The organism is Salinicoccus sediminis (genome assembly GCF_000986795.1).
In the GTDB taxonomy this organism is placed as follows: domain Bacteria; phylum Bacillota; class Bacilli; order Staphylococcales; family Salinicoccaceae; genus Salinicoccus; species Salinicoccus sediminis.
Map to the genome: position 1 here is coordinate 1 of NZ_LAYZ01000025.1, position 113,440 is coordinate 113,440.

A 113,440-nucleotide genomic window follows, 5' to 3' on the forward strand; every position below is an offset into this window, starting at 1 on the left:
ACCAGAGAGCCGCCTTCGCCACTGGTGTTCCTCCATATCTCTGCGCATTTCACCGCTACACATGGAATTCCACTCTCCTCTTCTGCACTCAAGTCTCCCAGTTTCCAATGACCCTCCCCGGTTGAGCCGGGGGCTTTCACATCAGACTTAAAAGACCGCCTACGCGCGCTTTACGCCCAATAATTCCGGATAACGCTTGCCACCTACGTATTACCGCGGCTGCTGGCACGTAGTTAGCCGTGGCTTTCTGGTTAAGTACCGTCACACAGGTAGCAGTTACTCTACCTGTCGTTCTTCCTTAACAACAGAGTTTTACGAGCCGAAACCCTTCTTCACTCACGCGGCGTTGCTCCGTCAGACTTGCGTCCATTGCGGAAGATTCCCTACTGCTGCCTCCCGTAGGAGTCTGGGCCGTGTCTCAGTCCCAGTGTGGCCGATCACCCTCTCAGGTCGGCTACGCATCGTTGCCTTGGTGGGCCGTTACCCCGCCAACCAGCTAATGCGCCGCAGGCCCATCCATCAGCGACAGCCGAAACCGTCTTTCAACTCCCCACCCCGCGGTGGAGAGGATCATCCGGTATTAGCCACGGTTTCCCGCGGTTATCCCGGACTGATGGGCAGGTTGCCTACGTGTTACTCACCCGTCCGCCACTCGATCAGAGGGAGCAAGCTCCCTCCTCTCGCGTTCGACTTGCATGTATTAGGCACGCCGCCAGCGTTCATCCTGAGCCAGGATCAAACTCTCCATAATTGGAAAGCCCATCTTGAGCTCGTCTTGATACTGAAATCAGTATCACTTGCGTTTGTATTGTCCGCCTCAATCTGTGACACACGATGTGTGTCGCTTTCTCGGAATTAAACGTTGACATATTGTCATTCAGTTTTCAATGTTCTCTTTTTTTGCGTTGCCTTATTATGTTACCATTTAAGCAACTTGATTGCAAGCACTTTTTTAAAATTTGTTTTTCATGATGTTTGCTGTGCTTTTGTTTTTGGCCGCCGTGTTTCAGCGACAAGATATATCTTACCAAGCATGCGGTTTAGTGTCAACGATTTGATTGGTAAATATATTGGAGTTTTACACCAGGCAAAGAAAAAGCAGCGCAAAAGCGCTGCCTGTCAGGGTTTTATCCCTTTTTATTTCTTCTTCTTTTTGTCATTTTCCGCCATGCGGGTCTCATTTTTATACTTCATGCTCTTTCTTTTCTTTGTCTGGGACTCTTCCTTTTTCTTCTGAGCCGCTTCCTGCTGTCTTAATTCAGTCCTCTTTTGTTCATTGATATCACTCTTCGTCACCCTGCCGCGCTCTTCCTTTTCTTTTTCAGAAGCTTCTATATAAGACGGCAGTGTCAGAAGCTGGACTGCATTACATATGATGAGTGTGAATACTGATCTGTATATCCATGACGTATCTTCCACACTCAGGAACGGAATGAGTGTGATTGAAGTCATGAATATCATATAGAAGAGAGCCGGGATGAAGATATTCGCACCTTCAGAGGATTTGTTCTTCATCCCCGCTACGATAAAGCCGGCTGCAACGACAAGGACCGGAATCCATATGAAGCTCCAGACCTGGCCAGATTCAAGACCAAACCTGTAGAACCTCAAATAGAAAAGATCGAAGATTGCGTACATCACAAGCAGGAGCTGTACATACGGCCAGATTCTGCCGAATATCCCCATGCCCAGCGGATGGAGGAACAAGTATATGAAGAAAGCCACCTGGCTGACTGTTGCGATGAGCAGTCCGTAGCCGAGGAACCATACAAGTCCTGCCAGGAATTCGCCGATCTGTCCTTCGAACAGGTACCGTGTGACATTCTGATACTCAGTGACCAGGCTGACTGCTGCAGTGATGATCATCCCGAGCAGGAGTGTCCTGAAGTAAAACTTAACTAGATATTTTGATGTCATGCTTTTACTTCCCCCGCCTATTCACTTTCCCGGATTACATTTTCCGCAATGCTCTGATATACTCTTCCGATTTCGTCATCTCCATAGACAGAAGGCGCGAAATCAGCTTCATCCCATTCCGGCTGGCCGAGAGGAAGCTGTCCGAGCACCGGTACACCCAGTTCCTTGGCGAGCTTGTCCCCGCCGCCTTTTCCGAAGATGAATTCTTTCTCACCCGTGTTTTTGCTTTCGAAATAACTCATATTTTCTATGACGCCGATGATTTCATGATCTGTGTGCTGTGCCATCGCTCCTGCCCTTGCAGCTACAAAAGCAGCTGTCGGGTGCGGTGTGGTCACGATGATTTCCTTACTGTGCGGCAGCAGCTGATGGACATCCAATGCCACATCTCCCGTACCTGGAGGCAGGTCGAGGAGCAGGTAGTCGAGTTCCCCCCACTTCACTTCATCGAAGAAACTGTTGATCATCTTGCCGAGCATCGGCCCCCTCCATATGACAGGAGTGTTTTCCTCTACAAAGAAAGCCATTGAAATCACTTTGACCCCAAAGCGCTCCACGGGGATGAGTGTTTTATCCTCTATTGCCGGTTTGTCAGTGATGCCCATCATGTCCGGAACACTGAAACCATATATATCTGCATCGATCAGGCCGACTTTCTTCCCTTGATTGGCAAGTGCAACTGCAAGGTTTACCGCAACTGTGGATTTTCCGACCCCGCCTTTACCGGATGCGATGGAAATGAATTCCGTATCGCCTTCCTTGAAACGGTTCTCAACTTCGCTGCCCGCAGTCCCGCGGTGGCGTTCAATCGTTTCTTCATCGAGTTCACCGAACCTGAGTCCGACTGAATCAGCCCCCGCTTCTTTGACGGCATTTACGATCTTCATCTGAAGGTCCAGCTGCTCCTGCCCTCCAAGACGGCCGATTGCAACCTTGATGCTTACGTGGTTCTTTTCTTCTTTGACGCTGATCTCCTGAATACCTTCTGTCTCTGCAATAGGTACATTCAGTATCGGATCATTTATATTTCCAACGATTTCTTCAACTTGATCTCTGGTGATCATTCAAAAATTCTCCTTTACGCCTATGGTTAATACATTCATGATAACACAACATCTTATTTATATAATCAAAAAAATCCAAACACTTTATGTATAAAGTGTTTGGATTGGAATTAAATTCAATCCCATTCTGTTACTGACTGCCACGGTCTTCTTTTTGAACCTTGTCTTCAAATTTATGGAGCTGCTTTTCGGCGAATGTTCTGCCTCCGATGCCAAAACTGATTGCAAAAGCGATGGCCACTGCGCCCAGGATGAACAGGAAGGCGAGGTTGACGATGCTTTGTGCAAAATTCAGCTGATCGAGTGTCATGAATACTGCCACAATGATGATAAGGTATTTGGCGATTTCACCCACAAATGCATTCCCGGTACTTTTAGTGATGACAGTGGACAGCAGGTTGCCCCCGACAAAGCCGAGTGCCAGGATTATGAGTGCTGAGATCACCAATGGGATATAGGCGATGATTGCTGTTCCGATCGTATTGAACACTTCAAGGTTAAGTACGCTCAGCGCCTGTACTACGAAGAACAGGCCGATCAGTACTGCAACAACCCATCCAAGAGCGTTTGGAATGTCGATGCCCTCTTTGGATTTGTCCCCGAAATTCACATAGGAATTGAATTTACCTGCGTTCAGGCTCTTAAGCAGATTCGTTACAAGTTTGCCCAGGATTTTAGCCAGATACAGCCCGAGCAGAACCAGCACGGCTGCAACAAAGAACCTCGGGATGAAATTCAGCACTGCAGTCATCATTTCCCTGATGGGGTCTGAAACGGACTGCATGTTCAGCGCATCAAATACCGGCGGAAGGAACAGGATGAAGACGAGGAAGTAGGCAAGTTTACCAAGCGTTGCTATCAGCCCTTCCGACTCCCGCTTCGCTTCATCGGGACTGCTCAGCCCTTTCTTCTCAAGCCATTTGTCGAACCCGATTGCATTGAGCCCTTTCACGATGATGTTTTTGACGATTACTGCGATGATCCATGCTAGAAGTAAGAACAGAATTGCACTGATAAGATTTGGAATAAAGCCAATAATACTGTTCAGCATGGACATGAATTGGTCTCCGATGCTATTCATGTATAACTCCTCCTTATTTGTGGTCTGTTTTCTTATAACCTGAACACAAATACGATAAACGGGATATCACAATTTTTTCTGGATGATGTTAAAAATTTTTATCCGTGCGGAAGGGAAAAGGTTAAATGATCTGATAACGGATATACATAGAATAATAACTTCAGGAGGATATGAAAAAATGAACCTTACCCTTATGCAATATTTCGAATGGCATTCACCGGATAACGGGGAACACTGGAATCATTTATCGAAGGAAGCCCGGAAGATCAAAGAAATGGGGTTCGACGCCGTCTGGCTGCCGCCGCCGACAAAAGCGGACCACCCTTCGAATCCCGGTTATGCAGCCTATGATGTGTATGACCTAGGAGAGTTTGATCAAAAAGGCAGTATCAGGACCAAATACGGCACTAGGGAGCAGCTCCAAAACGCCATCAAAGCATGCAGGGAAGCAGGGCTCCTCGTCTATCTCGACCTGGTGATGAACCATAAGGCGGGCGGGGACAAAAAAGAAACATTCAAAGTCGTTGAAGTCAGGGAGGACGACCGCGAAGAGGAAATCAGTGAGCCGTTCGATATAGAAGGGTATACTTATTTCGACTTTCCGGGCCGGCATGGAAAGTACAGCGATTTCAAATGGAACTTCAACCTTTTTACAGGTGTCGACTATGATGCAAGAAAAGAACAGAACGGGATTTTCAGGATCATGGGAGAAGATAAGGACTGGAGTGATAACGTTGATGCGGAGCACGGCAACTATGATTACCTGATGTACGCGGACATCGACTACGCCCACCCGGAGGTACAGGAAGAGATGGTCAGATGGGGGAAGTGGCTGACCGATGAGCTCGATGCGGATGGATACCGTCTTGATGCGGTGAAACATATCGACAGTAATTTTATTAAACGTTTCATAGATGAAGTGGCAGAACATGCCGGCCGGGAGATATATTTTTTCGGTGAATACTGGAACCCTTCGCTTGAAGCGAATGAGGATTTTCTTGATGAGGTATCATTTGACATCGACGTGTTCGATGTCAGGCTCCATTATAATTTTTACACAGCGGGTCTTGAGAAGGCAGCATACGACCTGACACAGATATTCGACCGGTCAATGGTCGCGGAATACCCGTGGAATGCTGTGACATTCGTGGATAATCATGACACGCAGCCGGGTGAATCTCTCGAATCTTTCGTCGCGGACTGGTTCAAACAGCCGGCCTACTCCCTTATCCTTCTGAGACAGGACGGCTACCCGTGTGTTTTTTACGGAGACTACCACGGCATCAACGGTGAACATAAGATCGACGGAAGGAAAGATGAAATCGATGTTTTGCTCGATGCCCGGAAAAACCTTGCTTACGGCAATCAGGAAGACTATTTTGACCACCCGGATACAATCGGCTGGATCCGTTTCGGCACTGAGGACCTCCCAGGTTCAGGGTGTGCCGTTGTAATTGCCAATGGATTGGAGGAAGGATATAAAAAGATGCATGTCGGAGAAACACGCACCGGGGAAAAGTGGGTGGATTACACCGAAAACCGTTCTGACGAAATTACAATCGACGAAGAAGGAAACGGCGTATTCTATGCAGACAGCCAGTCTGTGAGCGTCTACGGGAAAAAGACGGATTAAAAAACACGGGCCGCACGGCCCGTGTCCTATTTTGTATGATCGTATTCCATCAATGCATTGAGCCGGGCAGCGTCCGCCTCTTCGATGCCGAGTTTCCTGAGCGTGACGCCTTCGCTGAAATAATCCCTTCCGAGCAGTACACCGGCCAGGGTAATGACAGCATCCATCACAGGAGTCTCCACGCCGCAGGCATCACCGATGCTCGCCCAGAGGACCAGTCCGTTGGATACATCTTCAGTCACATATCTGTTTTCAAGATCCCCCGGTCCTTTTATATCCGCGAGCACCGGAGAATGATTATACTGTTCCCGAAGAGATTCCCGCTTTTCGAAGTAGCCGCTCCGTACGCTGCGCTCCGATTTTGACATCGCTTCAAAATCCAGCATCCTGCATATCTGCTGCCGTTCCGCATCGATTTTGTGTATGACGTTCACCGTGTGTTCGGTAATCCCCTCTTTATACAGATAGAAATCATCACCGGCATAGTCGATGCGGCCGGCATTGAGAATAGACGGCCCCGGATGGCTTTCCGGATTGCCGTTGTTCAATGTCGTTTCTATAATATTTTTCGCCGGTTTCAGATGATCATACATCCGGCCCAGGACCTCCAACATTTCTTCTGTGAACCTTGAAGGGTATGCCGCAAAAAGGTTGTGTTCATTGTATGAGATCAGCGTCGCTTCATTCGTCTCCTGGTCATATCTGGATGCATATGTGAGTGACATCGTTTCACCGACTTTGACATCGATATCCCTTTTCATATTATTCAGCACGCGTTTGAACCTCAGGCTGTTCATTGCACTCGCACTGTTTATAAATACGTACTGGCCGTCTTCAAGATAAGGGGCGAGCTTCTCGGCAATCGGCTCAACGGCTATTGCAGGTATCGTCAGCACGATGACATCTTTGCCGCGCACCGCTTCCTCCACTTCCCTGGTAAACTTATGGATTCTGACCGGTTTGCCGTTGAAATTGATTACGCCGGTCTCCGCAATGCTGCTGAGGTCCCTCTGTGAATTTTTTGACTGGTGCAAAGTGACCTCATGCCCTTTTTCCGTCATATCGGCAGCAGCAGTGATACCACCGTTGCCGGCTCCGAAAATACTGATTTTAAGTGCCATACTGATCCCCCTATTCATTGATCTGATATACTGTATCACCATCTATTACAGTCCTTGTCACCCGCGCTTTAAGCAGTTCGTCAGCGTCAATCTGCATGACGTCCCTGTCGAAGACAGCAAAGTCCGCATAATATCCAGCACTTATCCTGCCTGCCCTGTCTGTTTTATATGCAATCTCCGCAGGGTTCACCGTATACATTTTAAACGCTTCGAAACGGCTTACCCGTTCAGCTTCGTTGTACACTCCGGTGCTGCCCTTGCGCGTGACGAGGGTGTGGATACCGAGCAGCGGATTGACGTCTTCTATCGGCGCATCCGAGGAGCCGCCGAGGGTGAGACCGTTATCCTGCATCGTTTTGAAGGCGTACAGATATTGCGCACGTTCCTCTCCGAGATATTCAATTACCCACGGCATGTCCGAAGTCAGGAAGGTGGGCTGGATATCACATATGACATCCAGCGCCTTCATGCGCTGGATGAGTCCCGCATCAAGCAGGCTGCAGTGGATCAGCCGGTCATGCTTCCCTTCCGGCACCGGATATTCCTCAATCGCATCCAGCACCAGCTCGCATGCCTTATCGCCGATCATGTGGACCGCAATCGCATCATTGTTTTCCCTTGCATGCTTCACCATGCCCAAAAGCGCCTCTCTGGAATGGATCTGAAGCCCGTAGTCCTCCGTGCCGGCATAAGGCGCTTTGAGAAGGGCCGTCCTGCCGCCGAAAGCGCCGTCCATGAAAATCTTCATGGCATCCTTTTCAATCCAGTCTTCGAGATAGTCAGGGTCGTCCTGGACCATCTGAGGGTACACTTTTTCATTCCTCAGCAGATTGACCCTGAATTTCTTCCTGTTTGGACCGATGGTCTCAAGATAGGCTTTGAACGGCATTTCATAAGGTCCGTAGTTGGACATATCCTCCGTGTGGGCGCCGGCGAGGCCGTAACTGTACATATGATCGATGGCTGTGCCGAGGTCACTCGATAATGATCTGACATCATCATCCAGCGTCTGGTCTCTTATGAGGTCAAACGCTGTATCATACACCCAGCCGGTGAGCTCCCCGTCCCCGTCCCTTTCAAAATAGCCGCCTTCCGGGTCCTTTACGCTTTGGTCGATGCCCAGAAGTTCCAGAGCCATTGTATTCACGAATCCGGCGTGATGGCAGACACGTGTCACAAGCGTCGGCTTATCCGTCAGCCGGTCGAGTTCAAAGCGATCCATGCGGTATTTATCCGCGAGATTGTTTTCATCATACCCAAGAATCAGATTCCATTTCTGATCCGTTCTGAATTCGCCGATCAGATGCTTCATCTCGGCGATGTCATCTATATGATGCAGCGCCAGGGATTTCAGCTTCTTGCCAAGCATGATGAGATGGATATGTGCATCCGTGAGAGCGGGCAGCATCGTCTGGCCGTTGAGATCCGTTTCAAAATCAGCCTCCGTCTCCAGTTCGCTGCGGCTGCCGGTCCCGACAATCCGTCCCTTATCCACCAGTACCGCTTCCGCCGTCTCCCCTTCACGGTTCATCGTATATATGGTGCCGTTATAGTACAGTGTTTTCACAAAACCCCTCCTAGAAAAAAAATACTTCATATATATCTTATATGAAGTATCACTATTCCTGAACTCTTTTATTCGTCTGCGTCGTCTTTGCTGAGCTCCTGACTCCGGCTTGCAGCTGCATAGAGCGTCCTGGACAGGATCTCCTTGATCCCTTCTCCGTCCAGTGCCTCAAGCCCCGCTTCTGTCGTGCCGCGTTTTGAGGTGATGTTCTTGCGGAGCTGGCTGAACGGCAGTTCGGAATCCTCAACCATCTTGCCTGCGCCGATCACGAGGTTCGTTGTCAGGAACATCGCTTCCTCTTCACTGAATCCGAGGTCCATGAGGCTCTCCGCATATTTTTCGTATATATAATAAAGGAACGCAGAACCCGATCCCGTTGCAGCAGTGATGTTGTGCATCTCGTCTTCCTCTTCCACCACAACTGTCGTACCGAAGCTTTTCATCAATTCGACCAATTCGTCCTTGTTCGGGAAATTTTCAGAATAGGTGATTCCGCTGACGGAATGCTGCACCATGGCATTGGTATTTGGCATGATCCTGGCAATCGGATTTTCAGTCTTGAGTTCACGTCTGATCGTCTTTATCTGAGTGCCGGCCATGACAGATACGATCTTTGTCTTTTCTTCAAGGTGCGGCCGGATCCTTTTCGCAACATCCGGGAAACTCTGCGGCTTGCTGGCAAGAATGACATAGTCAGCACCATCAAGCAGTTCCGTATCATCATATGAGACGTTCACACCGAGGTTTTCCCTGAAGAACATGATCTTCTCTTTCTGGCTTCTGCTCGTAAGGTAAATCTGTTCCGGCTTTACGACGCGATTTTCAATCATGCCGATAAAGATGGCACTCGCCATGTTTCCCGCACCATAAAAGACAATTTTCATCGAATCAACTCCATTTAATTTTTTTCGCAACAGTTCCTATCATAACAAACTGAATAAAAAAATCAAAAATCGATAAATATTCATGCATGGATAAAGAATACAATGCCGATATAATGCAGTGTGCTTCCGGCGATGATGAAGAAATGCCATATCATATGGAAGTACTTGCGGGTTTTCTGGGCATAGAACCAGGCGCCCACCGTGTATGCCACACCGCCCAGGCCAAGCATGAGCAGGAACATCCAGTGTGTATTGACAATGATGGCCGGGAAGAAGATCACCGCCATCCATCCCATGACGAGATAGAAGATCAGGCTGACCTTCGAATTCACTTTCGGGCTCAGCACCTTGTACAGGATGCCGAGGACCGCCGCCGCCCACTGCACTATGAGAGTGACGGTACCCCACGTGCCGCCGATGACGGAAAGCGCCACGGGAGTGTAGGTGCCGGCGATCGCTACATATATCAGACTGTGGTCGAGAAGCCGCATGATGTATTTGTGCTGGGTGTTATGCGCCATCGAGTGGTAGAGCATCGACGTAAGGAACATCAGCAGAATGCTGATGACGAACACCGAACCGCCCAGGGCATGGAGCGCACCGCCGTCTGCATACATATATACGGCGGTGAACGGCAGCATGAAGATGAACAGGAGTGCCGCCACGCCGTGGCTTACACTGTTACCGACTTCTTCTCCGAAAGAGAGGGGGACGATATTTCTCAGAGATCCTTCCAGTTTCCTGGTCATCTTTTCTTTTTTCATAAGGATGTCTCCCTCTATACCGGTATTTTTCGCCGTCATACAATCCCTTCGTCTTTCAGATCATTATATGCCGTTTCGATGCTGTCTTTGCCCACTTTGTTCTTAAGTGGCGAAAATTCACCTTTGCGGTCCACCTGCAGTGTCATGTGTTTACGTGCGTGACGGAATGCGTCAAAGTAGAACTTCTCGAATTTCAGCACCTCACCTTTGACGAGCAGCAGATTTTCATCCATATGCTCCAGTTTCTTCAGCGCAAGATGATAAGGCACTTTCTCCGCGGCCGCTTTATCGAGATATTCCATGCCGAACACGTGGATGCCGATGTTGCCGTTCTGGAATTTATCTCCGGCACCTTCCGGCAGTTCTGTATATTCCACTACACTCTTTTCCCCGTTGACGAGACTCAGGCGGCCGACACTCTCACCCGGTTTCGGGAGGATCGATTTTGAAGTCACATCGTTGTCCTCACTGACATGCAGTCCGAGAAGAACCGGATCAAGCACTTTGACCACTGCATTGTCCACGTTGTTCATGAACACATGCCTGATGCCACGGTCCTTCATGTCTTCAAGCATGCCGCTTGTTTTGAGCGCGCTGAAGATGCCCCCGTTGCCGTTTGGAGTAAGCATGATGTCTTTGTCTTCCGTCAGAAGCAGTCCGCCGTCTTTGGACAGTGCCGGGAAATGCTCCTGGCGGAAGAAATGGATGTTGTCCTCTTCGAATCCGAAGTGGTTGTGTTCCCGGAAAAAATCAAGCGTCTCTGTATGATTGATATCACTTGTCATGATGTACCAGTGGACAGGCCGTCCAAAAGCGTGTCCGGCTGCTTTGATCTGTTTCGCCTGCAGTTCAAAAAGAGAAAGACCGTCAAAGGAAAACGTGCCTTTCGGTCCCGGATGTTCAAGACGTGTTCCCTGGCCGCCCGCCATGAGAAGCGCAGCCACTTCACCGTTTTTAAGCGCTTCTTTTGCCGTCCCTGCCAGCTGCTCTGCATCCAGTTCCTCCCTGCTTACAAAAGGAACTTCTTCTACTGTCGTCATGTCCACCGGCTCCGGATTCACATATACCTCTTCATATGTCTTTCGGATTTCATCAAGCGGCAGTGTTTCAAACTGCTCAATCACTTTCTGCTGGTAGTTTTCCGCCAGCCTGTCAAACTGGGGTATCCATTCTGTTATCATTGCTCTGCCTCCATACTTCTGTTTCCTTCATTATAATCCAATTGTGTATGCCCTGTAAAAAATAAGCCGCATAAAAAAAGTACCGGGAACTCCCGGTACTTCACACGCCCCTCTATTCAGTGATTACCTGTTTGATGAGTGAGATATTCACTTCTTTGCCGCCTATTTTGTAGTTGTCGAGGATTTTACGTTTAACCTCCTCTACATCTTCGCGGTTCGAGTGGATGACAGCCAATGTTTCGCCCTCCTCCACATGATCGCCGACTTTCTTCTCGAGCATCAGACCGACCGCAAGATCGATGACATCATCTTTTGTCTGCCGTCCGGCACCGAGCATCGCCGAAGCGACACCAAGTTCCTCAGCGGCAATCTCTTCGACGTATCCTGAAGACTCCGCCTTCACCTCAATCTGATACTGCGCCTGCGGCAGTTTTGAAACATCATCCGCAACAGATGCGTCACCGCCCTGGTTGGACAGGAACACTTTGAACTTTTCAAGCGCACTGCCGTCATCGATGACCTGCTGCAGCTTTTCTTTTGCTTCGTCGAGCGTTTCCGCCTTGCCGCCGAGCACCGTCATCTGGGCGCCGAGCTCCATGCAGAGGGCAGTCAGATCTTCAGGTCCTTCTCCGCGGAGCGTTTCAATCGCCTCTTTCACTTCAAGAGAGTTGCCAATGGCATGGCCGAGTGGCTCCGCCATACTTGAAATGATCGCCATCGTCTTTCTGCCCACGTTGTTGCCGATGGAGACCATTGCCCTGGCAAGTTCAACAGCATCCTCTTCGCTCTTCATGAATGCGCCGCCGCCTGTTTTGACATCGAGGACGATCGCATCCGCCCCTGCAGCAATCTTCTTGCTCATGATCGAGCTTGCAATCAGCGGAATCGAGTTGACCGTCGCGGTCACGTCACGCAGTGCATAGAGTTTTTTGTCGGCAGGCGTCAGATTGCCGGACTGGCCGATCACCGCCACCTTATCCCGGTTGACGAGATCTGCGAATTCCTGCTCCGTAATCTCGACATGGAACCCCTCCACTGCCTCGAGCTTGTCGATTGTACCGCCGGTATGACCGAGTCCGCGGCCGCTCATTTTCGCAACAGGCACATCGAGTGCCGCCACGAGCGGTGCAAGGACGAGCGTTGTTGTATCGCCCACCCCGCCTGTGGAATGCTTGTCCACTTTTATGCCTTCAATTGATGAAAGATCGATTTCATCCCCGGATCTGACCATTGCCATCGTCAGATCCGCCCGCTCATCCTCGGTCATGTCACGGAAGAATAGAGCCATCATCAGACTGGATACCTGGTAATCAGGTATTTCCCCCTCCGTATAGCCATTGATGAAGAATTCAATCTCCTCTTTCGTCAAAACTCCGCCGTCGCGCTTCTTCGCTATCAAATCCACCATTCTCATCACTTACACATCCTTTATCAAGCCTTTTTGTCACCTGTCGAATGCCTGTCTCTCGCATCCATGTAAAAATCAATCAGTCTCTGGGACGTCTTGTCCCATGCGTAACCCATCGCTTCCCGGCGTGAGTTCTGTTTCATCGCGGCAAGCTTCTCTTCGTCTTCCAGCACTTCCACCGCCCTGATCATGCTCTTCAGATCTTCGTTCTCAAAAAGCATGCCGTTCACGCCGTCAGTGACCTGTTCGTTGGTCGGTCCACTCTTGGCGGCGATGACGGGCAGGCCGGAAGCCATGGATTCAAGTATGACTAGTCCCAGCGTCTCCGACACGGACGGGAATATGAATGCATCGCCGGAGGCGAATGCCTTCGACAGTTCTTCACCGTGCATGAAGCCGGTGAACACTGTATTCGTGCCTTCAAATTTCTTCTCGATTTCATTACGTGCGGGACCATCGCCGACAATCGCCAGGCTGATATCCTCCCGCGCATCGAGGAGCGGCAGAAGCTTATGGATTTCCTTCTCCACAGCAAGCCTTCCTATGAACACAAGCAGCTTGTTTTCCGGTTTGCCGCCGCCCAGCCTGTCGCGCATCTCACTGTCCCTGAAACCGGGATGACGGTTGATTACATCCACTCCGCGCGGAATGATGTCCAGACGTTTTATCCCTTCGGCGTCCAGCTCATCCCTGATTGCTTGGGAGGTGACCAGGTTGAGGTCTGCGTTTTTATGGTTACGCCTGATATACCACCAGAGCAGAGGTTTTGCAGGTTTATAGACTGTATAGTAATCCAGATACTTCGGCAGGTGCGTATGGTATGAAGAAACGAGCGGTATATTTAGCTTCTGTGCCGCCCTGACAGCACTCGTCGCCAGCAGGACAGGGTTGACTGCATGCACGACGTCCGGTTCAAAGTCTTTCAGTATATGATATACCCGGCGGGAAGGAAACCCCCATTTGCGGTATCTGTAAAAAGGGAAAGTGACCGGTTTGATACCGACCACTCTCGCTCCCTTATAATCATGTACGCCGAGGTCAGGTGCGATGACCAGGACTTCATGCCCTTCCCGCATGAAGTAGTCAATGGCTTTTGTCAGTCTTGTAACAATACCATCTGTCGATGGTAAAAATGTTTCGGTGACAATCGCAATCTTCATGCCATTACCTCTTTCTTTATTTCCACGTAACTGTCGGCAGCACGTTGTCCACGATGATGCGGTCTTTATGTTCGAGCGCTTCCTGAAGGATTTCCTTCAGTACATCCTGGGTCAGGAGATGGGGCTCAAGACCAAGGTCGATAAGGTTGGTGTTGACCGCATTATAGTAATGGTCTTCGTTTTCAACACGCGGGTTTTCGATATTTGCAACGTTGGCGTCGATGCCGAGCTCTTTTGCGGCATCCCTTGTCTTTTCAGCAAGATCCTGTACAGAGAAGGATTCCGTGAACTGGTTGAACACGCGGAATTCGCCCTGATCGGCAGGGTTTTCCGCTGCGATTTCAATGCAGCGCACTGTATCTTTGATGTGCAGGAATGCACGCGTCTGACCGCCTGAACCATACACTGTCATATCATGGCCGATTGCCGCCTGGATGAGGAAACGGTTGAGCGCTGTTCCGAATACGCCGTCATAGTCCAGCCTGTTCGCAAGCGCAGGATCCTTTTTCGTTTCTTCGGTGTTGAGCCCATAGACGATGCCCTGGTTCAGGTCCGTTGCACGGATGCCCCAGATCTTACATGCGAACATGATATTGTGCGTATCATGCACTTTCGTCAGGTGATAGAAGGAACCCGGCTGTTTAGGGAACGGCAGCGTATCTTTCCGTCCTTTATGTTCAATTTCAATGTAACCTTCTTCGATGTCGATATTCGGCTGACCGTACTCACCCATCGTACCTAGCTTGATCAGGTGGCAGTCAGGTTCGAATTCCTTGATTGCATATAGAACGTTGAGGTTGCCCAATACGTTGTTCTGCTGCGTATAGACCGCATGTTCACGGTCGATCATGGAATAAGGTGCTGAACGCTGTTCTGCGAAATGCACGAATGCTTCCGGGCGTTCGTTTTTGAATACGAGGCTCAGGAAGTCATAGTGGTTGAGGTCGCCTTCATAGATTTTGATCTCTTTGCCTGTCAATTCCTTCCATTTCTCCACACGCTCCTCCAAAGAGGCAATCGGTGTAACAGAGTTGGAATGCAGTTCATTATCTATTTTACGACGTACCATATTGTCCAGGATAGTCACTTCGTGACCTTTTTCAGATAGATAGAGTGCAGTCGGCCATCCGCAGAAACCGTCTCCCCCAGCTACAATAATTCTCATTTGAACATCCTCCGCTTCAAGTGTTAGTTAATTTATACATAGTATACCGCAAGTATACATATAACATTATAGAGATGTTTGCTGAATGTCACAAATCATTTATGAATTTGGACATTTCAATTGTGTCAGGACTGTAAAGATGATGGTTGCATATAATAAAAAAAGAGCACCTGAAATTGCTTCAGGCGCCCCGGACTACTTCGCCGTAGCCGTCCATTCTTTGCTGTTCCGGTATCTTTTTACATGGGCGTATATGTTTTCTGCCGCATAGTCCTCATTCGTATATACTGTGAGGTCGAAGTATTTGCCCCTGTCGGAAAAATTTTCCGACAGATAGACATCCTTCAGATGTTCAAACAGGTTCCTCATGCCCTCCATCTTCAGACCGGGATACTCCCTGAGCACCCGCTTCTGAAGCTGTCCTCCCTGTTCCGTCACTTCCTGCACGACGATGACGAAGGATTCGTCCTCCTTCATTACATCATCGAATATGTTCGTCTGACCGTAATCCCTCATGTCACACCTCTCCTTGTCCCATTATAGTTCTGTGCGCAGTTCCCACAGTTCCCTGAAGAAATAGTCATCTATCACGCGCTTCAGATAATTGACGCCCGAGCTGCCGCCGGTCCCCTTCTTGAAGCCGATGATGCGTTCGACCGTCTTCATGTGCCTGAAACGCCATTGGCTGTACAGATCTTCAACATCGACAAGTTTCTCAAGCATCTCGTACAGTTCAAAGTACTCCTCCGTATTGAGGTAGATCTGCCTGAATGCCTCTTTGACCGATGCGTTCGGCACATAATTTTCAGTGACATCGCGGGATAGCACCTCCCGGTCGATATGGAAGCCCTGTCTCGCAACGGCACGGATAGCCTCGTCATAGATGCTCGGTGTCTCGAGCTGCGCTTTGAGCCGGCTGTGGATGCCCGGATCCTTTTCATAGATGCTCAGCGCATGCGTGGTCTTGTAGCCGAGGCAGTACTCCATCATGCGGTTCTGGTAGGACTGGAAACCGGATGCATTGCCGAGATCGTCCCGGAAATTGAGATAATCGCTCGGCGTCATCGTTGCCAGCACACTCCAGGAGTTGATCAGCTGGTTCTGGATGTTCGTCACCCGCGCAAGCTTCTTGAAAGCCAGCCTGAAATCATCATGCTTTATATCTTCTATGGCGGAATTCAGTTCGTGGATGATCAGCTTCATCCACAGTTCCGAAACCTGATGGATGATGATGAACAGCTTTTCATCATGCTGGTCCGTCAAAGGACTCTGTGCCGTAAGTATCTGATCCAGATTAAGGTACTCACTGTACGTCATGTCCTTCAGGAAGTCTGTTTTGACATTCTCACCGGCAAGCGTATGATCCTGATATTCATTCATGGTCCGTCTCCTCCTTTGCCCTCAGTACAGCGCGCACCGGAGAGCCGTCAGCGCCCCTGATTTTCAGGGGCAGGGCTATGAAGTCATAATAGCCTCCGCCGACCGCTTCAAGCACCGTGTTTTCAATGATCATTATATCGTTCTCATGCAGCTTATGGTGGATGTCCAATGTCTTCGAGTCCACCGGATCGACCGATGTTACATCCACACCGAAAAGACGGACTCCCTTTCCGGCAATATATTCCACCGCCTCCTCATCAAGCACGGGTACAGTTTCCGGAAAAACATCCTGCTCCGCCCGCTCTTTGGTTTTTACGAGCAGTACCGGGCCCCTGATGTCAAAACTCTCAAGTTCCTCTTTTGTGATGATCTCCCTGCCCATCACTTCTATGACTGTTGCATCACCGATATACCGGTTAATATCCAGTTCGTCCACTTTCACGCCGGCGTCGTCGAAATGGAAAGGCGCATCAATATGGGTGCCGATATGGGTGCTTGTCTCAATCTTACCGATATTGACGGAGCCGCTCTGCGCTTTCGTCACAGGCACCGTGTAACTGAACGGTGTATCTTCCGGCCAGTGTGCGATGGAACGTTCAAGTGTCTGCGAAATATCAATCCACATCAGGCAACGACTCCCCGTCTGTTATCAAATTTATCGTACAGCCGGTCATCCATTATTTCTTTGAGGATCATGACTGCGTGATATACATCTTCGAATGAATTATACAGCGCCACCGGTGCAATTCTGACATAGCCCGGTGCCCTGAAGTCAGGGATCACCCCTTTGGATTTCAGGGCTGCATTGATGCCTGCCGCCTTCTCATGGCCGATCAGTATGTGTCCGCCGCGTGATTCATACGCTTTCGGCGTAACGATATCAATATCATAGCCGGCGAGCACATCTTCAATCATCGCAATCATGAAATCGGTCAGACCGAGGGACTTTTCACGGACGTTTCCAATGCCCGCCTCCCCGAACATCCCCAGGGCACCATAAAGCGGCGCCATGGAGAAGATGTGGGGTGTCCCCACCTGGTACTGGCTGATATCCGCCGCCCGATCGAAATCGTGTGCCATATCGAACTGCGTTTCCTTGTTGTTGCCGAACCAGCCTTTGAGGCTCACGCTCTTATGGTGATGCCTTTCATGAACATATAATCCGGCAACCGACCCCGGTCCGCCGCTTAAATGTTTGTATGTGCACCAGACGGCGAAATCCACGCCCCATTCCTTCAGCTGGTGCGGGAGTGCCCCGATGGAGTGGCACAGGTCAAACCCGACGATGATTCCTTTATCATGGGAGGCCTCCGTAATCTTCTGCATCTCAAGCACCTGGCCGCTCCGGTAGAGGACGGATGGAAGCAGCATGATTGCGATACTTTCATCCATCATGTTGATGATCCTTTCAGTATCAAGGAGATGCCCGTCTTCTGACGATACCTTCACCATTCCATCGCTGTAACCATAATCATCCAGGACGGACTGGAGGGCATATATATCTGACGGGAAGTTCAGATCATCCGCCATGATCCTGTAACGTTCCCCTGTTGGCTCGTACAGTGTTCTCACGGTCTGATGTATATTGTTCGTCGTCGAATTCGTCGCCAGTACTTCATGGGCGCCGGCACCGACAAGCTGCGCCATCTTCTCCCCGATGGCCTCGCTCATGTAGAACCATGGCCGCTCCCCTTTCACCCAGCCGTCTATGCCATGGTTCTTCCAGTCATCCATTACATCAAGGAGTGACCGCTCCGCCCGCTTTGACATCAGCCCCAGGGAATTGCCGTCCATGTAATAGACACCGTCTCCGATATAAAACTCGTCCCTGAAGTGTCCGAGCACATCCACACCATCTTTCCTTTTCGCTTCCTGCAACCATTTCTCCATCAAATACCTCCTATGTTAACATCACAATTGTAAGCCTTTTCTATTTTCATTATACAACGATTCCCGCAAATAAAAAGCATCATCGATGATACTATCCGCCTCTCTTGCTACAATGAATATAACATCATAAAAAGAGGAGCGCTAATTATGCAGAATATCAAAGGCAAGAATGCGGTCATCACAGGCGGCACACGCGGGATCGGACTTGCAACAGCCCATGCACTGGCAAATGAAGGTGTCAATGTAGCTGTCATCGGCCGCAGTCGGGAAACACTTGATAACGCCGTGGAGGAGCTGAACAAATACGGTGTACAGGTCATCGGGGCTAACGGTGATGTTTCCAGCCGTGAAGAGGTCGGAAGCATGATCGCCTCAATCAATGAAACATTCTCCACCATCGACATCCTGATCAACAACGCCGGCATCATGGGACATACACCTTTCCTTGAATCCAGTGAAGATGAATTCAGAGATATGATGGATGTCAACGTCTTCGGTCCCTACTACACGATGCAGTCCGTCCTGCCGCAGATGACAGCACAGAAGAAAGGGGACGTCATCAATATCTCCTCCATGTCCGGACTCAAAGGGACGCCCGGATCCTCACTTTATTCAGCCACAAAATTTGCAGTCATCGGCATGACTGAAGGCATCATGCAGGAGATGCGGAAACATAACATCAGAGTGTCCTATCTGACCCCTTCGGCAGTGTTGACAGATCTGATCGGTGAGGCAAAACTCGAGGAAGACTCGATGACACATGCAGAGGATATCGCCGATATCATAGTGAGCCAGCTGAAACTGAATCACAGGACATTCATCAAAACGAGCCAGATGTGGGCGACTAATCCGATACCGAAAGAAAAATGACAGCTTTGATATAAGGAGGCGGTGAATCAGATGGACAACCTGCCGCTCGATGATTATTCCGCACACGGGAATTTGCATGACGAAATACTGGGAGGTGCAGAGGAACAGCTCGAATCTATGAAAACCCTGCTTAACAAACTTGAACACAAGGAACTTGCAGATGAGATGGAATCCTTCATTGAATATGTCGAGGAACGCGTTCTCGGCCATTTCGATGAAGAGGAAACAAGCAGCGGCCTGTACGACAGGGCCGTCGGGCGAGAACCCGCCCTGCACGATAAAGTGCAGGGGCTGAAGCGGGACCATGAACTCATCAGAATGATGGTCGGCCGCATGAAAGAGGAACTCTCGAAAGACGAAGTCGACTTCCAGAAGCTCATCGACCACTCCGTCTCCATCATCCTCGTGGATGAACTCCACTCGAGGGATGAGGAAAACCTCCTGCTCGGCGGTGGTGAGTAAGTAATATGATGTGTGGAACTGTTTGGCGGACACCGCTAATTTCACCATGTCCGGTAAAACTGTTTGGCGGACGCCGCTGATTTCGCCGTGTCCGGTAAAACCGTTTGGCGGACGCCGCTGATTTCGCCGTGTCCGGTAAAACCATTTGGCGGACACCGTCATTTCCACCGTGTCCGCCAAATGGATATCCACACCCAGACAACAGCCGGTACGGGGTCAGATCACCCCCGTACCGGCTGTTGTCTTCATTATTGTTTTTTGCTGATATGCCAGATTTCACCGGCATATTCTTCGATTGTCCTGTCTGAGGAGAATTTGCCTGCGTTCGCCATGTTCATATAGCCTTTTTTGTAGAATGCTTTTTTGTCCTTATAGTCATGGGCAATCCTGTCCTGCGCTTCTCTGTAGGAGGCAAAGTCCTCCAGTACAAAGTACTCGTCCCGGCCGACAACGCTGTCATACAGATCACGGAGCATCCCTGTGCCGTTATCCTGATAGGTGCCGTCAACGAGTGATTCCACGACTGCTCCGAGCCCCTCTGTTTCCCGCATCGGTATTTTCGGGTCATAATCCGCCCGCTTTGCTGCGACCGCCTCGACTTCCATGCCGAAGATGTAATTGTTCTCTTTCCCCGCCTCTTCGACGATTTCGACATTTGCGCCATCCATCGTACCGACGGTCACTGCACCGTTCAGCATGAATTTCATATTGCCGGTGCCGGATGCTTCTTTGCCGGCGGTTGAAATCTGTTCTGATACATCGGCCGCCGGGAAGAGTTTTTCGGCATATGATACACCGTAGTTTTCAACAAACACCACTTTGATGATGTCTTTCGTATCGACATCCGTATTTACCCGGCCGGCGAGCTCATTGATGAATTTGATGATCGCTTTCGCCATGTAGTATCCCGGCGCCGCCTTTGCCCCAAAGATGAATGTGCGCTTTGTCCACTCCGCCCCGGGATCTTCTTTTATACGGTTGAACAGGTCGGCGATGTAGAATGCCATCATCAGCTGCCGCTTGTACTCATGCAGCCTTTTGATCTGTATGTCGAAAATCGATTCCGAATCGATATCCACCTCTTCATGGAACTGGATATACTCTGCGAGCTCCTGCTTCTTCTCTTTTTTGATTCCGATGAACCGCTCAAGGACCTCGTCATCCTCATGCCTGTCCTCAAGATTTTTGAGCAGGTTCAGATCGGTGATCCACTCATCACCCCCGAGCAGGTCTGTAATCATGCCGCTGAGCCCGGGGTTGGCCTGGAGGAGCCATCTCCGCTGGGTGATGCCGTTGGTCTTATTGACGATACGTCCCGGGAACAGCTCATCCCACTCACGGATCACTTCCGATTTCAGCAGATTGGTATGGATTGCAGCCACACCGTTCACCGCACGTGATACATAGATTGACATGAATGCCATATGCACGGATTCATTCTGGAGGATGAGGAACTTATCCCACAGGGATTTGTCCACCTTCCATTCCTCAAGTTCCCCGATGAGCCTTTCGTTGATTTTTTTGATATACGGCATCAGGTTCGGAAGCACGGATATGAAAAGTTCTTCACTCCATACTTCCAGTGCCTCAGCCATGAGTGTATGGTTTGTATACGCCATCGTCTTCTGCACAATATCAAATGCCTTCTCAAATTCCACACCTTCCATTTCCAATAAACGGATGAGTTCCGGAATCGCAAGCGCCGGATGGGTATCATTCAGCTGGATGGAGTGCAGTTTGGAAAAGTCGTCAAAGCCCTTATGCCCCTCTTTCCTGAATTTCCGGATCAGATCCTGAAGGGAGGCGGATGTGAAGAAGTACTGCTGTTTGAGTCTGAGACGCTTCCCTTCATCTGTGGAATCATTCGGGTACAGTATCCGTGAAATCGTCTCCGCTTCATTCTGGGCCTTCACGGAATCAATGTAATTCCCTTCATCAAAAGTTTTGAAATTGAATTTCTTTATCGCTTCGGCGCTCCAGAGCCTGAGCGTATTGATCGTCTGCCCGCCGTATCCGACTATCGGCATGTCATATGGAACAGCCTCCACCTTGTCTTCTTCGCTGAATTCGACAATGACCGTATCATTGCTGTCCTTGACGAGCCAGGGGTTTTCGTATTCCAGCCATGGGTCACCCTCTTCAACCTGGAAGCCATTGACGAAATTCTGTTTGAAAATGCCGTACTGGTACAGTATTCCGTATCCAGACAGCGGATAGTCGAGCGTTGCTCCGGAATCGAGGAAACAGGCAGCCAGACGGCCCAGTCCGCCATTCCCCAGACCGGCATCATCTTCGGCATCCTCCAGGGCATTGTAGTCGACACCCATTTCACTGAGTGTTTCCTTCACTTCTTTTTCTATTTCCAGATTGGCCAGGTTGTTACTTAACGCCCGCCCCATCAAAAATTCAGCCGAGAAATAGTACGCCTGTTTCTGATCCCTGAACTTCTTTTTGGACTGTATCCATTCAGGTACAAGGTACTCCATCACTGCATTTCCCACTGCGACGAACTGTTCTTTTTCATGCAGATCATAAAATGACCGGCCATAGCTTTTATAAGCCTGGGCTTCAATTCTTGCCTTCAAGTCAATTGATTTCATAATGACCTCCCGTAAAGTCTGTTCAACCGTTTCATTTTTTTAAGTGTGCGCTTTTTCAGAGCATCTTCGGGCATCCGCCACTCCCAGTTACCGCCGATGGTGGATGGTGTATTGAACCGCGCCTTCTCTCCCAGCCCGAGAATATCCTGCATGGGAATGACGGCAAGGTACGAATGTGAGGCAAATACACCCCTGATGCATCCTTCAGTCAGCCCCTCCTCTTCTGTCAGGTTCAGGTATGCCTCCGCTTTTTTGTATGTCTCCCTGTCAGAGGAGTCGAGCCACCCCCGCATCGTCTGTGTATCATGATTCCCGGTATAGGCGATGGTATGCCGTCCGTAATTGTGAGGCAGATATTCCGAATCCTCCCCGGGGTCGAATCCGAACTGCATTATCTTCATACCCGGGTATCCCGTCTCCTCAATCAGCTTATACACTTTCTCCGTCAGGAATCCGAGGTCTTCAGCCACGATGTCCCGCTCTCCGAGTGCTTCCTTCACAGCGCTGAACAGGTCCATGCCCGGACCTTTTACCCAGTTGCCGTTTTCGGCCGTCGGATCCCCGGCGGGAATCTCCCAGTACGACTCAAATCCCCTGAAATGGTCGATCCTGACCGTATCATACAGTTTGAAGCTTTCCTCTATCCTCCTGATCCACCAGCGGTAGCCGTCACGCGCCATCGCATCCCAGTCGTATATCGGGTTCCCCCATAACTGTCCTGTGTCACTCATCATATCCGGCGGCACACCTGCGACGACCGTCGGCTTCAGATCCCAGTCCAGCTTGTACAGCTCCGGCTGCGACCAAATGTCCGCCCCATCTTCCGCGACATAGATCGGGATATCCCCCATGATCCGTATGCCACGCTCATTTGCATACTCCTTGAGCTTCCCCCATTGTCCGAAAAACAGGTACTGGGTGAATACCCAGAAGAAATATTCATGCTTATGCTCCGCAAAAAACGCATCAAGGGCAGCCTTCTCCCTCAGTCTGTACTTGTCGGGCCACTCCATCCAGGAATCACCGCCGTGCGCCTTTTTTATCGACATGTACAATGCAAAATCATGGAGCCACTCACTGTGGCGGTCTAGAAAAACCTCCAATTCATCGCCGAGCTCTTTTGCCGCACGGCGGTATGCTGCTTCAAGCAGCGGCATCTTATGCATATAAAGTTTTGAAAAATCCACTTTTCCGGGGTCATCGCCCAGATCCGCCCCTGCCGCCTCCTCTTCTGACAGCCACCCCTTCTCGATCAGTTCATCCAGGTCGATGAAATACGGGTTGCCGGCGAATGCGGAAAAACTCTGATACGGTGAATCGCCGAAACCGGTGACGCCGAGCGGCAGTATCTGCCAGTACTTCGTATTGGAGCGCGCAAGCAGCCTGACAAACTTATAGGCCTTTTTGCCGAAGTCCCCGATGCCATATTTCCCGGGCAATGAAGAAACATGCAGAAGCACTCCGCTGGACCGCTTTTTCATAGACATCCTCCCCTCTGGTGCAAACGTTTGCACTAATCCTCTTTCATTATACCATATTCCCTCACCATATCAGAATGATATGATAGGTTCGTGAGTATTTTCAGTATCAGGAAAGAGGTTTGACCCATGAAAAATTACAAGTATCTGCTGTTTGACCTTGATGACACCATCCTTGACTTCGGGGCTGCTGAAAACAGAGCGCTCGAATTTGTCCTTGAGAGCCAGAGGGTTGACAATTCCCCCGGGCTTTACGACCGGTATAAGGCAATCAACCAGGCGCACTGGGAAATGCTTGAAAGGAATGAGCTGACAAAAGATCGTGCACTGGCCAAGAGACATGAAGTCTTCTTCGGTGAACTCGGCCGCAGTGTGGATGGAGCGTTTATCAATGAAATGTATATGACACAGATCGCAGAGCACGGCCACCGGATGTTTGACGGCGCCCTCGATGTCCTCCGCATCCTGTCTGAAGCCTTTCCTTTGTATATCATTACAAACGGCGTGAAGGCGACTCAGGAAAAGAGGCTCGCGAATGCCGGGATAAACCCCTATTTTCAGGATGTATTCATCAGTGAAGACACAGGTTTCCAGAAACCCATGAAGGAATTCTTTGAACATGTGGCCGCCTGCATCGACGGATTCACGCCCGGTGATGCACTCATCATAGGAGATTCGCTGACTTCAGACATACTCGGCGGCATCAACAGCGGAATCGATACGTGCTGGTACAACCCCGATGCCAAAGAGAACCCTTTTGGATTCAAAGCGGATTTTGAAATCAGACAGCTGAATGAACTGTTCCGTATTCTAGGCCGGTAGCACCGGCCTTTTTTTGTTCGGGTTGACTAAATTTTAAATTTAGGGTAACCTAAATAACAACTTGCAACACCGGAGGACAGATTATGAAAAGGACTGTACTACTCTCCGTCATGATACTCTTCATGCTCACAGCCGGCGGGTGCTCGGGAAACGGCGGAGATCAACCCGCCGCCGGCGACCAAAGGCCGGATGTCGCAGTTACGACGACATTCCTTCTGGACATGGTGGAAGTTCTGGATGAAGGCGCCGATGCCTTCGATACCGAACTGATCATACCCGCAGGCGTCGATCCGCATACCTATCAGCCGAAGGCGAGCAATCTGACGACGATTGTGGAGTCGGATATTCTATTCTATCAGGGACTCAATTTCGAAGGTCGCATGGCGGATGTGCTGACAGACGGCATCCCGGTGGCCGAAGATTTTGACAGAGCCTCTCTTGAAACCGAGGAGGAAGGGGAGACGGACCCCCATTTCTGGTTCAATATCGAACTTTACAAACAGGCGATGACAATTGTCAAAACGGAACTTTCCGAAGCGGAACCCGACCATGAAAAGACATTCCAGGCCAATATGGAGGCATACTTCAGAGATCTCGACGAGCTGGATTCCTATGTCCGGGAGCGCCTCTCTGAAGTTCCCGCCGAATCGAGGATCCTGATCACACCGCACGATGCATTCGGCTATCTCAGCGCTTCATATGACCTGGATGTGCATGCGCCCCAGGGCTTCTCCACTGAATCGGAAGTATCCAACAACACGATCAGCATGACTGCGGACATCATCATGGAGCGTGATGTCAAATCTGTATTCGTGGAAACGACGACCAACCCCGATCAGATGCGGCGGCTTGAGGAGATCGTATCGTCCCGGGGCGGTACGGTGAATGTCGTCGGCAGTGCCGACGAGGCACTCTACTCCGACTCTCTTGGAGAAGCGGGAGAGCCCGGGGACACTTATATCGGCATGTACCGGCACAATATCGATACGATTGTAGAAAATCTGAAATGAGGAGGGCCTGAAAATGGATGACACTATCATTACAATCAAAGACCTTAATGTCGCATATCAGGATAAACCCGCCCTGTGGCATATCAATCTGGACATCAGAAAGAACGGCCGCACCGCCATCGTCGGACCCAACGGTGCCGGCAAGTCAACGATGATCAAGACGATGATGAAGCTGATCCGACCCGTATCCGGACGTATTGAGATCGACGGGCGCACCGATAAGGGTGTCTTGAAGAACATTGCCTATGTACCCCAGAAGGGGGAGGTGAACTGGGACTTCCCGGCAACGGTGCTGGATGTCGTCCTGATGGGACGGTATGTCCATAAAGGCTGGATCAAACGCCCCCAGAAAAAGGACAGGGAGATTGCACTCGAAGCATTGAAAACCATGAAAATGGAGGCGTTTTGCGACCGGCAGATTTCCGAGTTGTCGGGCGGCCAGCGCCAGAGGGCATTCCTTGCCCGCGCGATTGCCCAGGATGCGGATATATATGTAATGGATGAGCCGCTTCAGGGCATTGACATCACCACTGAAAACCTGATCATGGATGTCATCAGGAAACTGCAGACAGAAGGCAAGACATTCATCGTCGTCCACCACCAGCTGAACACCGTCAAAGAGTACTTCGATCATGTTGTAATCATGAACAAAACGATCATTGCCGATGGTCCGACGGACGCAGTCTTCACCGGGGAGAACATAGAAAAAGCCTACCGTGAGAAAGGTGTCAGCGTATGATGGAAGTGCTGACCAGCTTCACGTTCATCATTGTCGCAGCAGGCACGATGATCCTTGCATTCGCCGGCGGCATGGTGGGGACGATCAGCGTGATGAAAGGCCAGAGTCTGATCGGGGATGCCGTCGGACATGCCACGTTCCCCGGCATAGTAGTCGCATTCATGCTTATCGGCGTGAAGGAAACGTATACGCTGGCACTTGGCGCAGTCCTGTTCGGAGTCATCGCTTTCCTCACCATCCAGATGATAACGAACCATTCGAAAGTCACACTGGATGGCGCGCTCGCGCTGGTCCTCTCCTCATTTTTCGGACTTGGCATGGCACTTATGAGCTTTGTACAGGGAAATCCGGATTTTGAAGGCACTCAGGGACTCAACGACTATATATTCGGACAGGCTGCCTATATGCTGAGAAGCGACGTCTACCTGATTACTGCCGCTTCCGTCATCAGTCTGTTCATACTTGCAGCATTCTATACACAGATCAGAATCTATATATTCGATCCCGTCTTCAGCAGGACGGCGGGCATCAACAACACCCTGATGAATTTCATCATTCTCGTCATCACCATACTGCTGATTTCAGTCGGGCTCAAGGCGGTCGGGGCGATACTTATCGTCAACCTTCTGATCGCTCCGGCCGTCATCGGACAGTTATGGTCCAGCCGTTTTTCCATCGTGCTGCTGATCGCCGGGGTTTCAGGTGCATTTGCCGCCTTTACCGGTACATATATCAGTACCGCAGGGGAAAACATAGCGACGGGGCCTGCCATCATCCTGACGCTCTCTTTATTGATGGCGCTCTCTTTATTCTGCGCGCCGAAGGGCATCATCAGGAGAAGCATATATAAAAGAAGAATGGGGGGTGGTGCATCATGATCGAAGTTCTGCTTGTCCTCATCGTGACAGCGCTTGCCACGAGTGTACCCGGTGTATTCCTCGTCCTGCGCGGACTGTCGATGACGACTGACGCCATCAGCCATACGATCCTGCTCGGCATCGTCCTTGCCTTCTTCATGACGAATGATATACGTTCGCCATGGCTGATCATCGCAGCGAGCATCGTCGGCATCGCCACCGTCTATATCATCGAACTGGTCTCAAGAACCCAGCTGGTGCGACAGGATGCAGCCATCGGTCTGGTCTTCACTGCACTGTTTGCAGCTGCCATCATACTGATTTCCAAATACTCGGGGAATGCCCACCTTGATATGGATGTCGTCCTGATGGGGGAAGTCCTCTTCGCACCGTTCAACCGGATAGATGTCTTCGGCTTCAGCATACCCGCCGCCCTGTGGCAGCTGTCGATCATAATGCTTGTGAACTTTGCTTTCATCGCACTGTTCTATAAAGAGCTTAAGCTTACGACCTTTGACCCGAAATTCGCATTCATCGCCGGTTTTTCAGCCACCTTCATCTATTACGCGCTCATGACGCTCGTTTCCGTCACTGCGGTGGCTGCATTTGATGCGGTCGGCTCCATACTTGTGATCAACTTCTTCGTCGCTCCCGCCCTTACGGCCTACCTGCTCGTAAGGCGTCTCAGCGCGATGATCTGGCTGTCGATGCTTTTTGCAGTCTGGAACAGTGTAATCGGATATATGATCGGTTTCAGCTATGACCTGTCCATTGCCGGTGTCACGTCGTTTACGGCGCTCGTCACTTTCATGGCAGTGTTCATATTCAGTCCCGATGGCTGGCTCAACAGCAGGCTCAGGGCATTCAGGCAAAAACGCACCTTCACCCGGGCGATGATACTGATGCTCATGAACGAACGCGGGCATACGCGTCTTACAGCCGGCGAAATCACAGCCCACTTCAATCTGAACCGGAAACAGTTCGATAATCATATGGAGCATCTGCTCATCAATGACTACATCGAAAAGAAGAATGGACAGTACACCCTTACAGAACGGGGCGAGGAATACACACATTACACCCGGATCAAATATGAATTGCCGATATAGATATTTTTCTTCATAATAGTAATGGATAATTCTGAACGGAGTGAGACCCATGAGCCCAACGAAGGAAGATTATTTAAAAATACTGTTTGAACTCGGCGGCCGGACGGAACAGGTGCCGAACAAGGAGATAGCCAACCGGCTGAGCATCTCCCCGCCCACCGTGACGGAAATGATGAACAGCCTGGTCAAAGCGGGATGGGTGGTATACACGCCGTACAAAGGGAGCAAGCTGACCCAGGAGGGCACTGACTACGCCAAAAAGCTGATCCGCAAGCACCGGCTGTGGGAAGTGTTCCTTGTGAAACATCTCGGCTTCAACATCAATGAAGTCCATCCTGAGGCGGAGCTTCTGGAACACTCGACCAGTGCCGAACTCGCCGACAGGCTGGAAGCCTACCTGGAATTTCCGGAGTACTGTCCGCACGGCGGCGCCATCTCCACCGAGTTGATGGAGGAGCAGGAAGTCAGTACCGTGCATCTGACTGAAGCAGTGCTCGGGGAACCGGTTCGCATTTCCCGCATCGTTGATGAAGACAAGCTGCTCCAGTATTTTGAAAACCACGATCTCAGAATCGGGGACCGGGTGACAGTGACCGGCAGGGATTCAGGCCTCGACCTTCTCACCCTGAACCACGGTACCACGGACAAGGAGATACAGATCAGCCAGACAATTGCCCAATACCTGTTCGTCGAGCATATATGATGTCAAAAAGCGTTTCCCGGGAAATTTCCCGGGAAACGCTTTTTGACATCGGCCTTCCATACTGCCATCCGTATCACTTAACATTCTTCCCCAGTTTTTTCAGAAGCTCTGTCAGCCTTCTCTTCTCTATTACAGTCAGTCCGCTCGTTATCCTCTCCATCTGTTCTGCATGCTGCGGGAAGATTTCATCCATCAGCTTCCTGCCTCTGGGCCTGAGCGACACATACGTTATCCGCCTGTCCATCTCGTAACGTTCCTTTACTGCATACCCTTCATTCACCAGTTTGTCCACAACGTACGTAATGGATCCGGAGGCAAGCAGCACCCGGCTGCCTATCTCCCGTATCTGCTGGGGGCCTTTATTGTAAAGCAGCTCCATCACAGCGAATTCAGTCGGGTTCAGCCCATACCTTTTCATGTCTTTGAACGACTGGTCCTGCATCGAATTGAAAGCATGGTGCATGACTATATACAGTTTCAGCGACAGCTGCCGGTTATCGTGTTCTTCCGACATCTTCATCCTCCTTCTGTTCTTTCCTATTATTCTTTTCCATCAAAATATACTTTTATTATACAATTACATTTTTAGATGAGTATATCATATTAACTTTTGGGTATATGTTAGACTGTCCGTATATTTAAAATTCCAGAACTTTTACTCAAATGTTGAAGGAGGAGATTTGATTATGGAAGAGAAACCGGGGCGCGGCGGATTGGAAACTGTCGACCATAAAATATTCCTGCCCGCCGTAATCATCATAGTGCTGATCAGTATTCCTTTGGCATTATATGAATCGGAATCCCTTGAAATTCTCAATAATATATTCGACCAGATCGTCGCCCAGTTCGGATGGGGATACATCTGGTATGCAAACATACTGCTGGCTGCGGGACTTTACCTGTCTTTCTCCAAATACGGCAAGGTTGTGCTCGGAGCGCCGGATGAAAAACCGCAGTTCACGTTGTTTGAATACGCATCGCTGCTGATTGCAATGGGGCTGGGTTCGACAATCATGAGAACCGGCATGGTGCAGTGGACCGGTGTAGCGGACAATCCACCGCTCGGCGTGGAGGCGGGCTCCGCCGAGGCGCTTCTGTGGGGCAATTCCTATGCCATGTATATATGGAGTTTCCAGGTGTTCTCCGTTTTCGTCATGGCGGCACCTGCGATGGCTTACATCATCCACGTGAAGAAACGCCCGATGATGCGAATATCTGAAGCGACGCGCGTCATATTCGGCGACCGGTTCACAGACGGCGCGGGCGGCATAATACTCGACATACTGTTCCTCATGAGCATCCTTTCAGGGGCAGCTGTCACACTTGGGCTCGGTACGCCCATCATCACGACCAACCTCGCGGAACTTCTCAACACAGAAGTCACCTTTACAATGACCATGATTGTGACCATCGTGTGGGTGGCGCTGTTCTCGCTGAGTGCCTACCGCGGTATCGAGAAGGGGATCAAGAAGCTCAGCGTCTTCAATATTTACATGGCCGCCTTTTTGGCGCTGTTCATATTGGCCGTCGGACCAGGTGTCTTTATAATGGACTTTTTCACCGAAACCATCGGTCATCTGCTCACAAACTATTTCACGTTCTCGTTCTACACTGATTCGGTGGCAACAGAGCAGGCGACTTTCATCAGGAACCATCTGGTATTCTGGATGGCATACAATGCAACGTGGGCGATGCTCCACAGTGTATTCGCCGCCAAAATTTCCAGGGGCCGGACCATCAAAGAGATGATCCTGACATACCTGCTCGCACCGACGGCCATATCATGGATTGCGACAGGCATCCTCGGAGGTGTTGGCGTAAATGCGCAGCTGAACGGCGGCACCGATGTCCTGGGAATGCTCGGGGACAATGAGGCTGTACAGCTCATACCGAACATACTGCAGACACTGCCCCTGTCCGGATTAGTGATGGCCCTCTTCATCATCATCGCGATGATTTTCCTGACGACCACACTCGACTCGACTACATTCACCATTGCCACCTACACGAGCAGAAATGACATGAGCAGGATGGAACCGTCGAAATTCCTCAGGATCTTTGTAGCTTTCGTCATCACGGCACTTGCCCTGATCCTCATGCAGATCGGCGGCCTCGCACCGCTTGAAGTGGTTTCAGGCATCATGGGTATACCGATCATTTTCATCCAGTTCCTCACGATCTATGCCGCCAAGAAAATGATGGATGAAGACGAGGCCTGGAAGTATAACATCAGGAAACCTGACAAATAAAAATACATTAACCAAAAAAGTGGCTGGTGTTCCAGCCACTTTTTTTGTCTTCATCTATACATCCTTGCCGAGGAACGATTTCAGCATCCAGTTGTTCTTCTCAACTTCCGTAATCATGCCGATGAAAATATCAGCCGTGCGGTCATCACCTGCATCCTCCGCTGCCTTTTTGCCCTTATCAAGCTCTTTGATCACAGTGCTGTAATCCTTGACCAGCTGCTTCACCATATCGTTGGCATCTGTGTCATACTCTGCCTCTTTTACACTGGCCGCCTCGATGGCGTCAGACTGTCTGCCGATCGGTTCGCCGCCGATGGCGAGCAGCCTTTCCGCCAGTTCATCGACATAGGTGCCGGCGGTGGTGTAGAGCTCTTCGAATTTCTCATGCAGGGAAAAGAAGTTGGGCCCCTTTACATACCAGTGATAATTGTGGAGTTTTGTCCACAGCACTGTAAAGTTCGCCACCTGTTTGTTCAGTGACTTTTTGACTTCGTTTTTCTTGTCCGTCTTCTTGCCGTCTTTGGTTTTAGCCATTCATTATCACCTTTCCCAATATAGTCTATATCAGTATGAATCTACCCGGTGCCGCCGCGCATAAACCATACTGCTGAAACTCTCCGGCATTCAGAGTATGGGGTAGCTGAGTACCCTGTAGGTCCTATTGTCCAGCTTTTCAATGTCCCCTTGGGCCTCGAGTTTTTTAAACAGGCGCGTCAGCGTCTCGGGCTGCATGCTGAGGTATGAGGACAGGTCTCTTTTGGTCATCTCAAGCTTCACATAGTCGTCCGCATCCACATGGCCCCTGATATATTCCAGCAGGCGTTCTTCACTGCTGAGCAGGGAGATGTTCGTCGTCTGCTGTTCCGCCGCTTCAAGCCGTTCTGAAAATTTCTCGATTATCTTTATGCCGATATCCGGGTATTCTTTCATCAATCCGTATATATCGTCTTTGGTAATTTCACAGACCTGTGATTTCTCCATTACTTCCGCATATGATTCATGCGGCTTGTCCGTACCAAAGAGCGAAAGCTCACCGGTAAACTCCCCGGGCTGCAGCACTCTGATAAGCTGTTCCTTTCCTTCGTCAGTCAGCCGGTAGATCCTTATCTTCCCCCGGTGGAGAACATACAGCGATTGTTCAGGATCCCCGGCCATAAAGAGATGTTCATTCTTTCTGTATCCTGTGGAATGGACCTTGCTGAACACTTCATTCATTTCTTTGTCCGTCAGATGGTTGAAAATCGGGACATTCCTTACACATAACTTCTGACCTGAATGGTTCTTCATTTCACTGCCCCCATATCCCTGCCGGTCAGCTCACTCTTTCCCGGAGAGCCGCCGCTATGGTCCGCCTGTCCTTCAGTCTGATCAGCCTTATAGCGTTTACTATGACAAGGAGGACACTCACTTCATGAATCAGCATACCAGATGCGAGATGGATATATCCATATAATACTCCTGCCAGCAGCAACACCACTGTGAGAAGTGCGATGGCTGTGTTCTGGAGCATCACCCGGTATGTCGCTTTTGAAATGTTGAAACCGTGGGCGAGCTGCTCCATCCTGGATCCCATCAGTACGACATCGGCTGTTTCCATTGCGATATCCGTACCGCCGTGCCCCATCGCGATGCCCACATCGGCAAACGCCAGCGCAGGTGCATCGTTGATGCCGTCACCGACCATCATCACTCTCCGGCCGGCCGCTTTCTCTTCCTCGATGTATTTCATCTTGTCCTCGGGCATGAGTTCTGCGTGGAAGCCGTCCAGTCCGAGTATGCCGCTCACCCTTTCCGCTGCATATCTGTTGTCGCCCGTCAGCATGACCAGGTTTTTCACGCCCTTATCGCGGAAAGCCTGGATGGTTGCGGCAGCATCATTCCTGATCTTATCCATGATGGACACGATACCGGTGATTCTGCCATTCTTCGCAACGAATATCGCCGTGTTGCCTTCTTTCTGCTCTCTTACATACCGCTCGCGTACATCCCGTGATATCATGATATCATTGTCATCCATCAGTTTTTTATTGCCGATGAGGTAGCGGTCGTTCCCAAGCGCGCCGCTGACGCCCTTACCCTTTATCGCCTCCGCGTCATGGACGTTCTCTTTTGCCGGATCCAGATTACGGTTTTTGGCTTCTGTGACGATGGTCTGGCCAATGTGATGCTCACTCACTATCTCGATTTCCGCGACATTCTTCATGAATTCATCTTCATCGGTACCATCGAAGATCTGGATATTTGTGACAGACGGCCTGCCTTCTGTCAGTGTTCCTGTCTTGTCAAAGATCACCGTATCTATTTTTGCAAAGTTATCTACTATTTCCCCGCCCTTGATGAGTACACCTTTCCTCGCGCCGTTGCCGATACCTGCCACGTATGCGACCGGTGCGCCGATTACCAGGGCGCCGGGACATGCGATGACAAGGAATGTAATCGCCAGGTGCAGGTTGCGTGTCAGCAGATACACGATGACTGCAAGTACTACGATGAAGGGGGTATAGTAGTTCGCAAATTTGTTCAGGAATTTTTCAGTACCGCTCTTTTTCTCCTGTGCATCCTCCACGAGTTCTATGATCTTCGCAAACGTCGTATCCTCACCGACTTTTGTCGCACTCAGCTCGATGTATCCGCTGTCCAGCACACTGCCGCTGAAGACCTCCGCTTCATATGTTTTGAACTTGAGGTTGGATTCACCTGTGATCGCCGCTTCATTTATGTTCGCCTGCCCTTTGACGATGACCCCGTCAACCGGGACTTTTCCGCCCGGTCTGACAATGACACGGTCGCCTTCCTCAACATCATCGATGTCGACTTCAATTTCTCCCCCGCCCCTCACGACCGAGGCAGCCGACGGTGCCATGTCCACCAGTGACTGGATGGAACTCCGTGTCTTCCTGAGTGTCCGTTTTTCAAGATATGCACCGAACAGGAACAGGAATGTAACGATTGCCGCTTCTGTATATTCCTGAATGAACAGTGCACCGATCACTGCGATCGTAATCAGCAGCTCTATGCTGAAGCTTTTCATGGAAAGTGCCATCCACGCCTTCTGCACAACCGGACCGATGGCAGCGAATGTAGCGAGTATGAATGTGACGTTCATAACTTCAGTATAGCCGGAAAACCTGAAAATGAGACCGATGACGATCAGTATTCCCGATGCATACATCAGTATATTCAGATGTCGGTTGAACCATTTGTTCATCTTCTTTCACCTCTCCCCATTCCATTTAATTAACTGGATTTCACAGACAGTACCGGATAGCCCAATTTTTCCACAATGCCTTTGATTTCATCGGATGTAATCTTGCCTTCATCATGCTCCACTTTCACTTTGCTGGAATTGAACAGCACTTTTGCCGCTTCGATGCCTTCCTGCTTCTTCAGGTTGCCCTCAATTTTTTTGATACAGCTCGGACATGTGAATGTTTCTGTGTAGAGATTCGTTTTCATATTGATTACCTCTTCCTGTGATTTTTTGGGCGTCGGCCCTCTCTTCACTTATCATTATATTGTGCATCTATAAACAAAAAATTGACCCGGATCAATATTACGCCAATAAAAAAAGAACTGTGTAAATTACACAGTTCTCAGCAGATATTACTATTGGATCAGCCCGGCCATCCTCAGGCCGTGTTCGACGCCATTGTCATTCACATGCTTCGTAATATGCCTCGCTTTTGACTTCACTTCGTCCTTTGCGTTGCCCATGGCAAAGCTGTGGTGGACGGTGCTCAGCATCTCAAGATCGTTCGGGCCGTCGCCGAAAGCATACTGCCTTTCCGCCGGCAGGCCCAGTTCATCGATCACTTTGGCAATGCCTTCGGCCTTGGATGCCCCTTTCGGGATGACGTCCATTGAAACCGGGTGCCATCTGATGAAATCGAAGTTGTCATATTTATCGATGTACTGTCCCTCTTCCCCTTCGGGAACGAACAGCAGTGTCTGGTACAGGTCGCGCCCGTGAAGATACCCGGGATCGTGTCCAGGCATGATCCCGAGTTTCAGCGAAGCGATGCCTTCATTGATGTACTCATGTTCCGGAACGTTCGACATCATATTCTCTTCACTGAGATAGACGACCGGGTGGTCATTGCCGAGTGCCTCTTCAGTGAGTGCCACAAGATCCTCCCTGTGGAGCGGATTCTGGTAGATCACTTCCCCCTCCAGCACGACGTACTGGCCGTTGCAGCTGACAAACGTATCGATGTCGAGTTCTTTGCGCAGGTTCTCGTACATGAAAGGCGCGCGGCCTGTGGCAATCGCCACGATATGGCCATCCTCTTTCAGCCGGGCCACCGCCTTTTTGGCGGATTCCGGAAGATTTTTATCCGTATCCAGCAGCGTACCGTCAATATCAAAGAAAATAATACTCTGTTCCTTCATTCTCTGCACCTCTAGTCATATTTTTAAAGATTACAGCAAGTCTACCCTATGAAACGCCTTTCATGTCAACACCGATCATCACTGTGCCCGTGAAGACAGTTCTTCAAACCACGTTTCGGTCGTCCCGGCATCGCTGTCATTTATATAGATATCCATATTCACCGTCTTTATATAGATGAGCGGTTGACCTGTATCTTCGATATCCAGCCTGGACACATTCGCTCTGCCTTCGATGAAAGTGCCGTGCAGATGTCCGCCCGCACCCATTACAAGATGGTTGGATGGAATTTCAGGAGTGCCATCTGTCATCTCCACACTTTCAATATCGTCATACGGGATGCCATAGTCGAGTGATGCCAGATTGAATTCATCCGCTTCAAAAGACATGTCGCTGTCGTTGATGCTTGCCATCGTCAGGAAACCGAATATGCCGATGATCATTACCAGCCAGATAACAGCCATGATGATATGCGTTCTGTCATGGGCCACTGTATACAGCTTCAGATCGACGATCATGCTCAGCAGCAGGATGGAGGAGAAAAAAGCCCCCAGCAGCCATATGCTCAGTATCGGGCTCAGGAAAAGATGCACCAGCAGAGCCGCCACATAGATGACGAGCATTATATAGAGGAAAGTACGCTCCAGCCTGCCGATATTCAAATCCTGGACCTTCAGATAATCATCATCCGTAAACCGCCGGTCGTCAAAGCTGAAATACTTCCGTTTTTCTGATATGTAATGCGTATAGAACGACTTGATGAGCTGTCCGGCGAACAGTATGAAAGCAATCGTAATTATCATGCAGTTACCTCCTTTCGAAATTATGCCACACAGGGATAAAAAGCACAAAACCCGCCTTTATTCTGCCGGGTAACTCTGTTTTTCAAATTTCAGCAGTATTTTGGAGAGCATGAGTCCAATCATGAAAATTCCGAACGTGCCGGCGATATTCAGAATAATATAAGAAAGTTCAGGCATGCGATGCAGGAAAGGCCTGTCATCCATATAGAAATAGTTGCCGTCGACGAGTGCATTCACAGCCAGTATTACTGTGAAGTACACGAGGAACGCCCCGAAGCTGCGTATCGCGCCTTTTGATGCCGGCACCCACCCCGTCATCCAGTGGATGACGAAAGGATAGAGAATGATGACGGTATGCAGGAGCACAAATGTCCATCCCACGAAATGATGCGGGGGATGGATGGCAATCGGCAGTGCAAAGGAACCGTAGGCATAGAGTCCGAAATAGAATATGAGGTCATGCATCCAGCGCTTTCTGATGACACCCTGGAAGATGATGAACCAGACGACCACCCTGCAGATGTGGAGCGGCATGGCGTCCCTCAGATCGTATCCCGTTTCGAAAATATACCAGCTGGTGATCATCAGCTGGTGAATCAGGCCGAGGACGCCAAAAACCAGGTATACCCCGCTCTCCCTGCCGCTGAACTTCTTCCTGTTCCAAAAAACGATGCTGAAAACAATGATGAGGAATATTATATATGTAAAGTGTCCCGCTCCGCCCACCTGTATATATGGAACGGCTTCATCCCAAAACCAATTCATCGGAATCCTCCGGCTCTGTATATGTCATATATGGATTCTATCACAAGTACAGAGGACAAATCCCTCTACTTTTGACATCTTTCTGATATTGAAGCCCGATGCGTCATTCATTCCGCATCGGGCTCAGTATACTTCATCATTCATCTTTATCCGTCAGTTCCTCTATGATTTCCGAAGGCGTATCCTCTTTCATTTCCTGCTCGGTCTCCTTCCTTATGAAGAACCCGTGAAGCAGTTTCAAAATCGGGCGGGCAAGCAGCTGGAGACTGCCGAGGATGAAGAGGATCGTGCCGGCCATCATAGTCGAGTGAAAGAGGAAGAATACACTCCCTATTACAAACCAGATGCCGAGCATCAGATCGTTTACTGTGGACACCAGATGGTATTTTTTATTGAAGAAAACCCCGAAACTCCCGACATCGAATTCGAAATAGTTCCTATCCCCTTTCAGCTTCGGCATGTTTCTCACTCCCCGCGTAAAATTATACAATATTCTCTACCCGCTGGAGCTTAATTCAATTACAGAGTCACATTTACACAGAAAGCCTCATCATTCGATATTGAATACTATCTTGCCCATCATCCCCGCATTCTCCAGGCGGTCGAATGCCTCTTTGAAATCGGAGAGCGGATAAGACTTATCCATGACGGGCCTGATTTCATGCCTTTCAATGAATTCAAGCATCTCTTCCAGCTCCTCTGCACTCGCCATGGTGGAGCCGAGCAGATTGTACTGTCCATAGAAGAATTTCCTCAGGTCGAATTCCACTGTATCCCCGGCCGATGCCCCGAATGCTGTGAGTGTGCCGCCGCGGCGCAATTGGCCGACCGATTTGTTGAATGTCGCCGCTCCGACACTTTCAATCACGACATCCACCTTTTCGCCGGAAAGCTCCTCGTTCCAGTCCGCCTCACTGTCTATCGCCTTGTGTGCTCCGAGTTCCAGAGCCTGCCTGCGCTTGTCTTCGGACCTTGATGTCACATACACTCTCGCGCCGGCGGACTTTGCGAACTGGATCAGGAATGTGCCGGCGCCGCCTGTGGCGCCGGGGATGAGGACTGTCATCCCTTCTTTGGCTTTTGCCCTTGTAAAGAGCGCCCGGTATGCAGTCATGGCTGACAGCGCCAGGACCCCGGCTTCTTCCCACGAGAGATGTCCGGGCTTAGGGACGGCGTTTTCAGCCGGGAGAGTGATATATTCAGCGAATGTGCCATCAAAGGGCATACCCACTATTTCAAAACCTTCCGGCGGCGCGTCGCTGTTCTTCTGCCACCCGAGTGACGGGTTGATGATGACTTCATCACCCGCTTTTACATTCTCCACACCATCACCGGCAGCATCCACTATGCCGGCGCCGTCAGAACCAGGGACCAGGGCTGGATCTTCTGCTTTATGCCGGTCCGGCACGAAGAGGTCGCGGTGATTCAGTCCGGCCGTCTTCAGCCTGACCCTCACTTCTCCCGCCTTCGGCTCCGGTTTTTCCATTTCACCGTATTTCAAACCTTCCATGCCTGATACACCTTCATGAAGCACTGCTTTCATTGGATATACCTCCTGTAAGTTTTGTTTTATATTATGCTGATACAGCCATCATAGAGTGAAACTCGCACAGGCCGCAAACATTCGGCTTCTGAAATTTCACCCGGCTGGCGAAATGATGACGCCCGTCCCGGATTTCCGGATCTCCCAGTTCGGGGAAAGCAGATTGCCGAGTTCATCCGCCTCTTTGTCATCGAGCCCGAGTTCCGACACTGTAAAATCCTCGAGTCTGTAATCCTCACCTTTCTTCTTCCCGTATTTCAGCCGGATGAGATTTGTCAGCCCGTTGATCGTCAGGAATTTCACCTGGTATCCATCCTCCAGTATATTTCCCAGGAAATTTTCTGCTTCAAGTTCAACGAGCCCGCTGTAATCCATGCCGCTGTCTGCAGATTTGAAATCCGCCATTTCATCATTCCTCACTTTTTCCAGAATGGTTTCATTGGTGTAGCCACTGCTCCTCAGTGTTTCGATGGCATATGCCTGCATCAGTGTTATGCGCTGCATCACATTTCCTCCCTAATTTATCCGTCATGGGTACATTATACCTGAATCAGGAAGTTATCTGTTCTATAATGAAATCACATCAAATTATGGAATGGACGACGGATGGACCGGAAATATCAGTGACGTATAATTTATTATCAGGGAGGCCGCAATTATGACTTTGACATTGAATTATATAGAAGAAGCTGCGGAAAGGATTGCTCCGTACATCCAGAGAACACCGCTTCTGCGCATGAACAATCTGGACCCGTTTCTTGGCTGTGAAATATATCTCAAAATGGAGAGCATGCAGAAGACGAACGCTTTCAAGATCCGCGGCGCGATGAATAAAATCCTGCAGCTGCCGGAAAGTGACCTGGAAAAGGGGATCATCACGACATCCTCCGGCAACCACGGCCGGGCTGTTGCATTTGCCGCAAAACAGCTTGGCATCCATGCCACGGTGGTCGTCCCGGAAAGTGGCTCCAAATTCAAGGCGGACGCAATCGAGGCACTCGGCGCCGAACTCCTCCGCTGTGACGTAAGAGAGAGGTTCGAAGTGACAGAAGCACTCGCTGAAAAATACGACTATACCTACATCCCGCCGTTCGATGATTACGGTGTCATGGCCGGCCAGGGGACGGTCGGCCTTGAAATCACATCACAAAACGAGGCGCTCGATCATGTCATCATGCCGGCGAGCGGCGGCGGGCTGCTCGCAAGCAGTTCCACCGCGATCAAACTCACAGCACCTGACATGAAAGTATACGGCGCAGAACCGGCAAACCTCCCGAGATACACGGAAAGCCTGGCAAAAGGAGAGGTCACCGCAGTGACCAGGAAGGAAACGGTGGCGGATGCACTCGTCACCTCCCAGCCGGGGACAAGGAATTTTCCGATAGTGAAGGAATACGTGGATGGGATGATGACCGTATCTGAGGAATTCATCTTAAAGGGAATGAAACTCCTGATGATGGAGGCCAAGATTGTTACGGAACCGTCATCGGCCATCACCGCCGGCGCCCTGCTGGAAGGTTCACTGGATGTCTCTCCCGAAGATAAAGTGTGCCTCGTCATCTCGGGCGGCAATGTCGGGCTGGATTTTATGGAAAAACTGAAATATATCCACTACTAAAATATGTGGGTAAAACAGCAGATCATCCGGCAAGTGCATTTGCGTATCTCCACTTAATTAAAAATCGCATCTTTCCGATACTGTACACACAGCAGGAAAGATGCGTTTCTTTATATATCATACTTACCCAGGTCGAACTGTTCTGCAATCAGTCTGTAGGATTCCCGTTTGTCCTCAGGCGAATGTGTGATGGTTACAATCATGATTTCATCCGCTTCTGTTTCTTCATGTATCTGTTCGAGTTCCTGTTTCACTGACGCCGGATCACCAATGATCATCTGACCTTTCATGTCATCCATCTGCTTTTGCTCGTCCGGGGAAAGGGTGGCCGCTTCGGCCGCTTCCAAAGAAGGCAGATATTCAAATTCATCTTCCTTGTCCTTCTTAACCTGCCAGACAAGGTAGCTGTTCGCGAGCCGCGCCGCTGCTTCTGTGTCTTCTGCACAGATGACTGATAGTGTGACTATTGTGTAAGGTTCCTGACCTTCATAACGCGGCTTGAATGACTTCTGATATTCGTCGATGACACCTTTGCCTTCTGCATCACTCATGAACTGTCCGAATGCATAATAAAGGCCGTTCCCAGCCGCTGCTTTGGCACTCTTCCCGCTTGTGCCGAGCATCCATATATCAGGTTTCACAGGCGGCACGGGGCCGGCTTTTATCTTCTCATCTGCATCGTCGATATACCTGATCAGATCTTTGAGCAGATCAGGCATCCTGAATACGCTCTGCAGGAAGTTGTCGGACAGGACTTCAGAAACTTCGGCCGGACCTCCCGGCGCCCGGCCGACACCGATATCCACACGGCCGGGATACAGGGTTCCGAGCATATTATACGTCTCCGCCACTTTGTAGGGTTTATAGTACGGCAAAAGAACTGCGCCCGAGCCGATTCTTATTTCATTTGTATTGGCACCGATATAGCCGAGCATCACTTCAGGAACACTCGAAGCAAGCCCCGGCAGGCCATGGTGTTCAGCTACCCAGAACCTTGTATACCCCAATGATTCCGCCGTCTGTGCGAGTTTCATCGTGGCCTCCAGGGCATCACGCGGTGTCTGGTCGTCAGATATGGGTGACTGGTCCAATATACTTAGCTTCATATTGTGATTCTCCAATTATTCAATTTCAGTGAACGTCACCTGATACTCTCCCGTCTGACCATCTTCATACAGGTTATCGAGGGATGTTAAATAGTTTGTGATGACACCTTTGAATTTCATATCTTTTTCAGGCACAGAGATATTGAAAACTTCCTCGTATAATAGCGTGGTCACATCATGATACTCTTCGCTTGTCACATTGAATTTCACTGAAACAACCAGCCTGCCGTTCTCTTCTCTCTCCTCAAAACCGGTCAATTCAAACGTATGATCATTCAGTTTCATTTCCTTAACCACGACATCATCCCTTTACACCAGATTTAAAACTTATGTAGCCCTGTTATAACATATTTCCGGCCAAAACTGAAAAACACTGCCTGATACTATTTCTGTATCGAGTCAGTGTTTACGTGCAGCATCCTTTTACGGGCAGTTATATTGAATACCTTTTTATACCTGTCGGATATGAACATTGCCAACCCCAATGCAACGAGGGCGATGAGAATCTCGAACAGGAATATGAATGACACTCCAATATGCCTGTCGATCAGGCCTGTCACATAAGGGATGACGATGAATGCAATACTTGAAGACAATGTGACAAAGGCCGTACTCACACCTTTCTTGCCGGGGAAGAACTCTGCCATGAGCGTCACTGCGAGCTGGAACAAGCCGGCGGTGGAAAATCCGAGTATGAACGCAACCCCTGCCAGCACATAATAGCTAGAGGCGGACAGCAGGACAAACAGTGCTGCAATCGCTATGAGGGGGTACAGCTTCAATATCGTCGTATGCCTGAATACCTTATCCAGCATTACGGCCAGGAGAATGACGGTGATGAATCCGCCGAAACTGTAGAAGCTCAGCAGATTGATGGCGGACGATTCACCGAGGCCTGCTATTTCCTGTGTATACTTTGCCAGCCACGTCTGTATGACCATCAGCAGTGAAACGGAAGTAAAGCCGATGAAGATGACGGTGATGCCCTCTTTCCAGAAGGCTGGCTTTTCTGTGAAATGGGGCTTTTCTTCCTTCTCCTCCTGCGCTTTGCTCCCGCCCGGTTCGACCACCACCATATTCGGTCTCGGGAACATCACTGTAACCAGGTGGATTGCATTGAATAGAAATACGGCGGCCATGATGATGAATGTATAGCCGTAGAACATATCCCTTGCGATGAAGAATGTAATCATCAAAGGCAGTATCGTCGCGCCGACTGACATGAATGCCTTCACCAGCACGGTCGCGGAACCCGCCCGTTTTGGAAAGCCTTCGATCAGGGCCGGGTATGTACTTGTATCGAGGACGGAATTCCCCACCCCGGCAAGCAGTGCAAACACGAAAGCGACGGTGTATGTCGGCGAGAAAGGTATGGCAGCAAGAAATATCACATAAATGATACACGCCGTAATCACCATCGGTTTTCTCCCGAGAGAATCCGAAAGCCTGCCGGCGAACGACAGACCGAACAGCTTGCCGATTCCTATGGCGGAGATCAGCATACTGATTGCCGCAGCGTCCGTATTGAACTGCACTGTCAGAAATCCCATGTGCAGTGCAATGATCAGGTTGATCATGCCGAGCAGTATATAGTTTATGTAGAGACTTGATGCCATGCGTATATTCTCACCCATAGACACTACCTTCTTAATACTGTATTTCCCCGTTTGTTTAATTAATAATTAAAACATGGATACAGTGAAGTATCAATATGAATTTTCATAATTATGTGATTTTTCGTAAAAAACACTCCCGGAGTTTACAGAGTTTTTCACATCACCTGCAAACCCGGGAGACATCAGAATAACTCGGGGGCGCTGCTTTCTTCAGATCATTCTGCACTCAGCATCCACGAAACCCCGTATGGATCAGTGATGCTTGCGAACAGTTCGGTCCATTCGGTGGGGCCGAGCTCCATATCAACGCGACATCCCGCTTCAACCGCCTGATCATAGAAAGTCTTCGCCTTGTGTACCGCTTCTGTATCTTTACCGTCAAAAACAAAGCAGACACTTGCGCCTTCGTTATCGATCTCTTTTTGTTTCCATGTAGAACTCGCCATGAATTTCTGGTCGAATATCTCAAATTCTGCATTCATCACAAAAGTCGATGCTTCCGCCTCATTCATCCCCATCTGTTCCAAAGAACCTTTGAACATATCATTATCCGCCATGACCTTTCCGGTTACTTCAGCACCGAAATTCCTTTCGTAAAACTCCAGAGCTTCCAGAGCATTGGAATAATTGAAATACTGGACTGCATTGAACATTGGAACATCCCCTTTGATCAATTGTTTTTACATTTACATTATACACTTTAATTTAATGTACCGTTAGTAATATTATCACTCAAAAAGGGGAGCGGATAAACCGACTCCCCCTTCTGGGCTATGCTGCTTCATCATCATTTTCCTGCGCCTCTTCGTCCACTGCATCTTTGGAGATGCCGAATTCATCTATGAGCTCCACAGTGCGTTCCTCACCTGCTCCCAGATCTCCGCTGATCTGATACATGCGCACGGTCATTTCACCACCGGCCACTTCATACACTGCAAAGTTCTGGGTGGATGAATCGCGGTTATTGGAATGGGATTCCTCAAACGCATCCGTTTCCTGCGGCTGTCCGCCAAATCCGAACAGGCTGTTGTAGTGATCCAGGTCCTCCTGGGTCATCCAGTCGAGATCCGGTCTGACTTCATGCAGATGCTCAAGCCCTTTGGAATAAACGTCATCATACTCTTTTGTACCACCGGTATTCGGCAGAACATATACCGTACCGTCCGGATCCTCCATGTATTCGACACCATTTTTCCCGGTATGGGTTTCTACATCTTCAACTTCAGCGTTGGAGAAACTCTCATCTGTCGGGACGTGGGTAAGGGAATGTGTCCTTGAGATGACATGGTCATGGCCCTGCAGTGCAAGATCAATGTCCAGATCGTCTATCAGTGCGGTCAGTTCCTCCCTCACCTTCTGAACATCCTCATCCTGCAGTGAATGATAGGATTTGGAGTAGAGCGGCTTGTGATAGTTCAGTACAATCCATTCAGCACCGTTTTCCCGCGCCTGTTTTACATCCTCTTTTATCCACTCCATCTGTTCCTCGCCGATCGCTTTTTCATCCGGGTTGTCTTCTGACTTCTTGTTGTCATTCGTATTCAATGTTACAAAGTGCACCCCGTTGTAGTCGAAGGAATAGTACGACCCGCCGGAGACCGCTTCATTCGTTATCGGCACATTGGCGTGCTCATTGAATTTTTCAGTCAGTGGATCATCCCCGTATTCCAGTGCGTATTCATCGTGGTTGCCCGGTGCCACAGCCATGGCCGTCTGCATGAAATAGGGGCGCGACTGTTCGTACAGATCCACCCATTCATCCTCTACTTCAGCAACTTCCACAACATCGCCTGTGTGAAGGGTGAAATCGGCATCCTCCGCCGTTTCAAGGGCCTGCTTCAATGTATCCGCGCCATATGCCGCTTCATTTCTCACATTTTCATTCCAGAACGCATTTTGTGTATCCGTATAATGGACAAACTTGAACGGCTCACCCTTTTCACCTGACGTTTTGAATTGTCCGCTCTCGCTCACTTCACCCGATTCACTCCCCACTTTATAATGGTAGGTCGTGTCAGGCTCCAGGTCAGTTGCCTTCGCCTTATATGAATACTCTGTGACATCCGTCAGCTCGATATGCCCGTAGTCACCTGACATCCATTCATCCCCATGTGCCTGGGCATCCGTATAGTAGCCGTTGATGACAGGGTCGCCATTCTCATCTTCGACAGGCTCACCCTCTGCGTCTTTCTCCACTTCGGCAAATATGTAGTTCCCGTTTTCATCCCGCTCCCCATAGCTGGAAGTCACTTCTTTTGCTTCAGCGTCGAATTCCATGGTGTCATCAAATTCACCCGATTTCGACAGCCATACTTTTGAATCTTCAAAAAGGTCGGATGTATACCAGCTGAACCCCATTTCACTTGAACTGTCTCCATTGATTGTTGTGATGATACGGTTAGGCAGATTGTTCACCGGCACCGGCGCCACTTCCGGTTTAGTCTCCGACAGGACAGGGTCAAACTCCGACTCCCCTTCAATGTCTTCTACATCATCCTGAACCGGTGCCGCCGGACCACCGCCGCCTGCTGCAGAAACCGGCGGACTCAGAAGCATGGATGCGGTCATTGCAAAGATCATAGTTGCAATGAACACCACCTTAAACCTTTTTTTGTTCAGTAAATCGAAACCCATTCTCGTAATACCTCCTGTTTTTGTCACAATAATATGATTGCATTTATATTTTAAAACATGAATGTATACGCAGTTTTAATTTTATGTAAAGAAAGGTTTACTTTAAATGTCCCTGCATAATGCTATACCCGTTATGGTCAATTTCGGCGGATGAAATCAAATTACATAAAAAAAGGATTTTCTAAAATTCATGCATGCATAAGAAATATATATCTTATCCTCAGAAAACACTCTGATTTTTTCAATATCATCGAAATATTAAAAATAATATTGACTTTTCTGTGAAGATTGTAGATAATTTACAAACGAAAGCGTTTTCAGTTTTTAAGGGGTATGTTTTTCAATAGTAACAAAGGGATGTGATTCTGCATAAAACGGAATTACATTACAAAAGGGAGAAAGAAGTGACTTGCTTTATGAAAAATTTTAGAAGTTTATTGCTCCTCGCTGTCCTGGTTTCTGCTCTTGCAGCCTGTAATTTCGGCGGAGACTCAGGCGGCGGCGAAGCAGACAGTGCAGGTGGAGAGGGAGACCTGGAAAAATCCATCAACCTGTCCATAACATCAGATCCGCCATCATTCCATCCGGCGCTGGCAACCGATACGACATCCGGCGCAATCATGGCCAGTGTATTTGAGGGTCTGACACGCCTTGATCCGGAAGGCAACCCCGAACCGGCAATGGCGGAGAATATTGAAGTGAGTGAAGATGAGCTTACTTATACTTACACTTTGCGAGATGCTGAATGGTCGAATGGAGACCCGGTCACAGCACAGGATTTCGAATTTGCCTGGAAATGGGCGCTTAACCCCGAAAACGCTTCCGACTATGCTTACCAGCTTTACTACATTCAAGGGGCCGAAGCTTATAACACCGGTGAAGGCAGTGCGGAGGATGTAGCTGTCACAGCAGTGGATGACAAGACGCTGGAAGTGACGCTGAATAACCCGACGCCATTTTTTGATGAGCTCACAGCGTTCTATACCTACTATCCTGTGAATTCCAAAGTGGCTGAAGAGAATCCGGACTGGCACACAGATCCAAACGGAGAGAACTACATTGGAAACGGCCCGTTCACTCTTGACAGCTTCACAAGCTCGGATTCAATCGTACTTAAGAAGAATGACTCATACTGGGATGCAGACAATGTCGCACTCGACACAGTAAACGTCGACATGGTTGAAAGTGAAGCGACTGCTTTGAAGATGTATCAGGCCGGGGACCTGGATTACCTCGGCTCTCCGTTCAACACGATCGACCTCAACGCGCTGAACCAGTTCAAGGAGGACGGTACACTTAATGTCCGCGACCAGGCCGGAACCTACATGTATGTCTTCAACGTGGAAGATGAAATAATGCAGAATGAAAATATCCGCAAGGCACTGACTATTGCAATCGACCGTGAAGGACTGATCGAGAATGTTACCAAAGGCGAACAGAAACCGGGCACCGGTCTTGTTCCGCTGACAATGGAAGGTTTCGAGGAACCAACGGAGTATTTCCCTTCCAACGATATCGAAGCAGCCAAAGAAGCACTCGATAAAGGGCTCGAAGAACTTGGTTTGAGCGATCCATCCGAACTCAAAATCAGCCTTTCCTATAACACAAGTGAGGCACATGCCGCCATCGCACAGTTCATACAGCAGGGCTGGAAAGAAGACCTGGGCATCGATGTATCGATGAACAACTCTGAATGGCAGGTCTATCTTGAAGAACTGGATGCCGGGAATCATCAGGTGGGCCGTTACGGCTGGCTCGGCGACTTCAACGACCCGGTCAACTTCCTTGAGATATACAAAGCCAAAGGCGGCAACAACAACACCAACTGGACAAATGAAGAGTACACCCAGCTGCTGAATGATGCAGCCAAGGAAACAGATCCAAAAGCACGCACGCAGATGCTGAAAGATGCAGAAGAGATATTCATGAGTGAGTTCCCGATTGCACCAATCTACTTCTACACCAATCTCTCAGTCCATGATGAAAAGGTTAAAAACATGAAATCCGACCCGCTTGGAAATGTACAGCTGAAATATGTAGATATCGAACAATAGGAAATTCTTTTGTCAGGTGAGTATATGATACTCACCTGTCATTTTTGAAAAAAGGAGCATACTACCATGATCAAATATCTTGGTCAGCGTCTGATCTATATCGTCATTGCATTATTCCTGATCATTACAGCAACATTTTTCCTGATGCGCATGGCGCCGGGCAACCCCTTCGCTTCCGAAAGGGCGCTGCCTCCTGCGATACAGGAAAGTCTCAATGAAAAATACGGGCTCGACAACCCGTGGTATATACAGTACAAAGACTATCTCGTAAACAGTGCGACAGGCGACTTCGGTACCTCGATGAAGTATAAATACAGGGAAACGAACGATATGATCGCCGAAGGCTTCCCGATCTCGATGACACTCGGCCTCGAAGCGATGTTCATCGCAGTCGGCTTCGGTGTGCTGATCGGCACCATCGCTGCACTGTTCCACAATAAGTGGCCGGACTACCTGATGAGCGTTCTGGCAGTCATAGGCATATCGGTACCGTCATTCGTCATGGCGGCAGTACTGCAGTACTATCTTGCCCTGCAGGCAGGGTGGTTCCCGATTGCCGGATGGAACGGCTTCATCTACAGCATATTGCCGGCAATCGCCCTCGCTTCGACACCGATGGCGTTCATTGCGAAGCTGACCCGTTCGAGCATGCTGGAAGAGACGAACAGTGAATATGTAAAAATGGCAAAAGCCAAAGGGATTTCCCGCTGGGTCGTTGTATTCAAGCACGCGCTGAGAAACGCCCTGCTGCCGGTGGTCACATATCTTGCTCCGCTGACTGCCGGAATCATTACCGGCAGCTTCGTAATCGAAGAGATATTCGCCATCCCCGGCATAGGCAAATATTTTGTTACGAGTATTTCAAACCGGGATTACACAGTCATCATGGGAACCACCGTATTCTATTCTGTAATCCTGCTGCTGGCTGTTCTGATCGTGGATATTCTCTACAGCTTCATCGATCCGCGCATCAGCCTGAAGGGAGGGAAATCAAATGGCAGATAAGAACGTATCCGAACTTCAACCTTCCGATTTTGAAATCGTTGGAAACAAGACGTCAGAGACGGAAACCCTTGCCAGGAAATCAATTTCCTTCTGGGGAGAAGTCTCCCGCAGGTTCATAAAGAACAAACTGGCGCTCATCGGCTTCATTACACTCGCGATCATCATCATCGGTGCAATATGCGGTCCATGGATTTCCGAATTCACGTACCGGCAGCAGAACGGTGATTATAACATGGCACCGAACGGTACATACTGGTTCGGCACCGACGATCTTGGAAGGGACATTTTCACGCGAGTCTGGATAGGTGCACGCATTTCCATCTTCATCGGTTTTGCCGCAGCCATCATTGACCTGATCATCGGTGTCGCCTGGGGTGCGGTGGCCGGCCTTACCGGCGGGCGTACAGATGAGATCATGATGCGCATCGCCGATATACTGACCGCCATCCCGTACCTTCTCGTTGTCATCATACTGCTTGTTGTGATGCAGCCGGGACTGTTCCCGATGATCATTGCGCTGTCACTCACGGGCTGGGTCAACATGGCGAGGATTACACGCTCTGAAATACTGAAGCTGAAAAACCAGGAATACGTCCTTGCAGCAAGAACACTGGGGGCGAACAATCTCCATCTGATCAAACGGCACCTTCTGCCGAATGCACTCGGTGCAATTCTCGTCACCATGACACTGACGATTCCTACCGCAATATTCACGGAAGCATTCCTGAGCTACCTGGGGCTTGGTGTCCCTGCACCGCTCGCCAGCTGGGGAACGATGGCCAATGACGGCTATCCGGCACTGGCTAATGCGCCGTGGCGGCTTTTCTTCCCCGGAGTGCTGATATGTCTGACTATTTTTGCATTCAATGCTGTCGGTGACGGCTTGAGAGATGCACTGGACCCTAAGTTAAGGAAGTGACTATGATGAATGAACCGATACTGCAGATGAAAAACCTTGAAATTGATTTTAAGACTTATGCCGGCACTGTGAAAGCGGTCCGCAAGGTCAGTTTTGATGTATTTGAAGGAGAAACACTCGCTATCGTGGGTGAATCCGGGTCAGGCAAAAGTGTGACCAACCAGGCCATCATGAAGCTGCTTCCCCAGCCGCCCGCAATCTATGCCGGCGGGGAGATCCTGTTCGGAGGAAATAACCTTCTTGAGAAATCAGAAAAACAGATGGAAAGAATACGGGGCAATGAAATCAGCATGATATTCCAGGATCCGATGACATCGCTGAACCCGACCATGAAAATCGGCAAACAGATTACAGAAGTCATGCTGAAGCATAAGAAAATATCATCCGGTGACGCAAAAAAACGCGCACTGGAACTGATGGAACTGGTGGGCATCCCCAGTCCAAAAAAGCGCCTGAACCAGTATCCACATGAATTTTCGGGGGGCATGAGGCAGAGGGTTGTCATCGCAATTGCACTGGCTGCAGATCCCAGACTGCTGATCGCCGATGAACCCACGACCGCCCTTGATGTGACCATCCAGGCACAGATACTTGAAGTCATGAAAGATGTACAGAAAAACTCCCGTACATCGATCATCTTCATCACACACGACCTCGGTGTGGTTGCGAACGTGGCTGACCGTGTGGCAGTCATGTATGCGGGTGAAATAGTCGAGATCGGCTCGGTGGATGATATCTTCTACAACCCGCAGCACCCTTATACGTGGGGGCTGCTCGGTTCGATGCCTGATATGAATGCAGACAAAAAAGAAGAGTTGAGAACGATCCCCGGTTCTCCGCCAAATCTGGTCGATCCGCCCCGGGGTGACGCTTTCGCTGCGAGGAATCCCCGTGCCATGAAGATCGATTTCGAAAAGAGCCCTCCAATGTTCGAAGCGGGCAAAGACCACTACGCGAAAACGTGGCGCCTCCATCCGGACGCTCCGAAAACTGAAGTGCCTGAAATCATCAGGGACAGATATATCCAATACAACGGCGGTGATCAGTGATGGCAGAACCGATTTTGACAGTGAAGAACCTGCAGAAGCATTTTGGCGCCAAGAATAATCCGCTCAGGGCTGTTGATGATATCTCCTTCCATGTCATGCCGGGTGAAACGCTCGGCCTGGTGGGGGAATCAGGGTGCGGAAAATCCACAACAGGACGTACGATCATCAACCTTTATGACAAAACGGGCGGAGAGGTGGAATTCGACGGTAGAAACAATGACAGACTGTCCAGGAAGGAACAAAAGCAGTTCCATCAGAAACTGCAGATGATCTTCCAGGATCCATATGCGTCACTCAATCCGAGAATGACTGTCTTTGAAATACTCGAAGAAGGCTATGATATCCATAAACTGTACAAGAAGAAAAAAGAAAGACGTGAGAAAATATATGGGCTGCTCGAATCCGTCGGACTGAACAGAGAGCATGCAAACCGCTACCCGCATGAATTTTCAGGCGGACAGCGGCAGAGGATCGGCATTGCGCGGGCACTCAGTTTCGATCCGAAGCTGATCATTGCCGACGAACCGATTTCAGCGCTGGATGTTTCAATCCAGGCACAGGTCGTAAACATGATGAAGAATATACAGAAAGAGCGTGGGCTCGCATATCTTTTCATCGCCCACGACCTTTCGATGGTCAAATACATTTCCGACAGGATTGCCGTCATGTATAAAGGTAAGATCATGGAAATAGGGGAAGCGGCCGATTTATATGAGCGGCCGGTCCATCCATACACCAAATCACTGCTTTCAGCCGTTCCACAGCCGGATCCCCATTCCGAGAAGGGACGCCGGAGGATCAGTTACGATGCAGGCATGCATGAGTATACTGAAGACGAAGAGCTGGAACTCAGGGATTTCGGCAACAATCACCTCGTGTACTGTTCCAAAAAAGAATATGACAGCTGGAAAGCATGACAAAAGCGCTGCAGACATTCCTGCAGCGCTTTTGCGTTGTTGCCTCAGTCCATTTCAGAGAAGGTGCCGACGTACCTTTCTATGTCCCCCTCTTTGCTACGGACTTCCTTGATGTTCAGCCACTGTCTGTACAGTTCCCCGTTTTTCTTCTTATTGATGATTTCACCCTGCCATATGCCTTCCTGCCGCAGCATATCCCACATGTTGGTGTAGAACGTCCTGTCCTGTTCTCCGGACTGGAGGATGTTCGGGCTTGCGCCGCGCACTTCCTCCTCGGTATATCCCGTGATCTCGGTGAACCTCGGATTGATGTCGGTGATCTTCCCGCGCTCATCGGTCACCAGCACGCCCTGCCCCATCGAGTTGAAGACTTTGGAGGCGATGGAGACTTTATTCTGGTAGAACATCCAGCCTGCCAGTATGAGGCTCGCCAGCGCGACCTGAGACAGCAGCATGAAGCCGATCGAGTACTGGCCCGTAATGCCGTGGATTGATGCCAGTATGAGCGGCGGGAAGAATCCGCCGAGCCCGCCCATCATGGATACGAAACCGTTGGCGATCCCTGCCTGTTTGCTGAAGTACTGCGGCACCAGTTTGAACACAAGCCCGTTGCCGATTCCGGATGTAGCGGCCACCAGCAGACATCCGATGCTGAACAGCAGGAATGTCGGTGAAAATGCAAGGATGATCCCGCCGATGGTGATGCCGAGGAAAGTATAGATGAGCGCAATCAGCGGATTGAACCTGTCGCCGATGAACCCACCGAGCGGCCGGATGAATGTGGCCAGGGCGATGAATCCGGCTGTCCGGATGCCCGCATCGACGTTATCCACACCGTAGTTTGTAATCAGGAAGTTCGGCAGGAATACCGTAAAGGCGACGAATGAACCGAACGTGATGAAGTACCACAGGGAAACCACCCATAATTTCTCGTTGTTGATGATTCCCCTGATCTGTCCGAGCAGCGGCTGTTTCACCAGCTTCTCCCGGCGGTCGCCGAAGAAGATATTGATGACGATGAAAACGACCAGTACAACCAAGAGAACCCGGATGGTGTTCTGCCAGCCGATCTGTACGGCCAGAACCGGCGCGGAAAAGCTTGCGATCGCCGTACCGATATTGCCGACACCGTAGATACCGTTGATCAGCCCGTGCTTTTCCTTTGGGTAGTACTTCGGCAGACTCGTCACCCCCACAGAGAACATCGCTCCGCCGATGCCCAGGAAGAAACCGCCTATGAGCAGGTCTGTATGCGAAGAGGTGTTGCTTATATAATAGATGGGGAACAGAAGTAGTATGAAACTGATGATGAACACTTTCCTTGCGCCGATGACGTTCGCATAATAACCCAGCGGTATCCTGAGGATCGAACCGAGAATGACCGGCACCGCCGTAATGATTGCCACCTGTTCTGCGGGGATGTTCACATCTTCTGAGATGAAAGGTATCAGGGGGGAGATGATGACCCAGCAGATGAAACCGACCAGCATGTTCACAGTCTGTAGCGGGAGCTGAATTTTCCTGATCATTGTTTTCACACCTTATATCATTTTCTATTTTTGTTCTTCACATCCATTATAATTTCTGCACTAAAAAAGAAACATAAGGGACTCCCCTCATTATTGAGGGGGAATACCTTATGTTTCCTCTAGGATGTTGCTGTTGAGCTGTTCCAGCAGCTTCTCTTCATCGATGGTCCTGAACTGTTTTTCAGCCATCGGAAAAAGGACATTTTCCTCTTTGTACATGTGCATATACAGTATTTCATATGCCTCCTGGAGATAGGGCGAGAACTCAGTGAGCGCCCTGCCCTCGCCATGCATGACAAACGCGTTGGTGAAATACTGCTCTATCTCGCTGTGCTCTGCCTGTATCGCCATGATCGGTCCCTGGTCCATGCCTATGTAATGGCCGAGCATTTCAAAGAAATACCTGTCCTCTTTCAGCTGATGCCTGTTGATGATCTCTTTGCTCAATGCAACCTTGTCCATCAGTGCTTCCAGTTCCGGACCATCTGCCTGCCCATTTTCTTCAAGCTCCCGCATGCGGTCGAACCACCCTGTGATTTCATGCATGATCAGACGGTGTTCGTTCTCCAAAACCCTGAGGGCCTTCATCTTGAAATTGAAGGTCTGCATAATCCACCTGCTTAAAATTCGATAAGTTTTTTCTTTATAGCATACTCCAGTATTTCCGGACGCGATGAGAGACCAATCTTGTCCATGAATCTGGACTTGTGCGCTTCGACCGTCTTCACGGATATGAACAGTTTTTCGGCGATCTCCTTGTTGCCGTAGCCTTTGGCCACAAGCGGCAGTATTTCAAGCTCCCTCTTTGAAAGTAACTTGAAGGGATTCGTGTTATCCTCCATCATGTCATCCTGTGTGATGAACTGCCTGACAAGCACGTCCGTCATCTTCGGGTGGACATAGGTATCACCGGCATATACAGAGCGTATGGCGTCGAGGAGTTCCTCATCGGGCGCGCTTTTCAGTACGTACCCTTTTGCCCCGTTCTTAAGGGAGTGGAAAAGATATTCATCATCGTCATACATTGTGAGAATGATGATTTTAGTATCCGGAAAATCCTGTGAAATCTTTCCCGTCGCAATCAGGCCGGATTCCCCCGGCGGCATGCTTATATCCAACAGGATGACATCGGGTTCATATTTCTGAACCATCCGGTAGGCCTCAAGGCCATCCCCTGCAGTCGCAACGACTTCCATATCCTCCTGATAATTGATGATCATCGAAAATCCGCTGCGTACAACGGAATGATCATCGGCAATGACTATCCTCATTTTTCTCCCCCTTTCTTCAAAGGAAGGATCAGAGCAATCTTAGTTCCTTTGCCTGCAACACTTTTAATGCTGACATTCGCCCCGATAGCTTCGGCCCGCTCCCTCATGCCGAAGAGTCCGAGTCCGGATCCCCTTGGCGAACTGTGCATGTCGAAACCGACGCCTTCATCTTCGATGATAACCTCAAGGTATTCACCGCGATCCATGAGGGTCACGTCTACAGTATCCACATCAGCGTATTTTATCGCGTTGAAAACAGACTCCTGTATGATGCGGTACAGCGCCGTTTCAATCTCTGTGTCAAATCTTGTATCTTCTATGTTCGATTCGAATAAAACCGCCATGCCGTAATTCTTGCCGATATACTTGAAGTGGGACCGGAGCGCGGACAGAAGACCAAGATCATCAAGTGAAGACGGTCTGAGCTCCACGGATATATTACGGATCGACTTCATCAGATTGTTGAGCAGATATTCCGCCTGCTCCGTCTTCTCCGACAGTTCCTCAGGGGGCAGATATTTGAATAGCCGCACCTCCACAAGGATGTTCAGTATATTCTGGATGATGCTGTCATGCAGCTCGCGTGAAATCCGCTTCCTTTCATCTTCCTGCGCCTCCATGATATGCTTCGTCAGCATTTTCTGGTGCAGGACCTGCTGGGTCTTCATCTGATTCGAGATGTTGTTCAGACGCAGTACTCTGATATCATTCTCGTAATCCAGTGTCTGGTAGTTTGCAGAATAAGGTTTCACGGTTCCGTCCTGCAGCTTCATGAACAGTTGGAAATCCACCTTATCACTGACGCCGCTGTAGAGGTAGCAGCCTTCACAGGTCACCAGATGGTTCTCATCCGTCAGCCCCTCACAGTGGTGGCATAATGCGCTATCCAGCTGATGCTGGACATCCTCCCCCATTATTTCGTATGACGCACTGTTGCGGTAGACGATCTCCCCTTCCCTGTCCAGAAAGAAGATGATTTCATTCGACTGTTCATAAAGCAACTGCAGATATTGGACAAGATCCTTCTGTCTGGTCATAAATGCACCCCTCCCAGTTCGCATTTGCATACTGGCTGTATATCTTCTATATAATCCATTGTCAGAGATTTACTGATCCGTCCCGGCGTCCTGTAACCGATGATGAGGGCGCCTTCCGGCCTCCCTTTTTTCAGGATGGGGATGGCGATGAATGAGACGATCTTTTCATTTATGATGATCGGATACCGGTGCTTCTCGGACAGTGGTATTTCTTTACCCACGTCTTCGACAATCCAGGGTTTCCCCGTCTTTTTGACAATGCCTGCGACACCTTTGCCCGGCGCCACGGATATTCGCCTGTAGCGGTTGTTCATATTGCCCGTCATGCGGGTCCATTTGACCAAAGTTTCATCAAACGTCCGGATTTCTTCTGCCATACCCACACAATCGGAGCGGGTAATGCGCCGGATATGATCCAGATCGATCGTCTGTTCAATTGTACCATTCATGCCTCTCACCCCTTTGCGAAATTTCACCTGGTACTGTGCTTCCTGTAGAGGATATAACTTCTTGTACCGTAATTGAGCGGCACACTCCATACATGGACCAGCCTCGTAAACGGCCACATCATGAATATGGCGAAGCCGGCCAGGACATGCAGTTTGAATGTGAGCGGTACGGTTTCCATCAGTGCCGCTTCAGGCCGCAGCATCAGTAAACCTCTTATCCATACTGATATTGTAGCACGATAATCGAAATCCGGCGTGGTCGTATTTGTGACAAGTGTCGCGTAGCAGCCGATGAATACGATGAACAAAAGCAGCAGGTTCACTGTGATGTCTGAGGCGGAACTCAGTTTCAGGACACTCGGTTTGCTGAGTCTCCTGTAGGTCAGCAGGAACATGCCGACAAGTGTCATGATGCCGAATATACTGCCGACATAGACTGCCCCGAGATGATAGAGGTGGTCATCCACTCCGATGGCAGAAAGCCAGGCCGCCGGGACAAGGAGTCCCACGACGTGGCCGAAAAATACGGGGATCACCCCGAGGTGGAACAGCAGGCTCCCCCATTTGAGCTGTTTCTGTTCTATGAATTCACTGGACTTGGCCGTCCAGCTGAACTGATCGTACCTGTACCTGAATATATGACCGATGACAAATGTCGCGATGGCAAGATAGGGGAATATCACCCATAAAAATTGATCCAGCATCAGCCTCTCACCCCTGCTCTCCTGCCGGCTGTCTCATGCACTGTTTGAATGTTTCACGCAGTGCCCTCACCAGCGGCGTGTAATGGCTTTCCTGTTTCTCCAGCGATTTCAGCAGGTGATAGCTGCCATCCTCGATCACTCCGATGAGTAATGAAAAGCTGTCTTCCTTCCTGTCATCGTTCTCCCAGTCTCCTGCATAGATGAATTCGCACATCAGCGGCAGGTAATCCGAAAGTTCATTATCCGGCATTTCAAGCCCGAACATCTCATACAGCACTTTAAGTTTGGCGAGCATCTGCCCCCGTTCTTTGCCGTCTTCGAAATTTGCGTATGTCATGAAGAGGCTGTTCTTTTTTTCAAAATCGAACGTGTGGATATACTCCTCCCTGTTTTCATCCAGGCTGAGTGCCATCACATTCCTCTCGTATTCGTCTATATGGCGACCTGCCGCTTCAGGCAGGACTCCCCTGACTGCAAAACTTTCAGGATGGTATGTGAGTTTTTCGGGATAGTCGAAATGCATGCTGAAAAATTTGAAAAGGTCTTTGTACTCTGCAAGTCTCCTGAAATCAATCACGCCAGATTCCCCCATAGAAGTTCTCTTCATAGATCTGCTTCCCTGATTTTTCAGCTGTGACACCAACCGGTCCGCAGCCGTCACAGCCGTCTGCGAATCCATCCTGCGTGTAGCCGGTCGATCCCTGTGCACGGTACGGATCCATCGCACCTTCCCTGTGGGAGGTCGGTATGACGAAGCGGTCCTCGTATTTGGCTATGGCGAGCAGCCTGTACATTTCCTTCGTCCGGACCGCTGTCAGCCCGACGCGTTCAAGCTTCCTTTCATCGAAATCTTTTCCGCTGGTTGCCGCGCGCATATAGCTTCTCATCATCGCCATCCGCTGGAGTGATTCCTTGACCGTCTTCGTATCGCCGGCTGTCAACATGTTGGCAAGATACTGGACGGGCGTCCGCATCTCTTCGATCGCCGGGAAGATCGCATCCGGGTTCTTGATGGAATCCCTGCCTTCAAAATAGTTCATGATTGGACTCAGCGGCGGAACGTACCACACCATCGGCATGGTCCTGTATTCCGGATGGAGCGGAAATGCAAGCTTGTATTCAATCGCGAGCTTATAGACCGGTGACTGCTGCGCCGCTTCGATCCAGTCGTAGCTGATGCCGTCCTTTTCGGCCTGTGCAATCACTTCCGGATCATTCGGGTCGAGGAAGAGGTCCAGCTGTGCCTGATACAGGTCTTTCGGGTCTTCCGTGCTGGCCGCTTCAAGCACCCTGTCTGCATCGTACAGCAGAACGCCCAGGTAACGTATGCGTCCGGTACATGTTTCAGAGCATACCGTCGGCAGCCCAGTCTCGATTCTCGGATAGCAGAATGTGCATTTTTCGGCTTTGTTCGTCTTCCAGTTGAAGTAGACCTTCTTGTAGGGGCAGCCTGTCATACAGTATCTCCAGCCGCGGCATGCCTCCTGGTCCACGAGTACGATTCCGTCCTCATCGCGCTTGTACATCGCACCCGACGGGCAGGATGCCACACAGCTCGGGTTCAGGCAGTGTTCACACAGACGCGGCAGATACATCATGAAGGACTGCTCGAAGTTGAATTTGATCTCTTCCTCGATTTTCTGGATGTTCGGATCCTCGGGCCCGGTGATGTGTGCACCGGCAAGGTCGTCCTCCCAGTTCGGCCCCCATTCCGGATCCATCTTTTCACCTGTGAGCACATTGCGCGCCGTTGCGACCGGGGAATGTGCACCCTGTTTCCGGGTGATCAGGTTCTTGTAGTTGTATGTCCATGGGATGTAATAATCCTTCATCTCAGGCATATCCGGATTGTAGAAAATCTTGCCCAGCGCCATCTTGGACAACCTGGTGCCTGATTTCAATTCCAGTCTGCCCCGCTTGTTCAGCTTCCATCCGCCTTTATAGACCTCCTGGTCCTCCCAGCGTTTCGGATAACCGATCCCGGGTTTCGTTTCTACGTTGTTGAACCACATGTATTCCGCACCTTCCCGGTTCGTCCATGTACTTTTGCATGTCACCGAACATGTGTGACATCCGATGCATTTATCAAGGTTCATTACCATTGCCACTTGCGCTTTAATCTTCAAGGAAATCTGCCTCCTTCATTTTTCTCACTGCCACATAAACGTCCCGCTGGTTGCCGATCGGCCCGTAATAGTTGAAGCCGTAGCTGACCTGCGCATATCCGCCCACCAGCTGGGTCGGTTTCAGATGTATCCGCGTCGGCGCGTTATGGCTGCCGCCCCGCGTATCCGTGATTTCCGAACCCGCCGCCTGTATATGCCTGTCCTGCGCGTGATACATGAACATCGTCCCCTTTGGCATCTTATGGGAGACGACTGCCCGCGCCGTAACGAGGCCGTTCCGGTTGTACACTTCAAGCCAGTCATTGTCGCTGATGTCATGCGCCTCTGCATCCTCCACACTGATCCAGACGTTCGGTCCGCCTCTGAATAGAGTGAGCATATGCAGGTTGTCCTGATACGTCGAGTGGATGTTCCATTTACCGTGCGGCGTCAGGTACCGGAGCACCAGGCTGTCGACGCCGCCCTTGATCTTCCTGTCCCGTGTGCCGAACACCATCGGCGGAAGTGTCGGCTTGTAGACCGGCAGGCTCTCACCGAACTGTCGGAAAAACTCATGATCGATATAGAATGACTGGCGGCCGGTCAGTGTCCTGAACGGCACTTCCCGCTCTATGTTCGTCGTGAACGGTGAATATCGCCGGTCCCCTTTGTTTGAGCCGGGGAATACCGCTGTCGGTATGACTTCCCGCGGCTGCGCTGTAATATTGTTGAATGTGATCCTCTCGTTTTCACGGGCGGAGGAAATATCCCTGAGCGCCATGCCGGTATCCGCTTCGAGTGCTTCATATGACTTCTGGGAGAGCCGGCCGTTTGTCGCCGACGACATATGGAGCACCATATCCGCCGCCCTTCTGGCAGTATCAATTTTAGGCAGACCGTCTTTGATCGATCCGTCCGTATATACGCCGGTGATGGATTTCAATTCCTCGAATTCCTCTCTGGCGCTGAACTGTACACCGTGCGCCCCGATCTTGCCCGTGCCGAGTTTCGGCCCCACGGTCACATACTTATCGAAGACCTGCGTATAGTCGCGTTCCACTACATCGAAGTTCGGCATCGTCAGCCCCGGAATCGCTTCAACTTCGCCTTTGGACCAGTCTTTGACTTCCCCGAGCGGCTGTGCGATTTCCCCGGGTGAATCATGCATGAGCGGCATTGTGACAACGTCCTTCACCGGTTCCGGCAGATGCTCTTCCGCCAGTTCCGAGAAATCCTTGCCGATTGTCCTATAGATGTCCCAGTCGCTTCTCGATTCCCAGAGCGGATTGATCGCCGGATTGAATGGATGGACGAACGGGTGCATATCCGTTGATGAAAGGTCTGTCTTCTCATACCATGTCGCCGCCGGCAGAACGATATCGGAGTGCAGCGGCGTCGACGTCATCCTGAAATCGAGCGACACAAGCAAGTCGAGCTTTCCTTCTGTATCCTCATCGATCCAGTTGATCTCCTCGGGCTTCTCATCCCGGTTCGGTTCGGCAAGCAGGCCGCTTTTCGTACCCAGCAGATGCTTGAGGAAGTACTCCTGTCCTTTAGCCGAAGATGAAATAAGGTTCGAACGCCAGACAAAAAGTGTTTTCGGATGGTTCTTTTTCGCTCCCGGATCCTCGATGGCCAGCTTCATCTTCCTGTCAGTCAGTGCATCCACCGCTTTCTGACGGACTGTTTCATCAGATGTGTCCCCGGCCTTTTTCGCCTCTTCGTAGAACGACAGGGAACTCCTGTCGAACTGCGGGTAGGACGGCAGCCATCCAAGTCGCGCTGCGAGGACGTTGTAGTCCGCCGGATGGGAATATCTCAGCTTGCCGCCCGTTTCTGCTCTCAGCGATTCCACAGACGATTCTTCATACTTCCACTGCTCTGTGGCGAAGTAGAACCAGCTCGTTGCATTCTGTTGGCGGGGCGGTGCCTGCCAGTCTTTGGCGAAGGCCAGTGTCTGCCATCCTTCTATCGGCCGGCATTTTTCCTGTCCGACGTAATGGGCCCAGCCGCCGCCGTTGACACCCTGCGTTGCACACAGCATGACAAGGTTGAGTATTGAACGGTAGATCGTATCCGCATTGAACCAGTGGTTGATGCCGGCCCCCATGATGATCATCGATTTCCCTTCTGTATCGATGGCGTTCTGGGCAAATTCCCTGCCGACCTGTGTCACTATGGATGCCTTGACACCGGTGATCCCCTCCTGCCATGCCGGGGTATAGACACTTTCCGCGTCATCATATCCTTTTGCCTCACGGTCGTCCCCGAATCGGCTGACGCCGTACTGGCTCAGCATCACATCGTATACCGTCGCAACTTTGACCGTATGCCCGTCCTTCAGCTCAACAGACTTATATGGAATCGGACGCGTGAAGCGGCTGTTGCCTTTGTTGTCGAATTCCGGGAAATCAATATCACATCTCCCGTCGGACTGCTCCAGGATCGACAGCGCCGGATGGACCGGCATGCCGTCATCGGTTTCCATCTTCAGGTTCCATTTACTGCCCTCTTCATATCTCTGACCCATCGTACCGTTCGGCACGACGATCCCGTCGGCCCCTTCATCGAACAGCACCGGCTTCCATTCGCCTTTTTCATGGACATCCTCCATGTCACTCTCGCGCAGGAATCTTCCGGCTTTATGCGTCCTGCCCTCCTCTTCCAGGATCAGCAGGAAAGGCAGATCCGTAAAACGTTTCGCATAGTTTATGAACAAGGGCTCCCTGCGCTTTTCATAAAACTCATCCAGTATGACGTGCGTCATCCCCTGTGCCAGCGCCGCGTCCGTTCCCGGATTCGGAGCCAGCCAGTTATCAGCAAACTTGACGTTTTCCGCATGGTCCGGAGCGACGGATACGACCTTCGCCCCCTTATAGCGCACTTCGGTCATGAAATGGGCATCCGGTGTCCTTGTGAGAGGCACATTGGAGCCCCACATGATGATGTAGGAAGAGTTGTACCAGTCCGAAGATTCAGGCACATCCGTCTGTTCCCCCCAGATTTGCGGAGAGGCCGGCGGCAGGTCCGCATACCAGTCATAGAATGAGAGCATCTCGCCGCCGAGCAGGGAAATGAACCTTGCGCCGGATGCATAGCTGATCATGGACATTGCCGGAATCGGTGTGAATCCGGCAATCCTGTCGGGACCGTATTCTTTGATCGTATACACAAGCTGTGCTGCAATGAGTCTCGTCACATCGCGCCATGATGCCCGCACGAGCCCCCCTTTGCCCCTCGCCTGTTTATAGGACTGCGCCTTTTCCCCGTCTTCAACGATCGAAGCCCAGGCTTCGACCGGATCACCGTGCTCAGCGAGTGCATGCTGCCACAATTTCCACAGAACACCGCGCACATAGGGGAATTTTACCCGCAGCGGACTGTACTCATACCATGAAAAAGATGCACCGCGCGGACAGCCGCGGGGTTCGAATTCAGGCATGTCTGGCCCGCAGGATGGATAGTCGATCTGCTGGTTTTCCCAGGTGATGACCCCGTTCTTCACAAACACCTTCCACGAACAGGACCCGGTACAGTTCACCCCGTGTGTGGTGCGCACTACTTTGTCATGGCTCCAGCGTTCCCTGTAAAGCCGCTCCCAGTCACGGTTCTTCTGCTCAAGCACCGACCAGTCACCGTTGAATTTCTCTGTCGGTTTAAAATACTTCAGGCCTTTAAACATCCGGCACACTCCTCTTAATCAAGTTACCTTTATTATGTAATAGTATTCACAAACAATGAATCAGGGAATTTCCTAATATCTCCTGGAAATTCCCTATCTCAACATAAGAGGTATATTCCATCATCCTGTCGAAGGCCCTAGCAGCCTGCACTGGAGCTCAGGAGCTTGTCAGGGAAATCCCTTCTCCCTCCCGTTTATAAATCAGCATGGCGGGAATCATATGAATGTATGAATCAATAATATATTGGAGGTATTCAGAATGTCCCATGAACAGAACCGGAATCTGATTCAGACGCTGCATGAGTGCGCCGAGGCATGCAACCACTGTTATGATGCCTGCCTGAAGGAAGAAAATGTGAAAATGATGGCGGAGTGCATACGACTCGACCGTGAATGCGCGGATATCTGTTCCTACCTGGAGCATGCACTGACGAGGAATACACCGTTCGGCTCCGAGCTTGCAGCCGTATGTGCAGAAATCTGTGAAGCATGCGGTAACGAATGCCGAAAGCACGACCATGAGCACTGCCAGAAATGCGCGGATGCATGCTTCAAATGCGCCAATGCATGCAAGGAAGCGGCGTAATCTTTACAGTGAAAAGGGCTGACGGATAATCCGTCAGCCCTTTTCAAATTTCCATATTCTCTTCGATTCTTCTGTTTCTGAGACTGACATTATAGGCAATCCACAATGTCACCAGGGTCATGACTATAAATCCGGCATACATCACCCACATGCTTGTGATGAGGCCCGCCTGCATCATTGCAGCTGTCACGTTCGTCAATGCATGAAGGACGATCGCCAGCGGAAACAGCCGCCACCGTCCCTTCATTACCGCAGCAAAGACGATGACGGACAGACCGAGATGTACACCGATCGCAAAGATGCGTTCAACAATACCGAGTGCGTATGCAACGGCCGGTGTTCCGACAATCGACTCGACTGTCGCTTGGGGCAGGGTATCCACGATGCTGCTGCCGCTGTTGATCATGAAACTGAAAATGATCGTATTCAGCATGCCGAGACCCAGGACGATGACCGCTTCGATGCCGCCGTGACCGATGCCGTAGGAGATGGCCGAATCCACCTGCCTGTATTTCTTTTTCATCAGCAGGAAAGCCGTCAGCCGCCCCGTCTCTTCAAATATTCCCGCAGCCAGCACACCATAGAGTACATACAGCCACGGCGAGTCGACCAGCGTATGCACTTCTCCTCCCTCCCCAGGCCTCAGGACAAGGAGGTGGGAAATCTGTTCCAGGACCATCGCAAAGATGATGAACGTCGCCGCACCGATAAGGATCGGGATCCACCGGATACTGAACCGCCGGCGCAGAATCAGTATGAAGATGAAAGGCAACAGTATCGAAAACAATCCCGATATGCCCATGAGCACTATACTCGTTGTTGATATCATGAATTTACACCTGCGCTTTTCTTTTTATTATAACAATAAAATGAAGGATGCACCGGTCCGGCACATCCTTTCGCGCATCATCAATCCAATTTGAGCGTCATTGCATTCAAGGCGACGATTATTGTGCTTAGAGACATCAGCACAGCTCCCACAGCCGGTGACAGCAGTATGCCGATGGAAGCGAGTATTCCTGCCGCAAGAGGCACTGCCAGAATGTTGTAGCCGGCGCCCCACCATAGGTTCTGCACCGTCTTTTTCATCGTGTTCTCTGACAATGAAAGGAAATGGATGATGTCGGAGGGTTCACTTTTGACGAGTATGACATCCCCGGACTCCACCGCAACGTCTGTACCGGCACCGATGGCAACACCTATATCCGCCCTCACAAGGCTCGGTGCATCGTTGATTCCGTCACCCACCATCATCACTTTGCTGCCTTCCTCCTGATACTCCCTGATGATGCGTTCCTTGTCTTCAGGCATCAGCTGACCGTGCACATCCTTGATGCCGAGCTCCGATGCGACGGACTCTGCAACCTGTCTGTTGTCCCCCGTCAGCATGACAGGCGTGATATCACGTTCAAGCAGCCCCTCAATCATCTTTTGGGACCCCGGTTTGATCTGGTCGCCCTGGGCAACTATGCCGCTGTTTTCACCCTCTATGATAAGGAAACTGACGGAGTTGCCCTGGCCTGCCAGGGTCTCGAACTCTTTTTTGTCATAGGAAATGCCATTATCTTCAAGGTAGGAGACGCTTGTAACTTTCATATCCTTGCCTGCAACCTGCGCTTCGAGACCAACACCAGGTATGTTGTTGACATCTTCGGCCTTTGCAGCTTCCACCTTATCAGCATGGGCCTTATCAAGTATGCCGGCTGCAAGCGGGTGGCTTGAACTCTGTTCGATTCCCGCCATGAAGCCGAGCACTTCATCATCGGTATATTCATCGGTGAAGCTTTTGTAATGATTCACCGCAAAATTCCCTTCAGTCAATGTGCCGGTCTTATCCATCATGACCACATCCAGATGACGGGCCGTCTCGAGAGATTCCCGGTTTTTGACGATGAGGCCATTTTTCGCACCGAGTGATGTCGACCTTGCAGTAACCAGCGGGATTGCAAGTCCGAGTGCATGTGGACAGGCGATGATGAGCACTGTCACCAGGCGTTCAAGCGCAAAGTCCATTGTCCCTAAAACCATCAGCCAGATGATGAATGCCAGCAGTCCGGTGATCAGGGCAAAGTAGAATAAATATCCCGCAATCCGGTTAGACAGGAGTTCCGACCGCGATTTATCACTCTGTGCCTCGCTGACCAGATCCATCACCTGCGTGAGATAGCTGCTTTCACCGGTCCCGGTAACTTTCACATCAATCGTCCCCGACCCGTTCACCGAGCCGCCGATCACGTCATCGTCCGGAACCTTTTCGATGTTGCGCGACTCCCCTGTAACGAGCGCTTCGTCCACAGTCGTACGGCCGGATATGATTACACCATCCACCGGTATATTGTCCCCGGCTTTAACCTGTACAGTGTCGCCCTCGCCCACTTCAGAAAGTTCAACTTCCCTGCCTTCTCCATTTTCATCCAGGACAACCGCAGTGCTCGGCAGCAATTCCGCCATCTTCTCGAGGGCATCTCCGGCATTGCCAACCGCCTTCATCTCAATCCAGTGTCCAAGCAGCATGACGACAATCAGTGTAGCCAGTTCCCAGAAGAAATCCATCGTGTGTGCATCAGGCGCCCCGAAATGATTCATATAAAATGCATAGAGGCTGTAGAAATACGCAACCGATATCCCCAGTGAAATCAGCGTCATCATCCCTGGTTTGCGTGCCTTAATCTCACCCTTCGCTCCGCCCAGGAAAGGCTGGCCGCCATAAATATAAAGTACAGTGGCAAGAACCAGCACAAGCCAGCTGGAACCCGGGAAAGTGAACTGGAAGGGCAGGTCGATCCCCATCATCGGAGAAAGGAAGATGATAGGTACCGCAAGGATCAGCGATATGAAAAACTTCTTCCTGAAATCCCCGTGATGATGGTGCCCTTCATGTCCCGCGCCATCATGCTGATGCGTATTGTGACCATCATGACCGTCGTGATCATGATGATTATGGTCATGTTCTGCCATGATTCATCCCTCTTTCCTGTTCAAATTGTGTTATTCCACCGGCGTCAATTCCTCTTCGGTCACCCATTTATGGTTTTCGACCTTATCACCACTTTCCGTATCTGTATAACTCACCATATAGACAGTCGTATCTTCTGCTGAATCGACTGTCGCCCCGGCGCCTTCCATGCCTTCCATATGCGCAGCTTCCAGCACGACTTCATCACCGGCTTCAAAAGGTGCATCAGCCGCATCCTCTATTTCCTCGTGAATGACCCATTTATGATCCTCGACAGGCTCACCGCCAGTCGTCGGTGTATAGGTCACACTGTAGGCTGTGGTATCGAAGGCTCCCGTGACAGTCGCCTCCGCACCGTCCATTCCTTTCATATGCTCTGCGTTGATTACCGCCTGACTGTCCACAGGATATTCAGGATTCTCCGCTCGTGAAAGGTCGTCCGGAACTTCACCTGAACTGGAATGGTCCATTTCGGCATGATCCATCTCACCGCCGTCTTCTGAACTTCCGTCATCCGTACCGCACGCTGCCAACACAAGACCGACTGCTGTAAGTAATACCGCTAAAATTCTGAATTTCATCATTAATACCTCCAAAGTTTTCTATTATCCTAACACACATATAATATACCCTACAGGGGTATATTAAAACAAATATACTGCCTCGGAAGTGAAGAATAATGTAACAGAACAATGAAAAGCCGGCCCCATAGGGAATCCGGCTTCATCATATCACTCTCTAATTCAATTAGTTGGATAGCGCAATCTTTATATGCTCCAGGTGATGTTCTTCATGCCAGGCCAGTTTTGCGATCTTTGTTGCCACTGTAATCCTGCCATTGGTTTCATGTACGAAATATCTGTCCAGCTGACTCTCCGTCAGAGTTTTTCCCAAAGCCACAATGCGTTCATTGATGCCTTCCAGCATTTTCACTGAACTTTCCACAGGGATTTCCGTATCCGGCAGCACAGCCCATTCGTCCTGGATGAAACCGGGCACTGTAGGCGCATCATCCGTCAGGGCGAGTTTCAGACGCTGGTACATGTTCAGCTGCGAATCTGCAATGTGATGGACAAGCTGGCGGACATTGAAACTGCCCCCGCGGTATGTTTTTGCCAATTCCTCATCACTCAGTGAATCAACGGTCTCCCTCAACCTGAGAGTGTAGGTTTCAATCTGGTCCAGCCATTCCTCAATGTTATCAAGCGTTACATTTTCAGGGACATCCAATTGACCGATAGGAAATTTCACATCCATTGTCATGCTCCTTTTCTATACTGGTTTTAGTTTCTCTATCACTATTCAACCTAGCTGATAAACCCGAGACTGTAAAACATCTGGCTTATATACTCTCTTCACTCTCAAGCTTTCGTTTAAACAACTCCATAAATGCCCGCCTGTCTTCCTTCGAGAATGGTTTCGGCCCCTTCGTCCGCCCGCCGCCTTTGCGAATCATGCTGCCCATGTATCTCGTCTCAAGAAGATGGTTGATGTTTTCATCACTATATTCGAAACCCTTATGATGGATGACCGTGCACCCTTTCGGCAGCAGTAGTGAGGCGAGACCATAGTCCTGGGTGACAGCAATATCGCCCCTTTTGGCCAGCTGGACGATCCTGAAATCCGCAGCATCCGCTCCCGCCTCGACAAAGACCGCCTCCACATGCGGCGGCAGTTCCCTCTCGGAATAGTGCGACAGACTCGATACCAGCACCAGAGAGACGTCCCTCTTCTTTGTTTCTTCTATAATGATATCCTTCACCGGACATGCATCTGCGTCAACAATCACCTTCATAACGATTCCCCCTCGCTTTCCATTATACAGTTCTCACATGGAGGCTGTGAAAGTATAAGCGGGAGGATGAATGATAGTTGATTATTACAAATGGGATAGCGGTATATTTTTAATTAATTCCTGCAAATTGTTCCCGCTTCGAGATTTTATAAAAACATTTTTTCTATTTATTTAGTATAATGTAATTAACTATTCGTGCAATTATCGGACAACATATGATTCAGGAGGTGAGAAGGCATGAACTCTTTTTTCTACAGGGGACAAAAGCTGCAGCAGGAACCCGCTTCATTTTATATGGATGCCAATGGAAAACCAGAAGAAAAACATATACAGTGGCTGGCAGGTAAAGTCAGGGATCTCCTGTCTCAAACGACAGCCATGAAAGAAGATATCGTTGTTATATGCATTGGTTCCGACCGTTATATCGGCGATGCTTTGGGGCCGCTTGTGGGGACGATGCTCCACGAAAAAAACCTCCCTGTCAGCGTATATGGCACATTGGAAGAGCCGATACATGCGTTTAACCTGAACGGCGTATTAAAGAAAATTGATAAAAGGAAAAGTAAGCCTGTCATCATAGGTATCGACGCCTCACTTGGTGAAAGGGAACAGGTCGGTCATGTCATGTTTAAAAATGGCCCTCTGATTCCCGGGAGAGCACTGAAAAAAATGCTGCCGGAGGTCGGCGACTTCCACTTTGCAGGTTTTGTTAATTATGTCGATCCTTTACCGGAATCTCAATTTCTGAATGACACGCGGCTGTTCACAGTCATGAACCTGGCCCATGCCATTACAGATGTACTTACTGAAGTGTTTGTAGAGGACAATTAAAAGCGGAGCCATCCTGTTTGATTTCAGGATCGCTCCGCTTTTTTAGTTGTTCAATTTATAATCAGCTTATTGCGCCTGTAATGAATGCTACAGCTATTATAATAAGCGAACAGAGTACACACCATTTGATTGCAAAACGCTGAAGGTCTCCAAGCTCTGTTTTGACCATTCCCACCAGCAGGAGGGTGGATGCCACCAGCGGACTCAGGAAATGTACAGGCTGCCCCAGTACAGAAGCCCTCGCCACCTGCAGAGGGTCCACACCGTATGCAACTCCTGATTCTGCCAGTATCGGCAGAACCCCGAAGTAATAGGCATCATTGGACAGCACAAATGTTAAAGGCATACTCGTCAGAGCGACAATTAACGGGTAGAATGTACTTGCTGATTCGGGGATGATGGAAACCAGTGAATTTGATACAGCTTCAACCATTCCCGTACCGGAGAAGATTCCTGAAAAGATTCCGGCTGCAAATACCAGAACGACCACTGTAAGTGCATTGCCGGCGTGTGCAGAGATACGCTCTTTTTGCTGCTGCATATCCGGGTAGTTGATCATGGCTGCAATCACGAAGCCTATCAGAAATAATATCGGTGCCGGCAGTATCCCGGTTACCAGAACGGTCATTATAGTGACCACAAGCAGTAGATTGACCCATCTTAATTTTGGACGTTTAATATCTTCCGTCTCTGCTACAGTTGCCGCAGCCGGATTCAATTCAAGAGCTTCCTTGGGAGTTACCTCGATATCTATAATACCCAGCCTTGCTCTTTCCTTCTTCCCGAGAGCGAATGAGATGAAAATAACTGCTGCCGCGCCTGAGAGCATCGTAGGCAGAAGCGGGATGAAGAATTCATTGGCATCCAGTCCGAGAGATACAATCGCTCTTGTAGCAGGACCGCCCCAAGGGGTCATACCGCTCATGATGCTGACAGACAGCAGAGATATTGTTGCCAGAACCAGCGGATTCATGCCGATTCTGAGATAAAGCGCGAGCATCGCTGAAATAGTTATCATGTGTGTTGTCGTTCCATCTCCGTCCAGAGCGACACACATGGCGATGACAGCTGTTCCGATTGCAATTTTGACCGGATCCCCTTTGACTATATGGAGCATTTTATTGATCAATGGATCGAAAAGCCCTGCATCAATCAGTATTCCAAAGAACAGTATGGCAAACAGCAGTAGAGCTGCTGAAGGCGCCACTGTTTTCAATCCATCGAGCATCATAGATCCGAGGCCCATGCCGAAGCCGCCAATCAGGCCAAATATAATAGGTACTATCACAAGTGCGGTAACCGGTGATAACTTCTTCGCCATAATCAGATAAGTAAATACTACGACCATTGATAATCCCAAAATTGTAAGAATAAATACCCCTCCCCTTTGAAATCGTTTACAAAAATTATAATTGAAATTTTCAGTAAAGTTATTGATAGATATACGATATTACAAGGTCATGGATAAGTAAAATATAGTTTTTTTATGCATTTTGCTAAAAATTTTTTATAAACCACTATTGGTAATACATTGGAGTATTAAATATACAATTAAACTTTGCAGTTATTGCAATTATATTTCAGGATGATCGTTCAAAAACTTTATAAAGTTTTTAACCGTTGAGAGGCGGAGGGAATCTTCGTTGTACATTATCCAGGTATTCCTTTCCACAAGATCCCCGTTTCTATAGAACAACTCATAATTATAAAGATTATCAGAAGGCTCAAGGCAGATTTCCGGGACAATAGCAATGCCCAGCCCGTTTTTAACCATCTCCTTGCATGTTTCCTGCCGATCCGTTTCCATTGTGACTAATGGCGGTCTTGAATATCTGTCATGCCACCACCCTTTAATGAGGCTGTCCAGCGAACTGTCGGTTTTATAGTTTATGAAGGGAAGGTCCTGTATTTTTTCAATATCCACCTCTTCGCTTGATATCAAACACAGCTTTTCTTTGTGCAGCAGCTGTTTCTCCCCGTACCAATCGTGATTTCCCCGCAAAATTCCCAGTTGGACTTTGGAAGAATCCAGCAGTTTCATGATGTCCGTACTCCATCCTGTATTCACGTTGAATTGAACATTCGGGTATTGTAGTGAATATTTTTTTAATATTTTAGGCAGTTTATACTGGGCGAAATTGCTCGAGACCCCCAAACGCAACGTTCCCCTTACTTCTCCTTGAAGATTTGACATATAATCTTTCGTCTTCTGGAGATGATTTATCATTTCCTCTGCGTATTGCGCCAGATACGCACCTTCAGAAGTAAATTCAACCCCTCCTTTCACTTTAAAGAACAAGGGTGTTCCGAATTCCTTCTCCAGGTTTTTAAGTCTATATGTAAGAGCGGGCTGCGAAACATATAAACGCTCAGAAGTATGACTGATATTCTTTTCTTCATATAAAATTTTCAGCACATTCCAATCTTTTTCATCCATAATGATACCTCCGCATCAGTGTTATAAATATTTTTTAATTTTTTAATAATAAATTATCTATTTCACTTATATCAAATAGTATCATAACATGATTTTAAATACTTTTTAAATGTAAATTTGAAAGGGTGTTATGTAAATGAAAGTACCTGTAGTAATTATGCGTGGAGGAACAAGTAAGGGTGTCTTCATTGATTACGAACAAATGCCAACTGAGCGTAAACTATGGGATGAGTTTTTGCTGGACATCATGGGCAGTCCCGACAGCAGACAGATTGACGGCCTTGGCGGCGCGAATTCTCTCACAAGTAAAGCTGCCATCATTAAAAAATCCGGACAGCCGGATATCGATATAGAATATACATTTGCACAGGTGAGTATCGGAAATCAATTGGTAGACTTCAAAGGAAACTGTGGTAATATTTCCTCTGCAGTCGGTCCCTATGCCATCAACCAGGGGCTTGTACCCGTTGTTGAACCTGTTACAACCGTCAGGATTTTCAATACGAATACCCAAAAGATGATCATTTCTGAAGTAGAAGTGGAAAATGGTCAGGTGAAAACAGAAGGACTGTGCTCAGTACCAGGTGTTCCCGGCACAGGGTCGCCGGTATACCTCTCATTCGTCGATGCCGAAGGAGCGGTAACCGGAAAGTTGTTCCCTACGGGGAATCCTGTGGATACCATTGAAACATCCAGAGGAATGATGAGAATTTCCATCATAGACGTCGCCAATCCATTGGTGTTCATAAATGCCCGGGATGTGGGACTGACCGGGTCCGAACTGCCTCATGACTTCACACCGGAGAAGTTGGCGGAACTTGAAGAAATACGGTCAATTGCTGCTGAAAAATGTCAGTTTGCCAAAAAAGAAGAAGCTACCCGATTATCGCCTGCAGTCCCTAAAATGACGATTATCGCCCCGCCAGAGAACTTTACAGACGTAGCAGGCGTTGAAAGGAAAGCCGGAGATATGGATTGCAGAATCAGAATGATGTCCATGCAAAAACCACATCAGGCCCTGGCGATAACCGGCGCAATCTGTACAACTGCTGCTGCATTTTTGGAAGATACCATTTTCTCAGACTTCCTGGAAGTGGAGAGTCAGGTCATCCGGCTCGCGCATCCGGCTGGAATCATGGAAACCAAAGTGGATCTCATAGCTGGGAAAATATGTGCAATCAAAGTAGTACGTACTGCGCGTGTAATTCTGGAAGGCAGTGTGCATACGAAGCATGATTATGAGTTTGCCGCCAACCTTGCATGACGCCCACAACTAGTCCGGTTCTTCCCTCCAAGAGCGAGTGGCAGCCTACTGGGTGTTTTAGTTTCGCTTGAAATCTGTCGTGATTATAAATTTGATGTATTTTTCAATATCGGCTTCCAATGTTTCAAAAGACGTATACATCTTAAAATAGAAATCCCCCCTTATAGTATTTACAGAGTGTTTATTATTTCTCTGTCTACTACAAGGGGAGAATATCAGAGTGCTTTTCTATATATGAATATATATCAACGTTTTGAAATCAGTTCTTATAAATTATGCATAATATATCGTCTTAAATGCTGATGATACCAAACAATACAGCTACACCAATCAACACGAGGCTCAGTCCCCATAACCAGAAAAATGAATAGCGGATATGTTTTCCTATTTCTAATCCTGATAATCCAAGTGCCAGCCATACTGCTGGTGCCAATGGACTGATGAAGGTACCTACAATATTTCCAATAATCATGGCATAGGCAGTTGACAAGGAATCTATCCCTACTGCCGAAGCAATTTGTTCTATAACCGGGAATAATGCAAAATAATAAGCATCTGTACTCAGCAGCATATCAAAAGGAATTCCCAAAATACCAACAATCAAATGAATATATTGCGTCACTCCTTCAGGAAGAATCGTGACGAAATCTTTTGAAATGGCATCCAACATACCTGAGCCTGTAAGTACCCCTAAAAACAGACCGGCAGCGAGGATAATACCTGCCATTGTCAATGCACTTGGTGCATGGGCACGTAATCTGGCTGTCTGATCTGTGACATTCGGATAATTAATCAGCAATGCAACAGCGACCCCCATCATGAAAGCAAAACCAGACGGAATAATACCTGAAACTAAAACACCAATAACAGCAAGCGCTACAATCAAATTCACCCAAATAAGTTTAGGTCTCACCAATGAATTTCCATGCGAGTCGGTTTCTTTGTTCTTTGCTTCATCGTCTTCCTCATCATTTTCTTCAGACGATACTACTAGAGCTACTGCACCATCAACCAGTCCATATTGGTTTTTAATTCTGCGTTGTTCTCTGAATCCAAGGAAAACAGCAAGTCCAAGCATTAAAATTAAACCTACAATTTGAACAGGAATCAACGGCTGCCAAAGCTCATTTACATCCATGCCAAGTACAGAAGCCACACGTCCCATAGGTCCTCCCCACGGCACCATATTCATAATAGCTGCACTGCCACCTACCAGTAAGAGAAGCAAATATGGATTCATCTTCAACCTTTGGTACAACGGCAAAAGTGCAGGTACTGTTATCAGAAATGTCGATGCACCTGAACCGTCCAGCTGTCCAATCGCTGCAATCAGCACAGTTGCCACAGCGACTTTTACTACATTACCGCCTGATAAAGCTATCATTTTATTAATTATCGGTTCAAAAAGACCTGCATCCTGCATAATTCCAAAGAATATTATAGCAAAGATAAACATGACAACAACATTCATAACCTGGGCAATACCATCCTCAAAGAAGACACCAATTTCCGCCACACTAAAACCGGCGATCAAAGCGCCAATGACTGGCAAAATGATCATTATAACAATTGGCGAAGTTCTGTTCCAAATCAGTAATACTACTATGGTTAGAATTGTTAAAATTCCAATTAAACTTAGACTCATATTTCTTCCTCCTGTTCACAAAATCTTTCCACAAATGAACGCGCTTTCATTTATAACTATAAATACCTTAAGATTATAATGGATTAGTCAAGCGTTCAAAATCCTATTAACATCGTATAACATAACTCAGTTTATGTAATGTTGTGGTTTTATTGTTCTTTTAAACCACTTTATGTGTTTTTTGGTTTTAATGAACAAAAAAACATAATGGTTTAAAACCATTATGTTGATAAAGAAATCATGTGCACTTAAAGCATTTCAACCCAATAAATATTTACGTTCCGGGCGTCCCACCGTTCCATATTCCACCTCTGAACGACACTCATTTACGGAAATCAAATATTCCAAATATCGTCTTGCAGTCGTTCTTGACGCTCCCATTTTTTCACCTATTTCCTCAGCCGACAAACCTTTCTGATTGTTTTTAAGAACCACTAATATATTATGAAGAGTATTTGCATCTATCCCCGTCGGCAATATCTGTTCAGTTTCTATCTTATTTTCATCTGGATTTTTAAACAGCTTGTCCACATCATTTTGATTTACTTCTTCTTTGTTTTGTAATAGATTCCTGTCCTGAAGATATTTCTCTATTGTATTTGTAAAACGGTCAACTGTAACAGGCTTAATTAAATAGTTTTTCACACCGTTTCGTATTGCTCTTTCAAGGAATGTTTTATCCGTCGCTGCTGTAATCATAATAATATCGACATCCTCGTAGTTTTGTCGGATAGCCGGAATGATGTCGGTTCCCAGTTGGTCAGGCATATAAATATCAAGTAACAGCAGATCTACTTTTCTGGTATTTAAAAGCTCAAAGGTTTTTTCGGCATTTAACGCTTTTCCCACTACCTCAACACCTGATATTTTTTCAATAAATTTTTCATGAATATCGGCTACGCGAAAATCATCTTCCGCTATTGCGATCTTTATCGTCTCCATCATTGTTCCCCCTTCCATTTTAATTCTTTAGGCAAGTATACCGTAAACACAGAGCCCTCTCCGACTTCACTTTGGACTTCAACCAGCCCCCCGAGTTGGCTGACAGTTTCATGAACATTTGCAAGTCCATAACCTCTTGGGTCATGAGATTTCTTTTGTGTGAAATCTCTGTTAAAAAGAAGCGCCTTGTTCTTCTCGGAAATGCCGGTTCCATTATCATGGACTTCAAAAATGATATCATTCCCAAGATCTGTAGCAAAAAACGTTACATATGAATGTTCATGATTCAGAGAAACAGCTTCAAATGCATTATCTAAGAGATTCCCGATAATTACGATAAGGTGCGTCAATTTGATATGATTGGGCAGAGTGTGGAGGGAACTGTTTGAATCAATGTCAAAGTTGATTTTCTGTTCGGATGCTTTTCCCATTTTCCCCAATATTACGGCTTGTATCTTTGTGTCCTCAAGCTGATTAAAAAGGATACGATTTTTAATCTGTAATTCTGTTGTTTCACTCTGTATCATACGGACCGCTTCTTCGTATTCACCTAATTGCAATAAACTGGATAATACATATAATTTATTCGTAAATTCATGGGTTTGGGCGCGTAGATCTTCCGAGTAGCTCTGAACTTCAGAAATCGTGTTGAGCATTTGCTCAAATTCAGTTTTATCACGGAATGAAGCGACAACCTCTTTCACTTCATCTTTATGAAAAATCGGTGTCTGATTGACAATCAATGTCTTATCTTCCAATGATAATTCCTGGTCCATTTGAGGTTTTCCTGTTTTAAAAAGCTCGTAATGGCTGGAACCGGGCAATACGTCTTCGATTTTGGAATTTTGAAAACTCCCTTGGACATTTAAAAGTTTTCTTGCAGTGTGATTCATCATCGTTATCCCGCCGGTCCTGTCATATGACAGGATGCCTTCCCTGACTGATTCCAAAATGGCATCTCTTTCCGTATATAATTTGGCAATTTGATAAGGCTCCAGGCCCATCGTGTCCCTGCGGATATTTCTCGCCAGCAGTACACTTCCTATAATGGCGATCACGAATACGATCAGTGACCTGTATGTCACATCAATGACATCATTTAAAATCCGTTCCTGAATATCTTCCACGAGGAAACCGACCGACACAATACCAATAATTTCACCATCCTGGTTAAAAATCGGTGATTTTCCCCGAAGCGAAGGCCCTAATGATCCGTCTGCTCTTGAAATATAAGATTCACCTTCAACAAGCGCCCGGTCATTATCCCCTCCGACCATTTCCTCTCCAATTTGTTCGGGATTGGTATGGGAATATCGAATGCCTTCCTGATCGCCAACGACGATGAACTCGGCATCTATTTGTTCTCTTATTCTTTCCATAGCCGGTTGAATCACCTGCGCGGGGTCATTTGTTTGAAACATATCTGTCAGTTGAGGCATCAAAGAAATCGTCCTGGAAATTTTTAAAGCCGTCTGTCCCCTTTCCTCCTCTATTTCCTTTGCCTCAGAGTAGGAATAAGATGCGGTTAAAACAATAATGACAAAAAGCACAAGTGATAATACCAGAATCAGTATTTTAGTCTGTAGTGATACTTTCAAAAATTTCAGCTTCCTTTAGCATTTAAATGATCCTTCCAACAGCTTTTATGTTGAAGAGGATATCATTTAATTTTAAACCATCAATGGCTTTACTTCTATATCAGTGATACTATTTTCTCTGAATGTGCCGTCTTAAGTGAATAATACTCTGTGATTTACAATACTGCAAAACGTACTCCACATATCCGGAGCTGTCCAATCTTTATATGCATCATAAAAAAGACCGCCAAATCAGCGGTCAGCATAAAACTTTACAGTATAACTGAAAAAGCTATTCTCTTTTTTTGAACCTGTCTCCAGTATTAATATATATAATCATATATACAACGATGCCCAAAAATAAAATAAGACCTGTATAGAACAACCCATTCATTTCAAATGCTATACTGAAAATCCAGAACAACATACTAAATGATAAGGCAAACATCATTTTCCCCATAAACTTAGTTAGTCTGGCGGTATCATACTTCTTTTTTTCCTCTGGTGACATCGTATTATAACCGGCTATTAAGGAAGAACCTTTACCATTTAAAAGTAAAATCCCCAATATAATAAACAATACAATGACACCAGCTATTATCAGCAATGCAATAATGTTATCTCCCACCGTGTACCCCCTTTGCACATAGTTGCTAGTAAACTATCCGGTCTTTCAGATAATGATTATATTTTTGCATTGCCACAATTCAGCTGTTCGATTCAATGGTATCAAACCTTTTTATAAATATCGAACTTTATATTTAAATTATTTGTCTGCTACTTGTATGTGACGTGAATACTAAAGGATATGAATATCATTGAAAGTACCAGAGATTATGACCTGTTGGACCCACCCGTTGACCTGGAGTCACGTTATACTGTCGAATATGACCCTGATGAAGTCGAACTTGCAGTGACAGCATTTGAAGATCTGTAAATATTTATACCCCGGAGCCAAATGTGAGGTGCACCCCTAAAGTTGAACTCCAAAATTCAACTTTAGGGGTGCTTTTATATGTACAGAAAACATACAATAGATTTTAAGCTGAAGGTGATTCAGCTATATTGTTTGATTTACATTATATAGTACTATAAAAATCACAACCTCTAAAGTAGTGAAGTGATGTTGTGCACCAAAAAGTTATGTTTAAAAAGTATGTTTCCTGTAATCTACAGTAGACATGTCTTTTTATTCTATCATGATTATAAAAGTGGATGTATTGATGGATGGCAGATCCCAGCTCTGTATATGGCTTGAACGACTAGCCATAAAACATTTGTTTAAGCATCCCAAAGAAGTTCTCCACCGGAGAACTATACAGACATTTGCCTTTTCAAGACATACTTTGAAATGTCTCATTTCTTTTAAAATACCTCACCTTTTTTTGTGCCGATATTACCAGCCCTGGCCCGAATGACCTGTCATTCGATAGTCTGTTCAATTAATGCTTCTAAAGGCTTTACTTCGATATCAGTGTGGGCCACTGATTAGATTTTATAAGACAAAGCCTCTCCACTGAATGCATCCATAAATGTGACAAGTAAAATTTTTTCCTGATGCTGAAATATTATATTGAGTGACATTAATCAATACCTTTTGATACGGACGATTGGTTTTGAACCGACGGGATAGTTTGTTCTTAGCTACTTCACCGACTGTTCCTTTTTACTGATATACATCCCATTTACCCTAGTTAAGCCTAAAAGACACTTTCTTATTCCGAAACACAATGCAGTTTAACAAAACAGTAGAAATTTATCTCGGGCTGCTGAATTAAACTGGTTCGGAGAAATATTTAAATACAAAGCACTCCACATATTTGAGTTTAGTTCCACTCAAATATGTGAAGTGCTGTATTTCAAACCTCTACTGACTGAAAAAACTATAAATAATAGCTATAAAGTCACTGCGGTTCCACTTCCTGTGACAGAATATGCTCAGGTTCTTCAAATTGGTATTACACATGCTCAATTTCACCTGTAAACTCAAACTCTCCTTCATCTTCATAGGCCGGACTGACTGGATATAAGAGATCTTTACCAACATCTAAACCTTCGAGTGAAACTTTGTAAGAAAGTGTCTCCATATCCGCTTCTCCCATCAGCTCATCATTCAATACAATGTGCCTATACCCTGGTTATCTCCGGTATTTTGAAATTTGAACCTGATGTCATTTTCACCTGCATACAGATCTGATGAAATAGTGTATCGTTCAGAACCATTATTATATACATAATTTAGTTCGCCGTCTTTGATATAGAATGTATAACCACTGCCTCTGTTTCCAAGTGCAAGCAATACCCCTTCATCATCTTCAGTTATATCAATAGGAATTGTGATTTCATAATTCCTATCCAATGTTAAAGATGATGCAGACTCGCTTAAATGAGACATACCTGGATAAACTGTAAAGGATTCCCTTGCTCTCAAGTTATCTTCCGGTAAATTCCCCAAACCGTCCAGGAAGTTCTCAGATAGAGGTAGAGCCCCATTCTTTTCAGCTTCCACATGCCAAGTATCAATCAGATTGTCCAATATTCCCGGATACTCCTCTGAAACATCATTGAGCTCGGAAAAATCCTTGGACTGGTCAAACAAAGGCGTGCTTGATATGAAATCGGAAAAGTATATGAAAGTAATGGAAGTAAATTCACTTGGTACACTTTTAGGGATTCAGAAAAGTATTCCTAAAATGCAGGAAAATGGCGGGGGTTCCATCATTAATATTGCATCAATCGGTGGTCTGAAATCAGGTAATGCGGATGGTGGGGATGCTGCATACTCGGCATCTAAAGGTAGTGTTCGATCATTGACAAAGCACGTTGCACATAACTTTGCTAAAGATAATATTCGTTGTAGTGCTGTATATCCAGGCGAGATTATGACTGACATGCTGAAAAATGTATTCGACGAAAACCCTGAAATGTGGGATCAAGTCAAAGTAACAAGCCCGCTTCCAAATCATATTGCTGATCCAGTAGATATTGCTAATGGTGCAGTTTACCTGGCAAGCGATGATGCGAAAGCAGTGACAGGTACTGAACTCGTGATTGACAACGGTACAATGACGCATTAATAGTATAAGATGGGGTATGAAGGTGCTCCACTTCATATCCCCTTTTTGTTATATGCTGACATGATTACAGAAAAGCCACTCTATATAGTCAGGAGCTGAAAAATTTAAGATCCTCCTTACATAAAAAACACTCCCTGGATTTTCCAGGGAGTGTTTCAATATATAAGCATATATTAACGTTTTGAGAACTGTGGAGAACGACGGGCTTTCTTAAGACCGTATTTGTAACGTTCTTTCATACGTGGGTCACGTGTAAGGAGTCCTGCTCTCTTGAGTGGTCCACGGTTCTCAGGGTCTGCTTCCAGAAGTGCTCTTGCAATTCCGTGACGGATTGCCTGTGCCTGTCCTGTGAAGCCTCCGCCTTTGACGTTTACCAGTACATCGTAGTTACCTTCTGTTTCTGTAACTGCGAAAGGCTGGTTCAAGTCAAGGATCAAACTTTCGAATGGAAGGTATTCTCTCATGTCACGGCCGTTTACTGTGACATTACCTTCACCTGGTACTAAGCGTACGCGTGCTACTGAGTGTTTACGACGACCTGTTCCTGCATATTCTACTTTAGCCAATGAATTAACCTCCTATTCCTTAACCGCGAAGTTCGTATTTTTCTGGTTTTTGTGCTTCATGCGGATGCTCGCTTCCAGCATACACGTGAAGTTTCTTGCCTGTTGCGCGACCGAGTGGGTTCTTCGGAAGCATGCCTTTGATGGAGTTTTCCAAGAGGCGTACAGGGTTTTTGTCTCTAAGGTCTCCTGCAGAGATGGATTTGATTCCACCTACGTGTCCGGAGTGTCTGTAGTACATTTTATCCTGTGCTTTGTTACCACTCAATTCGATTTTCTCAGCGTTGATGATGATTACATTGTCACCTGTATCAACGTGCGGTGTGAATGTCGGTTTGTTCTTGCCGCGAAGGATCGCTGCAACTTCTGAGGAAAGACGGCCGAGTGTCTCTCCCTCTGCATCGACAACATACCATTTACGCTCAATGTTAGCTTCGTTGGCCATAAATGTTTGACGCATTTTTTGTCCTCCTAGTTTATCAGTAATCTGCTCGTTTTTATGCTTTAAAATAAAAAAAGCTTCTTCATGTTATTATATCTGTTCTACAATAAGTTTCCGGGGCTTATCGCGGGTGATATAAAATTATACCGTTGTCTATGATAACCTTATAAGTGCATTTTGTCAATGTTTTTCAAGGTTATTTTTCATTTGCTGCAATGTTTCCGCGAGGGCTTTTTCATCGAGGAATACACGTTCCAGATACAGCCCTTCAGCGGGTGCCGTTTTGGGCACGAGCTTCCTGTCACGCGCCCCGAGTATCTCCGGTGTTTTCGTGCCGTCCCATCTGCCCTGGCCGACTTCGAGTACGTATGCAACGAGTATCCTCACCATGTTGTACAGGAAACCGGAGCCGATGATGACGAAGTCGAATCCGTCTTCTGTCCTGACGAGGTCGAAGCGGTGGATATGTCTCACTTTATATTCGATTTCGGATTTGGCGCTCGAGAAGCTGGTGAAGTCATGTGTGCCAATGAAGTACTGCATGGTTTCACGCATGCGCCGTTCATCCAGCGCATGGGGATAGAAGACTTTGAGGCCGTCCTGGAACGGGTTCCTGTCCCTCCCCTGGTATATCCTGTACCTGTACGCCTTGCCCTTTGAATGGTACCTCACATGGTACTCATCACTGATTTCCGTGACTTCGCGCACGAGTATGTCTTTCGGCAGGCCTGAATTCAGTGCGAATTTCCATTTATCCTCCGGGATGCCGATATGGGAATCGAAATGGAAGTACTGCTCGATTGCGTGGACTCCCGCGTCAGTCCGGCTGGCGGGATGGATGCGGACGAATTCCTTATGCATGCGGCGGAGGACCTGCTCGATTTCATCCTGTACAGTACGGGCATCCTTCTGATACTGGAAGCCGTGGAATCTGCTGCCGTTATAACTCACTTTTACTAAATATCGCATTGGTGATGCTCCTTACTGTCTGATCGTGAACAGGATGATTCCGAACAGGACCATCATGATTATGACGGCTGTATCTTTGAACTGCCAGTCCAGTACACGGTAGCTTGTCCGCCCCTTTTCCCCCTGATAACCCCTGACTTCCATGGCCACCGCCATCTCCTCCGCTCTTTTGAATGCGGATATGAACAGCGGGATGAATATGGGTGTGAGTGCATTGAGGCGTGATTTGAGGCTGCCTGTCATGAACGTGGAGCCCCTTGCGCTCTGTGCCTTGATGATCTTTTCCGTTTCATCCATGAGTGTCGGTATGAAGCGCAGGCTGATCGACATCATCATCGCAATTTCATGTACAGGCACCCTCAGCACTTTGAGCGGCCGGCAGATGCGCTCAATTGCATCGGTCAGGGACAGCGGGCTGGTCGTCAGCGTAAGCAGTGTCGTGATGAGGATGAGCATTGCAAGGCGTATCGTAATGTAGATGCCGCGGATGATGCCTTCGGATTCTATGGTGAACCACCCCGCATCGACCAGCACCGTTCCCCCTTTTGTGAAGAAGAGGTGCATCATGAATGTAAATACGATCAAAAGCAGGATCAGCTTCAGCCCGTTGAACAGGAATATGAGGGAGAGTCCCGCAAGCTTCGTCAGACTGAGGACAAAAAGGATCAGCAGAAGATATCCTGTCCAGTGGTTCGCAAAAAACACAATGATCATGAAGAGCAGCACCGCGATGATCTTCGCCCTGGGATCGATCCTGTGGACCAGGCTGTTGCCGGGGATATACCGTCCGAGCAGCATCTTACTCAGCATGACCATCCCTCCATTTCGTATAGAGCCCGATGAATTCCTCTTTGGTCCCGGGCATCTTTTCGAACTTTATGCCCTTTCGTTCAAGGTCAAAGGTGAGTCTTACTATATCCGGCACTTCGAGTTCGTACTCCCTGAGAAGCGCTTCATCTGTCAGAATATCTTTTGTACTGCCTGAACGGATGAGGTTTCCCTGATTCAGAAGCTTCACTTCATCTGTATACTCGTATACATCGTTCATATCATGGGTGATCAGTATGACGGTGATGCCCATCTCCTTCTGTATTTTCCCGAACAGTTCCATCGTCTCTATATGGCTGAGTGGATCGAGTCCCGCTGTCGGTTCATCCAGGATGAGGACATCGGGTTCCATTGCCAGTATTCCCGCAATGGCAACCTTCCTCATCTGTCCTCCGGACAAATCGAAGGGTTGTTTATCAAACAGAGCTTCATCGACATTCAGCAGCTTCAGATAATATTCCGCCTTCTCCCTGGCTTCATCTTCACCCATGCCGATGTTTTTCGGCCCGAACATCACATCCCTTATGACCGATTCCTCAAACAGCTGGTGTTCGGGGAACTGGAAGACCATGCCCACCCGCTTTTTAGCCTGATGGACGGTCCTCTGTTTCGTCCTGCGTCTGAGTGTAATATCCCCGACGTGCACTTCCCCGTAGCTCGGCAGTAAAAGCCCGTTCAGATTCTGGATCATCGTCGACTTCCCGCTGCCGGTCTGTCCGATGATTCCATAGTATTTTCCTTCTTCGAACTCTGTGCTGATCCTGTTCAATGCCAGGTGTTCAAACGGCGTGTTTTCCTGATAGATGCTCGTCAGCTTTTCCAGTCTGATATTCATAGGCGTTCCACCAGTTCATCGTATGACATGTAGCAGCCCTCGAGCAGCCGGTCCGCCATCGAAATCGTAAAGGGCAGGACGAGCCGGCTTGAAATGAGCGATTCCGTATCCTGGTAGATTTCCTCCACAGTGCCTTCATTGATCACACGGCCGTCCTTCATGACCACGGCATGATCACTGACCCCGATTTCTGCGAGATCGTGGGTGATGTATATGATCGTAGTCATCTTATCCTTATGGATTTGCCCGAGGATTTCAAGCACATCCCGCCTGCCCTGGGGATCGAGCATTGATGTGGCCTCGTCAAGGATGAGGAGGTCCGGCTCCATCGCAAGTGCACCGGCAATCGCCACGCGCTGCTTCTGTCCGCCGGAGAGCCTTGACGGTTCATGGGTGCGGAATTCCAGCATATTGACCGCCCGCAGTGCTTCCTCGACTTTCCTCACCATTTCGTCTCTCTCCACACCGTTGTTTTCCAGTCCGAACGCCACATCATCTTCTACCGTGGCGCCGACAAACTGGTTATCCGGATTTTGGAACACTATCGCAAAGCGTCTCCTGATATCCTGAAGGTTCTCTTCCGTCAGAACCTCTCCGTCTATCCTGATCTCGCCCGCGTAGCCTTCCAGCACGCCCATCAGAAGCTTCACCAGCGTGCTCTTGCCGGAGCCGTTGTGCCCGATTACAGAAGTCCATTCACCCCGCCGGAATTTCAGGGAGATATGATCCAATGCATTATAATCTTCTGCTCTGTAACTGTATGTGACATCGTTGAATTCGATCATATCTCCCACCACCTGAATTTATGTAATAAAAAAGCGCGTACCCTGCGTTCGGAGTCGCGCGATTATTCATGTATTGCCTGCAGGGTACGATGAGCTAGACAATACGGCACGCAGGCCGTACCATCGTAACACTCAGTCTGCTTTTATAGATTATGCTTCTTCTGAAGCAGTTACAGCGCCTTGCACGAATTCGATGATTACGAGTTCAGCACCGTCACCGCGGCGTTCTCCAAGCTTTTTGATGCTTGTGTATCCGCCCTGACGATCTTCAAATCGCGGAGCGATATCGTTGAAGAGTTTTTGGAGCGCATCTTGAGTCGTTCCATCTTCGTTAGTGATTTCAACGTTACGCACTGTCTGGCCTGCACGGCGTCTTGCAGCAAGGTTTCCTTTTTTACCAAGTGTGACGAGTTTATCAGCGACTTTACGGAGCTCTTTAGCTCTTTTTTCAGTCGTTGTAATGCGTTCACTCACGATAAGGGATGTAGCCAGATCGCGCAGCATCGCTTTTCTTTGGTCAGACGTACGTCCGAGTTTTCTGTAGCCCATTGAAATTTACCTCCTTTATCAATCTTCTTTACGAAGCCCCAACCCGAGGTCTTCAAGTTTGAATTTGACTTCTTCAAGAGACTTGCGTCCCAGATTTCTTACTTTCATCATGTCAGCCTCTGACTTATCAGTGAGTTCCTGTACAGAGTTGATTCCTGCACGTTTGAGACAGTTGTAGGAACGTACTGACAGATCCAGTTCCTCGATTGACATCTCAAGAACTTTTTCTTTCTGATCTTCTTCTTTTTCTATCATGATTTCAGCATTTTGCGCCTCATCAGTAAGACCGACAAAGATATTCAGATGTTCATTCATAATCTTGGCAGCCAGTGATACACCTTCCTGCGGGCTGATGGAGCCATCTGTCCAGACATCCAAAGTGAGTTTATCGAAATTGGTCATCTGTCCCACGCGGGTGTTTTCTACTGTGTAGTTTACCTGTTCGATCGGTGTATAGATTGAATCCACCGGAATCACACCTATTGCCAGATCGCTTTTGTTGTTGCCTTCAGCAAGAGTATACCCTCTGCCGCGGTTGGCAATCATACGGATTTTAAGCTGTCCGCCTTTGGAAACAGTGGCGATCTTAAGGTCGCGGTTCAAAATCTCGACATCACTGTCGTGGGTAATGTCCGCAGCCGTCACTACACCGTCACCGCTGACATCTATCTCAAGTGTTTTCTCATCTTCAGAATAGATTTTCAGTGCGAGCTTCTTAATGTTCGTAACGATCGTTGTAACATCCTCAACAACGTTTTCGATTGTTGAAAACTCATGCAGTACATTTTCTATTTCTATCGTTTTGACAGCCGCACCAGGTAATGAAGATAACAGAATGCGACGCAAGGAGTTCCCAAGTGTTGTTCCATAGCCTCTTTCAAGAGGTTCAACAACAAACTTACCAAACTTAGAATCTTCCGATACTTCAACTGTTTCAATTCTAGGTTTTTCGATTTCTATCATTTGTTTACTTTTCCTCCCTTTAAACGCCGGAAATAATATGCAACCATGTGTTTACATTACATGAATAGCGTTCCTGTAACCAGCAATTATACGCGGCGACGTTTAGGTGGACGGCAGCCATTGTGCGGTACAGGAGTTACATCTTTGATTGCTGTAATTTCCAATCCTGCAGACTGGAGCGCACGGATAGCTGCTTCACGACCTGCACCAGGTCCTTTTACTGTAACTTCAACAGTTTTCAGGCCATGTTCCATAGCTGCTTTGGAAGCAGTTTCTGAAGCCATTTGTGCAGCGAAAGGTGTTGATTTCTTGGATCCCTTGAAGCCGAGTGCACCTGCTGATGACCAAGACAATGCATTACCGAAATCATCTGTAATTGTTACGATTGTGTTGTTGAATGTTGAACGGATGTGAGCCACACCGGACTCAATATTCTTTTTCACTTTACGTTTACGAGTTTGTTGTCTGCGAGCCATTATTATTCCTCCTTTTCCCTACTTATTTTTTCTTATTCGCAACTGTTTTAACTGGACCTTTACGGGTACGGGCATTGTTTTTAGTCTTCTGTCCACGAACCGGGAGTCCACGACGGTGGCGAATACCTCTGTAAGATGCGATTTCCATCAGACGTTTGACGTTAAGGTTCTGTTCACGGCGAAGATCACCTTCGATCTTGTAGCTGTCAACAACCTCACGGATTTTGTTCAATTCGTCTTCAGTAAGATCCCTTACGCGTGTGCTTTCTGAAACAGCCGCTTTTTCAAGGATTTCTGCAGATCTGGAATGACCAATTCCGTAAATATAAGTCAGTGAGATTACGACACGTTTTTCACGTGGTACGTCTACTCCTGCAATACGAGCCATATTGTTACACCTCCGTTTATAATTTTAGCCTTGCTTCTGTTTATGCTTAGGGTTCTCACAGATTACCATAACTTTACCTTTTCTGCGGATGACTTTGCATTTTTCACAGATCGGTTTTACTGATGGTCTTACTTTCATGTGTATTACCTCCTTAGAATATGGAGTCCATTATTTGAAACGATAAGTGATTCTGCCCCGAGTCAGATCATACGGTGACATTTCAACTGTTACTTTATCGCCAGGAAGAATACGTATATAGTTCATACGGATTTTACCTGAAACATGAGCGAGTATCTCATGTCCGTTTTCAAGTTCAACTTTGAACATGGCGTTCGGTAAAGTATCGAGTACAGTACCTTCCAGTTCAATAACATCCTGTTTACTCATTATAAATTCCCCCTTTACAGTCTTCTAATCCCTATTAGAAATTCACTTCAGGTGAAGTTTGGACATACACTTAACGTTAAATATTGAACCCGGATATTTTTCGTAGTGAGACGAGCTGGATTCACCCAAAGTGTCTGAAGAGGTGAATATCCTTATAAGTTCTGCAAAATTTCATCAATATCATTGAACACTTCATCAATATCACGAGCTCCATCAACATTGACCAATACACCCTGATTCTCATAGAAGTCAAGCAATGGTGCTGTTTGCTTAATGTTCACTTCAAGACGATTTGCAACTGTTTCAGGATTATCGTCTTCTCTTTGATACAGTTTTCCGCCATCCAGATCACATACGCCTTCCTGTTTAGGAGGGTTGAACACAAGATGGTAAGTGGTTCCGCATACTTCACAGATGCGGCGGCCGGTCAGACGGTTCATCAGCTCTTCTTCAGGCACTTCCACGTTGATTGTTCTGTCAATCTTCGTATCAAGTTCATCCATGATTCTGTTGAGCGCTTCAGCCTGTTCCACCGTGCGGGGGAAACCATCCAGCAGGAAGCCTTCCTTGGCATCACTCTGGCTCAGGCGTTCTTTGACGATACCGACTGTCACTTCATCCGGAACAAGTTCGCCTCTGTCCATATAGGATTTGGCTTCATTGCCGAGCTCTGTTCCATTCTTGATTGCAAGACGGAACATGTCGCCGGTTGAAATATGAGGGATCGGGTATTTCTTTATAATCTTGGAAGCCTGAGTACCTTTGCCGGCACCAGGGAGTCCCATTAATATAATATTCATACGCTTTTCCTCCTACCTGCGTTTTCTGAAACCGCGGTATTCTCTTTGGTTTGCCTGTGCTTCCAATTGTTTCATTGTTTCAAGTGCAACACCGATAACAATCAGTAAGCTTGTACCTCCAATTTGAATCGCCTGCGGCAGATCCATGAACTTCGTTATAAGAAGCGGCAAGATGGAAATTCCGGCTAAGAACAGTGAACCTACAAACACCAGGCGGTACAGCACAGAGGTGATGTAATCCTGGGTGTTTCTGCCCGGGCGTATGCCGGGTACGTAACTCCCCTGTTTCTTAAGGTTATCTGCCATCTTTTCAGGATTGACCTGGACGAATGAATAGAAGTACGTGAATGCTATGATCAGGACAACATAGAAGATCATGCCAAACCAATCTGACGGATCAGCAAATCTCGCCACTGTCTGGGCCCAGTTCTGATCGGGGAAGAATAGCGTCAGTGTTTGCGGCAGCATGAAGAATGCCATCGCAAAGATTACCGGTATTACCCCTGCCGGGTTGACTTTCAGAGGCAGAAATGTCGATTGCGGTGCCAAAGTGGACGAAGTTCTCTGACGTTTCGCATACTGGACCGGGATTTTACGCACAGCCTGCAGGATGAACACGGCAAATGCCGTAATCAGGAGCAGGAATACGAAAAGTGCAGCCATCTGCAAAATAGCCATCGTCGTGTCATCAGCGCCGACAAATCTCTGCTGGTAAAGCTGGATGATTGCATTTGGAATCACACCCAGGATACCTGCAAAGATGATTATGGAGATGCCGTTACCAACACCGTGTGTGGTAATCTGCTCTCCCAGCCACATCAGGAATGCAGTACCTGTTGTAAGTACAAGTGCAATCAACAGATATGATCCGATACTGCTTTCTTCAATCAGCATACCCTGGAACATCTGGTTGAATGCATACGACATACCGATGGATTGTATAAAAGCGAGGACTATAGTGAAATAACGGGTGAACTGAGTCAGCTTACGACGACCAACTTCTCCCTGTTTCGCCCATTCAGCAAACTTCGGCACAACATCCATCTGTAGGAGCTGCACCACGATGGATGCTGTAATGTAGGGCATGATGCCCATGGCAAGGATAGAGAAGTTCATCAATGCTCCACCACCGAAGGTGTTCATCAGATCAAGTACGCCCTGCTGACCGCCTCCCATTTCAAACACGCTCGGATCCACACCGGGAACCGGGATATACGTGCCGATTTTGAAGATGATTAGCATTGCCAGAGTAAAAAGAATCTTACTGCGGATCTCTTTGATTCTGAAGAAATTGGAGATCGTGCCAATCATTAGATCACCTCGTAGCTTCCGCCCTGTTCCTCAATTGCTTTAGCAGCTGAAGCAGAAAACTTATGAGCTTTAATTGTTAATTTTTTCTCCAGAGCACCATTGCCTAAGACTTTGATACCAGATTTTTCATTTTTAACAATGCCATTTTCTTTCAGCACAGCCGGTGTAACTTCAGCGCCGTCTTCTAAACGGTTAAGATCGCTCAGGTTTACAACAGCATATTCTTTACGGTTGATGTTCGTGAATCCGCGTTTAGGAATTCTGCGGAACAGTGGAAGCTGTCCACCTTCGAATGTCAGACCAACACCGCCGCCGGAACGTGAGTTTTGTCCATCGTGTCCACGGCCGGATGTTTTACCGTTGCCGGAAGACATACCACGTCCTACACGGTTGCGATTTTTACGAGCGCCTTCTACAGGCTTCATCTCATGTAATTTCATCTTCGCACCTCCTATTTTATAATATCATTATTTTTCTTCGACTGTAACCAAGTGGCTGACTTTTGCAACCTGTCCTCTGATCTGAGGTGTATCTTCATGTTCTACAGTTGAGTTGGTTTTCTTCAAACCGAGTGAAGCAACTGTTTTCCTCTGAGATTCAGGCTTGCCGATCAAGCTTTTTTTGAGGGTGATTTTAATCTTTGCCATATCTGTGTTTCCCTCCTTAGTTTCGTAGCTCTTCTACTGATTTACCACGCAATTCAGCAACTTCTTCTGCACTCTTCAGTTCAGTGAGTCCTGTGATCGTTGCGCGTACAACGTTGATTGGAGTGTTCGCACCCAGTGATTTACTCAGGATATCTGTAACACCTGCAAGCTCAAGTACCGCACGGACCGGTCCGCCTGCGATAACACCTGTACCAGGAGCGGCTGGTTTCATGAATACTCTGCCGGAGCTGAAGCGTCCGATGATTTCATGTGGAACAGTACCGTCAACAAGTGGTACTTCGATAAGATCTTTTTTAGCAGCTTCGATTGCTTTTTTGATTGCTTCAGGTACCTCTTGGGCTTTACCTGAACCGAATCCTACGCGGCCTTTTTTGTCCCCGACAACAACAAGTGCTGAGAAACGGAACTTACGTCCACCTTTTACAACTTTAGCGATACGGTTGATCGTAACCACACGCTCTTCGAATTCTTGTACTTTCTCTTCTCTACGAGCCATAAATGAATTTCCCTCCTTCGATTAGAATTGCAGACCGTTTTCACGTGCAGCTTCTGCCAACGCTTTAACGCGTCCGTGATAGAGATAGCCTCCGCGGTCAAATACTACAGTTTCTACATTTTTATCTTTAGCACGTTTTGCTATGAGTGCGCCTACTTCAGCAGCAGCATCTACGTTAGAGCCGTTTTCACCTTTGAAATCCGGATCAGTTGTAGAAGCACTTGCAAGTGTAACCTGCTGGCTGTCATCAATTACTTGTGCATAGATGTGCTGGTTGGAACGGTAGACGTTCAAACGTGGTCTTTCGGCTGTGCCGGAAAGCTTGTTACGCACTCGCTGATGTCTTTTTTGACGCACTTTGTTCTTGTCAATTTTAGCGATCATTGATGTTCACTCCTCACTTTAATTATTATTTACCAGTTTTTCCTTCTTTACGACGAACGAGTTCATCTTTATAACGGATACCTTTTCCTTTGTAAGGTTCAGGTGGACGTACGGCACGGATTTTTGAAGCGAGTGCTCCAACATACTCTTTGTTGATGCCTTCGATTTTAACATTCGTGTTACCATCCACTGAGATGGAAAGGTCCTCGGAAGGTTCAAATTCAACCGGGTGAGAAAGTCCAACACTCAGGACAAGTTTGCTGCCCTGCATTTGCGCACGGTAACCTACACCAACCAACTCAAGTTCTTTGGTGAAGCCCTGTGACACACCTACAACCATATTGTTGATGAGTGCACGGGTTGTACCATGGACAGTACGGTGTTCTTTGGAATCACTTGGTCTGACGACTTCAAGTGTATTATCTTCCAGGTTATAAGTCATATCTTCATTAAATGTATTTACAAGTTCACCTTTGGGACCCTTTACTGTGACAGTAGATCCGTCAATTGTGACTGTTACATCACTTGGAATTTCAATAATACGTTTACCTACACGGCTCATTAGTTTGCACCTCCTGTTAATTCATTACCAAACGTATGCGAGTACTTCCCCGCCGATATTTCTTTTGCGTGCTTCTTTATCAGTAAGCACACCTTCTGATGTTGAGATAAGAGCAATTCCAAGGCCGTTAAGGACTTTAGGAAGTTCTTCCCTCTGTGCATATACTCTGAGTCCAGGCTTGGAGATACGCTTCAGGCCTGTGATGACTCTTTCGTTTTTACTGCTGTATTTAAGGAATACACGGATAACGCCTTGCTTGTCATCTTCGATGTATTCTACATTTTTAACATAACCTTCTGCTTTCAGGATTTCAGCGATTTCCTTCTTGATGTTAGAAGCAGGGATTTCTAGTGTTTCATGTCTGACGATGTTCGCATTTCTAATGCGTGTCAACATGTCTGCAATTGGATCTGAGATTGTCATTTAAAGTGCCTCCTTTCAATTTATGGCGCTTACCAGCTTGCTTTTTTAACGCCAGGGATCTGACCTTTGTAAGCAAGTTCACGGAAACAAATACGGCAAAGCTTGAATTTGCGAATTACTGAATGTGGTCTTCCGCATCTTTCGCAGCGTGTGTATTCTCTTACTTTGAACTTTTGTTCTTTTTGCTGTTTAGCAATCATTGATTTTTTAGCCACAATTTCGCCTCCTTATAACTTACTTTTGAAATGGCATTCCGAACTGGGTAAGCAGTTCACGAGCTTCTTCGTCTGTGTTCGCTGTTGTAACGATGACGATATCCATACCTCTGACTTTGGATACTTTATCGTAGTCGATTTCAGGGAAGATCAATTGCTCTTTTACACCGAGTGTGTAGTTACCGCGTCCGTCGAAAGCTTTCTTCGAAATACCTCTGAAGTCTCTTACGCGCGGGAGGGATACTGAGATCAGTTTATCCAGGAAATCGTACATTCTTTCACCGCGGAGTGTGACTTTCGCTCCGATAGGCATTCCTTCACGCAACCTGAATGTAGCGATGGATTTTTTAGCTTTTGTGATTACCGGTTTCTGACCAGTGATTGCTTCAAGTTCTTCAACTGCAGTATCCAGTACTTTTGCGTTTTGAACTGCATCACCAACACCCATGTTCACAACAATCTTCTCGATTTTCGGTGTCTGCATCACAGATGTATAATTGAATTTATTAACAAGTTCGCTTTTGATTTGTTCATTGTAACGGTCTTTCAAACGTGCCATTGGATGGACCTCCTTCCATTAACTGATTAGTTCTTTTCGTATTTTACAGCCGGGATCTCTTTTCCGGACTTTACAGCTATTCTCACTTTGGTTCCGTCTTCCTTGAATTCATGACGGATACGAGTGCGTTCGCCTGTTTCAGGATCAACGTGCATTACGTTGGATACATGGATTGCCGCCTCTGTTTCGAGGATGCCGCCTTCAGGGTTCATCTGGGAAGGCTTCAGGTGTTTCTTGATCATGTTGACATTTTCAACAACCACACGGTCTTTTGCAGGGATTGCTTTGAGGACTGTGCCTTCTTTACCTTTATCTTTACCGCTGATTACAACGACTTTGTCTCCAGTTCTTACGTGCATGGGAATCGCACCTCCTTATTTAAATGTGGATTATAGTACTTCAGGTGCAAGTGAAACGATCTTCATGAAGTTGCCTTCACGGAGTTCACGCGCCACTGGACCGAAGATACGTGTACCTCTTGGACCTTTATCATCGCGGATGATTACACATGCGTTTTCGTCAAACTTGATGTATGAACCATCTTCACGGCGTACGCCCGATTTAGTTCTTACGATTACAGCTCTGACTACTTCACCTTTTTTAACAACGCCACCTGGCGTTGCATTTTTTACAGTAGCAACGATTACATCACCGATATTCGCTGTTTTACGGCCTGTACCACCCAGAACTTTGATAGTGAGCACTTCACGTGCACCTGAGTTATCTGCCACTTTCAAGCGGGATTCCTGTTGAATCATGCGAATGGACCTCCTTTACCTTCGATTGTTTAGATGATGACTGATTCTTCAACGATTTCCAAGAGACGGAAACGTTTAGTCTTGGACAACGGACGTGTCTCTTCGATTCTTACGATGTCGCCCATTTTCGCTGAGTTGTTTTCATCATGAGTTTTATATTTTTTAGAATATTTAACACGTTTTCCAATGATAGGGTGTCTTTTTTGAGTCTCTACCACTACCGTAATTGTTTTGTCCATCTTGTCGGATACAACACGGCCGCGGTAAGTCTTGCGTTCGTTTTTACCTTCCACTGTGTAAACCTCCCTTATAGATTACTGGTTTGCTTTAGCTTCGCTGAGCTCTCTCTCGCGGATAGTTGTTTTCATTCTTGCGATAGTTTTTCTAACCTCTTTGATACGAGCAGTGTTCTCTAGCTGGCCTGTTGCTAGCTGAAAGCGTAGGTTGAAGAGTTCTTCCTTCAGTTCTTTAACGTTTGTTTCGATTTCGGAAGTTGTCAGATCACGGATTTCTTTAGCTTTCATTCGTATCACCACCTAATTCTTCACGTCTTACGATTTTTGTTTTCACAGGCAGTTTGTGAGCAGCAAGGCGAAGCGCCTCTTTAGCTACATCTTCTTCTACACCTGCAACTTCGAACATGACACGGCCAGGTTTTACTACTGCAATCCAGCCTTCCACTGCACCTTTACCTGAACCCATACGTACTTCCAACGGTTTTTTGGTATATGGAGTGTGCGGGAAGATGTTAATCCACACTTTACCGCCACGTTTCATATAACGGGTCATAGCGATACGCGCTGCTTCAATCTGTCTTGAAGTGATCCATGATGTTGTTGTAGCCTGCAGTCCGTATTCACCGAATGATACTTCAGTTCCGCCTTTAGCGCGTCCTTTTGTGTCCGGACGGTGTTGACGACGGTATTTTACTCTTTTTGGTAATAGCATTTGTCAATTTCCTCCTTTACTTGTTGTCAGTCTTAACAGGAAGAACTTCTCCACGGTAGATCCATACTTTGACACCGAGTTTGCCGTATGTCGTATCTGCTTCTTCATGTGCATAATCAATGTCAGCACGAAGTGTATGCAGTGGAACTGTTCCTTCACTGTAACCTTCAGAACGTGCGATGTCTGCGCCGCCAAGACGACCAGAAACCTGTGTTTTGATACCTTTTGCTCCAGCTTTGATCGCTCTTCCAAGTGCCTGTTTTTGAGCTCTGCGGAAGGATACGCGGTTTTCAAGCTGACGTGCGATACTTTCTGCCACCAATTTAGCATCCATATCCACTTTTTTAACTTCGATTACATTTATGTGTACTTTTTTGCCGGTAAGTTTGTTAAGAGCAGTTCGGAGCTTGTCGATCTCGCTACCACCTTTACCAATTACCATGCCCGGTTTGCCTGTATGAAGCGCGATGTTCACACGGTTAGCAGCGCGTTCAATTTCCACTTTGGAAACTGCTGCGTCTTTAAGGTTGTTTTCGATATATTCACGGATTTTAAGGTCTTCGTGCAAAAGATCTGCAAAGTCTTTGTCTGCATACCATTTTGCTTCCCAGTCACGGATGACACCTGTACGAAGTCCAATAGGATTTATCTTCTGACCCAAATTAATTCCCTCCTTGTGGTTTTATGCGTTTTCTTCCACTTTGTTTTCTTCAGTTTCTTCTACTTCTTCTGAGACAGCTTCAGAAACTACAACTGTAATGTGGCTTGTACGCTTGTTGATTTTTGTTGCGCGTCCTTGTGCACGTGGACGGAAACGTTTCAATGTCGGACCTTCGTCAGCGTATGCTTCAGATACTACAAGGCTGTCGATATCCATGTCATAGTTATGTTCAGCGTTCGCTACGGCTGATTTGAGCACTTTCTCAACTACCGGCGAAGTTCTTTTATTAGTCAGGTTAAGAATTGCGATTGCTTCTCCAACTTCTTTGCCGCGGATAAGGTCAAGTACCATTCTCGCTTTGCGTGGAGCAATTCTAACTGTTTTAGCAACTGCTTTCGCTTGCATCTTTCGTTCCTCCTTTTATACCGTCTTTAACTTATCTTCTTGTTTTCTTGTCGTCGTTTCCATGACCTCTGTACGTTCTGGTTGGAGCGAATTCTCCAAGCTTGTGTCCGACCATGTCTTCTGTAACATATACCGGCACATGTTTGCGTCCGTCATATACGGCGATTGTCTGGCCGATGAAGTTAGGGAAGATTGTGGAACGGCGTGACCATGTTTTGATTACACTTTTTTTGTTGCTTTCGTTGTTCGCTTCAACCTTTTTCATGAGGTGTCCGTCAACGAAAGGTCCTTTTTTAAGACTGCGAGCCATTTAGGCGCCTCCTTCCAATAATGCGTGCGGATTTGTCATCCGCACACTATGGTTACTTTATTTCTTGTTCTTACGCTTTCTTACAATCAGCTTATCAGAGCGGTTTTTGCCTCTGCGGGTTTTCTTGCCGAGAGTCGGTTTGCCCCAAGGTGACATTGGTGACGGACGTCCGATTGGAGCGCGGCCTTCACCACCACCGTGTGGGTGATCGTTAGGGTTCATTACAGAACCGCGGACTGTAGGACGCTGTCTCTTCCATCTGGAACGGCCGGCTTTACCGACATTGATCAGTTCGTGCTGTTCATTGCCGACAGAACCGATTGTTGCACGGCAAGTCGCAAGGATCATGCGGACCTCACCTGAACGGAGTCTTACAAGTACATATTTACCTTCTTTACCAAGAACCTGTGCGTTCGCACCGGCAGACCTTACAAGCTGGCCGCCTCTTCCCGGTTTAAGTTCGATATTATGGATAGTAGTACCGACAGGGATGTCCTGGAGTGCCATTGCGTTACCTGTTTTGATATCCGCATCCGGGCCACTCATGATTTCGTGTCCAACCTTCACGCCTTTAGGTGCAAGGATGTAGCTTTTCGCACCGTCTGCATATACAACAAGTGCAATGTTCGCTGAACGGTTCGGATCGTACTCTATTGTTGCAATACGGCCTGGCACGCCGTCTTTGATACGTTTGAAGTCGATTACTCTGTATTGACGCTTGTGTCCGCCACCTTTATGACGAACTGTCATTTTACCCTGGTTGTTGCGTCCCGCTTTTTTCGGAAGCGGCTGTAATAATGTACGTTCCGGCGTTGTGGATGTAATTTCTGCAAAGTCGGAACCAGTCATATTACGACGAGCGTTCGTGGTCGGCTTATATTTTTTAATCGCCATCTCGTTTTACCTCCTTAATGGTATATCGGCTCTTCTAATTAGAAGATTTCAATAGAGCCTTCTTTAAGTGTTACGATTGCTTTTCTTCTTCTCTTAGTGTAGCCGCTGTAACGCCCCATGCGTTTTTTCTTCGGCTTGTAGTTCATGATATTCACTTTTTCGACTTTGACATCGAAAATTTCTTCAATTGCATATTTCACCTGTGTCTTGTTGGCTCTGACATCTACGTCAAAAGTGTACTTGTCAGAAGACATCAGATCAGCAGAACGCTCAGTGATTACCGGGCGTTGAATGATATCGCGTGCATCCATTACAGAAGCACCTCCTCTGCTTTATTGATAGCACCTTCAGTGAAGATAACACGGTCAGCAGAAAGGATGTCGAGTACGTTGAGCTGCTGAGGAGTCAGGATAGTGACACCCTGCAGGTTACGGGATGAAAGCTCGATATTCACATCTTCGCTTCCGAGTACAAGCAGTACCTTTTTGCTCGCTTCAAGATTTTCCAGAATTGCAAGGAAATCTTTTGTTTTTGGCGCATCCATAGTGAAGTCTTCAACTACTGTGAATGCTTCCTCGTTCACTTTGGCGGAAAGCGCTGAACGAAGTGCCAGACGGCGCATTTTCCTAGGCATTTTGTAGGAGTAGCTCCTTGGAGTTGGTCCGAATACTACTCCGCCGCCGCGGTAGTGAGGGGCACGGATTGTACCCTGACGTGCGTTGCCTGTACCTTTTTGTCTGAAAGGTTTTTTGCCGCCGCCACGTACTGCCGCACGGTTCTTAACTGAATGAGTTCCGCGGCGGAGTGACGCGCGTTGTAGGTTTACAGCTTCGAACAGGACGTGCTGGTTGGGTTCGATGCCGAAAATTTCCTGGTTGAGGTCTATAGAATTAACTTTAGTTCCTTCTTTTGATAAAACATCTAAGCTTGCCATGTGTTAAATCCTCCTTCCTTATCTATTATTTAACACCTTTTTTAAATGCTGCTGCGATTTTGAGATATCCTTTACGCGGACCTGGCACGTTTCCTTTAACGAGTAGGACGTTGCGCTCAGTATCCACTTTGACGATTTCAAGGTTTTGAAGTGTAACCGTTTCTCCACCCATGCGTCCAGGCATGTCTTTGCCTTTGAAAACGCGGGCCGGATCACTCATCTGCCCGATTGAACCGGGAGCTCTGTGGAAACGGGAGCCGTGGCTCATTGGTCCGCGGCTTTGGTTGTGGCGTTTGATGTTACCCTGGAAGCCTTTACCTTTTGATGTTGCTGTTACGTCCACAAAGTCGCCTGCTTCAAATGTATCTACAGTGACTTCTTGACCTACTTCGAATTCATCTGCTGCGAGATTTTTGAATTCGCGTACGAAGCGCTTAGGGGCTGCACCTGACGCTTTGGCGTGTCCAGTCTCAGCCTTGTTTGCGTATTTCTTTGATTTTGCGCCTTCAAAGAATTCACGTTTATCGTCGAAACCGATCTGTACTGCATTGTAGCCATCAGTTTCTTCCGTTTTCTTCTGCAACACGACGTTGCCTGCTGCTTCTACTACTGTTACCGGGATGAGCTCGCCGTTTTCACCGAAAACCTGAGTCATACCCACTTTTTTACCTAAGATTCCTTTGGTCATCGAAAGTCGCACCTCCTGCTATATTATAGTTTAATTTCGATGTCCACACCTGATGGCAGGTTGAGTCCCATAAGAGCATCAACTGTTTTTGGTGTAGGGTTGAGAATGTCGATAAGACGTTTGTGTGTACGCTGCTCAAACTGCTCGCGAGAGTCTTTGTATTTGTGCACCGCACGGATGATTGTGTAAACAGTCTTCTCAGTCGGCAACGGGATTGGACCTGATACGTCCGCACCTGAACGTTTAGCTGTTTCTACAATTTTCTCCGCTGACTGATCAAGTACTCTGTGATCGTAAGCTTTCAAACGAATACGAATTTTTTGTTTTGCCATTATTTTACCTCCTTCTGGTCGTCATCATTGATTGATAGACTTTCTCCACGAAAATTCTCTTTACACGCAAGCCATGGCAAAGCGGCCGGGCGTGTCAGTAACCTCTCGCTTCTTCGATACTAAAAACCCTGCCATCTATGTAGAATGGCGTGTTTTTAACATGAGGACACATATGTCCCTCATTTAAGTCCAACGTTAGATATAATACATGAAAAAGGTGAAAAAATCAACAGTAAACACAAGATTTCTTCACCTTTTTACATGGATTTCCCTTAACCTGGTCCATTATACAATATACAGTTACATATTACAATATCAATTTCGCTATTCCGTAATGAAGACGAAGTACAGGACGAATATCACGAACAGTGCATACATCATCGGGTGTATCTCTTTTCTTCTGCCCGCCATGATCATGGTGATCGGGTAGAAGACGAAACCGATGGCGATCCCTGTAGCGATGCTGTATGTCAACGGCATCATGAACATGGTCAGGAAAGCGGGCACAGCCACTTCGAACTGGTCCCATCTGACTTTGGACAGATTGGACACCATCAGGGCACCGACAATGATGAGCGCCGGGGCAGTCACTTCTGACGTAAACGTCACAATCAGCGGGGATACGAAGATCGCGAGCAGAAACAGCGTCCCGGTGACGACGCTCGCGAAACCTGTCCGGGCTCCGGCCGCGACACCTGCTGTGGACTCTACGTAAGATGTTGTCGTCGATGTGCCGAATATCGATCCTGTAATGGTGGCAATGGAATCGGAAAGGAGCGCCCGGTCTGCGCGCGGCAGTTTATTATCCTTGATCATGTTCGCCTGACTCGCGACACCGACCAGGGTTCCGGCAGTGTCGAAGAAATCCACGAACAGGAATGTCAGGACGACGATCAGGAACTGCATATTGAAAAACGCCGCCGGATCTTTGAATGCATCAAACGCGACGCCGAAAGTCGGCTCGATGCTCGGGACTGAACCCACAATGCCTTCAGGCATGGGAACAAGGCCGAAGAACAGACCGATTACAGCAGTGATGATCATGCCGATGAATATCGCCGCCGGCACTTTCCTTGCCATCAGTATGACTGTAATCACCAGTCCGCCGAGGGCAAGCAGCACTTTCGGGTCATGGATGGCACCCAGTCCGACCAGGGTCGCTTCGTCCATTGTAATGATTCCGGCACTCTGCAGACCGACGAATGTAATGAAGAAACCGATACCGGCACTGACCGCCATTTTCATTTCCATCGGTATGGAATTTATGACATATTCCCGCAGGCCGGTAACAGTCAGAATCGCAAAGATCACACCGGAGAACAGAACCCCTGTGAGCGCCGTCTGCCACGGGATCCCCATTGTGAGGACGACTGTAAATGCGAAGAATGCATTGAGCCCCATGCCGGGGGCAAGTGCAATCGGGTATCTCGCATACAGTCCCATGATCATACAGCCGATAAACGCGGCAAGGGCAGTAGCCACGAAAACGGCGCCCATATCCATCTTCATGGAATCAGGTATGCCTTCCACCCCCTGCAGGGAAAGGACAGACGGGTTGACTGCAAGTATGTATGCCATCGACAGGAATGTCGTCAGACCGCCGATGATCTCCCGGCGGTAGCTCGTTCCATTTCCTTCAAAATCAAAATATTTTTTCATGAATATCTCCATTCTTTCATTAGGATAACTGAGCGGCTAGATAACTTTAATGATGTCAGGGTCTTCTCCCCCGAGAAACCGGACCATGAGCTTCCGCGTGAGCGGCAGGAATACTTCTATCAGCCTGCCGAGACCAAGGATGATGATCACCGTACCGATGAACACCGGCCCGCCGAGCAGAAAACCGGCAACTGCTGCGCCAAGTTCCATGACATTGCGCGCCATCGACAGCTTCATATTGAATTTTTCCACCAGCACAAGCATCAATGTATCCCGCGGGCCCGCCCCGAGGTTCGGTGTGATGTAGAACGCGACGCCGAATGCCATGACAAAGAGACCGAGTGCAAAAATCAGAGAGTGTGCGAACCAGCCCTCCACATCGGGGATCAGCCAGTTGAATATATCTATGAATACACCGATTGCAAACATATTTATATAGACGCCGATTTTAGGCCAGCGCCGCATTCCGATGGCAGTCAGCAGAACGATCACAGCACCGGTAATGATCGCCCAGGAACCGATTGTCAGACCGAATGTCTGCCAGAGTCCGTAGTGGAGGACATCCCAGGAACCAAGCCCCAGAAGACGCCCTTTGATCGTAAGGGCGATGCCCAGGGCAAGAATGATCAGACCAACGACATAAAAAAGCCAGCGTTTTGCAAGATTCTGTTTCAATTAGACACCTTCCTCACCTATCATATCTCAAACAGTTTACGCTTTTGAGAGGAAAAATGCAATACGTGCCCGGCTTCACATGAAGGGTTTAAATCATGCCATAACGGGAAGTTGGAAACCAACGATACAGTGAAGAGGTGGTAATGATGTCGCATAGGTTTAAACTGGCAGGCATCCTGCTTTCAGCAGGCCTAATCATGGCTGCTTGCGGCGGTGATGAAGAAGGTCCGGAGGGAAACGGTGATGCAGAGGACACTTCTGCAGATGAAGGAATGGAAAACATGGAAGAGAACAATGAAGATGCAGGCGGCGGAAACGATACATCAGACGGGCAGTCGGATGGTTCCGGCAGCAGCTCTTCCGAAACGATTTCGCAGGAGGACATCAACCATGATGCCCGGGAGGCAGTGGATGCCGCCATGGAGAATTATGACGGCAAACTCATCCAGGTCGAACTTGATCATGACGAAGGCCGATGGGTATATAAGGTAGATATGGAACAGGACAGCGAAGAATACGAAACCAGGCTTTCAGTCGACGACCTGTCAGTCATCAATGAACAGACCGAAACGGATGATGATAAAGATTCAGAAGACCAGTTTGAGTATGGTGATGCCATCCCCGCTGAAGATGCAGTGCAGACAGCCATTGATGAAGCGGGAGGCAGCGGAGAGATTGAAGGTTGGTCCTTAGACAGGGACGACGGCGCCCTGGAGTATGAAATAGAACTTATGAATACAGATAATGGCGATGCCGACATTACAATCGATGCTGAATCGGGAGAAGTCACCGCCACAGATTATGATAACGACGATGATAACGACGATGATGACGATGATGACAGCGACTGATGATCGCATGATAAAAGCAGACCGGAATCAGGACACCCTGATTCCGGTTCTTATTTGTGTTAATAAAATGTCACGACTCATTTATGCATATCAATATGATTGTGATATGATACAACTATAATTCAAGGTGGTGATATTCATGGATTTAGATTATAAACTTCTCGAACTGAAGAATGAATACGTCCGTATCCAGGGAGATTTGGAAAAGCTCGAATCCACGGGTAACAATACATCCAAAATGGAAGAGCGTCTTGCCGGGATTGAGCGGGAGATCTCTGAAACCAAAGCTGCCATCAGAAACCAGAAATAAAGTATAGGAAGTGCGCGACATGAAAAATATGATTTCGCTCATCATGATCATCCAGTTTTTAATATATTTCGGATTCAGCATGATCATCCCTGTCATCCCCCAGCTGGTGACGGATCTCGGCGTATCCACGACACACATGGGCTGGTTGCTTGCGGTCTATTCACTGGCAAGCTTTTTGTCCGCCCCCTATTTCGGCAGGCTGAGCGACCGTTTCGGCCGTCGTCCGCTTCTTTTATACGGACTGCTCGCTTTCAGTTTCAGTTTTCTTATCTTCGGAATGTTCATCGATGTACTTTGGGTGCTGTATGTGAGCCGCCTGATAGGCGGGGCCGCTGCGGGTGCGCTTTATACAGCGACCACGAGCATGGTTGCCGACATTACCACACGCGAGGAACGCACCAGATACATGGGCCTTGTCGGCATGTGCATAGGGCTCGGCTTCATATTCGGGCCGGGCGTCGGAGGGCTGCTGGCCGGCATCAGCCTTAGCTTTGCCTACTACATGACGACTGTTGTCATCATCGGCGCCCTTCTGTTCAGCATCCTCAAAGTGCAGGAGACATACCGGCCGGGCGCCTACACCAAAAAACGGATCGCACTTGCCGGCGATTACTTCATCCAGCCGGTCGGCATCCTTCTCATCTGCACATTCTTTGTAATGCTGACGATGAGCGGTATGGAGAGTACATTCCAGCTTCTCGGCATAGAGCGCATCGACATCACTCCGGCTCAGATGGGGATTTTATTCTTCATCGGAGGGATCTTCAATGCAGGGGTGCAGGGCGGCATCATCGGGAGGCTGAAGGACGGCCAGGAATACCCGGTCATGATCATTGGACAGGCGATGGCGCTGGTTGCTTTCGTCATGCTGCCTTTCATGCCAAACCTGCTCTATGCAGGAATCTGCATCGTACTGTTGATGTCGGGTAATGCATTCGTTAAGACACTGCTGACTTCCCAGATCACCAAAGAGGGGGGACAGCATGAGATGGGGCGCCTGACCTCAACGACATATTCACTCGACAGTCTGGGCAGAATTTTCGGTCCGCTCGTATTCAACTACCTGTTCGTGATTACAGCCGGCCTTCCGTTCTGGGTGGGTGCTGCCCTCACGATCTTCTCGACATACTTCATATTCCAATACTATAGGAAAAGGAGGAGAATGGCATGATCCTGCCGATTCTGATGCTCCTGATGTATCTTATCGTCAGTGCCGCGACCATACTGGTCATGCGCAGCCGGACGCTTGACATTTTGAGGGCCCTCGCCGGCATTGCCTTTTTGCTTCTGGCGACCGTCACTTCCCTCAACATGGACAGCCCCGGCAGTATTCTGACATTTGCACTTGCGCTGTGCGTATTCATATCGGTCGAAATTACCGGTTTCAAGCAATATAAAGGGGACGCGGACCGCCTGTTCATGATCCATGCATTTACAATCATGCTGGCTGCCGCCTACATCATTGTACTGTTCACGGCATAACCCGGACGGATAGGAGGTGTTCCATGAGACGGGTCATACTGATACTGCTGATATTGATGCAGCTTATGTTTTTCATCAATTACATCATTAACGACGGCATAATATTCTTCAACATATATGTATGGTCCGTCCTGGGAGTCATTTCCCTGGTTACAGGATGGCGGGCGGTAAAAGCCGGACCCAATCTCTACGAGAACCGCAGAGTGCATTCCGGCCTCTCTCTCACCCTGTTCATCCTTTCGATTGCCTCTCTCCTCTTCATACTGCTGATCGTTTTCACCAGACCCTACTTCCTTCATATATAATGGAACTTAAGAGAGGGCCCGCTCGGCGGGCCCTCTTTTCTATTACACAGGCAATCATGATTCCCCGAGCAGATATTTCTCTTCATCACGGCTGTGGTGCCAGTTGACCACCAGCAGGCTTTCATACATGGACAGCCTGTCATCAGAGGAGCCATCCGCCTCCAGGTTCTTCTCGATCTCTCTGGTGATTTTGCGCAGCAGATCGTGGTCTCTCATCAGCTGGGTAACCGTCTCGGAGAGCCCGGGCCGTTCTTTCCTGACATCCAGATAGAGCCCTTCCTCTTCCGAATCTGCATGGGCGATGATATGATCACGCCAGTGTTCCAATATCACCTTTTCGGCTTCACGCGCCTCCTTGTCCCTTCCTTTTTCATACAGGAGACGGAGGGAAGCCGTCATATCTTTGACCTGGCCGTGCGCCGCTTCATGGATGGAGCGGTGGGCGGCCAACTGCCGCAGTGCGGGACCTGACATCATTCAACATCCTTTCCTTTTCTCATTTCTATCTGTGCCGCCCTTTTGTATTTTGCCGGATTGGCGGCACGGTAGATGATATATCTTCTCCTAATGTATTCAAGCGGCAGACTCCATACATGCACCAGCCTCGTGAATGGCCATACTGCAAACAATACGAAAGCCGACAGTATATGCGCCTGGAACCCCCATGGCGCCGTCGCAACCATTTCCGGCATCGGACGGAAAGTGAGGATGCCCCTGAACCACGGGCCGATGGTATCACGATAGTCAAAATCCCCGCCTGTCGCCGTATACCAGGCGGTATTCGTAAATCCGATCACCGTCACGACACCGATCAACAGAAGTACATACAAATCTTTACGGGTCCCTTTCCTGTGGACCCGTTTGCTCTCCAGCCGCCGGATGGTCAGCAGTGCCCCGCCGATCACCATCACCAGCCCGGCTGCACCGCCGAACCATACGGCGCCGAAGTGATACATCTCCTCTGTCACCCCGATCATCGGATAGACGGTCTGCGGTACCACGATACCGGCGACATGGCCGAAGAACACGAATATGACCCCTACATGGAACAGGATGCTCCCCCATCTGAGCATCTTGTCATTCTGCAGAAACTGACTCGATTGGGCAGACCAGCCAAATTGATCCTTATTGTACCGGTAGATGTGTCCGACAATGAATATGGTCAGGGCGATATAGGGGAATGCAGCCCACAGCAAAAAATCGATTATCTCCAATTCCTTCATCTCCTTTCGGAAGATTGCCCGTGACTGCCAGTCTGCCGGCAGGTATCGGGGAAAAGAATTACACCGTTTTCTGTTCCTTTTCCTGCTGGCGTGCCACAGTCTTATCGAGTGTTTCCAATACGGCTGCCAAAAGGTAGGCGTACGGGGAGTTCTGCTCCCTCAGCTGATCATACAGCTGGTCCATCGCTTTCTTGTGGATGAAGTAGAGCTTATGGATGAAGGCGTCATCCGTTTCCGACATGGCCTCAAGTATCAAAGGCAGGTAGTCGGGCAGCTCATCACCCGTAATCCTGTAGCCGGCCTTTGCATATTCCATCTTGAGTTTGATGAACCCCTGTCCGCGTTCGCGTTTGTCTCCGAAAATGCCGTAGGTGAGATACAGGGAACAGTCTTTGCTGAAATCGAACTGCTTCACATAATTCTGCGCGAGCTCAAGCCACGGAAGTGATACTGAGTAATCCCAGAAATTCAGCAGCTGCTCACGTTCGGATGCGCTCCCGAGCTGGAGGATGAAGTCATGTATGTCCCCGTTGCGGTACCATTCATCGTCCGGGTACTGAAGGAATATCGACGACAGTTTCAAGATGCTTTTATGCTCTTCCATCCGGCGCCCCCCCTGCTACATCACTGAAGTATGATTCACTGTATTCATACGGATCTCTCCACTCGCCGTTCATTGCACAGGATTCACAGCCGGCCTGGAAATCAAAACCGGTCTGGCCCTGCTGTGCAAACATGTTTTCCGCTTCCTCGCGGTGCGCTTTCGGAATAACGTAGCGGTCGCCGTATTTGGCTATGGCAGACAGCTCATACATGTCCCTCGCCATCTGTTCCGAGATGCCCAGCCGGTCGATCAGCGTCGTGTCCGGCTCCTTGCCGAGATCGATGCTCCGCATATAGGATCGCATCGCGACCAGACGCTTCAGTACAGTCGATACGACTTCAGTGTCACCGGCTGTCATCAGATTTGCCAAATATTCTATCGGAATACGGAACTGATCGATTGCCGGGAAGACGACATCGGATGATATGTTATCAAGGTGGCCGTCGAAAGCGTCAACAATCGGACTGAGCGGCGGAATATACCACACCATCGGCATTGTGCGATATTCCGGGTGAAGCGGCAGTGCAATCTTCTGCTCCACTGCCATCTTATATACCGGGGATTCCTGCGCCGCTTCGATCCAGTCTTCGGGAATGCCGTCCCTTTTTGCCTGTTCGATGATTTCAGGGTCATGCGGATCCAGTATCAGATCGAGCTGCGCTTCATAGAGATCCTGGTCATCCTCGACGGAGGCCGCCTCTTTTACACGGTCGGCATCATACAGCACAATGCCGATATAGCGGATCCTGCCGACACATGTTTCAGAACAGATCGTCGGATCGCCGTTTTCGATCTTAGGGAAGCAGAATGTGCATTTCTCCGCCTTGTTCGTCTGCCAGTTGAAGTACACTTTCTTGTAAGGACAGCCGGACATGCAGAAACGCCAGCTCCTGCACGCATCCTGATCGACGAGCACGATGCCGTCCTCCTCCCTTTTGTACATCGCCCCCGAGGGACAGGAGGAGACGCAGGAAGGGTTGATGCAGTGTTCGCATATCCTCGGCAGGTACATCATGAATGCATCTTCGAATTCCGTCCGTACCTTTTCGTCGATGCCGTGCATATTGACATCGTTCCTGGCCGTTTCATGGGTGCCCGCCAGGTCGTCTTCCCAGTTCGGCCCCCATAATATGTCCATGTATTCGCCGGTCAGCTGGGATACCGGCCGGGCCACAGGCTGATGCTTCTTCTCGGGGCTGTTCACAAGATGTTCGTAGTCGTATGTCCATGGTTCATAGTAATCGTCTATGCCGACAAGATCAGGGTTGTGGAAGATGTTGAGCAGCTTATGCGCTTTACCGCCCGCTTTCAACGCGAGTTCACCGCCGCGCATCTCCCAGCCGCCCTTATTCTTCTCCTGGTTCTCCCATTCCTTCGGGTAGCCGACACCCGGCTTCGTCTCTACATTGTTCCACCACATATATTCGGCACCGGGGCGGTTCGTCCACGTATTGTTGCAGGTGACTGAACATGTGTGGCATCCGATACACTTATCCAGGTTCATGACCATTCCAAACTGCGCTTTAATCTTCAAGCCAATCCACCTCTTTCCGGTCCATCCGGCGGATCTGAACCTGTTCATCCCGCTGGTTCCCGGTCGGACCATAGTAATTGAAACCGTAGCTCAACTGGGCATAGCCGCCAATCATCTGGGTCGGTTTGATATGGATGCGGGTCGGACTGTTGAAAGTTCCGCCCCTGTCTTTGGTGATTTTGGAGCCCGGCACATTGATGAGCCTGTCCTGCACGTGATACATGAATGCCACACCGCGCGGCAGCCGGTGACTCGTCACCGCCCTGGCGACGACAACGCCGTTGCGGTTGTACATTTCCAGCCAGTCGTTATCCTTGATGCCCACTTCCTCTGCATCTTTGTTGTTCATCCAGACGTGCGGGCCGCCCCGGAACAGTGTCAGCATCGGCAGAGCATCACCGAACATGCTGTGGAACGACCATTTGAAATGGGGCGTCAGATATCTCAGTGATATTTCCGGCTGGTCACTGTCCGGACGGTTGTCCCCGTTATGGAAAGTGGCCTTTTTGAGCGGCGGCTTGAATGTCGGCAGCTCCTCGCCGAATTCCAGCATCGTCTCATGGTCGAGATAGAAATGCTGCCGCCCCGTCAGCGTCCGCCACGGTACAAGCCGCTCAACATTGGTCGTGAATGCAGAATATCTCCTGTTGCCCTTGACGATGCCGCTGAATGCGGGGGAAGTGATGACATGCTGCGGCCGGTTGGTGATATCAGCAAAAGTGAAGTAGTCCTCCCTGCGGTCCTCCGCAAGGTCCACCAGTTTCTGCCCCGTCTTCTGCTCCATCGCTTCGAATCCTTTGACCGCCAGTGTCCCGCGGGTCGTACTCGACAGTCCGAGCATCGCCTCCGCGGCATCCACCCCTTCGTAAAGCGTCGGCATTTCATCCGGCATGCCTTCTGCACGCGACGGTCCGAGCAGTGCCCTCAGGCTTTCATATTCCGATGAGGCGTCCCACGTATTGCCCTTGGACCCGATTTTCTTCACTCCCGGACCGAGGGTGATGAATTTGTCATAAACCTTTGAATACTGCCGCTCGACTATATTCACTTTCGGGAAATTGACGCCGGGTACCGGCTTGATGTCCGTCCCCTTCCAATCCGGGACATGGCCGAACGGCTGGGCTATTTCATCCGGAGAATCATGCATGAGCGGTGCAGTCACCGTGTCATGGACGGTTTCCGGAAAATACCCTCCCGCCATCTCCGAGAAGCGTTTGGCGAGCCGCTTGAACGTATCCCAGTCGGAACGCGCTTCCCAGGGCGGCGTAATCGCCGCGTTGAACGGATGCACGAAAGGATGCATGTCCGTCGAGCTGAGGTCCTCCTTTTCATACCATGTTGCCGTCGGCAGTACGATATCGGAATAAAGTCCGGTGCCCGACATGCGGAAATCGGAATTGATCAGAAGATCGAGCTTGCCCGTGGCTGAAGGGATATCATTGTTCAGCTCCACCGTCTCAAGATCTTCATTCTCCTCGCTGAGATTGTGCCCGTGTGTGCCAAGGAGGTGCTTGAGGAAATATTCATGCCCTTTGGCGGAACTTCCGAGCAGATTCGCCCGCCAGACGAACATGGTTTTCGGGAAGTTGACCGGATCATTCGGTGATTCAATCGCAAAATCCATTTTGCTGTCTGCAACCGAGTCCACCACTCCCTGTACATTCTCTGCGTTTTCCCGATCCGGTGCAGCGAGCTCCAGAGCATTACGGTTGAACTGCGGATAGGAGGGCAGCCAGCCCAGGCGTGCTGCGAGTACATTATAATCTCCCAGGTTCTCGTACTTCGTCCCCTCGGCAAGCGGAGAAGCGATGTCCCTTGTCTTCTGCTCCTCATACCTCCACTGTTCCGTTGCAAAATAGAAGAACGAAGTCCCGTTCTGCAGACGGTTGGCACCGCCCCAGTCTTTCGCCATGGCCACGGTCTGCCAGCCTTCATACGGCCGCACTTTCTCCTGGCCGACATAGTGGGCCCATCCCCCGCCGTTCACACCCTGGGAACCGGTCAGGAGCACAAGGTTCAGGATGGCACGGTAGATCGTGTCCGAATGATACCAATGGTTGATGCCCGAACCCATTATGATCATCGATCTGCCTTTGCTGTCGATGGCATTCTGCGCAAATTCCCTTGCGATCTGGGCGACCAGCGCAGGCTGCACATTCGTGTATTTCTCCTGCCAGGCCGGCGTGTAGGGCCGGTCATCTTCATACGTTGTCGGTGTGTCGCCGGCCATACCGCGGTTGACGCCGGTCTGGGCGCACATGATGTCGAACACCGTGGTGACGAGTACAGGACCTGCGTCTGTCTCTATCTCCCGGACAGGTACATTCCTTTCAAAGACGTAATTGCCGGGCTCCTCGAATGCTGCAATGCTGAGAGGTTCGATGCGGTCTTCCGATCCCAGGAGCGTAAGTGCCGGGGAGATGCTTTCCACATCATTGACCGTATCGGTCCGGCGCATGTTCCAGTTCGAGCCGCCGTCCCATCTGTGGCCGACCGACCCGTTCGGGACAGCATATGAATCTCCCTCTTCATCGTAGACCACAGTTTTCCACTCAGCCTTTTCAGTGTCATATCCGAGGTCTTTTGCACGCAGGAAGCGGTCCGCCTTATACCCGTCCTTCGTCTCCTTCAGCCTGATCAGATACGGCAGATCCGTGTATGTCTTTGCATAGTCATCAAAATACGGCACCGTCTGATCGACATAGAATTCCTGAAGGATCACATGGGTCATTGCCATGGCGATGGCACCATCCATCCCTGCCTTGACCGGCAGCCAGTTGTCGGCAAATTTCACGAATTCAGCGAGGTCCGGCGCCACAGCGACCACCTTGGTGCCTTTGTAGCGGGCCTCGACCATGAAATGTGAATCCGGCGTACGGGTCTGGGGCAGGTTGGATCCCCAGACGAGCATATAGCTCGAGTTATACCAGTCGGAGCTCTCCGGGACATCGGTCTGCTCCCCCCATACCTGAGGGGAAGCCGGCGGCAGATCGGCATACCAGTCATAGAAGCTGAGCAGCACGCCACCGATCAGATTCAGGAACCTCGAGCCGCCGGCATAGCTGACCATCGACATGGCAGGAATCGGTGAAAATCCGAATATACGGTCCGGCCCGTGCGTTTTCAATGTATAGATGAGCTGGGCGGAGATCAGCGTTTCCACTTCGTCCCATGTAGTCCTGACGAAGCCGCCTTTCCCCCTCGCCAACTTATAGGTCCGGCTCGACTCCTCATGCTCGATGATGGATGCCCATGCTTCTACCGGGTCATCGTTTTCTGCCATGGCTTCACGCCACAGTCTGAGCAGGGCACTTCTAATATATGGAAACCGTACACGGTGCGGGCTGTAGGTGTACCATGAGAAACTCGCTCCCCTCGGACAGCCCCGGGGTTCATATTCCGGCATACCGGGGCCGGTGGAAGGATAGTCGGTCTGCTGTGTTTCCCAGGCGATAATACCGTCCTTGACGTGCACCTTCCAGCTGCATGAGCCGGTACAGTTGACGCCGTGGGTGGTGCGGACAACTTTATCATGCTGCCAGCGTCTACGGTAATAGTCCTCATTCCGCTGGCGATTTTTCGGTGATTTTTCACTGTGTTCTGTCTCAGGTTGTGTTTTTCCTAAATATCGCAGCTTCTGCAGCAGTGGCGGCACTTTCTTTCTCATCGGATCCACTCCTTCTGTCTACTATTGGAAAATCTAACCAACTTGATTTCAGATTAGCAGAAGGAAAATTCTTTGTCTATTAATATTCCAAAAATTATGAATATTCATGCCATACTTAGGGATTTCCCTTATAAAAAAGACATACTTCGCGACAATGAAGAAACGGCACCCTGACTTTTCCGAGCCATGGGTGCCGCCTGAAATATTATTCAAAGTTTTTTATCAGTCTTCCGTAAAGATGTCCTCGCCGTACCAGTCTTCTGAAATGCGGGTCAGGGTGCCGTCCTGCTTCAGCTGTCCGATCACTTCATTTATATCTTCAATCAGTGCCCTGTTCTCTTTTGTATCCTTGAACGGAAGGCCGACCGGCTGACTGCCGAATGGTTCCCCTGCAATCTTCAGCGGAATATCCTTGTCATTGATCATCGCCAGCAGCTGTTCGCGGCCGTAGATATATGCATCCAGCTTGCCGCTCCCAACATCCCTGTAGACCACCTCGTTATTTTCATAGTCGACAATATTGCCGCCGTGTTCCGGATACTGGTCCTCCAGCACGTTCTGGAAGTTGGTCCCGAGTATCGTTCCCACATCCTTTCCTCCGATATCTTCGACCGATTGTATCTCTTCATTGCCGGGGGCAGCAGCGATTGCCGCTTTTGAATGGTAATAAGGATCAGTGAATATGTACTTTTCCCCGCGTTCCGGCGTCAGTGCGAAATTGCTCGCCGTGTCCACGTTGCCGGTATCCAAATTTGCAAGTACACCGGTCCAGTCGGTGAGCACCCATTCTATTTCATAGCCGAGCTCGTCAAAAATTGCGTTGTAAATGTCCACATTGAACCCTTTCATCTCACCGTCCTGCTGGTAAGAGGTTGGATAACCATCAGGTGACGAACCGATTTTTATCACTTTGTCACCCCCCGATGCAGAAGCACCGTCCCCGTTGCTGCAGCCTGCAAGAATCAGCATGAGAACCGAAAGTAAAAATGTCCATTTCTTCATTGAATCCCTCCTCCGTTTAAAAACATAGTTTAATACTATGAATTAAAACCAAGTCTATCATGTTGCCAACAGAGGGGCAAGGCTGTCAGTTATAGAACTTTGACAGGCTGCTTATAGAAGAATGTTATGCAGAAATTAAAAAAAGCCGCTGAATTCTCAGCGGCTCCTCTTCCTGTTTCTGATCAGCTGGTTCAATTTGACTTTCCCTTTCTGGAACATCGGCACTCCGACTTCAGCCAGTGTATACAGCGGCTGATTGATCACATAGTCGAATTCACCGATCTTTTCACTGACTTTTGTCCCCCATACTTTCTTGAACTGCCATAATCCAAAATGCGGGGAATCCTGCGGCGGGGAAACGCTGACTCCGCCGAAATCGTAGGTTTTCGCACCGTTATCACGTGCATATTTCATCATTGCAAATTGCATGTTATGGTTTGGCAGATACTCCCTGTAGCTGTCGGATGAGGCCCCGTAAAGATAGTAGGCTTTGTGCCCCGACTGTGCAAGCAGTGCGCCGGAGAGTATCACACCATCCGGATGCTCCTGTTTGATCACTTCGATTTCAACGAGCTGTTTTGAGAGTTTCTCCCTGCGGTTTCCCAGATCTTTCAGCTGGTTCTCCTTTTTGCTGCTGTCTTTTTTCCTGCCTGCTTTCTCAATATCCTTCTCCACCTTCACAAGGTCCTCCTGAAGGGATACGGATACGTCTTCGGGAATGAGTTTAACCAGGAACAGTTCCATATGGCCGTTCGGGTTCAGATGATCATACATGGATTCAAAATAGGTGATATCACGCGTCAGGAAACCGTCACGCTCTCCCGTTTCTTTCATCAGTTCCACAAACGTTCCGAGCTCTTCACGGCCCGCCTTATACACCACTGTTCCCCGGCGGGCCGCGTTGCGGACTTTTGTCCGGTTATTGCGTTCAAAACTCTGCAGAAGCTCCTCATCGTCTTTGTCGATGTCGGCCACCATGGTCTGGCGGGGCTGGATATTATCTTTGCTCATGCCATCCTTCAGACCCCGGTGGCGGAAGCCGAGCGACTTCAGGAATTCTATGGTATTGCGGTGCTCGTCAAGCGGCAGGTCCGGATCTATCTTGATGGCATAGGCATTTTCATCCTCTGCAATCTTCAGAGATTCCTTCAGCATGAATTCAACGAGCGGCCTGTTGTTGAAATCACAGACGAACCCCCGGGAAATATAACACAGTGTACTCCCGGTCTTCGGAACTTTCTTGAACAGGAGCATCGCCGTTCCGAGCACCTCCCCCGTCTCATCACCCGCGGCGATCCGTCTGGAGTACCACCCGGTCAGGCGCTTGGACTGTGCCCAATCCGTCAGTTGCAGTAGATCGCCGAAAGGGTGCGATTCGACAAATCTGTTGTGTTCTTTATTAATAATATTCAATAATTTAAGCATAGTAATCTCCATTTCAGTAATATCTGATATAATTGGTTGGAAAGAAAGGTGGCAGATGAATGAGACTTATTATTCTGGTTGTTCTTGCAGCTTTAAACATTTTCAGCATTTTCCAGCTGGGTGCATATTCCAGCGGCGATCTGATTGCGCTGATGAGCGTGCGGATTATTCTTGCCGTCATCACATTCATGCTGAGCCTCGCATATGTTCTCGTACGGGGCACCCGCCCGATGATCATAATGAGCATCATAACTGCATTGATCGCCCTTATCCACATCGGATTGATTGTCTATATAAACTTGTAGATCGCCCCTTTATATATTGCAGCCTCGCCGTCCATCCCCACTTCCAGGGTAATGGACGGTTTTTCGTTCTGCGAAAGTTCGACACGTGTATGGGAATCGATTTCCCCCTCCCAGATGCCGAGCACATCATAGAACGCCTCCCATACATGGATATCCGCAACTTCCTGCCGTATGGTGATGGCGGGATGGAGGAACTTCCCGCGAAGTGCTTCGATCCGCTTCATCCGATCCTGTTCCGGCTCATCCCACTGGATGAAGAAGGGGAATATTTCATCGCCGCTTCCAACATACAGCAGTTTCCAGCTGATGGTCTCCCCATCTGTCATGCGCTCCATTTCGACCGGGCCATGGACGGTGAAACCGCGGGCCCGAAAACGCTCGGCCAGACCTTTGATGTCATCCGTGCTTAAAGCATAGCGGATAAAGCCTTCTTCGTAACCCAACGCGT

127 protein-coding genes, 1 rRNA gene and 1 pseudogene (1 of these 129 cut by a window edge) are annotated in these 113,440 nt (G+C 48.6%); 27 read left to right on the plus strand and 102 right to left on the minus strand.

Annotated elements, in window-relative coordinates; all coding sequences use genetic code 11:
• The 4 genes from WN59_RS11280 to WN59_RS11295 form a co-directional block, all read right to left on the minus strand.
• Positions 1 to 751 (minus strand): 16S ribosomal RNA (locus tag WN59_RS11280); the annotation flags it as partial.
• 386 nt (positions 752 to 1,137) lie between these two features.
• Positions 1,138 to 1,917: a KinB-signaling pathway activation protein gene (locus WN59_RS11285; RefSeq protein ID WP_046517334.1), complete on the minus strand. Its 780-nt coding sequence runs from the start codon at positions 1,915 to 1,917 to the stop codon at positions 1,138 to 1,140.
• A gap of 17 nt (positions 1,918 to 1,934) precedes the next feature.
• Positions 1,935 to 2,981 carry an Mrp/NBP35 family ATP-binding protein gene (locus tag WN59_RS11290; protein ID WP_046517336.1) on the minus strand — a complete coding sequence of 349 codons (1,047 nt, stop codon included), beginning with the start codon at positions 2,979 to 2,981 and terminating at the stop codon, positions 1,935 to 1,937.
• Positions 2,982 to 3,111: 130 nt separating this feature from the next.
• On the minus strand, positions 3,112 to 4,062 hold the full coding sequence (locus tag WN59_RS11295) for a mechanosensitive ion channel (protein ID WP_046517338.1): 951 nt from the start codon (positions 4,060 to 4,062) through the stop codon (positions 3,112 to 3,114).
• A gap of 178 nt (positions 4,063 to 4,240) precedes the next feature.
• Between WN59_RS11295 and WN59_RS11300 the strand changes: the two genes are divergently transcribed.
• Complete coding sequence (locus WN59_RS11300) at positions 4,241 to 5,695, plus strand: alpha-amylase (RefSeq protein ID WP_046517340.1); 1,455 nt, start codon at positions 4,241 to 4,243, stop codon at positions 5,693 to 5,695.
• A gap of 26 nt (positions 5,696 to 5,721) precedes the next feature.
• On the opposite strand, the gene WN59_RS11305 is transcribed toward WN59_RS11300, so the two are convergent.
• The 12 genes from WN59_RS11305 to kynU all read right to left on the minus strand — a co-directional run bounded on the left by WN59_RS11305 (position 5,722) and on the right by kynU (position 18,215).
• Positions 5,722 to 6,816, minus strand: coding sequence for an NAD/NADP octopine/nopaline dehydrogenase family protein (locus WN59_RS11305; protein WP_046517342.1), 1,095 nt, complete (start codon positions 6,814 to 6,816; stop codon positions 5,722 to 5,724).
• 10 nt (positions 6,817 to 6,826) lie between these two features.
• Entirely contained in the window at positions 6,827 to 8,383 is a 1,557-nt protein-coding gene (locus WN59_RS11310) for an amidohydrolase (protein WP_046517344.1), read from the minus strand.
• Positions 8,384 to 8,451: 68 nt separating this feature from the next.
• Positions 8,452 to 9,267: a pyrroline-5-carboxylate reductase gene (gene proC / locus WN59_RS11315; RefSeq protein WP_046517347.1), complete on the minus strand. Its 816-nt coding sequence runs from the start codon at positions 9,265 to 9,267 to the stop codon at positions 8,452 to 8,454.
• Positions 9,268 to 9,347: 80 nt separating this feature from the next.
• Positions 9,348 to 10,031 carry a PAQR family membrane homeostasis protein TrhA gene (gene trhA / locus WN59_RS11320; RefSeq protein WP_046517837.1) on the minus strand — a complete coding sequence of 228 codons (684 nt, stop codon included), beginning with the start codon at positions 10,029 to 10,031 and terminating at the stop codon, positions 9,348 to 9,350.
• A gap of 35 nt (positions 10,032 to 10,066) precedes the next feature.
• A complete protein-coding gene (locus WN59_RS11325) occupies positions 10,067 to 11,212 on the minus strand; it encodes a UTP--glucose-1-phosphate uridylyltransferase (RefSeq protein ID WP_046517349.1) in 1,146 nt (381 codons plus the stop codon).
• A gap of 112 nt (positions 11,213 to 11,324) precedes the next feature.
• Complete coding sequence (locus WN59_RS11330; RefSeq protein WP_046517351.1) at positions 11,325 to 12,626, minus strand: pyrimidine-nucleoside phosphorylase; 1,302 nt, start codon at positions 12,624 to 12,626, stop codon at positions 11,325 to 11,327.
• A 17-nt stretch (positions 12,627 to 12,643) separates the two neighbouring features.
• Entirely contained in the window at positions 12,644 to 13,780 is a 1,137-nt protein-coding gene (locus tag WN59_RS11335; protein ID WP_046517352.1) for a glycosyltransferase family 4 protein, read from the minus strand.
• 16 nt (positions 13,781 to 13,796) lie between these two features.
• The gene (locus WN59_RS11340; protein WP_046517354.1) at positions 13,797 to 14,945 is read right to left on the minus strand and encodes an NAD-dependent epimerase/dehydratase family protein; all 1,149 of its coding nucleotides are present in this window, start codon (positions 14,943 to 14,945) and stop codon (positions 13,797 to 13,799) included.
• Between the two features lie 195 nt (positions 14,946 to 15,140).
• Positions 15,141 to 15,461: a hypothetical protein gene (locus tag WN59_RS11345; protein WP_046517357.1), complete on the minus strand. Its 321-nt coding sequence runs from the start codon at positions 15,459 to 15,461 to the stop codon at positions 15,141 to 15,143.
• Positions 15,462 to 15,482: 21 nt separating this feature from the next.
• Positions 15,483 to 16,325 carry a tryptophan 2,3-dioxygenase gene (gene kynA, locus WN59_RS11350; RefSeq protein WP_046517359.1) on the minus strand — a complete coding sequence of 281 codons (843 nt, stop codon included), beginning with the start codon at positions 16,323 to 16,325 and terminating at the stop codon, positions 15,483 to 15,485.
• Complete coding sequence (kynB, locus tag WN59_RS11355; protein WP_082099283.1) at positions 16,318 to 16,950, minus strand: arylformamidase; 633 nt, start codon at positions 16,948 to 16,950, stop codon at positions 16,318 to 16,320. Before kynB ends, kynA begins: the two co-directional genes overlap by 8 nt.
• Positions 16,950 to 18,215 (minus strand): kynureninase, encoded by a 1,266-nt coding sequence (kynU, locus tag WN59_RS11360; protein WP_046517364.1) that lies wholly within the window; start codon positions 18,213 to 18,215, stop codon positions 16,950 to 16,952. The genes kynB and kynU overlap by 1 nt, the downstream gene beginning before the upstream one ends.
• Positions 18,216 to 18,362: 147 nt before the next feature.
• On the opposite strand from kynU, the gene WN59_RS11365 reads away from it, so the two are divergent.
• Together WN59_RS11365 and WN59_RS11370 are read left to right on the plus strand one after the other, a co-directional pair.
• Entirely contained in the window at positions 18,363 to 19,085 is a 723-nt protein-coding gene (locus WN59_RS11365; RefSeq protein WP_046517366.1) for a 3-ketoacyl-ACP reductase, read from the plus strand.
• Positions 19,086 to 19,115: 30 nt separating this feature from the next.
• Positions 19,116 to 19,547, plus strand: coding sequence for a hemerythrin domain-containing protein (locus tag WN59_RS11370; protein ID WP_046517368.1), 432 nt, complete (start codon positions 19,116 to 19,118; stop codon positions 19,545 to 19,547).
• Between the two features lie 248 nt (positions 19,548 to 19,795).
• Here the strand turns inward: WN59_RS11370 and WN59_RS11375 are convergent, their stop codons facing one another.
• Together WN59_RS11375 and malQ are read right to left on the minus strand one after the other, a co-directional pair.
• The gene (locus tag WN59_RS11375) at positions 19,796 to 22,147 is read right to left on the minus strand and encodes a glycogen/starch/alpha-glucan phosphorylase (RefSeq protein ID WP_046517371.1); all 2,352 of its coding nucleotides are present in this window, start codon (positions 22,145 to 22,147) and stop codon (positions 19,796 to 19,798) included.
• Positions 22,144 to 23,628 (minus strand): 4-alpha-glucanotransferase, encoded by a 1,485-nt coding sequence (malQ, locus tag WN59_RS11380; RefSeq protein ID WP_046517373.1) that lies wholly within the window; start codon positions 23,626 to 23,628, stop codon positions 22,144 to 22,146. The genes WN59_RS11375 and malQ overlap by 4 nt, the downstream gene beginning before the upstream one ends.
• Positions 23,629 to 23,754: 126 nt before the next feature.
• Between malQ and WN59_RS11385 the strand changes: the two genes are divergently transcribed.
• The 6 genes from WN59_RS11385 (at position 23,755) to WN59_RS11410 (ending at position 28,865) form a co-directional block, all read left to right on the plus strand.
• The gene (locus tag WN59_RS11385; RefSeq protein WP_046517376.1) at positions 23,755 to 24,447 is read left to right on the plus strand and encodes a YjjG family noncanonical pyrimidine nucleotidase; all 693 of its coding nucleotides are present in this window, start codon (positions 23,755 to 23,757) and stop codon (positions 24,445 to 24,447) included.
• Positions 24,448 to 24,530: 83 nt separating this feature from the next.
• Entirely contained in the window at positions 24,531 to 25,457 is a 927-nt protein-coding gene (locus WN59_RS11390; RefSeq protein WP_046517378.1) for a metal ABC transporter solute-binding protein, Zn/Mn family, read from the plus strand.
• Between the two features lie 13 nt (positions 25,458 to 25,470).
• Entirely contained in the window at positions 25,471 to 26,196 is a 726-nt protein-coding gene (locus WN59_RS11395) for a metal ABC transporter ATP-binding protein (RefSeq protein WP_046517381.1), read from the plus strand.
• Positions 26,193 to 27,074 (plus strand): metal ABC transporter permease, encoded by an 882-nt coding sequence (locus WN59_RS11400; RefSeq protein ID WP_197073419.1) that lies wholly within the window; start codon positions 26,193 to 26,195, stop codon positions 27,072 to 27,074. The genes WN59_RS11395 and WN59_RS11400 overlap by 4 nt, the downstream gene beginning before the upstream one ends.
• Entirely contained in the window at positions 27,071 to 28,162 is a 1,092-nt protein-coding gene (locus tag WN59_RS11405) for a metal ABC transporter permease (RefSeq protein ID WP_046517384.1), read from the plus strand. The genes WN59_RS11400 and WN59_RS11405 overlap by 4 nt, the downstream gene beginning before the upstream one ends.
• Positions 28,163 to 28,211: 49 nt before the next feature.
• A complete protein-coding gene (locus WN59_RS11410; protein ID WP_046517386.1) occupies positions 28,212 to 28,865 on the plus strand; it encodes a metal-dependent transcriptional regulator in 654 nt (217 codons plus the stop codon).
• 73 nt (positions 28,866 to 28,938) lie between these two features.
• On the opposite strand, the gene WN59_RS11415 is transcribed toward WN59_RS11410, so the two are convergent.
• Positions 28,939 to 29,379, minus strand: a complete 441-nt coding sequence (locus WN59_RS11415) for a MarR family winged helix-turn-helix transcriptional regulator (protein ID WP_046517388.1) — start codon at positions 29,377 to 29,379, stop codon at positions 28,939 to 28,941.
• A 172-nt stretch (positions 29,380 to 29,551) separates the two neighbouring features.
• Between WN59_RS11415 and WN59_RS11420 the strand changes: the two genes are divergently transcribed.
• The gene (locus WN59_RS11420) at positions 29,552 to 31,114 is read left to right on the plus strand and encodes a BCCT family transporter (protein WP_046517391.1); all 1,563 of its coding nucleotides are present in this window, start codon (positions 29,552 to 29,554) and stop codon (positions 31,112 to 31,114) included.
• A gap of 54 nt (positions 31,115 to 31,168) precedes the next feature.
• Here WN59_RS11420 and WN59_RS11425 read toward each other — a convergent pair whose 3' ends face one another.
• The 10 genes from WN59_RS11425 to WN59_RS11470 form a co-directional block, all read right to left on the minus strand.
• Positions 31,169 to 31,648 carry a Dps family protein gene (locus WN59_RS11425; RefSeq protein ID WP_046517393.1) on the minus strand — a complete coding sequence of 160 codons (480 nt, stop codon included), beginning with the start codon at positions 31,646 to 31,648 and terminating at the stop codon, positions 31,169 to 31,171.
• Between the two features lie 90 nt (positions 31,649 to 31,738).
• Positions 31,739 to 32,401 carry a Crp/Fnr family transcriptional regulator gene (locus tag WN59_RS11430; RefSeq protein ID WP_046517396.1) on the minus strand — a complete coding sequence of 221 codons (663 nt, stop codon included), beginning with the start codon at positions 32,399 to 32,401 and terminating at the stop codon, positions 31,739 to 31,741.
• Between the two features lie 25 nt (positions 32,402 to 32,426).
• A complete protein-coding gene (locus WN59_RS11435) occupies positions 32,427 to 34,322 on the minus strand; it encodes a heavy metal translocating P-type ATPase (protein WP_046517398.1) in 1,896 nt (631 codons plus the stop codon).
• 29 nt (positions 34,323 to 34,351) lie between these two features.
• Complete coding sequence (locus tag WN59_RS11440; protein WP_046517400.1) at positions 34,352 to 34,570, minus strand: heavy-metal-associated domain-containing protein; 219 nt, start codon at positions 34,568 to 34,570, stop codon at positions 34,352 to 34,354.
• Between the two features lie 150 nt (positions 34,571 to 34,720).
• Positions 34,721 to 35,503 (minus strand): Cof-type HAD-IIB family hydrolase, encoded by a 783-nt coding sequence (locus WN59_RS11445; RefSeq protein ID WP_046517403.1) that lies wholly within the window; start codon positions 35,501 to 35,503, stop codon positions 34,721 to 34,723.
• Positions 35,504 to 35,581: 78 nt separating this feature from the next.
• Positions 35,582 to 36,304, minus strand: coding sequence for a hypothetical protein (locus WN59_RS11450; RefSeq protein ID WP_046517405.1), 723 nt, complete (start codon positions 36,302 to 36,304; stop codon positions 35,582 to 35,584).
• A 57-nt stretch (positions 36,305 to 36,361) separates the two neighbouring features.
• The gene (locus tag WN59_RS11455; protein ID WP_046517408.1) at positions 36,362 to 37,069 is read right to left on the minus strand and encodes a TMEM164 family acyltransferase; all 708 of its coding nucleotides are present in this window, start codon (positions 37,067 to 37,069) and stop codon (positions 36,362 to 36,364) included.
• A gap of 136 nt (positions 37,070 to 37,205) precedes the next feature.
• Positions 37,206 to 37,529, minus strand: coding sequence for a YrhK family protein (locus WN59_RS11460; RefSeq protein ID WP_046517409.1), 324 nt, complete (start codon positions 37,527 to 37,529; stop codon positions 37,206 to 37,208).
• A 90-nt stretch (positions 37,530 to 37,619) separates the two neighbouring features.
• A complete protein-coding gene (locus WN59_RS11465) occupies positions 37,620 to 38,612 on the minus strand; it encodes a zinc-binding dehydrogenase (protein WP_046517411.1) in 993 nt (330 codons plus the stop codon).
• A gap of 96 nt (positions 38,613 to 38,708) precedes the next feature.
• Positions 38,709 to 39,116, minus strand: a complete 408-nt coding sequence (locus tag WN59_RS11470) for a hypothetical protein (protein WP_046517414.1) — start codon at positions 39,114 to 39,116, stop codon at positions 38,709 to 38,711.
• Between the two features lie 154 nt (positions 39,117 to 39,270).
• On the opposite strand from WN59_RS11470, the gene WN59_RS11475 reads away from it, so the two are divergent.
• Complete coding sequence (locus WN59_RS11475) at positions 39,271 to 40,230, plus strand: threonine ammonia-lyase (RefSeq protein WP_046517416.1); 960 nt, start codon at positions 39,271 to 39,273, stop codon at positions 40,228 to 40,230.
• Positions 40,231 to 40,340: 110 nt separating this feature from the next.
• Here WN59_RS11475 and WN59_RS11480 read toward each other — a convergent pair whose 3' ends face one another.
• The 5 genes from WN59_RS11480 to WN59_RS11500 form a co-directional block, all read right to left on the minus strand.
• On the minus strand, positions 40,341 to 41,336 hold the full coding sequence (locus WN59_RS11480; RefSeq protein WP_046517418.1) for an LLM class flavin-dependent oxidoreductase: 996 nt from the start codon (positions 41,334 to 41,336) through the stop codon (positions 40,341 to 40,343).
• A 15-nt stretch (positions 41,337 to 41,351) separates the two neighbouring features.
• A complete protein-coding gene (locus WN59_RS11485) occupies positions 41,352 to 41,633 on the minus strand; it encodes a DUF3219 family protein (RefSeq protein ID WP_046517420.1) in 282 nt (93 codons plus the stop codon).
• 86 nt (positions 41,634 to 41,719) lie between these two features.
• Positions 41,720 to 42,970 carry an MFS transporter gene (locus tag WN59_RS11490; protein ID WP_046517422.1) on the minus strand — a complete coding sequence of 417 codons (1,251 nt, stop codon included), beginning with the start codon at positions 42,968 to 42,970 and terminating at the stop codon, positions 41,720 to 41,722.
• A 197-nt stretch (positions 42,971 to 43,167) separates the two neighbouring features.
• Positions 43,168 to 43,605: a VOC family protein gene (locus WN59_RS11495; RefSeq protein WP_046517424.1), complete on the minus strand. Its 438-nt coding sequence runs from the start codon at positions 43,603 to 43,605 to the stop codon at positions 43,168 to 43,170.
• Positions 43,606 to 43,723: 118 nt separating this feature from the next.
• Positions 43,724 to 45,586, minus strand: coding sequence for a purple acid phosphatase family protein (locus tag WN59_RS11500; protein WP_046517427.1), 1,863 nt, complete (start codon positions 45,584 to 45,586; stop codon positions 43,724 to 43,726).
• A 416-nt stretch (positions 45,587 to 46,002) separates the two neighbouring features.
• Here WN59_RS11500 and WN59_RS11505 point away from each other — a divergent pair, with 416 nt between their 5' ends.
• From WN59_RS11505 to WN59_RS11525, 5 genes are all read left to right on the plus strand, one after another.
• A complete protein-coding gene (locus WN59_RS11505; protein WP_046517429.1) occupies positions 46,003 to 47,640 on the plus strand; it encodes a peptide ABC transporter substrate-binding protein in 1,638 nt (545 codons plus the stop codon).
• Positions 47,641 to 47,706: 66 nt separating this feature from the next.
• Positions 47,707 to 48,645, plus strand: coding sequence for an ABC transporter permease (locus WN59_RS11510; protein WP_046517432.1), 939 nt, complete (start codon positions 47,707 to 47,709; stop codon positions 48,643 to 48,645).
• Positions 48,635 to 49,564 carry an ABC transporter permease gene (locus WN59_RS11515; RefSeq protein WP_017547689.1) on the plus strand — a complete coding sequence of 310 codons (930 nt, stop codon included), beginning with the start codon at positions 48,635 to 48,637 and terminating at the stop codon, positions 49,562 to 49,564. The genes WN59_RS11510 and WN59_RS11515 overlap by 11 nt, the downstream gene beginning before the upstream one ends.
• A 5-nt stretch (positions 49,565 to 49,569) precedes the next feature.
• A complete protein-coding gene (locus tag WN59_RS11520; protein ID WP_046517841.1) occupies positions 49,570 to 50,613 on the plus strand; it encodes an ABC transporter ATP-binding protein in 1,044 nt (347 codons plus the stop codon).
• Positions 50,613 to 51,530: an ABC transporter ATP-binding protein gene (locus WN59_RS11525; protein WP_046517434.1), complete on the plus strand. Its 918-nt coding sequence runs from the start codon at positions 50,613 to 50,615 to the stop codon at positions 51,528 to 51,530. The genes WN59_RS11520 and WN59_RS11525 overlap by 1 nt, the downstream gene beginning before the upstream one ends.
• A 44-nt stretch (positions 51,531 to 51,574) precedes the next feature.
• Here the strand turns inward: WN59_RS11525 and WN59_RS11530 are convergent, their stop codons facing one another.
• The 9 genes from WN59_RS11530 to WN59_RS11570 all read right to left on the minus strand — a co-directional run bounded on the left by WN59_RS11530 (position 51,575) and on the right by WN59_RS11570 (position 62,307).
• The gene (locus tag WN59_RS11530; RefSeq protein ID WP_046517436.1) at positions 51,575 to 53,059 is read right to left on the minus strand and encodes a nitrate/nitrite transporter; all 1,485 of its coding nucleotides are present in this window, start codon (positions 53,057 to 53,059) and stop codon (positions 51,575 to 51,577) included.
• Between the two features lie 108 nt (positions 53,060 to 53,167).
• Entirely contained in the window at positions 53,168 to 53,668 is a 501-nt protein-coding gene (locus tag WN59_RS11535) for a hemerythrin domain-containing protein (protein WP_046517438.1), read from the minus strand.
• Between the two features lie 11 nt (positions 53,669 to 53,679).
• Entirely contained in the window at positions 53,680 to 54,330 is a 651-nt protein-coding gene (locus WN59_RS11540; protein ID WP_046517440.1) for a response regulator transcription factor, read from the minus strand.
• Positions 54,327 to 55,367 carry a sensor histidine kinase gene (locus WN59_RS11545; protein ID WP_046517443.1) on the minus strand — a complete coding sequence of 347 codons (1,041 nt, stop codon included), beginning with the start codon at positions 55,365 to 55,367 and terminating at the stop codon, positions 54,327 to 54,329. Before WN59_RS11545 ends, WN59_RS11540 begins: the two co-directional genes overlap by 4 nt.
• Positions 55,364 to 55,816, minus strand: coding sequence for a GAF domain-containing protein (locus WN59_RS11550; RefSeq protein ID WP_052747422.1), 453 nt, complete (start codon positions 55,814 to 55,816; stop codon positions 55,364 to 55,366). The genes WN59_RS11545 and WN59_RS11550 overlap by 4 nt, the downstream gene beginning before the upstream one ends.
• A 23-nt stretch (positions 55,817 to 55,839) precedes the next feature.
• Positions 55,840 to 56,520: a respiratory nitrate reductase subunit gamma gene (gene narI, locus WN59_RS11555; protein ID WP_046517445.1), complete on the minus strand. Its 681-nt coding sequence runs from the start codon at positions 56,518 to 56,520 to the stop codon at positions 55,840 to 55,842.
• A 7-nt stretch (positions 56,521 to 56,527) separates the two neighbouring features.
• Positions 56,528 to 57,097: a nitrate reductase molybdenum cofactor assembly chaperone gene (gene narJ / locus WN59_RS11560; protein ID WP_046517846.1), complete on the minus strand. Its 570-nt coding sequence runs from the start codon at positions 57,095 to 57,097 to the stop codon at positions 56,528 to 56,530.
• Positions 57,090 to 58,646, minus strand: a complete 1,557-nt coding sequence (gene narH, locus WN59_RS11565) for a nitrate reductase subunit beta (protein WP_046517448.1) — start codon at positions 58,644 to 58,646, stop codon at positions 57,090 to 57,092. Before narH (WN59_RS11565) ends, narJ (WN59_RS11560) begins: the two co-directional genes overlap by 8 nt.
• Positions 58,636 to 62,307 (minus strand): nitrate reductase subunit alpha, encoded by a 3,672-nt coding sequence (locus WN59_RS11570; RefSeq protein WP_046517450.1) that lies wholly within the window; start codon positions 62,305 to 62,307, stop codon positions 58,636 to 58,638. The genes narH (WN59_RS11565) and WN59_RS11570 overlap by 11 nt, the downstream gene beginning before the upstream one ends.
• 259 nt (positions 62,308 to 62,566) lie before the next feature.
• Between WN59_RS11570 and WN59_RS11575 the strand changes: the two genes are divergently transcribed.
• Positions 62,567 to 62,893 carry a four-helix bundle copper-binding protein gene (locus WN59_RS11575; protein ID WP_046517453.1) on the plus strand — a complete coding sequence of 109 codons (327 nt, stop codon included), beginning with the start codon at positions 62,567 to 62,569 and terminating at the stop codon, positions 62,891 to 62,893.
• A 43-nt stretch (positions 62,894 to 62,936) separates the two neighbouring features.
• Here WN59_RS11575 and WN59_RS11580 read toward each other — a convergent pair whose 3' ends face one another.
• From WN59_RS11580 to WN59_RS11600, 5 genes are all read right to left on the minus strand, one after another.
• Positions 62,937 to 63,722 carry a YhfC family intramembrane metalloprotease gene (locus tag WN59_RS11580; protein ID WP_046517456.1) on the minus strand — a complete coding sequence of 262 codons (786 nt, stop codon included), beginning with the start codon at positions 63,720 to 63,722 and terminating at the stop codon, positions 62,937 to 62,939.
• Between the two features lie 80 nt (positions 63,723 to 63,802).
• The gene (locus tag WN59_RS11585) at positions 63,803 to 65,851 is read right to left on the minus strand and encodes a heavy metal translocating P-type ATPase (protein WP_046517458.1); all 2,049 of its coding nucleotides are present in this window, start codon (positions 65,849 to 65,851) and stop codon (positions 63,803 to 63,805) included.
• A gap of 30 nt (positions 65,852 to 65,881) precedes the next feature.
• Positions 65,882 to 66,430 carry a YdhK family protein gene (locus WN59_RS11590; RefSeq protein ID WP_082099287.1) on the minus strand — a complete coding sequence of 183 codons (549 nt, stop codon included), beginning with the start codon at positions 66,428 to 66,430 and terminating at the stop codon, positions 65,882 to 65,884.
• A gap of 166 nt (positions 66,431 to 66,596) precedes the next feature.
• Positions 66,597 to 67,106: a YfiT family bacillithiol transferase gene (locus WN59_RS11595; RefSeq protein WP_046517463.1), complete on the minus strand. Its 510-nt coding sequence runs from the start codon at positions 67,104 to 67,106 to the stop codon at positions 66,597 to 66,599.
• Between the two features lie 85 nt (positions 67,107 to 67,191).
• Positions 67,192 to 67,644: a YaiI/YqxD family protein gene (locus WN59_RS11600; protein WP_046517465.1), complete on the minus strand. Its 453-nt coding sequence runs from the start codon at positions 67,642 to 67,644 to the stop codon at positions 67,192 to 67,194.
• A 237-nt stretch (positions 67,645 to 67,881) separates the two neighbouring features.
• Between WN59_RS11600 and yyaC the strand changes: the two genes are divergently transcribed.
• Complete coding sequence (yyaC, locus tag WN59_RS11605) at positions 67,882 to 68,475, plus strand: spore protease YyaC (RefSeq protein WP_082099289.1); 594 nt, start codon at positions 67,882 to 67,884, stop codon at positions 68,473 to 68,475.
• 61 nt (positions 68,476 to 68,536) lie between these two features.
• On the opposite strand, the gene WN59_RS11610 is transcribed toward yyaC, so the two are convergent.
• Together WN59_RS11610 and WN59_RS11615 are read right to left on the minus strand one after the other, a co-directional pair.
• A complete protein-coding gene (locus WN59_RS11610) occupies positions 68,537 to 69,847 on the minus strand; it encodes a CitMHS family transporter (protein WP_046517467.1) in 1,311 nt (436 codons plus the stop codon).
• Positions 69,848 to 70,048: 201 nt separating this feature from the next.
• Positions 70,049 to 70,912, minus strand: a complete 864-nt coding sequence (locus WN59_RS11615; protein WP_046517469.1) for a LysR family transcriptional regulator — start codon at positions 70,910 to 70,912, stop codon at positions 70,049 to 70,051.
• A 136-nt stretch (positions 70,913 to 71,048) separates the two neighbouring features.
• On the opposite strand from WN59_RS11615, the gene WN59_RS11620 reads away from it, so the two are divergent.
• Positions 71,049 to 72,176, plus strand: coding sequence for a 2-methylaconitate cis-trans isomerase PrpF family protein (locus WN59_RS11620; RefSeq protein WP_046517470.1), 1,128 nt, complete (start codon positions 71,049 to 71,051; stop codon positions 72,174 to 72,176).
• Positions 72,177 to 72,468: 292 nt separating this feature from the next.
• On the opposite strand, the gene WN59_RS11625 is transcribed toward WN59_RS11620, so the two are convergent.
• The 4 genes from WN59_RS11625 to WN59_RS11640 form a co-directional block, all read right to left on the minus strand.
• Positions 72,469 to 73,821: a CitMHS family transporter gene (locus WN59_RS11625; protein WP_046517472.1), complete on the minus strand. Its 1,353-nt coding sequence runs from the start codon at positions 73,819 to 73,821 to the stop codon at positions 72,469 to 72,471.
• Between the two features lie 258 nt (positions 73,822 to 74,079).
• Positions 74,080 to 74,766, minus strand: a complete 687-nt coding sequence (locus WN59_RS11630; protein WP_046517474.1) for a response regulator — start codon at positions 74,764 to 74,766, stop codon at positions 74,080 to 74,082.
• Positions 74,763 to 76,361, minus strand: coding sequence for a sensor histidine kinase (locus WN59_RS11635; RefSeq protein WP_331386423.1), 1,599 nt, complete (start codon positions 76,359 to 76,361; stop codon positions 74,763 to 74,765). Before WN59_RS11635 ends, WN59_RS11630 begins: the two co-directional genes overlap by 4 nt.
• Positions 76,362 to 76,632: 271 nt before the next feature.
• Positions 76,633 to 76,968 (minus strand): DUF3784 domain-containing protein, encoded by a 336-nt coding sequence (locus tag WN59_RS11640; protein WP_065232769.1) that lies wholly within the window; start codon positions 76,966 to 76,968, stop codon positions 76,633 to 76,635.
• A gap of 180 nt (positions 76,969 to 77,148) precedes the next feature.
• Here WN59_RS11640 and WN59_RS13900 point away from each other — a divergent pair, with 180 nt between their 5' ends.
• A complete protein-coding gene (locus WN59_RS13900; protein ID WP_269430688.1) occupies positions 77,149 to 77,277 on the plus strand; it encodes a hypothetical protein in 129 nt (42 codons plus the stop codon).
• 142 nt (positions 77,278 to 77,419) lie between these two features.
• On the opposite strand, the pseudogene WN59_RS13970 reads toward WN59_RS13900, so the two are convergent.
• From WN59_RS13970 to WN59_RS11645, 3 genes and pseudogenes are all read right to left on the minus strand, one after another.
• Positions 77,420 to 77,590 (minus strand): annotated as a pseudogene (locus tag WN59_RS13970) (IS3 family transposase); the annotation flags it as partial.
• Positions 77,591 to 78,298: 708 nt separating this feature from the next.
• Complete coding sequence (locus WN59_RS13905; RefSeq protein ID WP_269430689.1) at positions 78,299 to 78,427, minus strand: hypothetical protein; 129 nt, start codon at positions 78,425 to 78,427, stop codon at positions 78,299 to 78,301.
• A 26-nt stretch (positions 78,428 to 78,453) separates the two neighbouring features.
• Positions 78,454 to 78,876, minus strand: coding sequence for a LamG domain-containing protein (locus WN59_RS11645; RefSeq protein ID WP_046517478.1), 423 nt, complete (start codon positions 78,874 to 78,876; stop codon positions 78,454 to 78,456).
• A 67-nt stretch (positions 78,877 to 78,943) separates the two neighbouring features.
• Here WN59_RS11645 and WN59_RS11650 point away from each other — a divergent pair, with 67 nt between their 5' ends.
• Positions 78,944 to 79,417, plus strand: coding sequence for an SDR family NAD(P)-dependent oxidoreductase (locus WN59_RS11650; RefSeq protein ID WP_269430690.1), 474 nt, complete (start codon positions 78,944 to 78,946; stop codon positions 79,415 to 79,417).
• Positions 79,418 to 79,590: 173 nt separating this feature from the next.
• Here WN59_RS11650 and rpsI read toward each other — a convergent pair whose 3' ends face one another.
• The 37 genes from rpsI to WN59_RS11835 form a co-directional block, all read right to left on the minus strand.
• A complete protein-coding gene (gene rpsI, locus WN59_RS11655; RefSeq protein ID WP_046517480.1) occupies positions 79,591 to 79,983 on the minus strand; it encodes a 30S ribosomal protein S9 in 393 nt (130 codons plus the stop codon).
• Positions 79,984 to 80,002: 19 nt separating this feature from the next.
• Positions 80,003 to 80,440, minus strand: coding sequence for a 50S ribosomal protein L13 (rplM, locus tag WN59_RS11660; RefSeq protein ID WP_046517482.1), 438 nt, complete (start codon positions 80,438 to 80,440; stop codon positions 80,003 to 80,005).
• Positions 80,441 to 80,602: 162 nt separating this feature from the next.
• The gene (gene truA / locus WN59_RS11665; protein WP_046517484.1) at positions 80,603 to 81,391 is read right to left on the minus strand and encodes a tRNA pseudouridine(38-40) synthase TruA; all 789 of its coding nucleotides are present in this window, start codon (positions 81,389 to 81,391) and stop codon (positions 80,603 to 80,605) included.
• Positions 81,392 to 81,403: 12 nt separating this feature from the next.
• Positions 81,404 to 82,201, minus strand: coding sequence for an energy-coupling factor transporter transmembrane component T family protein (locus WN59_RS11670; protein WP_046517485.1), 798 nt, complete (start codon positions 82,199 to 82,201; stop codon positions 81,404 to 81,406).
• Positions 82,191 to 83,054 (minus strand): energy-coupling factor transporter ATPase, encoded by an 864-nt coding sequence (locus WN59_RS11675; protein ID WP_046517487.1) that lies wholly within the window; start codon positions 83,052 to 83,054, stop codon positions 82,191 to 82,193. The genes WN59_RS11670 and WN59_RS11675 overlap by 11 nt, the downstream gene beginning before the upstream one ends.
• The gene (locus WN59_RS11680; protein ID WP_156172436.1) at positions 83,051 to 83,839 is read right to left on the minus strand and encodes an energy-coupling factor transporter ATPase; all 789 of its coding nucleotides are present in this window, start codon (positions 83,837 to 83,839) and stop codon (positions 83,051 to 83,053) included. Before WN59_RS11680 ends, WN59_RS11675 begins: the two co-directional genes overlap by 4 nt.
• A 150-nt stretch (positions 83,840 to 83,989) precedes the next feature.
• Positions 83,990 to 84,388, minus strand: a complete 399-nt coding sequence (gene rplQ / locus WN59_RS11685; RefSeq protein WP_046517491.1) for a 50S ribosomal protein L17 — start codon at positions 84,386 to 84,388, stop codon at positions 83,990 to 83,992.
• 18 nt (positions 84,389 to 84,406) lie between these two features.
• Entirely contained in the window at positions 84,407 to 85,351 is a 945-nt protein-coding gene (locus WN59_RS11690) for a DNA-directed RNA polymerase subunit alpha (protein WP_046517493.1), read from the minus strand.
• An 86-nt stretch (positions 85,352 to 85,437) separates the two neighbouring features.
• Positions 85,438 to 85,827, minus strand: a complete 390-nt coding sequence (gene rpsK / locus WN59_RS11695; RefSeq protein ID WP_017547670.1) for a 30S ribosomal protein S11 — start codon at positions 85,825 to 85,827, stop codon at positions 85,438 to 85,440.
• Positions 85,828 to 85,849: 22 nt separating this feature from the next.
• Positions 85,850 to 86,215 (minus strand): 30S ribosomal protein S13, encoded by a 366-nt coding sequence (gene rpsM, locus WN59_RS11700; protein WP_046517495.1) that lies wholly within the window; start codon positions 86,213 to 86,215, stop codon positions 85,850 to 85,852.
• A gap of 24 nt (positions 86,216 to 86,239) precedes the next feature.
• A complete protein-coding gene (rpmJ, locus tag WN59_RS11705; protein ID WP_003156543.1) occupies positions 86,240 to 86,353 on the minus strand; it encodes a 50S ribosomal protein L36 in 114 nt (37 codons plus the stop codon).
• 30 nt (positions 86,354 to 86,383) lie between these two features.
• A complete protein-coding gene (gene infA, locus WN59_RS11710; RefSeq protein WP_017547668.1) occupies positions 86,384 to 86,602 on the minus strand; it encodes a translation initiation factor IF-1 in 219 nt (72 codons plus the stop codon).
• Positions 86,603 to 86,754: 152 nt separating this feature from the next.
• Positions 86,755 to 87,402, minus strand: a complete 648-nt coding sequence (locus WN59_RS11715) for an adenylate kinase (protein ID WP_046517547.1) — start codon at positions 87,400 to 87,402, stop codon at positions 86,755 to 86,757.
• A gap of 12 nt (positions 87,403 to 87,414) precedes the next feature.
• Positions 87,415 to 88,713 carry a preprotein translocase subunit SecY gene (secY, locus tag WN59_RS11720; protein WP_046517549.1) on the minus strand — a complete coding sequence of 433 codons (1,299 nt, stop codon included), beginning with the start codon at positions 88,711 to 88,713 and terminating at the stop codon, positions 87,415 to 87,417.
• Positions 88,713 to 89,153 carry a 50S ribosomal protein L15 gene (gene rplO / locus WN59_RS11725; RefSeq protein WP_046517552.1) on the minus strand — a complete coding sequence of 147 codons (441 nt, stop codon included), beginning with the start codon at positions 89,151 to 89,153 and terminating at the stop codon, positions 88,713 to 88,715. Before rplO ends, secY begins: the two co-directional genes overlap by 1 nt.
• 27 nt (positions 89,154 to 89,180) lie before the next feature.
• Positions 89,181 to 89,360: a 50S ribosomal protein L30 gene (gene rpmD / locus WN59_RS11730; RefSeq protein WP_046517554.1), complete on the minus strand. Its 180-nt coding sequence runs from the start codon at positions 89,358 to 89,360 to the stop codon at positions 89,181 to 89,183.
• 16 nt (positions 89,361 to 89,376) lie between these two features.
• Positions 89,377 to 89,877: a 30S ribosomal protein S5 gene (gene rpsE, locus WN59_RS11735; protein WP_017547663.1), complete on the minus strand. Its 501-nt coding sequence runs from the start codon at positions 89,875 to 89,877 to the stop codon at positions 89,377 to 89,379.
• A 21-nt stretch (positions 89,878 to 89,898) separates the two neighbouring features.
• The gene (gene rplR / locus WN59_RS11740) at positions 89,899 to 90,261 is read right to left on the minus strand and encodes a 50S ribosomal protein L18 (protein WP_046517558.1); all 363 of its coding nucleotides are present in this window, start codon (positions 90,259 to 90,261) and stop codon (positions 89,899 to 89,901) included.
• A 25-nt stretch (positions 90,262 to 90,286) separates the two neighbouring features.
• The gene (rplF, locus tag WN59_RS11745) at positions 90,287 to 90,823 is read right to left on the minus strand and encodes a 50S ribosomal protein L6 (protein ID WP_046517560.1); all 537 of its coding nucleotides are present in this window, start codon (positions 90,821 to 90,823) and stop codon (positions 90,287 to 90,289) included.
• Positions 90,824 to 90,847: 24 nt separating this feature from the next.
• Positions 90,848 to 91,246 (minus strand): 30S ribosomal protein S8, encoded by a 399-nt coding sequence (gene rpsH, locus WN59_RS11750; protein WP_017547660.1) that lies wholly within the window; start codon positions 91,244 to 91,246, stop codon positions 90,848 to 90,850.
• A gap of 29 nt (positions 91,247 to 91,275) precedes the next feature.
• Positions 91,276 to 91,461, minus strand: a complete 186-nt coding sequence (locus WN59_RS11755; RefSeq protein WP_017547659.1) for a type Z 30S ribosomal protein S14 — start codon at positions 91,459 to 91,461, stop codon at positions 91,276 to 91,278.
• A gap of 19 nt (positions 91,462 to 91,480) precedes the next feature.
• Positions 91,481 to 92,020 (minus strand): 50S ribosomal protein L5, encoded by a 540-nt coding sequence (gene rplE / locus WN59_RS11760; RefSeq protein ID WP_017547658.1) that lies wholly within the window; start codon positions 92,018 to 92,020, stop codon positions 91,481 to 91,483.
• Between the two features lie 26 nt (positions 92,021 to 92,046).
• Positions 92,047 to 92,379, minus strand: coding sequence for a 50S ribosomal protein L24 (rplX, locus tag WN59_RS11765; RefSeq protein WP_046517564.1), 333 nt, complete (start codon positions 92,377 to 92,379; stop codon positions 92,047 to 92,049).
• 30 nt (positions 92,380 to 92,409) lie between these two features.
• The gene (rplN, locus tag WN59_RS11770; protein ID WP_017547656.1) at positions 92,410 to 92,778 is read right to left on the minus strand and encodes a 50S ribosomal protein L14; all 369 of its coding nucleotides are present in this window, start codon (positions 92,776 to 92,778) and stop codon (positions 92,410 to 92,412) included.
• Between the two features lie 29 nt (positions 92,779 to 92,807).
• A complete protein-coding gene (rpsQ, locus tag WN59_RS11775; protein WP_082099291.1) occupies positions 92,808 to 93,071 on the minus strand; it encodes a 30S ribosomal protein S17 in 264 nt (87 codons plus the stop codon).
• 21 nt (positions 93,072 to 93,092) lie between these two features.
• The gene (gene rpmC, locus WN59_RS11780) at positions 93,093 to 93,302 is read right to left on the minus strand and encodes a 50S ribosomal protein L29 (RefSeq protein ID WP_017547654.1); all 210 of its coding nucleotides are present in this window, start codon (positions 93,300 to 93,302) and stop codon (positions 93,093 to 93,095) included.
• A complete protein-coding gene (gene rplP, locus WN59_RS11785) occupies positions 93,292 to 93,726 on the minus strand; it encodes a 50S ribosomal protein L16 (RefSeq protein WP_017547653.1) in 435 nt (144 codons plus the stop codon). Before rplP ends, rpmC begins: the two co-directional genes overlap by 11 nt.
• A 16-nt stretch (positions 93,727 to 93,742) precedes the next feature.
• Positions 93,743 to 94,387: a 30S ribosomal protein S3 gene (rpsC, locus tag WN59_RS11790; RefSeq protein ID WP_017547652.1), complete on the minus strand. Its 645-nt coding sequence runs from the start codon at positions 94,385 to 94,387 to the stop codon at positions 93,743 to 93,745.
• A gap of 21 nt (positions 94,388 to 94,408) precedes the next feature.
• The gene (gene rplV, locus WN59_RS11795; protein ID WP_046517568.1) at positions 94,409 to 94,792 is read right to left on the minus strand and encodes a 50S ribosomal protein L22; all 384 of its coding nucleotides are present in this window, start codon (positions 94,790 to 94,792) and stop codon (positions 94,409 to 94,411) included.
• A 31-nt stretch (positions 94,793 to 94,823) separates the two neighbouring features.
• Positions 94,824 to 95,102, minus strand: a complete 279-nt coding sequence (gene rpsS / locus WN59_RS11800; RefSeq protein WP_017547650.1) for a 30S ribosomal protein S19 — start codon at positions 95,100 to 95,102, stop codon at positions 94,824 to 94,826.
• A gap of 57 nt (positions 95,103 to 95,159) precedes the next feature.
• Positions 95,160 to 95,996, minus strand: coding sequence for a 50S ribosomal protein L2 (gene rplB, locus WN59_RS11805; protein WP_046517571.1), 837 nt, complete (start codon positions 95,994 to 95,996; stop codon positions 95,160 to 95,162).
• Positions 95,997 to 96,034: 38 nt separating this feature from the next.
• On the minus strand, positions 96,035 to 96,307 hold the full coding sequence (gene rplW, locus WN59_RS11810; RefSeq protein ID WP_017547648.1) for a 50S ribosomal protein L23: 273 nt from the start codon (positions 96,305 to 96,307) through the stop codon (positions 96,035 to 96,037).
• Positions 96,307 to 96,930: a 50S ribosomal protein L4 gene (gene rplD / locus WN59_RS11815; protein ID WP_046517574.1), complete on the minus strand. Its 624-nt coding sequence runs from the start codon at positions 96,928 to 96,930 to the stop codon at positions 96,307 to 96,309. Before rplD ends, rplW begins: the two co-directional genes overlap by 1 nt.
• Positions 96,931 to 96,955: 25 nt before the next feature.
• Entirely contained in the window at positions 96,956 to 97,618 is a 663-nt protein-coding gene (gene rplC, locus WN59_RS11820) for a 50S ribosomal protein L3 (protein ID WP_046517576.1), read from the minus strand.
• A gap of 23 nt (positions 97,619 to 97,641) precedes the next feature.
• A complete protein-coding gene (gene rpsJ / locus WN59_RS11825; RefSeq protein WP_017547645.1) occupies positions 97,642 to 97,950 on the minus strand; it encodes a 30S ribosomal protein S10 in 309 nt (102 codons plus the stop codon).
• A gap of 324 nt (positions 97,951 to 98,274) precedes the next feature.
• The gene (locus tag WN59_RS11830; protein WP_046517579.1) at positions 98,275 to 99,609 is read right to left on the minus strand and encodes an NCS2 family permease; all 1,335 of its coding nucleotides are present in this window, start codon (positions 99,607 to 99,609) and stop codon (positions 98,275 to 98,277) included.
• A gap of 36 nt (positions 99,610 to 99,645) precedes the next feature.
• A complete protein-coding gene (locus tag WN59_RS11835) occupies positions 99,646 to 100,284 on the minus strand; it encodes a YczE/YyaS/YitT family protein (protein WP_046517581.1) in 639 nt (212 codons plus the stop codon).
• Positions 100,285 to 100,430: 146 nt separating this feature from the next.
• On the opposite strand from WN59_RS11835, the gene WN59_RS11840 reads away from it, so the two are divergent.
• From WN59_RS11840 to WN59_RS11855, 5 genes are all read left to right on the plus strand, one after another.
• Positions 100,431 to 101,135: a PepSY domain-containing protein gene (locus WN59_RS11840; protein WP_046517584.1), complete on the plus strand. Its 705-nt coding sequence runs from the start codon at positions 100,431 to 100,433 to the stop codon at positions 101,133 to 101,135.
• A gap of 139 nt (positions 101,136 to 101,274) precedes the next feature.
• Positions 101,275 to 101,445 carry an SE1832 family protein gene (locus tag WN59_RS13770; RefSeq protein WP_197073420.1) on the plus strand — a complete coding sequence of 57 codons (171 nt, stop codon included), beginning with the start codon at positions 101,275 to 101,277 and terminating at the stop codon, positions 101,443 to 101,445.
• A gap of 19 nt (positions 101,446 to 101,464) precedes the next feature.
• On the plus strand, positions 101,465 to 102,616 hold the full coding sequence (locus tag WN59_RS11845) for an MFS transporter (protein WP_046517588.1): 1,152 nt from the start codon (positions 101,465 to 101,467) through the stop codon (positions 102,614 to 102,616).
• Positions 102,613 to 102,927: a membrane stabilizing protein MspA gene (mspA, locus tag WN59_RS11850; RefSeq protein ID WP_046517590.1), complete on the plus strand. Its 315-nt coding sequence runs from the start codon at positions 102,613 to 102,615 to the stop codon at positions 102,925 to 102,927. The genes WN59_RS11845 and mspA overlap by 4 nt, the downstream gene beginning before the upstream one ends.
• Positions 102,928 to 102,950: 23 nt before the next feature.
• Positions 102,951 to 103,232 (plus strand): hypothetical protein, encoded by a 282-nt coding sequence (locus WN59_RS11855; protein ID WP_046517592.1) that lies wholly within the window; start codon positions 102,951 to 102,953, stop codon positions 103,230 to 103,232.
• Between the two features lie 54 nt (positions 103,233 to 103,286).
• Here WN59_RS11855 and WN59_RS11860 read toward each other — a convergent pair whose 3' ends face one another.
• The 7 genes from WN59_RS11860 to WN59_RS11890 all read right to left on the minus strand — a co-directional run bounded on the left by WN59_RS11860 (position 103,287) and on the right by WN59_RS11890 (position 112,687).
• Positions 103,287 to 103,706, minus strand: a complete 420-nt coding sequence (locus tag WN59_RS11860) for a hemerythrin domain-containing protein (protein WP_046517595.1) — start codon at positions 103,704 to 103,706, stop codon at positions 103,287 to 103,289.
• Positions 103,706 to 104,446 (minus strand): respiratory nitrate reductase subunit gamma, encoded by a 741-nt coding sequence (gene narI / locus WN59_RS11865; protein ID WP_082099295.1) that lies wholly within the window; start codon positions 104,444 to 104,446, stop codon positions 103,706 to 103,708. The genes WN59_RS11860 and narI (WN59_RS11865) overlap by 1 nt, the downstream gene beginning before the upstream one ends.
• Positions 104,447 to 104,513: 67 nt before the next feature.
• Positions 104,514 to 105,059, minus strand: a complete 546-nt coding sequence (gene narJ / locus WN59_RS11870) for a nitrate reductase molybdenum cofactor assembly chaperone (protein WP_046517597.1) — start codon at positions 105,057 to 105,059, stop codon at positions 104,514 to 104,516.
• The gene (gene narH, locus WN59_RS11875) at positions 105,046 to 106,593 is read right to left on the minus strand and encodes a nitrate reductase subunit beta (RefSeq protein WP_046517599.1); all 1,548 of its coding nucleotides are present in this window, start codon (positions 106,591 to 106,593) and stop codon (positions 105,046 to 105,048) included. The genes narJ (WN59_RS11870) and narH (WN59_RS11875) overlap by 14 nt, the downstream gene beginning before the upstream one ends.
• Entirely contained in the window at positions 106,583 to 110,260 is a 3,678-nt protein-coding gene (locus tag WN59_RS11880) for a nitrate reductase subunit alpha (protein WP_046517602.1), read from the minus strand. Before WN59_RS11880 ends, narH (WN59_RS11875) begins: the two co-directional genes overlap by 11 nt.
• A 222-nt stretch (positions 110,261 to 110,482) precedes the next feature.
• Positions 110,483 to 111,262: a transporter substrate-binding domain-containing protein gene (locus WN59_RS11885; protein ID WP_046517604.1), complete on the minus strand. Its 780-nt coding sequence runs from the start codon at positions 111,260 to 111,262 to the stop codon at positions 110,483 to 110,485.
• A 156-nt stretch (positions 111,263 to 111,418) separates the two neighbouring features.
• The gene (locus tag WN59_RS11890) at positions 111,419 to 112,687 is read right to left on the minus strand and encodes a lipid II:glycine glycyltransferase FemX (RefSeq protein WP_046517608.1); all 1,269 of its coding nucleotides are present in this window, start codon (positions 112,685 to 112,687) and stop codon (positions 111,419 to 111,421) included.
• A gap of 59 nt (positions 112,688 to 112,746) precedes the next feature.
• On the opposite strand from WN59_RS11890, the gene WN59_RS11895 reads away from it, so the two are divergent.
• A complete protein-coding gene (locus WN59_RS11895) occupies positions 112,747 to 112,992 on the plus strand; it encodes a hypothetical protein (protein ID WP_046517610.1) in 246 nt (81 codons plus the stop codon).
• Here WN59_RS11895 and WN59_RS11900 read toward each other — a convergent pair.
• Positions 112,977 to 113,440, minus strand: the 3' portion of a protein-coding gene (locus tag WN59_RS11900; protein ID WP_046517613.1) for a VOC family protein. It continues 223 nt past the right edge of the window; only the last 464 of its 687 coding nucleotides appear in the window; the start codon falls outside the window, past its right edge — the gene reads right to left on this strand; the stop codon is at positions 112,977 to 112,979. The genes WN59_RS11895 and WN59_RS11900 overlap by 16 nt on opposite strands.

Excerpts from the sequence above, each read along its gene's own strand:
- WN59_RS11285 (WP_046517334.1), bottom strand. The coding sequence starts at position 1,917 with ATGACATCAAAATATCTAGTTAAGTTTTACTTCAGGACACTCCTGCTC.
- WN59_RS11290 (WP_046517336.1), bottom strand. The coding sequence starts at position 2,981 with ATGATCACCAGAGATCAAGTTGAAGAAATCGTTGGAAATATAAATGAT.
- WN59_RS11295 (WP_046517338.1), bottom strand. The coding sequence starts at position 4,062 with ATGAATAGCATCGGAGACCAATTCATGTCCATGCTGAACAGTATTATT.
- WN59_RS11300 (WP_046517340.1), top strand. The coding sequence starts at position 4,241 with ATGAACCTTACCCTTATGCAATATTTCGAATGGCATTCACCGGATAAC.
- WN59_RS11305 (WP_046517342.1), bottom strand. The coding sequence starts at position 6,816 with ATGGCACTTAAAATCAGTATTTTCGGAGCCGGCAACGGTGGTATCACT.
- proC (WP_046517347.1), bottom strand. The coding sequence starts at position 9,267 with ATGAAAATTGTCTTTTATGGTGCGGGAAACATGGCGAGTGCCATCTTT.
- trhA (WP_046517837.1), bottom strand. The coding sequence starts at position 10,031 with ATGAAAAAAGAAAAGATGACCAGGAAACTGGAAGGATCTCTGAGAAAT.
- WN59_RS11325 (WP_046517349.1), bottom strand. The coding sequence starts at position 11,212 with ATGATAACAGAATGGATACCCCAGTTTGACAGGCTGGCGGAAAACTAC.
- WN59_RS11330 (WP_046517351.1), bottom strand. The coding sequence starts at position 12,626 with ATGAGAATGGTGGATTTGATAGCGAAGAAGCGCGACGGCGGAGTTTTG.
- WN59_RS11335 (WP_046517352.1), bottom strand. The coding sequence starts at position 13,780 with ATGAAGATTGCGATTGTCACCGAAACATTTTTACCATCGACAGATGGT.
- WN59_RS11340 (WP_046517354.1), bottom strand. The coding sequence starts at position 14,945 with ATGAGAATTATTGTAGCTGGGGGAGACGGTTTCTGCGGATGGCCGACT.
- WN59_RS11345 (WP_046517357.1), bottom strand. The coding sequence starts at position 15,461 with ATGAGGGATTACGGTCAGACGAACATATTCGATGATGTAATGAAGGAG.
- kynA (WP_046517359.1), bottom strand. The coding sequence starts at position 16,325 with ATGAATGAATATCAGGATCATACGCTTGCCGGTGAGAATGTCAAAACA.
- kynB (WP_082099283.1), bottom strand. The coding sequence starts at position 16,950 with ATGTGGATTGATATTTCGCAGACACTTGAACGTTCCATCGCACACTGG.
- kynU (WP_046517364.1), bottom strand. The coding sequence starts at position 18,215 with ATGGAGAAATGGTTGCAGGAAGCGAAAAGGAAAGATGGTGTGGATGTG.
- WN59_RS11365 (WP_046517366.1), top strand. The coding sequence starts at position 18,363 with ATGCAGAATATCAAAGGCAAGAATGCGGTCATCACAGGCGGCACACGC.
- WN59_RS11370 (WP_046517368.1), top strand. The coding sequence starts at position 19,116 with ATGGACAACCTGCCGCTCGATGATTATTCCGCACACGGGAATTTGCAT.
- WN59_RS11375 (WP_046517371.1), bottom strand. The coding sequence starts at position 22,147 with ATGAAATCAATTGACTTGAAGGCAAGAATTGAAGCCCAGGCTTATAAA.
- malQ (WP_046517373.1), bottom strand. The coding sequence starts at position 23,628 with ATGAAAAAGCGGTCCAGCGGAGTGCTTCTGCATGTTTCTTCATTGCCC.
- WN59_RS11385 (WP_046517376.1), top strand. The coding sequence starts at position 23,755 with ATGAAAAATTACAAGTATCTGCTGTTTGACCTTGATGACACCATCCTT.
- WN59_RS11390 (WP_046517378.1), top strand. The coding sequence starts at position 24,531 with ATGAAAAGGACTGTACTACTCTCCGTCATGATACTCTTCATGCTCACA.
- WN59_RS11395 (WP_046517381.1), top strand. The coding sequence starts at position 25,471 with ATGGATGACACTATCATTACAATCAAAGACCTTAATGTCGCATATCAG.
- WN59_RS11400 (WP_197073419.1), top strand. The coding sequence starts at position 26,193 with ATGATGGAAGTGCTGACCAGCTTCACGTTCATCATTGTCGCAGCAGGC.
- WN59_RS11405 (WP_046517384.1), top strand. The coding sequence starts at position 27,071 with ATGATCGAAGTTCTGCTTGTCCTCATCGTGACAGCGCTTGCCACGAGT.
- WN59_RS11410 (WP_046517386.1), top strand. The coding sequence starts at position 28,212 with ATGAGCCCAACGAAGGAAGATTATTTAAAAATACTGTTTGAACTCGGC.
- WN59_RS11415 (WP_046517388.1), bottom strand. The coding sequence starts at position 29,379 with ATGTCGGAAGAACACGATAACCGGCAGCTGTCGCTGAAACTGTATATA.
- WN59_RS11420 (WP_046517391.1), top strand. The coding sequence starts at position 29,552 with ATGGAAGAGAAACCGGGGCGCGGCGGATTGGAAACTGTCGACCATAAA.
- WN59_RS11425 (WP_046517393.1), bottom strand. The coding sequence starts at position 31,648 with ATGGCTAAAACCAAAGACGGCAAGAAGACGGACAAGAAAAACGAAGTC.
- WN59_RS11430 (WP_046517396.1), bottom strand. The coding sequence starts at position 32,401 with ATGAAGAACCATTCAGGTCAGAAGTTATGTGTAAGGAATGTCCCGATT.
- WN59_RS11435 (WP_046517398.1), bottom strand. The coding sequence starts at position 34,322 with ATGAACAAATGGTTCAACCGACATCTGAATATACTGATGTATGCATCG.
- WN59_RS11440 (WP_046517400.1), bottom strand. The coding sequence starts at position 34,570 with ATGAAAACGAATCTCTACACAGAAACATTCACATGTCCGAGCTGTATC.
- WN59_RS11445 (WP_046517403.1), bottom strand. The coding sequence starts at position 35,503 with ATGAAGGAACAGAGTATTATTTTCTTTGATATTGACGGTACGCTGCTG.
- WN59_RS11450 (WP_046517405.1), bottom strand. The coding sequence starts at position 36,304 with ATGATAATTACGATTGCTTTCATACTGTTCGCCGGACAGCTCATCAAG.
- WN59_RS11455 (WP_046517408.1), bottom strand. The coding sequence starts at position 37,069 with ATGAATTGGTTTTGGGATGAAGCCGTTCCATATATACAGGTGGGCGGA.
- WN59_RS11460 (WP_046517409.1), bottom strand. The coding sequence starts at position 37,529 with ATGCCGAAGCTGAAAGGGGATAGGAACTATTTCGAATTCGATGTCGGG.
- WN59_RS11465 (WP_046517411.1), bottom strand. The coding sequence starts at position 38,612 with ATGAAAGCAGTGCTTCATGAAGGTGTATCAGGCATGGAAGGTTTGAAA.
- WN59_RS11470 (WP_046517414.1), bottom strand. The coding sequence starts at position 39,116 with ATGCAGCGCATAACACTGATGCAGGCATATGCCATCGAAACACTGAGG.
- WN59_RS11475 (WP_046517416.1), top strand. The coding sequence starts at position 39,271 with ATGACTTTGACATTGAATTATATAGAAGAAGCTGCGGAAAGGATTGCT.
- WN59_RS11480 (WP_046517418.1), bottom strand. The coding sequence starts at position 41,336 with ATGAAGCTAAGTATATTGGACCAGTCACCCATATCTGACGACCAGACA.
- WN59_RS11490 (WP_046517422.1), bottom strand. The coding sequence starts at position 42,970 with ATGGGTGAGAATATACGCATGGCATCAAGTCTCTACATAAACTATATA.
- WN59_RS11495 (WP_046517424.1), bottom strand. The coding sequence starts at position 43,605 with ATGTTCAATGCAGTCCAGTATTTCAATTATTCCAATGCTCTGGAAGCT.
- WN59_RS11500 (WP_046517427.1), bottom strand. The coding sequence starts at position 45,586 with ATGGGTTTCGATTTACTGAACAAAAAAAGGTTTAAGGTGGTGTTCATT.
- WN59_RS11505 (WP_046517429.1), top strand. The coding sequence starts at position 46,003 with ATGAAAAATTTTAGAAGTTTATTGCTCCTCGCTGTCCTGGTTTCTGCT.
- WN59_RS11510 (WP_046517432.1), top strand. The coding sequence starts at position 47,707 with ATGATCAAATATCTTGGTCAGCGTCTGATCTATATCGTCATTGCATTA.
- WN59_RS11515 (WP_017547689.1), top strand. The coding sequence starts at position 48,635 with ATGGCAGATAAGAACGTATCCGAACTTCAACCTTCCGATTTTGAAATC.
- WN59_RS11520 (WP_046517841.1), top strand. The coding sequence starts at position 49,570 with ATGAATGAACCGATACTGCAGATGAAAAACCTTGAAATTGATTTTAAG.
- WN59_RS11525 (WP_046517434.1), top strand. The coding sequence starts at position 50,613 with ATGGCAGAACCGATTTTGACAGTGAAGAACCTGCAGAAGCATTTTGGC.
- WN59_RS11530 (WP_046517436.1), bottom strand. The coding sequence starts at position 53,059 with ATGATCAGGAAAATTCAGCTCCCGCTACAGACTGTGAACATGCTGGTC.
- WN59_RS11535 (WP_046517438.1), bottom strand. The coding sequence starts at position 53,668 with ATGCAGACCTTCAATTTCAAGATGAAGGCCCTCAGGGTTTTGGAGAAC.
- WN59_RS11540 (WP_046517440.1), bottom strand. The coding sequence starts at position 54,330 with ATGAGGATAGTCATTGCCGATGATCATTCCGTTGTACGCAGCGGATTT.
- WN59_RS11545 (WP_046517443.1), bottom strand. The coding sequence starts at position 55,367 with ATGACCAGACAGAAGGATCTTGTCCAATATCTGCAGTTGCTTTATGAA.
- WN59_RS11550 (WP_052747422.1), bottom strand. The coding sequence starts at position 55,816 with ATGAATGGTACAATTGAACAGACGATCGATCTGGATCATATCCGGCGC.
- narI (WP_046517445.1), bottom strand. The coding sequence starts at position 56,520 with ATGCTGGATCAATTTTTATGGGTGATATTCCCCTATCTTGCCATCGCG.
- WN59_RS11570 (WP_046517450.1), bottom strand. The coding sequence starts at position 62,307 with ATGTTTAAAGGCCTGAAGTATTTTAAACCGACAGAGAAATTCAACGGT.
- WN59_RS11575 (WP_046517453.1), top strand. The coding sequence starts at position 62,567 with ATGTCCCATGAACAGAACCGGAATCTGATTCAGACGCTGCATGAGTGC.
- WN59_RS11580 (WP_046517456.1), bottom strand. The coding sequence starts at position 63,722 with ATGATATCAACAACGAGTATAGTGCTCATGGGCATATCGGGATTGTTT.
- WN59_RS11585 (WP_046517458.1), bottom strand. The coding sequence starts at position 65,851 with ATGGCAGAACATGACCATAATCATCATGATCACGACGGTCATGATGGT.
- WN59_RS11590 (WP_082099287.1), bottom strand. The coding sequence starts at position 66,430 with ATGAAATTCAGAATTTTAGCGGTATTACTTACAGCAGTCGGTCTTGTG.
- WN59_RS11595 (WP_046517463.1), bottom strand. The coding sequence starts at position 67,106 with ATGGATGTGAAATTTCCTATCGGTCAATTGGATGTCCCTGAAAATGTA.
- WN59_RS11600 (WP_046517465.1), bottom strand. The coding sequence starts at position 67,644 with ATGAAGGTGATTGTTGACGCAGATGCATGTCCGGTGAAGGATATCATT.
- yyaC (WP_082099289.1), top strand. The coding sequence starts at position 67,882 with ATGAACTCTTTTTTCTACAGGGGACAAAAGCTGCAGCAGGAACCCGCT.
- WN59_RS11615 (WP_046517469.1), bottom strand. The coding sequence starts at position 70,912 with ATGGATGAAAAAGATTGGAATGTGCTGAAAATTTTATATGAAGAAAAG.
- WN59_RS11620 (WP_046517470.1), top strand. The coding sequence starts at position 71,049 with ATGAAAGTACCTGTAGTAATTATGCGTGGAGGAACAAGTAAGGGTGTC.
- WN59_RS11625 (WP_046517472.1), bottom strand. The coding sequence starts at position 73,821 with ATGAGTCTAAGTTTAATTGGAATTTTAACAATTCTAACCATAGTAGTA.
- WN59_RS11630 (WP_046517474.1), bottom strand. The coding sequence starts at position 74,766 with ATGATGGAGACGATAAAGATCGCAATAGCGGAAGATGATTTTCGCGTA.
- WN59_RS13900 (WP_269430688.1), top strand. The coding sequence starts at position 77,149 with ATGAATATCATTGAAAGTACCAGAGATTATGACCTGTTGGACCCACCC.
- WN59_RS13905 (WP_269430689.1), bottom strand. The coding sequence starts at position 78,427 with ATGGAGACACTTTCTTACAAAGTTTCACTCGAAGGTTTAGATGTTGGT.
- rplM (WP_046517482.1), bottom strand. The coding sequence starts at position 80,440 with ATGCGTCAAACATTTATGGCCAACGAAGCTAACATTGAGCGTAAATGG.
- truA (WP_046517484.1), bottom strand. The coding sequence starts at position 81,391 with ATGCGATATTTAGTAAAAGTGAGTTATAACGGCAGCAGATTCCACGGC.
- WN59_RS11670 (WP_046517485.1), bottom strand. The coding sequence starts at position 82,201 with ATGCTGAGTAAGATGCTGCTCGGACGGTATATCCCCGGCAACAGCCTG.
- WN59_RS11675 (WP_046517487.1), bottom strand. The coding sequence starts at position 83,054 with ATGAATATCAGACTGGAAAAGCTGACGAGCATCTATCAGGAAAACACG.
- WN59_RS11680 (WP_156172436.1), bottom strand. The coding sequence starts at position 83,839 with ATGATCGAATTCAACGATGTCACATACAGTTACAGAGCAGAAGATTAT.
- rplQ (WP_046517491.1), bottom strand. The coding sequence starts at position 84,388 with ATGGGCTACAGAAAACTCGGACGTACGTCTGACCAAAGAAAAGCGATG.
- WN59_RS11690 (WP_046517493.1), bottom strand. The coding sequence starts at position 85,351 with ATGATAGAAATCGAAAAACCTAGAATTGAAACAGTTGAAGTATCGGAA.
- rpsK (WP_017547670.1), bottom strand. The coding sequence starts at position 85,827 with ATGGCTCGCAGACAACAAACTCGTAAACGTAAAGTGAAAAAGAATATT.
- rpsM (WP_046517495.1), bottom strand. The coding sequence starts at position 86,215 with ATGGCTCGTATTGCAGGAGTAGACGTACCACGTGAAAAACGTGTCGTA.
- rpmJ (WP_003156543.1), bottom strand. The coding sequence starts at position 86,353 with ATGAAAGTAAGACCATCAGTAAAACCGATCTGTGAAAAATGCAAAGTC.
- infA (WP_017547668.1), bottom strand. The coding sequence starts at position 86,602 with ATGAGTAAACAGGATGTTATTGAACTGGAAGGTACTGTACTCGATACT.
- WN59_RS11715 (WP_046517547.1), bottom strand. The coding sequence starts at position 87,402 with ATGAATATTATATTAATGGGACTCCCTGGTGCCGGCAAAGGTACTCAG.
- secY (WP_046517549.1), bottom strand. The coding sequence starts at position 88,713 with ATGATTGGCACGATCTCCAATTTCTTCAGAATCAAAGAGATCCGCAGT.
- rplO (WP_046517552.1), bottom strand. The coding sequence starts at position 89,153 with ATGAAATTACATGAGATGAAGCCTGTAGAAGGCGCTCGTAAAAATCGC.
- rpmD (WP_046517554.1), bottom strand. The coding sequence starts at position 89,360 with ATGGCAAAGATTAAAATCACCCTCAAAAAAAGCTTGATCGGCAAGCCT.
- rpsE (WP_017547663.1), bottom strand. The coding sequence starts at position 89,877 with ATGGCTCGTAGAGAAGAGAAAGTACAAGAATTCGAAGAGCGTGTGGTT.
- rplR (WP_046517558.1), bottom strand. The coding sequence starts at position 90,261 with ATGATCGCTAAAATTGACAAGAACAAAGTGCGTCAAAAAAGACATCAG.
- rplF (WP_046517560.1), bottom strand. The coding sequence starts at position 90,823 with ATGAGCCGTGTAGGTAAACGTATTATTGAAATTCCAAGTGATGTAACA.
- rpsH (WP_017547660.1), bottom strand. The coding sequence starts at position 91,246 with ATGACAATCTCAGATCCAATTGCAGACATGTTGACACGCATTAGAAAT.
- rplE (WP_017547658.1), bottom strand. The coding sequence starts at position 92,020 with ATGGCACGTTTGAAAGACCGTTACAATGAACAAATCAAAAGCGAACTT.
- rplX (WP_046517564.1), bottom strand. The coding sequence starts at position 92,379 with ATGCACGTAAGAACTGGAGACAAAGTCGTTGTAATCAGCGGTAAAGAT.
- rplN (WP_017547656.1), bottom strand. The coding sequence starts at position 92,778 with ATGATTCAACAGGAATCCCGCTTGAAAGTGGCAGATAACTCAGGTGCA.
- rpmC (WP_017547654.1), bottom strand. The coding sequence starts at position 93,302 with ATGAAAGCTAAAGAAATCCGTGATCTGACAACTTCCGAAATCGAAACA.
- rplP (WP_017547653.1), bottom strand. The coding sequence starts at position 93,726 with ATGCTATTACCAAAAAGAGTAAAATACCGTCGTCAACACCGTCCGGAC.
- rplV (WP_046517568.1), bottom strand. The coding sequence starts at position 94,792 with ATGCAAGCGAAAGCAGTTGCTAAAACAGTTAGAATTGCTCCACGCAAA.
- rpsS (WP_017547650.1), bottom strand. The coding sequence starts at position 95,102 with ATGGCTCGCAGTCTTAAAAAAGGACCTTTCGTTGACGGACACCTCATG.
- rplB (WP_046517571.1), bottom strand. The coding sequence starts at position 95,996 with ATGGCGATTAAAAAATATAAGCCGACCACGAACGCTCGTCGTAATATG.
- rplW (WP_017547648.1), bottom strand. The coding sequence starts at position 96,307 with ATGGATGCACGCGATATCATTCAACGCCCGGTAATCACTGAGCGTTCT.
- rplD (WP_046517574.1), bottom strand. The coding sequence starts at position 96,930 with ATGGCAAGCTTAGATGTTTTATCAAAAGAAGGAACTAAAGTTAATTCT.
- rplC (WP_046517576.1), bottom strand. The coding sequence starts at position 97,618 with ATGACCAAAGGAATCTTAGGTAAAAAAGTGGGTATGACTCAGGTTTTC.
- rpsJ (WP_017547645.1), bottom strand. The coding sequence starts at position 97,950 with ATGGCAAAACAAAAAATTCGTATTCGTTTGAAAGCTTACGATCACAGA.
- WN59_RS11830 (WP_046517579.1), bottom strand. The coding sequence starts at position 99,609 with ATGAAAAAATATTTTGATTTTGAAGGAAATGGAACGAGCTACCGCCGG.
- WN59_RS11840 (WP_046517584.1), top strand. The coding sequence starts at position 100,431 with ATGTCGCATAGGTTTAAACTGGCAGGCATCCTGCTTTCAGCAGGCCTA.
- WN59_RS13770 (WP_197073420.1), top strand. The coding sequence starts at position 101,275 with ATGGATTTAGATTATAAACTTCTCGAACTGAAGAATGAATACGTCCGT.
- WN59_RS11845 (WP_046517588.1), top strand. The coding sequence starts at position 101,465 with ATGAAAAATATGATTTCGCTCATCATGATCATCCAGTTTTTAATATAT.
- mspA (WP_046517590.1), top strand. The coding sequence starts at position 102,613 with ATGATCCTGCCGATTCTGATGCTCCTGATGTATCTTATCGTCAGTGCC.
- WN59_RS11855 (WP_046517592.1), top strand. The coding sequence starts at position 102,951 with ATGAGACGGGTCATACTGATACTGCTGATATTGATGCAGCTTATGTTT.
- WN59_RS11860 (WP_046517595.1), bottom strand. The coding sequence starts at position 103,706 with ATGTCAGGTCCCGCACTGCGGCAGTTGGCCGCCCACCGCTCCATCCAT.
- narJ (WP_046517597.1), bottom strand. The coding sequence starts at position 105,059 with ATGGAAGAGCATAAAAGCATCTTGAAACTGTCGTCGATATTCCTTCAG.
- WN59_RS11880 (WP_046517602.1), bottom strand. The coding sequence starts at position 110,260 with ATGAGAAAGAAAGTGCCGCCACTGCTGCAGAAGCTGCGATATTTAGGA.
- WN59_RS11885 (WP_046517604.1), bottom strand. The coding sequence starts at position 111,262 with ATGAAGAAATGGACATTTTTACTTTCGGTTCTCATGCTGATTCTTGCA.
- WN59_RS11890 (WP_046517608.1), bottom strand. The coding sequence starts at position 112,687 with ATGCTTAAATTATTGAATATTATTAATAAAGAACACAACAGATTTGTC.
- WN59_RS11895 (WP_046517610.1), top strand. The coding sequence starts at position 112,747 with ATGAGACTTATTATTCTGGTTGTTCTTGCAGCTTTAAACATTTTCAGC.